Annotated in this window: 117 protein-coding genes, 1 tRNA gene and 3 rRNA genes (2 of these 121 cut by a window edge); 90 read left to right on the forward strand and 31 right to left on the reverse strand. The window is 69.1% G+C overall.

Annotated elements, in window-relative coordinates; all coding sequences use genetic code 11:
• The 3 genes in view from DT073_RS07910 to DT073_RS07920 are tightly spaced (at most 1 nt apart) and all read left to right on the forward strand, a layout consistent with a single transcriptional unit that may run on beyond the window.
• Positions 1-896, forward strand: the 3' portion of a protein-coding gene (locus DT073_RS07910) for an LLM class flavin-dependent oxidoreductase (RefSeq protein ID WP_124294420.1). The gene continues 292 nt to the left of window position 1, outside the view; 896 of the gene's 1188 nt are visible here — the last part of the coding sequence; the start codon falls outside the window, past its left edge; its stop codon occupies positions 894-896.
• Position 897: 1 nt separating this feature from the next.
• Complete coding sequence (locus tag DT073_RS07915; RefSeq protein WP_124292892.1) at positions 898-1542, forward strand: FMN reductase; 645 nt, start codon at positions 898-900, stop codon at positions 1540-1542.
• A complete protein-coding gene (locus DT073_RS07920; RefSeq protein ID WP_240638412.1) occupies positions 1539-2315 on the forward strand; it encodes a fructosamine kinase family protein in 777 nt (258 codons plus the stop codon). The genes DT073_RS07915 and DT073_RS07920 overlap by 4 nt, the downstream gene beginning before the upstream one ends.
• A 10-nt stretch (positions 2316-2325) precedes the next feature.
• Here DT073_RS07920 and DT073_RS07925 read toward each other — a convergent pair whose 3' ends face one another.
• Positions 2326-2922, reverse strand: a complete 597-nt coding sequence (locus DT073_RS07925) for a DedA family protein (protein ID WP_124292893.1) — start codon at positions 2920-2922, stop codon at positions 2326-2328.
• Between the two features lie 141 nt (positions 2923-3063).
• Between DT073_RS07925 and DT073_RS07930 the strand changes: the two genes are divergently transcribed.
• Positions 3064-5061, forward strand: coding sequence for a glycosyltransferase (locus DT073_RS07930; RefSeq protein WP_124292894.1), 1998 nt, complete (start codon positions 3064-3066; stop codon positions 5059-5061).
• On the opposite strand, the gene DT073_RS07935 is transcribed toward DT073_RS07930, so the two are convergent.
• Positions 5062-5742, reverse strand: a complete 681-nt coding sequence (locus DT073_RS07935) for a response regulator (protein ID WP_124292895.1) — start codon at positions 5740-5742, stop codon at positions 5062-5064.
• On the reverse strand, positions 5739-6998 hold the full coding sequence (locus DT073_RS07940; RefSeq protein ID WP_124292896.1) for a sensor histidine kinase: 1260 nt from the start codon (positions 6996-6998) through the stop codon (positions 5739-5741). Before DT073_RS07940 ends, DT073_RS07935 begins: the two co-directional genes overlap by 4 nt.
• 177 nt (positions 6999-7175) lie before the next feature.
• Between DT073_RS07940 and DT073_RS07945 the strand changes: the two genes are divergently transcribed.
• A complete protein-coding gene (locus tag DT073_RS07945; protein ID WP_124292897.1) occupies positions 7176-8618 on the forward strand; it encodes a cation:dicarboxylate symporter family transporter in 1443 nt (480 codons plus the stop codon).
• 65 nt (positions 8619-8683) lie between these two features.
• Here the strand turns inward: DT073_RS07945 and DT073_RS07950 are convergent, their stop codons facing one another.
• A complete protein-coding gene (locus DT073_RS07950) occupies positions 8684-8878 on the reverse strand; it encodes a hypothetical protein (protein ID WP_124292898.1) in 195 nt (64 codons plus the stop codon).
• Positions 8879-9211: 333 nt separating this feature from the next.
• Between DT073_RS07950 and DT073_RS07955 the strand changes: the two genes are divergently transcribed.
• From DT073_RS07955 to DT073_RS07965, 3 genes are all read left to right on the forward strand, one after another.
• Entirely contained in the window at positions 9212-11470 is a 2259-nt protein-coding gene (locus DT073_RS07955; protein ID WP_124292899.1) for a polyribonucleotide nucleotidyltransferase, read from the forward strand.
• A gap of 198 nt (positions 11471-11668) precedes the next feature.
• Complete coding sequence (locus DT073_RS07960; RefSeq protein WP_124292900.1) at positions 11669-12706, forward strand: aldo/keto reductase; 1038 nt, start codon at positions 11669-11671, stop codon at positions 12704-12706.
• A 96-nt stretch (positions 12707-12802) separates the two neighbouring features.
• Positions 12803-13405 (forward strand): histidine phosphatase family protein, encoded by a 603-nt coding sequence (locus tag DT073_RS07965; protein ID WP_124292901.1) that lies wholly within the window; start codon positions 12803-12805, stop codon positions 13403-13405.
• A gap of 45 nt (positions 13406-13450) precedes the next feature.
• Here the strand turns inward: DT073_RS07965 and DT073_RS07970 are convergent, their stop codons facing one another.
• On the reverse strand, positions 13451-13921 hold the full coding sequence (locus DT073_RS07970) for a GNAT family N-acetyltransferase (RefSeq protein WP_124292902.1): 471 nt from the start codon (positions 13919-13921) through the stop codon (positions 13451-13453).
• A 37-nt stretch (positions 13922-13958) separates the two neighbouring features.
• Between DT073_RS07970 and dapB the strand changes: the two genes are divergently transcribed.
• Both dapB and DT073_RS07980 read left to right on the forward strand, forming a co-directional pair.
• Positions 13959-14771: a 4-hydroxy-tetrahydrodipicolinate reductase gene (gene dapB, locus DT073_RS07975; RefSeq protein WP_124292903.1), complete on the forward strand. Its 813-nt coding sequence runs from the start codon at positions 13959-13961 to the stop codon at positions 14769-14771.
• Entirely contained in the window at positions 14768-15220 is a 453-nt protein-coding gene (locus DT073_RS07980; protein WP_124292904.1) for a tetratricopeptide repeat protein, read from the forward strand. Before dapB ends, DT073_RS07980 begins: the two co-directional genes overlap by 4 nt.
• 36 nt (positions 15221-15256) lie before the next feature.
• Here DT073_RS07980 and DT073_RS07985 read toward each other — a convergent pair whose 3' ends face one another.
• The 4 genes from DT073_RS07985 to DT073_RS08000 all read right to left on the reverse strand — a co-directional run bounded on the left by DT073_RS07985 (position 15257) and on the right by DT073_RS08000 (position 17701).
• Entirely contained in the window at positions 15257-16207 is a 951-nt protein-coding gene (locus DT073_RS07985) for a TIGR01777 family oxidoreductase (RefSeq protein ID WP_124292905.1), read from the reverse strand.
• A complete protein-coding gene (locus tag DT073_RS07990; RefSeq protein WP_124292906.1) occupies positions 16200-16625 on the reverse strand; it encodes an OsmC family peroxiredoxin in 426 nt (141 codons plus the stop codon). Before DT073_RS07990 ends, DT073_RS07985 begins: the two co-directional genes overlap by 8 nt.
• A 124-nt stretch (positions 16626-16749) precedes the next feature.
• A complete protein-coding gene (locus DT073_RS07995; protein WP_124292907.1) occupies positions 16750-17244 on the reverse strand; it encodes a DUF4395 domain-containing protein in 495 nt (164 codons plus the stop codon).
• Entirely contained in the window at positions 17237-17701 is a 465-nt protein-coding gene (locus DT073_RS08000; RefSeq protein WP_124292908.1) for a TlpA family protein disulfide reductase, read from the reverse strand. The genes DT073_RS07995 and DT073_RS08000 overlap by 8 nt, the downstream gene beginning before the upstream one ends.
• 75 nt (positions 17702-17776) lie before the next feature.
• On the opposite strand from DT073_RS08000, the gene thyX reads away from it, so the two are divergent.
• From thyX to dapF, 16 genes are all read left to right on the forward strand, one after another.
• Positions 17777-18520: an FAD-dependent thymidylate synthase gene (gene thyX / locus DT073_RS08005; RefSeq protein ID WP_124292909.1), complete on the forward strand. Its 744-nt coding sequence runs from the start codon at positions 17777-17779 to the stop codon at positions 18518-18520.
• Between the two features lies 1 nt (position 18521).
• A complete protein-coding gene (locus DT073_RS08010) occupies positions 18522-19283 on the forward strand; it encodes an SDR family NAD(P)-dependent oxidoreductase (RefSeq protein ID WP_124292910.1) in 762 nt (253 codons plus the stop codon).
• Between the two features lie 198 nt (positions 19284-19481).
• Entirely contained in the window at positions 19482-20459 is a 978-nt protein-coding gene (gene dapA, locus DT073_RS08015) for a 4-hydroxy-tetrahydrodipicolinate synthase (RefSeq protein ID WP_124292911.1), read from the forward strand.
• A gap of 62 nt (positions 20460-20521) precedes the next feature.
• Positions 20522-22198: a ribonuclease J gene (locus tag DT073_RS08020; protein WP_124292912.1), complete on the forward strand. Its 1677-nt coding sequence runs from the start codon at positions 20522-20524 to the stop codon at positions 22196-22198.
• Positions 22199-22238: 40 nt separating this feature from the next.
• Positions 22239-22733 (forward strand): GNAT family N-acetyltransferase, encoded by a 495-nt coding sequence (locus tag DT073_RS08025; RefSeq protein ID WP_124292913.1) that lies wholly within the window; start codon positions 22239-22241, stop codon positions 22731-22733.
• Between the two features lie 78 nt (positions 22734-22811).
• Complete coding sequence (locus tag DT073_RS08030) at positions 22812-25463, forward strand: FtsK/SpoIIIE family DNA translocase (protein ID WP_124292914.1); 2652 nt, start codon at positions 22812-22814, stop codon at positions 25461-25463.
• On the forward strand, positions 25463-26035 hold the full coding sequence (gene pgsA, locus DT073_RS08035; RefSeq protein ID WP_124292915.1) for a CDP-diacylglycerol--glycerol-3-phosphate 3-phosphatidyltransferase: 573 nt from the start codon (positions 25463-25465) through the stop codon (positions 26033-26035). Before DT073_RS08030 ends, pgsA begins: the two co-directional genes overlap by 1 nt.
• Positions 26032-26544, forward strand: a complete 513-nt coding sequence (locus DT073_RS08040) for a CinA family protein (protein ID WP_124292916.1) — start codon at positions 26032-26034, stop codon at positions 26542-26544. The genes pgsA and DT073_RS08040 overlap by 4 nt, the downstream gene beginning before the upstream one ends.
• A 150-nt stretch (positions 26545-26694) precedes the next feature.
• A complete protein-coding gene (locus DT073_RS08045; protein ID WP_124292917.1) occupies positions 26695-27003 on the forward strand; it encodes a helix-turn-helix domain-containing protein in 309 nt (102 codons plus the stop codon).
• A 13-nt stretch (positions 27004-27016) separates the two neighbouring features.
• A complete protein-coding gene (locus DT073_RS08050; protein ID WP_124292918.1) occupies positions 27017-27241 on the forward strand; it encodes a DUF3046 domain-containing protein in 225 nt (74 codons plus the stop codon).
• 229 nt (positions 27242-27470) lie between these two features.
• On the forward strand, positions 27471-28517 hold the full coding sequence (gene recA, locus DT073_RS08055; protein WP_124292919.1) for a recombinase RecA: 1047 nt from the start codon (positions 27471-27473) through the stop codon (positions 28515-28517).
• Entirely contained in the window at positions 28517-29239 is a 723-nt protein-coding gene (locus tag DT073_RS08060) for a regulatory protein RecX (RefSeq protein WP_124292920.1), read from the forward strand. Before recA ends, DT073_RS08060 begins: the two co-directional genes overlap by 1 nt.
• A 72-nt stretch (positions 29240-29311) precedes the next feature.
• Entirely contained in the window at positions 29312-30862 is a 1551-nt protein-coding gene (miaB, locus tag DT073_RS08065; RefSeq protein ID WP_124292921.1) for a tRNA (N6-isopentenyl adenosine(37)-C2)-methylthiotransferase MiaB, read from the forward strand.
• Positions 30859-31818, forward strand: a complete 960-nt coding sequence (gene miaA, locus DT073_RS08070) for a tRNA (adenosine(37)-N6)-dimethylallyltransferase MiaA (protein ID WP_124292922.1) — start codon at positions 30859-30861, stop codon at positions 31816-31818. Before miaB ends, miaA begins: the two co-directional genes overlap by 4 nt.
• Positions 31815-32240, forward strand: a complete 426-nt coding sequence (locus DT073_RS08075) for a GNAT family acetyltransferase (RefSeq protein WP_124292923.1) — start codon at positions 31815-31817, stop codon at positions 32238-32240. The genes miaA and DT073_RS08075 overlap by 4 nt, the downstream gene beginning before the upstream one ends.
• Positions 32241-32282: 42 nt before the next feature.
• Positions 32283-33134, forward strand: a complete 852-nt coding sequence (gene dapF, locus DT073_RS08080) for a diaminopimelate epimerase (protein ID WP_124292924.1) — start codon at positions 32283-32285, stop codon at positions 33132-33134.
• A gap of 10 nt (positions 33135-33144) precedes the next feature.
• Here the strand turns inward: dapF and DT073_RS08085 are convergent, their stop codons facing one another.
• Positions 33145-33786: a class I SAM-dependent methyltransferase gene (locus DT073_RS08085; protein WP_124292925.1), complete on the reverse strand. Its 642-nt coding sequence runs from the start codon at positions 33784-33786 to the stop codon at positions 33145-33147.
• Positions 33787-33908: 122 nt separating this feature from the next.
• Between DT073_RS08085 and hflX the strand changes: the two genes are divergently transcribed.
• Positions 33909-35444: a GTPase HflX gene (hflX, locus tag DT073_RS08090; RefSeq protein WP_124292926.1), complete on the forward strand. Its 1536-nt coding sequence runs from the start codon at positions 33909-33911 to the stop codon at positions 35442-35444.
• A gap of 26 nt (positions 35445-35470) precedes the next feature.
• Here the strand turns inward: hflX and DT073_RS08095 are convergent, their stop codons facing one another.
• Together DT073_RS08095 and lexA are read right to left on the reverse strand one after the other, a co-directional pair.
• On the reverse strand, positions 35471-37450 hold the full coding sequence (locus DT073_RS08095) for a dipeptidyl-peptidase 5 (protein WP_124292927.1): 1980 nt from the start codon (positions 37448-37450) through the stop codon (positions 35471-35473).
• A gap of 79 nt (positions 37451-37529) precedes the next feature.
• Complete coding sequence (gene lexA / locus DT073_RS08100; RefSeq protein ID WP_124292928.1) at positions 37530-38204, reverse strand: transcriptional repressor LexA; 675 nt, start codon at positions 38202-38204, stop codon at positions 37530-37532.
• Positions 38205-38504: 300 nt separating this feature from the next.
• On the opposite strand from lexA, the gene DT073_RS08105 reads away from it, so the two are divergent.
• From DT073_RS08105 to DT073_RS08130, 6 genes are read left to right on the forward strand one after another with little or no spacing between them, the layout of a single operon-like run.
• Positions 38505-38870 carry a LysM peptidoglycan-binding domain-containing protein gene (locus DT073_RS08105; protein WP_124292929.1) on the forward strand — a complete coding sequence of 122 codons (366 nt, stop codon included), beginning with the start codon at positions 38505-38507 and terminating at the stop codon, positions 38868-38870.
• Positions 38871-38901: 31 nt separating this feature from the next.
• Entirely contained in the window at positions 38902-39996 is a 1095-nt protein-coding gene (locus tag DT073_RS08110; protein ID WP_205782909.1) for a histidinol-phosphate transaminase, read from the forward strand.
• The gene (gene hisB, locus DT073_RS08115; RefSeq protein WP_124292931.1) at positions 39993-40601 is read left to right on the forward strand and encodes an imidazoleglycerol-phosphate dehydratase HisB; all 609 of its coding nucleotides are present in this window, start codon (positions 39993-39995) and stop codon (positions 40599-40601) included. Before DT073_RS08110 ends, hisB begins: the two co-directional genes overlap by 4 nt.
• Positions 40598-41248, forward strand: coding sequence for an imidazole glycerol phosphate synthase subunit HisH (hisH, locus tag DT073_RS08120; protein ID WP_124292932.1), 651 nt, complete (start codon positions 40598-40600; stop codon positions 41246-41248). Before hisB ends, hisH begins: the two co-directional genes overlap by 4 nt.
• 52 nt (positions 41249-41300) lie before the next feature.
• On the forward strand, positions 41301-42047 hold the full coding sequence (gene priA / locus DT073_RS08125) for a bifunctional 1-(5-phosphoribosyl)-5-((5-phosphoribosylamino)methylideneamino)imidazole-4-carboxamide isomerase/phosphoribosylanthranilate isomerase PriA (RefSeq protein ID WP_124292933.1): 747 nt from the start codon (positions 41301-41303) through the stop codon (positions 42045-42047).
• Positions 42031-42819: an SseB family protein gene (locus DT073_RS08130; protein ID WP_124292934.1), complete on the forward strand. Its 789-nt coding sequence runs from the start codon at positions 42031-42033 to the stop codon at positions 42817-42819. The genes priA and DT073_RS08130 overlap by 17 nt, the downstream gene beginning before the upstream one ends.
• Positions 42820-42838: 19 nt before the next feature.
• Here the strand turns inward: DT073_RS08130 and DT073_RS08135 are convergent, their stop codons facing one another.
• Positions 42839-43234, reverse strand: a complete 396-nt coding sequence (locus tag DT073_RS08135) for a DUF1844 domain-containing protein (RefSeq protein ID WP_124292935.1) — start codon at positions 43232-43234, stop codon at positions 42839-42841.
• Between the two features lie 241 nt (positions 43235-43475).
• Here DT073_RS08135 and infC point away from each other — a divergent pair, with 241 nt between their 5' ends.
• From infC to DT073_RS08190, 11 genes are all read left to right on the forward strand, one after another.
• Complete coding sequence (gene infC, locus DT073_RS08140) at positions 43476-44108, forward strand: translation initiation factor IF-3 (protein WP_124292936.1); 633 nt, start codon at positions 43476-43478, stop codon at positions 44106-44108.
• Positions 44109-44196: 88 nt separating this feature from the next.
• Positions 44197-44391 carry a 50S ribosomal protein L35 gene (gene rpmI, locus DT073_RS08145; protein WP_124292937.1) on the forward strand — a complete coding sequence of 65 codons (195 nt, stop codon included), beginning with the start codon at positions 44197-44199 and terminating at the stop codon, positions 44389-44391.
• A gap of 33 nt (positions 44392-44424) precedes the next feature.
• Positions 44425-44808 (forward strand): 50S ribosomal protein L20, encoded by a 384-nt coding sequence (gene rplT / locus DT073_RS08150; RefSeq protein WP_124292938.1) that lies wholly within the window; start codon positions 44425-44427, stop codon positions 44806-44808.
• Positions 44809-44888: 80 nt separating this feature from the next.
• A complete protein-coding gene (locus DT073_RS08155) occupies positions 44889-45698 on the forward strand; it encodes a TrmH family RNA methyltransferase (protein ID WP_124292939.1) in 810 nt (269 codons plus the stop codon).
• A gap of 184 nt (positions 45699-45882) precedes the next feature.
• Complete coding sequence (locus tag DT073_RS08160; RefSeq protein WP_240638836.1) at positions 45883-46602, forward strand: amino acid ABC transporter ATP-binding protein; 720 nt, start codon at positions 45883-45885, stop codon at positions 46600-46602.
• A gap of 126 nt (positions 46603-46728) precedes the next feature.
• Complete coding sequence (locus DT073_RS08165; protein ID WP_124292941.1) at positions 46729-47634, forward strand: glutamate ABC transporter substrate-binding protein; 906 nt, start codon at positions 46729-46731, stop codon at positions 47632-47634.
• A 63-nt stretch (positions 47635-47697) separates the two neighbouring features.
• Positions 47698-48354, forward strand: a complete 657-nt coding sequence (locus DT073_RS08170; RefSeq protein ID WP_124292942.1) for an amino acid ABC transporter permease — start codon at positions 47698-47700, stop codon at positions 48352-48354.
• Positions 48351-49265, forward strand: a complete 915-nt coding sequence (locus DT073_RS08175; RefSeq protein ID WP_124292943.1) for an amino acid ABC transporter permease — start codon at positions 48351-48353, stop codon at positions 49263-49265. The genes DT073_RS08170 and DT073_RS08175 overlap by 4 nt, the downstream gene beginning before the upstream one ends.
• A gap of 42 nt (positions 49266-49307) precedes the next feature.
• Positions 49308-50357 (forward strand): phenylalanine--tRNA ligase subunit alpha, encoded by a 1050-nt coding sequence (gene pheS / locus DT073_RS08180; RefSeq protein ID WP_124292944.1) that lies wholly within the window; start codon positions 49308-49310, stop codon positions 50355-50357.
• Positions 50357-52888, forward strand: a complete 2532-nt coding sequence (pheT, locus tag DT073_RS08185; RefSeq protein ID WP_124292945.1) for a phenylalanine--tRNA ligase subunit beta — start codon at positions 50357-50359, stop codon at positions 52886-52888. Before pheS ends, pheT begins: the two co-directional genes overlap by 1 nt.
• Before the next feature lie 65 nt (positions 52889-52953).
• Positions 52954-53940 carry an NAD-dependent epimerase/dehydratase family protein gene (locus tag DT073_RS08190; protein WP_124292946.1) on the forward strand — a complete coding sequence of 329 codons (987 nt, stop codon included), beginning with the start codon at positions 52954-52956 and terminating at the stop codon, positions 53938-53940.
• 19 nt (positions 53941-53959) lie between these two features.
• Here DT073_RS08190 and DT073_RS08195 read toward each other — a convergent pair whose 3' ends face one another.
• The 4 genes from DT073_RS08195 to DT073_RS08210 are packed head-to-tail and all read right to left on the reverse strand — an operon-like array spanning position 53960 to position 56571.
• Positions 53960-54712 carry an ABC transporter permease gene (locus DT073_RS08195; RefSeq protein WP_124292947.1) on the reverse strand — a complete coding sequence of 251 codons (753 nt, stop codon included), beginning with the start codon at positions 54710-54712 and terminating at the stop codon, positions 53960-53962.
• A 13-nt stretch (positions 54713-54725) separates the two neighbouring features.
• Complete coding sequence (locus DT073_RS08200) at positions 54726-55631, reverse strand: ABC transporter ATP-binding protein (RefSeq protein WP_124292948.1); 906 nt, start codon at positions 55629-55631, stop codon at positions 54726-54728.
• Complete coding sequence (locus DT073_RS08205; protein ID WP_124292949.1) at positions 55628-55927, reverse strand: transcriptional regulator; 300 nt, start codon at positions 55925-55927, stop codon at positions 55628-55630. Before DT073_RS08205 ends, DT073_RS08200 begins: the two co-directional genes overlap by 4 nt.
• Entirely contained in the window at positions 55924-56571 is a 648-nt protein-coding gene (locus DT073_RS08210; RefSeq protein ID WP_124292950.1) for a hypothetical protein, read from the reverse strand. Before DT073_RS08210 ends, DT073_RS08205 begins: the two co-directional genes overlap by 4 nt.
• 257 nt (positions 56572-56828) lie before the next feature.
• Here DT073_RS08210 and argC point away from each other — a divergent pair, with 257 nt between their 5' ends.
• The 8 genes from argC to DT073_RS08250 all read left to right on the forward strand — a co-directional run bounded on the left by argC (position 56829) and on the right by DT073_RS08250 (position 65379).
• Positions 56829-57881: an N-acetyl-gamma-glutamyl-phosphate reductase gene (gene argC, locus DT073_RS08215; protein ID WP_124292951.1), complete on the forward strand. Its 1053-nt coding sequence runs from the start codon at positions 56829-56831 to the stop codon at positions 57879-57881.
• A complete protein-coding gene (argJ, locus tag DT073_RS08220; RefSeq protein ID WP_240638418.1) occupies positions 57878-59074 on the forward strand; it encodes a bifunctional glutamate N-acetyltransferase/amino-acid acetyltransferase ArgJ in 1197 nt (398 codons plus the stop codon). The genes argC and argJ overlap by 4 nt, the downstream gene beginning before the upstream one ends.
• The gene (argB, locus tag DT073_RS08225; protein ID WP_124292952.1) at positions 59071-59970 is read left to right on the forward strand and encodes an acetylglutamate kinase; all 900 of its coding nucleotides are present in this window, start codon (positions 59071-59073) and stop codon (positions 59968-59970) included. The genes argJ and argB overlap by 4 nt, the downstream gene beginning before the upstream one ends.
• The gene (locus DT073_RS08230; RefSeq protein WP_124292953.1) at positions 59967-61199 is read left to right on the forward strand and encodes an acetylornithine transaminase; all 1233 of its coding nucleotides are present in this window, start codon (positions 59967-59969) and stop codon (positions 61197-61199) included. Before argB ends, DT073_RS08230 begins: the two co-directional genes overlap by 4 nt.
• Positions 61196-62119 (forward strand): ornithine carbamoyltransferase, encoded by a 924-nt coding sequence (gene argF, locus DT073_RS08235; RefSeq protein ID WP_124292954.1) that lies wholly within the window; start codon positions 61196-61198, stop codon positions 62117-62119. Before DT073_RS08230 ends, argF begins: the two co-directional genes overlap by 4 nt.
• On the forward strand, positions 62098-63237 hold the full coding sequence (locus tag DT073_RS08240; RefSeq protein ID WP_124292955.1) for a heparan-alpha-glucosaminide N-acetyltransferase domain-containing protein: 1140 nt from the start codon (positions 62098-62100) through the stop codon (positions 63235-63237). Before argF ends, DT073_RS08240 begins: the two co-directional genes overlap by 22 nt.
• The gene (gene argH, locus DT073_RS08245; protein ID WP_124292956.1) at positions 63129-64664 is read left to right on the forward strand and encodes an argininosuccinate lyase; all 1536 of its coding nucleotides are present in this window, start codon (positions 63129-63131) and stop codon (positions 64662-64664) included. The genes DT073_RS08240 and argH overlap by 109 nt, the downstream gene beginning before the upstream one ends.
• 70 nt (positions 64665-64734) lie before the next feature.
• Complete coding sequence (locus tag DT073_RS08250) at positions 64735-65379, forward strand: SatD family protein (protein ID WP_124292957.1); 645 nt, start codon at positions 64735-64737, stop codon at positions 65377-65379.
• Between the two features lie 3 nt (positions 65380-65382).
• Here the strand turns inward: DT073_RS08250 and DT073_RS08255 are convergent, their stop codons facing one another.
• Positions 65383-65976, reverse strand: a complete 594-nt coding sequence (locus DT073_RS08255) for a hypothetical protein (RefSeq protein ID WP_124292958.1) — start codon at positions 65974-65976, stop codon at positions 65383-65385.
• Positions 65977-66087: 111 nt separating this feature from the next.
• On the opposite strand from DT073_RS08255, the gene tyrS reads away from it, so the two are divergent.
• The 6 genes from tyrS (at position 66088) to DT073_RS08285 (ending at position 75550) form a co-directional block, all read left to right on the forward strand.
• Positions 66088-67392, forward strand: coding sequence for a tyrosine--tRNA ligase (gene tyrS, locus DT073_RS08260; RefSeq protein WP_502697148.1), 1305 nt, complete (start codon positions 66088-66090; stop codon positions 67390-67392).
• A 697-nt stretch (positions 67393-68089) separates the two neighbouring features.
• A 16S ribosomal RNA gene (locus DT073_RS08265) occupies positions 68090-69611 on the forward strand.
• A gap of 385 nt (positions 69612-69996) precedes the next feature.
• Positions 69997-73103 (forward strand): 23S ribosomal RNA (locus DT073_RS08270).
• A 101-nt stretch (positions 73104-73204) separates the two neighbouring features.
• Positions 73205-73321 (forward strand): 5S ribosomal RNA (gene rrf, locus DT073_RS08275).
• Together the 16S, 23S and 5S rRNA genes form the textbook arrangement of a ribosomal RNA operon.
• Positions 73322-73838: 517 nt before the next feature.
• The gene (locus DT073_RS08280) at positions 73839-74513 is read left to right on the forward strand and encodes a tetratricopeptide repeat protein (protein WP_240638427.1); all 675 of its coding nucleotides are present in this window, start codon (positions 73839-73841) and stop codon (positions 74511-74513) included.
• Positions 74513-75550 carry an HAD-IIA family hydrolase gene (locus DT073_RS08285; RefSeq protein ID WP_124292959.1) on the forward strand — a complete coding sequence of 346 codons (1038 nt, stop codon included), beginning with the start codon at positions 74513-74515 and terminating at the stop codon, positions 75548-75550. Before DT073_RS08280 ends, DT073_RS08285 begins: the two co-directional genes overlap by 1 nt.
• Positions 75551-75590: 40 nt before the next feature.
• On the opposite strand, the gene DT073_RS08290 is transcribed toward DT073_RS08285, so the two are convergent.
• The 3 genes from DT073_RS08290 to DT073_RS08300 all read right to left on the reverse strand — a co-directional run bounded on the left by DT073_RS08290 (position 75591) and on the right by DT073_RS08300 (position 78606).
• Positions 75591-75770: a hypothetical protein gene (locus DT073_RS08290; RefSeq protein ID WP_124292960.1), complete on the reverse strand. Its 180-nt coding sequence runs from the start codon at positions 75768-75770 to the stop codon at positions 75591-75593.
• Between the two features lie 18 nt (positions 75771-75788).
• Entirely contained in the window at positions 75789-76832 is a 1044-nt protein-coding gene (locus DT073_RS08295) for a glycosyltransferase family 2 protein (RefSeq protein WP_124292961.1), read from the reverse strand.
• A 220-nt stretch (positions 76833-77052) separates the two neighbouring features.
• Positions 77053-78606 carry a helix-turn-helix transcriptional regulator gene (locus DT073_RS08300; RefSeq protein WP_124292962.1) on the reverse strand — a complete coding sequence of 518 codons (1554 nt, stop codon included), beginning with the start codon at positions 78604-78606 and terminating at the stop codon, positions 77053-77055.
• 148 nt (positions 78607-78754) lie between these two features.
• On the opposite strand from DT073_RS08300, the gene DT073_RS15840 reads away from it, so the two are divergent.
• The 15 genes from DT073_RS15840 (at position 78755) to DT073_RS08370 (ending at position 93136) form a co-directional block, all read left to right on the forward strand.
• A complete protein-coding gene (locus DT073_RS15840) occupies positions 78755-78931 on the forward strand; it encodes a hypothetical protein (protein WP_164478169.1) in 177 nt (58 codons plus the stop codon).
• Complete coding sequence (locus tag DT073_RS08305; protein WP_124292963.1) at positions 78928-79728, forward strand: TlyA family RNA methyltransferase; 801 nt, start codon at positions 78928-78930, stop codon at positions 79726-79728. The genes DT073_RS15840 and DT073_RS08305 overlap by 4 nt, the downstream gene beginning before the upstream one ends.
• The gene (locus tag DT073_RS08310; protein ID WP_124292964.1) at positions 79725-80693 is read left to right on the forward strand and encodes an NAD kinase; all 969 of its coding nucleotides are present in this window, start codon (positions 79725-79727) and stop codon (positions 80691-80693) included. The genes DT073_RS08305 and DT073_RS08310 overlap by 4 nt, the downstream gene beginning before the upstream one ends.
• Positions 80690-82429, forward strand: a complete 1740-nt coding sequence (recN, locus tag DT073_RS08315; protein WP_124292965.1) for a DNA repair protein RecN — start codon at positions 80690-80692, stop codon at positions 82427-82429. The genes DT073_RS08310 and recN overlap by 4 nt, the downstream gene beginning before the upstream one ends.
• Positions 82416-84104, forward strand: a complete 1689-nt coding sequence (gene pyrG / locus DT073_RS08320; RefSeq protein WP_124294424.1) for a CTP synthase — start codon at positions 82416-82418, stop codon at positions 84102-84104. The genes recN and pyrG overlap by 14 nt, the downstream gene beginning before the upstream one ends.
• Positions 84097-84693: an NUDIX domain-containing protein gene (locus DT073_RS08325; protein WP_124292966.1), complete on the forward strand. Its 597-nt coding sequence runs from the start codon at positions 84097-84099 to the stop codon at positions 84691-84693. The genes pyrG and DT073_RS08325 overlap by 8 nt, the downstream gene beginning before the upstream one ends.
• A gap of 34 nt (positions 84694-84727) precedes the next feature.
• A complete protein-coding gene (gene xerD, locus DT073_RS08330; RefSeq protein WP_124292967.1) occupies positions 84728-85651 on the forward strand; it encodes a site-specific tyrosine recombinase XerD in 924 nt (307 codons plus the stop codon).
• A 57-nt stretch (positions 85652-85708) separates the two neighbouring features.
• Positions 85709-86614 carry a ParA family protein gene (locus DT073_RS08335; RefSeq protein ID WP_124292968.1) on the forward strand — a complete coding sequence of 302 codons (906 nt, stop codon included), beginning with the start codon at positions 85709-85711 and terminating at the stop codon, positions 86612-86614.
• Positions 86598-87443 carry a segregation and condensation protein A gene (locus tag DT073_RS08340; RefSeq protein WP_124292969.1) on the forward strand — a complete coding sequence of 282 codons (846 nt, stop codon included), beginning with the start codon at positions 86598-86600 and terminating at the stop codon, positions 87441-87443. The genes DT073_RS08335 and DT073_RS08340 overlap by 17 nt, the downstream gene beginning before the upstream one ends.
• Positions 87433-88041 carry an SMC-Scp complex subunit ScpB gene (gene scpB, locus DT073_RS08345; protein WP_124292970.1) on the forward strand — a complete coding sequence of 203 codons (609 nt, stop codon included), beginning with the start codon at positions 87433-87435 and terminating at the stop codon, positions 88039-88041. Before DT073_RS08340 ends, scpB begins: the two co-directional genes overlap by 11 nt.
• Positions 88038-88802 (forward strand): pseudouridine synthase, encoded by a 765-nt coding sequence (locus DT073_RS08350; RefSeq protein WP_124292971.1) that lies wholly within the window; start codon positions 88038-88040, stop codon positions 88800-88802. The genes scpB and DT073_RS08350 overlap by 4 nt, the downstream gene beginning before the upstream one ends.
• Entirely contained in the window at positions 88799-89932 is a 1134-nt protein-coding gene (locus DT073_RS08355; protein ID WP_205782910.1) for a prephenate dehydrogenase, read from the forward strand. The genes DT073_RS08350 and DT073_RS08355 overlap by 4 nt, the downstream gene beginning before the upstream one ends.
• On the forward strand, positions 89925-90614 hold the full coding sequence (gene cmk, locus DT073_RS08360; protein ID WP_124292972.1) for a (d)CMP kinase: 690 nt from the start codon (positions 89925-89927) through the stop codon (positions 90612-90614). The genes DT073_RS08355 and cmk overlap by 8 nt, the downstream gene beginning before the upstream one ends.
• Positions 90604-92157, forward strand: coding sequence for a ribosome biogenesis GTPase Der (gene der, locus DT073_RS08365; RefSeq protein ID WP_124292973.1), 1554 nt, complete (start codon positions 90604-90606; stop codon positions 92155-92157). The genes cmk and der overlap by 11 nt, the downstream gene beginning before the upstream one ends.
• A 64-nt stretch (positions 92158-92221) precedes the next feature.
• Positions 92222-93136, forward strand: a complete 915-nt coding sequence (locus tag DT073_RS08370) for an NUDIX domain-containing protein (protein ID WP_124292974.1) — start codon at positions 92222-92224, stop codon at positions 93134-93136.
• Here the strand turns inward: DT073_RS08370 and DT073_RS08375 are convergent, their stop codons facing one another.
• The 3 genes from DT073_RS08375 to DT073_RS08385 are packed head-to-tail and all read right to left on the reverse strand — an operon-like array spanning position 93137 to position 94832.
• Entirely contained in the window at positions 93137-93724 is a 588-nt protein-coding gene (locus tag DT073_RS08375) for a GNAT family N-acetyltransferase (RefSeq protein WP_124292975.1), read from the reverse strand.
• A 41-nt stretch (positions 93725-93765) separates the two neighbouring features.
• Positions 93766-94134: an RNA-binding S4 domain-containing protein gene (locus DT073_RS08380; RefSeq protein ID WP_124292976.1), complete on the reverse strand. Its 369-nt coding sequence runs from the start codon at positions 94132-94134 to the stop codon at positions 93766-93768.
• A complete protein-coding gene (locus DT073_RS08385) occupies positions 94131-94832 on the reverse strand; it encodes a lysoplasmalogenase (RefSeq protein WP_124292977.1) in 702 nt (233 codons plus the stop codon). The genes DT073_RS08380 and DT073_RS08385 overlap by 4 nt, the downstream gene beginning before the upstream one ends.
• Before the next feature lie 97 nt (positions 94833-94929).
• On the opposite strand from DT073_RS08385, the gene DT073_RS08390 reads away from it, so the two are divergent.
• Positions 94930-95003, forward strand: a tRNA-Pro gene (locus DT073_RS08390).
• A 415-nt stretch (positions 95004-95418) separates the two neighbouring features.
• Here DT073_RS08390 and DT073_RS08395 read toward each other — a convergent pair.
• Positions 95419-96507, reverse strand: a complete 1089-nt coding sequence (locus DT073_RS08395; protein WP_124292978.1) for an alkene reductase — start codon at positions 96505-96507, stop codon at positions 95419-95421.
• 149 nt (positions 96508-96656) lie between these two features.
• Between DT073_RS08395 and DT073_RS08400 the strand changes: the two genes are divergently transcribed.
• The gene (locus tag DT073_RS08400; protein ID WP_124292979.1) at positions 96657-96869 is read left to right on the forward strand and encodes a multidrug transporter; all 213 of its coding nucleotides are present in this window, start codon (positions 96657-96659) and stop codon (positions 96867-96869) included.
• Between the two features lie 13 nt (positions 96870-96882).
• Here the strand turns inward: DT073_RS08400 and DT073_RS08405 are convergent, their stop codons facing one another.
• Positions 96883-97737 carry a MerR family transcriptional regulator gene (locus DT073_RS08405; protein WP_240638429.1) on the reverse strand — a complete coding sequence of 285 codons (855 nt, stop codon included), beginning with the start codon at positions 97735-97737 and terminating at the stop codon, positions 96883-96885.
• Positions 97738-97804: 67 nt separating this feature from the next.
• Here DT073_RS08405 and DT073_RS08410 point away from each other — a divergent pair, with 67 nt between their 5' ends.
• The 9 genes from DT073_RS08410 (at position 97805) to DT073_RS08450 (ending at position 103938) form a co-directional block, all read left to right on the forward strand.
• Positions 97805-98071 carry an ArsR/SmtB family transcription factor gene (locus tag DT073_RS08410; RefSeq protein WP_124292980.1) on the forward strand — a complete coding sequence of 89 codons (267 nt, stop codon included), beginning with the start codon at positions 97805-97807 and terminating at the stop codon, positions 98069-98071.
• 12 nt (positions 98072-98083) lie between these two features.
• Complete coding sequence (locus DT073_RS08415; protein ID WP_124292981.1) at positions 98084-98479, forward strand: VOC family protein; 396 nt, start codon at positions 98084-98086, stop codon at positions 98477-98479.
• On the forward strand, positions 98476-98847 hold the full coding sequence (locus tag DT073_RS08420) for a YchJ family protein (RefSeq protein WP_240638430.1): 372 nt from the start codon (positions 98476-98478) through the stop codon (positions 98845-98847). The genes DT073_RS08415 and DT073_RS08420 overlap by 4 nt, the downstream gene beginning before the upstream one ends.
• Positions 98848-98886: 39 nt before the next feature.
• Positions 98887-99456: a mismatch-specific DNA-glycosylase gene (locus DT073_RS08425; protein WP_124292982.1), complete on the forward strand. Its 570-nt coding sequence runs from the start codon at positions 98887-98889 to the stop codon at positions 99454-99456.
• A gap of 41 nt (positions 99457-99497) precedes the next feature.
• Positions 99498-100421: a L,D-transpeptidase gene (locus tag DT073_RS08430; RefSeq protein WP_164478170.1), complete on the forward strand. Its 924-nt coding sequence runs from the start codon at positions 99498-99500 to the stop codon at positions 100419-100421.
• Positions 100422-100486: 65 nt separating this feature from the next.
• Positions 100487-101479: an aldo/keto reductase gene (locus tag DT073_RS08435; RefSeq protein WP_124292983.1), complete on the forward strand. Its 993-nt coding sequence runs from the start codon at positions 100487-100489 to the stop codon at positions 101477-101479.
• 84 nt (positions 101480-101563) lie between these two features.
• Positions 101564-102061, forward strand: a complete 498-nt coding sequence (locus DT073_RS08440; RefSeq protein WP_240638435.1) for a prepilin peptidase — start codon at positions 101564-101566, stop codon at positions 102059-102061.
• Between the two features lie 109 nt (positions 102062-102170).
• Positions 102171-103250, forward strand: a complete 1080-nt coding sequence (locus DT073_RS08445; protein WP_124292985.1) for a YihY/virulence factor BrkB family protein — start codon at positions 102171-102173, stop codon at positions 103248-103250.
• Positions 103237-103938 carry an NAD(P)H-hydrate epimerase gene (locus tag DT073_RS08450; RefSeq protein ID WP_240638442.1) on the forward strand — a complete coding sequence of 234 codons (702 nt, stop codon included), beginning with the start codon at positions 103237-103239 and terminating at the stop codon, positions 103936-103938. Before DT073_RS08445 ends, DT073_RS08450 begins: the two co-directional genes overlap by 14 nt.
• 10 nt (positions 103939-103948) lie before the next feature.
• On the opposite strand, the gene DT073_RS08455 is transcribed toward DT073_RS08450, so the two are convergent.
• A complete protein-coding gene (locus tag DT073_RS08455) occupies positions 103949-104689 on the reverse strand; it encodes a glutamine amidotransferase (protein ID WP_124292987.1) in 741 nt (246 codons plus the stop codon).
• The gene (gene glgP / locus DT073_RS08460; RefSeq protein ID WP_124292988.1) at positions 104686-107247 is read right to left on the reverse strand and encodes an alpha-glucan family phosphorylase; all 2562 of its coding nucleotides are present in this window, start codon (positions 107245-107247) and stop codon (positions 104686-104688) included. The genes DT073_RS08455 and glgP overlap by 4 nt, the downstream gene beginning before the upstream one ends.
• A 73-nt stretch (positions 107248-107320) precedes the next feature.
• Here glgP and DT073_RS08465 point away from each other — a divergent pair, with 73 nt between their 5' ends.
• Together DT073_RS08465 and DT073_RS08470 are read left to right on the forward strand one after the other, a co-directional pair.
• Positions 107321-107539, forward strand: a complete 219-nt coding sequence (locus DT073_RS08465; protein ID WP_124292989.1) for a response regulator — start codon at positions 107321-107323, stop codon at positions 107537-107539.
• Positions 107511-108149 (forward strand): CYTH domain-containing protein, encoded by a 639-nt coding sequence (locus DT073_RS08470; RefSeq protein WP_124292990.1) that lies wholly within the window; start codon positions 107511-107513, stop codon positions 108147-108149. The genes DT073_RS08465 and DT073_RS08470 overlap by 29 nt, the downstream gene beginning before the upstream one ends.
• A 5-nt stretch (positions 108150-108154) precedes the next feature.
• On the opposite strand, the gene lpdA is transcribed toward DT073_RS08470, so the two are convergent.
• On the reverse strand, positions 108155-109552 hold the full coding sequence (gene lpdA, locus DT073_RS08475) for a dihydrolipoyl dehydrogenase (RefSeq protein ID WP_124292991.1): 1398 nt from the start codon (positions 109550-109552) through the stop codon (positions 108155-108157).
• Between the two features lie 9 nt (positions 109553-109561).
• Positions 109562-110218 carry a copper resistance CopC family protein gene (locus DT073_RS08480; protein ID WP_164478171.1) on the reverse strand — a complete coding sequence of 219 codons (657 nt, stop codon included), beginning with the start codon at positions 110216-110218 and terminating at the stop codon, positions 109562-109564.
• A gap of 103 nt (positions 110219-110321) precedes the next feature.
• On the opposite strand from DT073_RS08480, the gene DT073_RS08485 reads away from it, so the two are divergent.
• Positions 110322-110720, forward strand: a complete 399-nt coding sequence (locus DT073_RS08485) for a four-helix bundle copper-binding protein (protein ID WP_124292993.1) — start codon at positions 110322-110324, stop codon at positions 110718-110720.
• Between the two features lie 19 nt (positions 110721-110739).
• Here the strand turns inward: DT073_RS08485 and DT073_RS08490 are convergent, their stop codons facing one another.
• Positions 110740-111078 (reverse strand): hypothetical protein, encoded by a 339-nt coding sequence (locus tag DT073_RS08490; protein WP_205782911.1) that lies wholly within the window; start codon positions 111076-111078, stop codon positions 110740-110742.
• Positions 111079-111258: 180 nt separating this feature from the next.
• On the opposite strand from DT073_RS08490, the gene DT073_RS08495 reads away from it, so the two are divergent.
• From DT073_RS08495 to DT073_RS08505, 3 genes are all read left to right on the forward strand, one after another.
• Positions 111259-111750: an FHA domain-containing protein gene (locus DT073_RS08495; protein ID WP_124292994.1), complete on the forward strand. Its 492-nt coding sequence runs from the start codon at positions 111259-111261 to the stop codon at positions 111748-111750.
• The gene (gene ftsR / locus DT073_RS08500) at positions 111750-112445 is read left to right on the forward strand and encodes a transcriptional regulator FtsR (RefSeq protein WP_124292995.1); all 696 of its coding nucleotides are present in this window, start codon (positions 111750-111752) and stop codon (positions 112443-112445) included. Before DT073_RS08495 ends, ftsR begins: the two co-directional genes overlap by 1 nt.
• A gap of 115 nt (positions 112446-112560) precedes the next feature.
• A protein-coding gene (locus DT073_RS08505) for a MerR family transcriptional regulator (protein ID WP_124292996.1) crosses the window boundary here: on the forward strand, positions 112561-112842 show its 5' portion. 264 nt of this gene lie beyond the right edge of the window; 282 of the gene's 546 nt are visible here — the first part of the coding sequence; its start codon is at positions 112561-112563; the stop codon falls past the right edge of the window.

Here is a 112842-nt window from a genome sequence, read left to right on the forward strand (position 1 = left end):
TGCAGCACCTGGCCCAGGGGCGGGTCGACCTGACCCTCGGCCGAGGGAACACGGGCCCGGTCTACCCGTGGTTCGGCAAGGACATCCGTCAGGGCCTGCCCCTGGCGATCGAGAACTACGCCCTCCTCCACAAGCTCTGGCGCGAGGACGTCGTGGACTGGGAGGGGCGGTTCCGGACTCCTCTGCAGGGCTTCACCTCGACCCCGCGGCCTCTCGACGGCGTGGCTCCGTTCGTCTGGCATGGTTCGATCCGCACCCCCGAGATCGCCGAGCAAGCCGCCTACTACGGTGACGGCTTCTTGGCCAACAACATCTTCTGGCCGAAGGAGCACTACCAGCGCCTCATCTCGCTGTACCGTCAGCGCTTCGCCCACTACGGCCACGGCGCCCCTGAGCAGGCGATCGTGGGTCTGGGCGGCCAGGTGTTCATGGCGAAGAACTCCCAGGATGCCGTGAAGGAGTTCCGCCCCTACTTCGACAACGCCCCGGTCTACGGTCACGGACCGAGCCTGGAGGACTTCAGCGAGATGACGCCGCTCACCGTCGGCTCACCGCAGCAGATCATCGACCGCTACGCGGGGATGCGCGAGCACTACGGCGATTACCAGCGTCAGCTCTTCCTCATCGACCACGCCGGGCTCCCGCTGAAGACGGTGCTCGAGCAGCTCGACATCCTCGGCGGCGAGGTGGTTCCGGCCCTCCGGCGGGAGCTCGCCGCCGGCCGCCCGGCGAACGTCCCCGACGCGCCCACCCATGCCGCACGCGTCGCCGCGGCCTACGCCGGGGCGCCGGCGCCGCAGGCGGTTCCCCACGCGAACCGCGGCGACAACCTCGCCGGCGGACCGAGCCCCTACCGCCGTCCCGCCGCAGCCGCCTCCTCCCGGACGGGGGAATGAGATGACCTCGCGCCGCATCGCCGTGATCTCCGCCGGCCTGTCCAGTCCCTCCTCTACACGCCTCCTGGCCGATCGCCTCGCCACGGCCGCGGTGCGCGAACTCGGCGGACGGGGCGACGAGGCGGTCACCGACGTCTTCGAACTCCGTGACCACGCCCACGCCATCACCGACAATCTCCTGACCGGCTTCGCGCCCCCGAATCTGGAGACGATGATCAACGCCGTCGCCTCGGCCGACGGACTGATCGCGGTGACGCCGATCTTCTCCACCAGCTACTCGGGTCTGTTCAAGTCGTTCATCGATGTCCTCGACCCCGACGCGCTGACCGGGATGCCGGTGCTCCTCGGAGCGAATGCCGGCACCGCGCGGCACTCGCTCGCGATCGACTACGCCATCCGGCCCCTGTTCACCTACCTCCACGCCGCACCCGTTCCCACCGGGGTCTTCGCCGCATCGAGCGACTGGGGCGGTGCCGGCGATCAGGTCTCGCCGCTCGGGGAGCGCATCGACCGCGCCGCGCGGGAGTTCGCCGCCGCGGTGGCCGGCCGCCCCGCGGCATCCGCTTCGGATCCCTTCGATCCCGCGAACTTCCTCGGGGAGGGGCGCTCCTTCGGGCACCTGCTCGGCGGGCTCGCGGGAGAGTGATCCCGCCGGACGGCCGGTCGATCTTCCGCAAGGACCGCCACGGTGCTCCGGACGGTTTCTTCGCCGCCGAGGCGGCGGGTCTGGCGTGGCTCGCCGAGGCGGGCGGCGTGCGCACCGCGCGGGTCGTGAAGGTGGAGGCGCAGGCCATCGAACTCGAACGTCTCGAGACCATGGCTCCCGATCGCGCCACGGCGAGAGCTTTCGGCGCGGCACTCGCGGTCACCCACGACGCCGGGGCGCCCGCCTTCGGGTCCCCACCCCCGGGGATCACCGCCCTCTTCATCGGCTCACGGCCGCAGCCCGCGGCCGCCGAGGAATCGTGGGGCGCCTTCTACGCGCGCGACCGCGTTCTCCCCTTCCTGCCGCCGGCGCTGACCGCGGGCTGGCTCACCGAGGACGAGGCCGACGTCGTCCGAGCGGCGTGCGCGGCGATCGCCGCGGGAACGTTCGACGACGACGACCCACCGGCGCGGCTGCACGGCGACCTGTGGCAGGGCAACGTGCTGTGGACTCCGGACGGTGTCGTCCTCATCGACCCGGCAGCCCACGGCGGACACCGTGAGACCGACCTGGCGATGCTCGATCTCTTCGGCTGCCCGTTCCTCGACGAGATCATCGCCGGCTACGAAGAGCGTCACCGCCTCGCCCCCGCGTGGCGCGACCGCCTCCCGCTCCACCAGCTCCATCCGCTGGCAGTGCATGCCGCGGGGCATGGTCGCCACTACGGCAGGGCGCTGGCGGATGCCGCGCGGCAGACGCTCGCGCTGGCGTGACGTCGCCGCTTCATCGATCTGTCGGCAGGGTCCGACGCGCGAAGAGCCGGTCGATGGCAAGGCCCAGAAGGAGCGCGACCACCACCGACACCACCACCGCCACCACCGGCCCGCCGGGGACGACCGCTGCCACGATGGCGCCGACGAGGGACTGGTAGACGGCCCAGCCGAGGGCGGCCAGGCCCGCCACCACGAGATACCGGGGCGCCGGCACACGGGAGGCTCCGGCGGTCAGATTCACCGCGAGGCGGGCGAACGGCACGAAGCGGGCGGTGAAGAGCACCACCGCCGTGCGTCGACGGAGGCGCTCGCCGACCGCATGCAGCGCCCCGCGGACGCGCCGACTGCGCATCCACCGCCATCGCTCGAGGCCGATCGTGCGCCCGAGGAGGTAGCAGAGGGCATCGCCGGCGAGCGCGGCGACCGCCGCCACCGCGATGACCGCGAGAAGCGGCGGATCGCCGTGGACCACCGCCAAGGCTCCGAGTGCGGTGACGGCGACCTCTCCGGGGATGACCACGAGGAAGGCGTCGCCGAGGACGAGCGCCGCCATCGCCACGAGCGACCACGGGTTCTCCGAGATGCCGGCCAGCAGATCGTCGATCACATCTTCGTGGGTACCAGCGCGCGGTGAACGGCGACCGAACGGAGGACGACCGGTGACGCACTGCCGTGCGGACGGTGAATTCTCGACGACAGGGTGCGGCGCGGCATCCCTTCGGACTCCGGTCCACGCGATGGTGGAGGCGTGAGAGTCGCGGTCATCGCCGAGTCCTTCCTTCCCCACATGAACGGGGTCACGGGTTCCGTCCTGCAGATCCTCCGCCACCTGTCGGGCGCAGGGCACGAGATCCTCGTCATCGCCCCGCGGGCCGCAGGCTCGCCCGATGACGGGGTGGTCGCGGGTCTGCAGGGGGCCGACGCACGGCTGCTGCGCTCGGTGCCGCTGCCGTCCTACCCCGAGGTGCGGGTCGTCTTCGCGCGAGCCGCCCGCCTCGCCGGCATCCTTCGGGCGTTCCGCCCCGATGTGGTGCACCTCGCCTCGCCTTTCGTGCTCGGGTGGCAGGGTGTGGTCGCCGCCGACGCCCTGCGGGTTCCGACCGTGGCGGTCTATCAGACCGATGTGGTCGCCTACGCCGAGAAGTACGGGATGCCGCGGGCCACGGCCCTGGTGCGTTCGCACGTCGCCCGGCTGCACCGTCGCGCGACGTTGACCCTCGCACCCTCGACGGCGTCGATGGCCCAGCTCGGCGACCTCGGGGTGGATCGCGTGCGTCGGTGGGGGAGGGGCGTCGACACCGATCTGTTCCACCCGGCGCAGCGGAACGACCACTGGCGTGCCCAGACCGCGCCGGGTCGACGCATCGTCGGCTACGTCGGCCGGCTCGCGCCCGAGAAGCAGGTGGTCGATCTCCGCGCACTTCGCGACCTGCCGGACACCACCCTCGTGATCGTCGGCGACGGTCCCTCTCGGCCCGCGCTGGAGGGGATGCTGCCCGACGCCGTCTTCACGGGGCACCTCCGGGGCGCCGCCCTTGCCAGGGCGCTGGCGAGTTTCGACGTGTTCGTCCATCCCGGCGAGAGCGAGACCTTCGGCCAGACGATCCAGGAGGCCCTCGCCAGCGGCGTGCCCGTCGTCGCCACCGGCACCGGGGGGCCGGTCGACCTCGTGCGCTCGAGCGTGGACGGCTGGCTGTACCGGCCTGGTGACCTCGACGACCTCCGCGCGCGTGTGGCCGACCTCCTCGGCGATAAGGCCAAGCGGTCGGCCTTCGCCGCAGCCGCGGCCGACGCGGTGCGCGCGCGCAGCTGGGCTGCCGTGTGCGACCTGCTTCTGGAGCACTACGAGGAGGCCCGCAGGCTCCGCCCGATCGATGATGCGCAGTTCGTCCGGGGGTTCGGTCGTCTCGCCGCCGCTCCGGCGCCGGTGATCGCGGCGCCCCGCTGGTGTCGTTTCGTCGCCCTGGGAGATTCGTTGACCGAGGGTCTCTGCGACTCCTCGCGCATGCCCTCGGGAGAGTTCCGAGGATGGGCTGACCGCCTCGCCGAGCTTCTGGCCCGCTCCCGGGGAGCGGAGGAGTCCACGCCGCTGCAGTATGCCAACCTGGCCGTCCGCAGCCGCCGGGTCCGCGACGTCACCGCGGAGCAGGTGCCGCGCGCGCTGGCGATGAAGCCCGACCTGGTGTCGATCCTCATCGGCGCGAACGACCTGGTGGGCTCCCGCGCCGATCCGGCGGCTCTCGCCGAGGATGTCGCCGCTGCGGTGCGCCGCCTGCGTGAGGAGGGCATCGACGTCCTCCTGGTGACCCCCTTCCTCCCGCGGCGCCCGGGTGCGCGGTTGTTCTCCCGCCGTTTCGCCCGCTACGCCGACCAGCTGCGACGTGTGGCGTCGGAGACCGGGGCGATGCTCCTCGACCTCGACGCCTATCCCGCGATCGGCGACGTCGGTTTCTGGGCCGATGACAGGGTGCACCTGCGTTCCCGCGGACATCGCTTCCTCGCCTACCGGGCCGCCGAGGCGCTGGGGGTCCCGGACGCCGAGGCCCTGGGGCGGCTCGACGAGGCGTTCCACGCCGACGACGACCTGCCCGCCGTCGGCAGTTGGCTCCGCCGCGATGCGCTGCCGTGGATCTGGCGGAGACTGCGCGGGAAGACCGCCGGCGACGGACTCAGCGCCAAGCACACCGACTATGTGCAGGTGGGAGGTGGGGGGACCGCCGACGCGCGCCTGATCGGACGGTTGTGATCAGCTGCGCCAGCGGTACTCCGACTCGGGCCGCCCGCGCCCGTGATAGCGGGGGAGCCGCTCGACCCGTCCGACCTCCGCGAGGTGCTCCAGGTACCGACGAGCCGACACCCGCGACAAACCCGTCTGCTCCGCGGCTTCCACCGCCGAGAGCGGGCCGTCGTGGCGCACGGCCCGCGCGACCCGTTCGAGGCTCTCCGCCGACAGGCCCTTGGGCAGGGCTGTCATCGCCGGGGGGCGGAGGGCCCCCAGGAGCGCGTCGATCTCCTCCTGAGTGGCCGATCCCGCAGCATCCGATGCCCTCCGCCGGAAGTCGAGGTACTGCCGGAGGCGCTCGGAGAGCATGGCGAAGGTGAACGGCTTCACCAGGTACTGGGCCACCCCGAGAGCGACCATCTGCCGCACGATGTCGGCGTCGCGGACGCCGGTGACGGCGATCACATCGACCGCGACGCCGCGGGCGCGCACGTGCCGCAGCACGTCGACCCCCGTGCCGTCGGGCATCGTGACATCCAGGAGCACGAGGTCGATGACGCCGGGAGCCGCGTCGAGGATCGCGGACACCGCCGACCTCGCGTCATGGCACTCGCCGACGACCTCGAACCCGTCGATGCGCTCCAGGTGACGCCGATGCACGTCGATGGTCAGCGGGTCGTCGTCCACCAGCAGTACACCGATCATCGAGGCCTCGCCGGGAGGACGACGTCGAAAATCGTCGGGTCGTCGGTGATCCGGATGCTGCCGCCCGCGCCGTCCACGATGGCGCGCACCAGGGCGAGGCCCACGCCTCGGCCCTCGGCGCCGGCGGGTTTGGTGGAGAAGCCGTGAGCGAAGATGCGCTCGCGGTCGGCCGGATCGATGCCGGCACCGCTGTCGGCGACCCGGATGCGGAGCGACCCGCCTGGCGCGGGGTCGAACTCCACCCGCACCCAGCGGGGCGAGGGCCCGGTGGCGGCGGCGTCGACGGCGTTGTCGATGAGATTGCCGACCACCGACACCGCGTCGATCGGGGTCAGCGTGCTGCGCGGGGCGTCCGGCGCGATCCGGGCATCCCATGCGACGTTGCGCTCACGCGCCTGGGCAGCTTTGCCCAGCAGCAGCGCACCGACGGTGGGGTCGCCGTCGCGGCGCGCGGTGACCTGGTCGACGAGCGACTGGCTCTGCCGCGAGGTCTCGGTGAGGATCTCCACCGCCTCCTCGGTGCGGCCGAGCTCGAGCAGTGACACCGCGGTGTGCATGCGGTTGCCGTGCTCGTGCGTCTGGGCGCGCAGCGCCTCGCCGAGGGTGCGTACTGATTCGTACGACGCCACAGCGTCGCGGATCGTTCCCGCCGGAAGGTCGCCCGCGACCCGCCGCAGCTGACGGCGGGCGATGACAGCGCCGACGAGCCCGGCAGCCAGCAGCAGCAGGCCGATGCCGGCCACGAACGGCAGGCGGGAGAGGATCTCTGCGGAGATGCTCCCGAGGGTCAGGCCGACCGCGACCCAGCCCACCAGGCGTCCGTCGGAGAGGATCGGGGCGATCGTGCGCACCGACGGTCCGAGCGTGCCGACGAACTCCTCGGTCAGCGTCGCAGGCTCCGACGGGATGGTGCCGAGGTAGGCGCGGCCGATCTCGGCCGGATCGGGGTGGGTGACCCGAGTGCCGTCGGGCGTCATGATCACGACGAAGTCGAGACCGGACTCACGGGTGACCCGCTCGGCCACCGGTTGCAGGGCGGAGCTCGCAGCGGCGTCGCCGATGGCGGCCTCGACCTCGGGGAGCGCGGCGAGGGTTGCGGCCACCGTGCGGGTGACCTCCTCGGCCTCCGAGCGCTCCGATCCCTGCGCGTCCACGACCAGGACTCCGACGAGGATGAGCGCGATCGCCACGACCGATGCCGCGACCGCCGCGAACACGCGTGACGCCGCGCTCGCCGGGGCTGGCCGCCGTGCCATGGCACTCCTCATCGATCGCCGTGTAGGTCCATCCTGCCCGTGAATCCACCCCTGTCCGGTGCGCGCGCGGCGACCAATACGACCACAAATCGACCGTGCGACCCGACGGGGGGACGCTGACTCAGGACGCGGACGATCCGTGTCGATGTGGACAACGACCGTTCCCTGGAGGCGATGATGGCTCTCTCACCACGCACGACGACGTTCCTTCTCCCGCGGTTCTCCGCCCGACGCGGCAAGCAGGCCTGGGACAAGCACACGTGGCTCTACGTCTCCGTCATCGCCGCCGTCGTCCTCGGCGCGATCGTGGGGCTCGTCTGGCCCGAATTCGGCATGGCGCTCAAGCCCCTGGGTGCGGCGTTCGTGTCACTCATCAAGATGATGATCGCCCCGATCATCTTCTGCACGATCGTGGTCGGTGTTGGCTCGATCGCGAAGGCGGCGACGGTCGGCAAGATCGGCGGCCTGGCCCTGCTGTACTTCATGGTGATGTCGACCTTCGCTCTGGCGATCGGCCTCGTCGTCGGAAATCTCATCCACCCCGGGACGGGACTGGACATGGCCGGCGCCAGCTACGAGTCCACCGCCGAGGCCAAGACCACCGAGGAGTTCATCCTCGGCATCATCCCGACGACCTTCTTCTCCGCGTTCACCGGCGAGAACGTCCTCCAGGTGCTGTTCATCGCGCTCCTGGTCGGTTTCGCGCTCCAGCAGATGGGCGACAAGGCGGCGCCCATCATGAACGCGGTGAAGAATCTCCAGGCACTCGTCTTCCGCATCCTCGGCATGATCCTGTGGCTCGCCCCCCTCGGCGCCTTCGGCGCGATCGCGGCGGTCGTCGGAGCGACCGGCGTAGGCGCCATCATCGCGCTCGGCACGCTGATGATCGCCTTCTACATCACCTGCGCCATCTTCATCATCGTGATCCTCGGGACGCTGCTGTGGGCGGTGACGAGGGTGAACCTCTTCAGCCTGATGAAGTACCTCGGTCGGGAGTACCTGCTGATCGTCGGCACCTCGTCGTCGGAATCGGCGCTGCCACGTCTCATCGCCAAGATGGAGCACCTCGGCGTCTCCAAGCCCGTGGTCGGCATCACGGTCCCGACCGGCTACTCCTTCAACCTCGACGGCACCGCGATCTACCTCACGATGGCCTCGCTGTTCATCGCCACCGGCATGGGCGCCCCCATGTCGATCGCCGAGCAGATCGGCCTCCTGGTCTTCATGATCATCGCCTCCAAGGGCGCCGCCGGCGTGACCGGAGCGGGGCTCGCGACGCTCGCCGCCGGCCTCCAGGCGTACCGCCCCGACCTCGTCAACGGCGTCGGCGTCATCGTCGGCATCGACCGATTCATGTCGGAGGGTCGCGCGGTCACGAACTTCACCGGCAACGCCGTCGCCACGGTGCTGATCGGTGCGTGGACGAAGGAGTTCGACGCCTCCCGGGCCCGCCGCGTCCTCGCCGGCGAGGTGCCCTTCGACGAATCGACCCTCGCGGGTCACGACCACGACGGACTCTCCGACACCCCCGACTCCGCCGGAGTGGCAGAGCTGGAAGAGGCCGTGATCGATCAGGCCGCGGCCCGGGAGCAGGAGCGCCGGGCGCTGGTCGGTCGCTGAGCCCCCGCGAAACGCACGATGCCCCACCGGTCGCTCCGGTGGGGCATCGTGGCGTGGTCGCAGCGTCAGGGCTCCAGGTGACCGCTCTCGATCGCCGCCTCGCGCTCCTCGGCGATGAGGTCGTCGGTGTCGTCTTCGACCCGCTCGAGAGGATCGATCGTGGGCGGCGGAAGCTCGAGGTCGGCGTCGTCGTCGAGGGGGACGGGCCGCTCGTCGTCGGAGCGGGTCTCGCGGGGGTCGCCGATGCCGTGGGTCTCCATGCCGGCATCGTAGGCACGTCCGGTCGAGCCGCGCCAGGGGTGCTCGGCTCCCGACGCTGATAGGATCGGGAGGGTTGCCCCCGGGCATCCGCTCAATTCCATACGAGCACCGTGCTGCACAGCACACCGGAGCAGGCCGGCAGGAAGCTGGTCCCCTGAGGTGGAATCCCCGTCGTGGCGATGAAGATCATCCCGCCGGGTGCTCTTCTTCTGGTGACCAGCGCTGGCGAGAATCGCGGCCTCGCCGCGCGCTGAGATCTGCCTGTTCCTGCTCCTTCGCATGCACTCGTGCGCCGCTCGGCGCGCGAGCCTAAACAAAGAAGGAGAGACCTCTTGGAAGGTCCTGAAATCACCGCCGCTGAAGCCGTTCTCGACAACGGCCGCTTCGGCACCCGCACCGTCCGGTTCGAGACCGGTCGACTCGCGCAGCAGGCGCAGGGCGCCGTCGCCGCGTATCTCGACGAGGAGACGATGCTCCTCTCGGCCACCAGCGCCGGTAAGCACCCCCGGGAAGGGTTCGACTTCTTCCCCCTGACCGTCGACGTCGAGGAGCGCTCCTACGCCGCCGGCAAGATCCCCGGTTCGTTCTTCCGCCGCGAAGGTCGTCCCTCCACCGAGGCGATCCTCGTCTGCCGTCTGATCGACCGGCCCCTGCGTCCCTCGTTCGTCGAGGGTCTGCGCAACGAGGTCCAGATCGTGGTCACCGTGCTCTCCATCGCGCCCGGCGAGTTCTACGACGCCCTCGCCATCAACGCCGCGTCGGCGTCGACGCAGATCTCGGGTCTGCCCTTCTCGGGCCCCATCGCCGGTGTGCGCCTCGCGCTCGTCCCCGGCCAGGGCGAGCACCCCGACCAGTGGGTCGCATTCCCCAACACCAGCGTCCTCGAGCAGGCCGTCTTCGACCTCGTGGTCGCCGGGCGTGTGCTCGATGACGGCGACGTCGCCATCATGATGGTCGAGGCCGAGGCCACCGAGCACTCCTGGAACCTGATCCAGGGCGGCGCCACCAAGCCCAGCGAGGAGATCGTCGCGCAGGGTCTGGAAGCGGCGAAGCCCTTCATCAAGGAGCTCGTCGCCGCACAGACGGCGCTGGCCAGCACCGCCGCCAAAGAGATCCAGCCCTACCCGGTGTTCCTGCCCTACTCGCAGGAGACCTATGACTTCGTCGCCGCCCGTGCGTACGACGAGCTCAAGGGCATCTACCAGGTCGCCGACAAGCAGGAGCGCCAGAGCGCCGACGACGCGCTGAAGGAGCGGGTGCGCGGCGAGCTCATCGCCGCCGTCGAGGCGGGGGAGCTCCCGGCCGTTGCGACGATCGAGTTCTCCGCCGCCTACAAGTCGGTCACGAAGCTCATCGTCCGCAGCCGTATCCTCACCGACGGTGTCCGCATCGACGGGCGCGGCCTCGCCGACATCCGTCCCCTGGATGCCGAGGTGCAGGTCATCCCGCGCGTGCACGGCTCCGCGGTGTTCCAGCGCGGCGAGACCCAGATCCTGGGTGTCACGACGCTGAACATGCTGAAGATGGAGCAGCAGATCGACTCGCTGTCGCCCGTCACGCACAAGCGGTACATGCACCACTACAACTTCCCGCCCTACTCGACCGGTGAGACCGGTCGCGTCGGATCGCCCAAGCGTCGCGAGATCGGGCACGGCTTCCTCGCCGAGCGCGCGCTCGTGCCGGTGCTGCCGGCCCGCGAGGAGTTCCCCTACGCCATCCGCCAGGTCTCCGAGGCGCTGAGCTCCAACGGATCGACCTCGATGGGCTCGGTCTGCGCATCGACCCTGTCGCTGCTGAACGCCGGTGTGCCGCTGCGCGCACCGGTCGCGGGCATCGCGATGGGCCTCGTTTCGGACGTGGTCGACGGCCAGACCCGCTACGCCGCGCTCACCGACATCCTCGGCGCCGAAGACGCCCTCGGCGACATGGACTTCAAGGTCGCCGGCACCCGCGAGTTCGTCACCGCGATCCAGCTCGACACCAAGCTCGACGGCATCCCGTCGTCGGTGCTGTCGGCTGCGCTGCAGCAGGCGCGCGACGCGCGTCTGACGATCCTCGACGTGCTGAATCAGGCGATCGACGCGCCCGACGAGATGGCGCCCACCGCGCCCCGCGTCATCAGCGTGCAGATCCCCGTCGACAAGATCGGCGAGCTGATCGGCCCCAAGGGCAAGACGATCAACGCCATCCAGGACGAGACCGGCGCCGACATCTCCATCGAGGAGGACGGCACCGTCTACATCGGCGCCGTCGACGGGCCGTCCGCCGAGGCCGCCCGCGCGCAGGTCAATGCGATCGCGAACCCGACCAACCCCGAGATCGGTGACCAGTTCCTGGGCACCGTGGTGAAGATCGCGACCTTCGGCGCGTTCATCTCGCTGCTCCCTGGCAAGGATGGTCTGCTGCACGTCAGCGAGGTCCGCAAGCTCGCCGGTGGCAAGCGCGTCGAGAACGTCGAAGACGTGCTCGGTGTCGGTCAGAAGCTCCTGGTGCGCATCACCAAGGTCGATGACCGCGGGAAGCTCTCGCTCGAGCCGGTGCTCGAGGAGACCGAGGCGGCCGAGGCCGCACCGGTCACCGCCGACGCCTGAGCGACACACCCCTGACGGATGCCCGTCCCTCGTCATGAGGGGCGGGCATTCGCGTCATCCGGATCTTTCGTGATGAAACCGTTATGCGAAGTTCACCGACAGGGCACCGCAATGGCGGGCGGGGTCGGAGGCACCCCCTACCCTCGAAGTACGCGTCGGGGGGCGCGTCACGCGACAGGACGTCGTGAGGGGGTGCGTATGTCGAACCGGGGCACCGAGCTTGTCTCGTCGCGACGACAGCGCCGGAGAGAGCTGCCGGCGTCCGCGCTGCACCCGTCCGCACCGATCCCCGTCCAGGGCCCGGGTGTGGGCGCCGGTGTTCGCGTTCCGCTCGGCGACGCCGGCGCGCAGATCTTCCCCCTCATCCTCGGGGCTGCCGAATTCGGCTGGAACGTCGATCTCGAATCCAGTCACGCCATCCTCGACACCTACGCCGAGCTCGGCGGGAACGCCGTCCACACCGCCGACACCTACTCCAGCGGTCGCAGCGAGCACATCGTCGGCCAGTGGGTGCATTCCCGTGGTCTGCGCGACGAGGTCGTGCTCATGGTGCGGGTCGGGGGACACCCCGACAATCCCGGTCTCGGACCGGTCGATCTCGTCCGCAGCGTCGAGGCCTCGCTCAGTCGGCTGCGCACCGATCGGATCGATGTGCTCACGCTCGACGCGGCGGCCGACAGTGTGACAGCTCTGGAAGACACGCTGGCCACGGCGGAGTGGCTCGCCGAGGCCGGCAAGATCCGAGCTCTCGGCGGTGTGGGCTACACGGCGGCGCAACTGGTCGAGGCCCGCATCCTCTCCTCCGCGGGCTACCCGCGCATCACGGTGCTCGATGTCCCCTTCAACATCCTGAGACGGCACGAGTTCGACGCCGATCTCCGCCTGGTCGCCAGCGCACAGGGGATGTCGGTGACCGCGTCCCACGCGCTGGAGCACGGCTTCCTCGCCGGTCGGTACCGCAGCCGCTCCCGCGGCGGGCTCTCGGCCCGGGGCGCACAGCTCGCGGCGAGCCTGAATCGGCGCGGCACGCGGGTCCTCCGAGCGCTCGACGAGGTGGGAGCAGACCTCGGTCTTCCCGATGCTGCGGTCGCGGTGGCGTGGCTGCTGGCGCAGCGGCTGGTGACAGCGCCCGTCGTCAACGCCTACGCGCCCGAGCACGTCGAGGAGCTCGTGCAGGGCGTCGGCGTCCATCTCAGTCGCGCCCAACTGGCCGAGATCGCCCGCGCGGCGGAGTGATGCGGTGACGCGCGGCCACGATCGACCGCAACGGGATGCGCTGACGTAGGCTGGGAGAGCGCCGTCCGGCGCCCAGCCCCGACGAAGTGAGCGAGCGTGACGCACTACCTCTACCTCGTGCGCCACGGCGAACATCTGGATGCCGAGCACGGACTCGTCGACGGGCCGCTGTCGCCGCGCGGGCGCCGCCAGGCCGCTCTCCTGGCCGACCGACTCTCGGGTGTGCCCTTCGACGCGGTGTGGCACTCACCGCTCGAGCGCGCCGCGCAGACGGCACGTGCGGTGAAGGAGCGGATGCCGTCGCTGTCTCCCGAGCCTTCGGCGCTGCTGTTCGACTGCGTCCCCACGGGCCTGTGCGAGGACACTCCGGCGGTGTACGAGCCTTTCTTCGGAGGAGTGACCGAGGCGGAGGTCGAAGCGGGTCGCGCGCAGATGGCCGACGCCGTCAGCGAGTTCCTCGCCCGCAAGAGCGGCGAGGTGCATGAGCTCCTCATCACCCACAACGCCGTCATCGCCTGGTTCGTGCGCGAGGTGCTCCAAACCCCGGAGTGGCGATGGATGACGCTCAATCAGGCTCACTGCGGGCTGACGGTGCTGGCCCAGAAGCAGGGGAGGCCGTGGACGGTGCTGTCGCACAACGACATGGCGCACCTGCCCTTCGAACTGCGGACCGGCCTGCCCGAGGTGTATCCGGTCTGAGAGACAGGCACCCCCGGCACGGAGGGTGAGGGCGCAGCGCAATCCTCAGGCGAGCGGCTTTCCCAACCAGACCGTCGCGTTCGGATTGTCGTTGTAGGCCTCGATCGGGCTGTAGCCGGCGGCGGCGTACAGCCGCGCCGCCGGTTCGAGGGTGTGATGAGTGTCGAGAACGACCTCGGCCGCGCCTAAGGCGGCCGCACGGTGCTCGAGGTCGGCCAGCAGCATCCCTCCCCACCCCCGCCCGCGGGTCGCGGGCGCGAGGTACAGGTGCTTGACCTCGAAGCGCGCGCCGAGGGGCCCGGGGTCGATCGCTCGGACACCGCCGCAGCCGACGGCGGTGCCGGCGTCGTCCGTGACGACCACGAACACACCGCGCGGCGGCTCGAACACCTCCGGCGCCGGGAACACGGTGGTGTAGGTGTTGCCGGGGAACGTGTCGGCCCGCGTGCGGAAATAGTCGGTCAGGAGGGACCGGGCGACGGGGTCGTCGACGGACGTCGCGGTGAGATCGACCATCCTCCGAGCCTACGACCGGCGCACCTAGGCTTGAGTCATGACAACGCGCGTGGCCATCGTGGGGCACACCGGCAGACTCGGCTCCATCATCGAAGCGGTCGTCCAGGATGAACCTGACGTCGAGATCGTCGGCCGACTGACCTCACGCTCCGATCTCGCCGAGCTCGACGGCGCCGACCTGGTCGTCGACGCCTCGACGCCTGCCGTGTCGATCGACGTGGTGCGGGCCGCCGTCGAGCGCGGCATGAATGTGCTCGTCGGGACGTCGGGCTGGTCGGCGGAGCGCATCGCGCTCATCCGACCGCTGGTCGATCAGGCGGGCACCGGCGCGGTGTTCATCCCCAACTTCTCGCTCGGTTCGGTTCTGGGCTCAGCCCTCGCCGCCGCGGCGGCGCCCTTCTTCCCATCGATCGAGATCGTCGAATCCCACCGCGAGACGAAGGTGGACTCGCCCAGCGGCACAGCCGTCCGGACGGCAGAGCTCATCGCGGCGGCGCGCACCGAGGTGGGTCCCGTGGAATCCCCGCACGTCGACCAGCGCGCCCGCGGGCAGCAGGTTGCCAGTGTCCCCATCCACTCGCTGCGCCGCCCGGGTGTGATCGCACGGCAGGAGGTCATCCTCTCGGGCCCCGGCGAGTCGGTGACGGTCAGTCACGACACCGTCGACCCGGCTGCGGCCTACGCCCCCGGCATCCGCCTGGCTCTTCAGGCCGCACGCGACGCGCGCGGCGTTCTCGTCGGCCTGGACAGCTTCGTCGACATCGGCATCCGGGTGCCACGGCCGCACGCCGCGCACGACGTGGAGGAGCGCGGCGTGCCCGGTCAGGTCGCGCGCGTCACCGGCGCATGACGACGCGGATCGGCGTCGCCGTCATGGCGGTGCTCCTGGCGCTCTACATCGCACTGGTCGCCCAGCGCGCCTGGCTCCTGCTGACGAGCGGGGATCCCGCCGGTATCGCGCTCGGGGTGGCACTCCTCCTGCTGCCGGTGATCGCCGCATGGGCGCTGTGGCGAGAGCTCGCCTTCGGCATCGGTGCCGAGAGGTTGGGCCGGCGCCTCGAGGCCGAGGGGGGGCTTCCGGTCGAGTCCGTGACGGTCAGACCCAGCGGGCGACCGATCCGTGAGGACGGGGAGGCGGTCTTCCCGACTTACCGGGACGCCGTGGAGCAGAACCCGTCGGACTGGCAGGCGTGGTACAGGCTCGGGCTGGCGTACGACGCGGCCGGGGACCGGCGCCGCGCACGGCAGGCCGTCCGTGAGGCGATCCGCCGCGAGCGTCAGGGTCGCACGGGGGGCTGACTGGCCCATCCTGCCGTCGCCGTCATCGCCGACGGGTCATGGCGCGGTGGAGACGGCGGCGTCGATCGCCTGCTCGACGGTGGGATGACGGAAGACGTAGCCCGCCCGCTGAAGGACCTCGGGGACGATGTGCTGGTCGTTGGTGAGGAGCGCCTCGGTGGCGTCCTTGCCCAGGAGAAGCTTCAGACCCCATTCGGGCGCGCGCAGGACGAAGGGACGGTGAAGGCGCCGAGCGAGGGCGAATCCGATGTCGTTGGCCGTGGCACGTGAGGGCCCGGCGAGGTTCACGGGGCCGTCGACGTCGGCGGTGAGGAGGAAGCGGATCGCCTCGATCTCGTCCTCCAGCGAGATCCAGGGCCACACCTGGGTGCCTCGTCCGATCGGACCGCTCAGGCCGAGCTTGGTCAGGGGAATGAGCGGCTTCAGGAACGCCCGGCGATCGACGATCGCGGTGGTGCGCAGCAGCACCAGCCGGGTGTGCTCCCCGGCCGAGCGGGCCGCCCCCTCCCATTCGCCGCAGATGTCGGCCAGGAAGCTCTCGCCGCGGCCGGTGGCCTCGGTGATGCGCTCGCCGGGACGGCTTCCGTAATAGCCCGACGCCGACGCGGAGAGGAAGGCCGGGGCGCCGTCGCCGAGCTCGCGCAGAGCGCGCGCGAGGGCGCGAGTGGGCGTGACCCGTGACCACAGCAGGGTGCTCCGGTACGACGAGGTCCACGGAAAGCGGGCGATGCTCGCTCCATTCAGACCCACCACCGCGTCGGCCCCCTCGAGCACGCCCGGATCGAGGGCAGCGGGAGAGGTGAGCCACTCCACCTCGTCGGGACCCGTCGGGGTGCGCCGGACGAGATGGGTCACCCGAACCCCCTCGGCGCGCAGGCGCTCGGTGAGCGCGCGTCCGATGAGGCCGGATGCGCCGGAGATGACGACGTGGCGCGGGGCGGCGGCGTGCGCACCGCCGCCCGCGCCGGCGTCACCGGTCTCAGGCAAGCGTGGCCTCGAGGGTGATCTCGATGCCGGCGAGCGCCTGCGAGACCGGGCAGCCGACCTTGGCCTCCTGGGCGATGCGCTCGAAGTCCTCGGCCGAGAGGCCCGGCACCACCGCGTTGACGTTGAGGTGGCTGCCGGTGATGCCCGTGCCGGGCTTGAAGGTCACCGATGCGGTCGTGTCGATCGACTCCGGCGGGGTGCCGTTCTCGCCCAGGGCGTGCGAGAGCGCCATGCTGAAACACGACGAGTGCGCGGCGGCGATGAGCTCCTCGGGCGTCGTGGTCGACGTCGAGCCCTCGCTGCGGGCGCGCCAGTTGACGTCGAACGTGCCGGTGTTCGATGACACGAGGGTCACCGCCCCCGATCCGTCGGCGAGTCCGCCCTTCCAGGCGGTGCTGGCTTCGCTCGTGATGGTCATGGGAACCTCCTCGGTCGACGATCGGGACCCCTGGTCCCGCGGTCAGCCTAACGGCGGGCCGCGGGGTGGGCGACCGGTTGCGCGCGGTTTCTTACGTGTGCGAGCGGCTCGCGCGGGCCGCCGCTCAGGCGGTGCGTCGGCGCCCGATCAGGCCGCCGCGCTGGAGCAGCAGATACAGCTGGCAGCCCAGGCACAGCCCGAACACGGCGTTGAGGAACGCGGCAACGAATGCCATGGCCACGGCGACCGGGAGGGCCCACGGCACTCCGGCCAGGTGCAGGAGAATGCCGACGCCTGTGACGAGAAGGCCGACACCCTGCGCGAACCGAGGCGGACGCGGATCCTCACGCTCCCGTACCGGAGACAGGCGCGGTGCGACCAGTCGGCGGAACAGGACGCCCCACGGTGCGGTCGCGGGGGAGAGGACCCCCCACAGGAAGAGCAGCGCGATGACCGTGGTGAGGAGGAAGCCCGGGTCGACGAACCGTGCGGGGGAGCCCACCGCGTCGACGTTCAGGAGGGTCAGGAGGAAGGCGACAGCCAGCAGCCCGGCGGTGATGCCTGCGGCGAACCGCGGAGCGCGGACGTCGATGCCCCCGGGGGCGGAGGTCTCAGACATCGGCGGTCTCCTCCGTGCGAGACCGGCCACCGGCACCCTCGGCCAAACGGGCCAGCTCGAGGTCGAGCACGTCTCGGCTCGGGACTCCGCCGATGCGGGACTGGATCGCGCCGTTCCGATCGAGGATCAGGGTGGTCGGGGTCTGCAGCACGTGGAAGTGCTGCGCGATGTCGGGACGGTGGGTCAGGTCCACGTCCAGGTGCCGGACGCCGTCGTGGCGATCGGCGACCTCGGCCAGCATCCGGTGCACATTCGGGCACCGCGCGCACATCTCGGTGCTGAACTGCAGCAGTGTCGCCTGCTCGCCCAGGCCGTCCGCGCCCAGGCGCAGCGGGTCGATGATCTCGTGTGCGACGTGGTGCCGAGGACGACCCTCTCGCCAGCGCACGAGGAGGCCGACGCCGATGGTCAGGGCGAGGAGCGCCGTGAGGGTGAGCACCGCGGGAAGAAGATCCACAGCAGTCCAGGCTAATCGACCTGTGGTCGGCCGGGGTTCGAGTGCCGACATATGACGCGGCGATAGGGTTTCCCCGTGACCGATGCCGAAGCCAGCCCCGAGATCGCGTTCCGCAGCGATGTGACCGTCGAGCTCGTCCGATCCAGCGCCTCCGACGCCGATGTGCTCTTCGCCGCGCGCGTGTCGACGCAGGGCGAGCAGACCCTCGACGCCGCCGCGGCCGGAACCGAGGCCACGGCGAGAGACAAGGGCCTCATCAACTACCTCATGCGCGATCGACACGGGTCGCCCTTCGAGCACAACTCGATGACGTTCTACGTTCAGGCGCCGATCTTCGTCTTCCGCGAATTCATGCGGCACCGCATCGCCTCGTACAACGAGGAGTCCGGCAGGTACCGGGAGCTGCGGCCGGTCTTCTACGTCCCGGCGGCGGACCGCAACCTGGTGCAGGTCGGAAAGCCCGGAGCCTACGAGTTCCTCCCCGGCACGCCCGAGCAGCACGCGGTCGTCGACGAGGGGGTGCGACGCGTCGCCACCGACGCATTCGAGACCTACCAGCGGATGCTGGCGGCGGGCGTCGCGCGAGAGGTGGCCCGTATCGTGCTGCCGCTGAACATCTACTCTTCGATGTACGTCACCATGAATGCGCGGTCGCTGATGAACTTCCTGTCTCTGCGCACCAAGGCCGAGGGGAGCCACTTCCCCTCCTTCCCGCAGCGCGAGATCGAGATGTGCGCCGAGAAGATGGAGGCCTTCTGGGCCGAGCTCATGCCCCTCACCCACGCGGCCTTCACCGCGGGTGGTCGGGTGGCCCCCTGAGATGGCGCGGACCGCTCTGATCACGGGCGCGAGCTCCGGGCTCGGCGCCGAGTACGCCCGGCAGCTCGCCTCCCGCGGGATGGACCTCGTGCTGGTCGCCCGCGATGCAGCCGCGTTGGAGCGGATCGCGGTCGAGGCGCGCTCCTCGGGCGTGCACGTGGAGGTGGTCGCTGCAGACCTCCTCGACGCCGACGATCGGAAACGCGTCGAGGTGCGGGCGGCCGATCCGCGGCATCCGATCGACCTCCTCGTCAACAACGCCGGGTTCGGTCTGCCGCTCGCCTTCGAGCGGAACGACCCCGACGATGAGGCTCGCCATCTGACCCTCCACGTCGAGGTGGCGATGCGACTGATGCGCGCGGTGCTCCCCGGCATGCTGGAGCGGGGAAGCGGGCGCATCGTGAACATCGCCTCGGTGGCGGGCTTCGTGCCGCGCGGCACCTACGGCGCGGCGAAGGGGTGGCTGATCAGCTTCAGCCGCTGGGCGAACGTGGCCTACCGCGACCGCGGCGTCACCGTCACGGCGGTGTGCCCGGGCTTCGTCCACACCAACTTCCACGAGCGGATGGGCCTGCCGCCGGGCGAGGAGGGCGTACCCGGCGTGCTGTGGCTGCACGCGCCCGCCGTCGTCAGGGAATCGCTGCGCGACGTCGCCCGAGGGCGGGCGGTCTCGGTCCCGTCGCTGCGGTACAAAGCGCTCGTCGCGCTGTCGCGGGTGGTCCCCGACGGACTGGTCGCTGCGGCGGCGGCCCGCGGCCGCTGACCTCGCCGCTTCGCGCTCCCGCCCTCCGCCTGTCACATCTCGCCCAGGCCGCCCCCCCGATCGCGACGGGCGAACACACCGGCATCCGGTTCGGCTGACCTGATGTGCGGGTCGCCGCCGCGCATCGCGACGGGCGAAGCGCAGCTCCCGCGCCCGCGGCCGCTGATTCCGCGCACCCGCGGACGATAGCCTGGAGACATGACGCACACGGGCAACCCCTTCGGACAGGTGCTCGTCGCGCTGGTCACTCCGATGACCGCCGACGGCGAGGTCGACTGGCCCGCCGTGGAGAAGCACATCGACTCGTGCATCGCCGCCGGGGCCGACGGCATCGTCGTCACCGGAACGACGGGCGAGACCAGCACCCTCACCGATGCCGAGAAGATCCGGCTCGTCGAAGTGGGGAAGGATGTCGCGGCGGGCCGCGCCCGCATCATCACCGGCGGCGGCTCCAACGAGACGGCGCACGCGATCGAGCTGTACAAGGCCAGCGAGCGCGCCGGCGCCGACGGGATCATGATCGTCACGCCGTACTACAACAAGCCCACCCAGGCGGGGATCCTGACGCACTTCCGGCTCGTCGCCGATGCCACCGACCTCCCGGTCATCCTCTACGACATCCCGGGTCGCACCGGGGTGCCGATCCGCTACGAGACCATTCTGCGTCTGGCGAAGCACCCGAACATCCTCGCGATCAAGGATGCGAAGGGGGACTTCAGCGAGGTCAGCCGCGTGCTGAACCAGACCGACCTGATGTACTTCTCCGGCGACGACGCGAATGTGCTGCCGCACCTGTCGATCGGCGCCACGGGGCTCATCGGGGTCACCGCCAACATCGCCGCTCAGCCGTACCGGGTGATCGTCGACGCGGTCAACAGCGGTGACCTGGGCGCGGCGACGGCGGCGCACAAGAAGCTCGAGCCCCTCGTTCGCGCCGTGATGACGCACGTGCCGGGCACGGTCGCGGCGAAGTACATCCTCCATGGGCTGGGACGCATCTCCAGCCCCCGTGTCCGCCTGCCGCTCGTCGGCCCCGAAGAGTGGGAGGCCGCGCGCATCGAGGACGAGCTGGCTCTGGTCTCCGAGGTGCCCGGCGCCGACTTCTCCAACTTCCGACCCGACCGCAACGCCGCCGCCGGCGGCGCGCTGCCCAAGGTGTCGGGTACCACGCGATAACCCCCCCCGCGGCTCTCGACGAGCCCGCGACCGCCGCGCACCGCGCGGCAGGAAGGCGAGAGATGCCCACCACCCCCTTCGATCCCCCCGCCCTGTCCGCAGGCACCCTCCGCGTCACGCCTCTGGGCGGTCTCGGTGAGGTCGGCAGGAACATGACCGTCTTCGAATTCGACGGCAAGCTCCTCGTCGTGGACTGCGGCGTGCTCTTCCCCGAGGAGCACCAGCCGGGAGTCGACCTGATCCTTCCCGACTTCGAGCCGATCCGGCACCGCCTCGACGACATCGTCGGCGTCGTCCTCACCCACGGGCACGAGGACCACATCGGCGCCGTGCCCTACCTGCTGCGGCTGAAGAGCGACATCCCCCTGATCGGGTCGTCGCTGACTCTCGCGCTCGTCGAGGCGAAGCTCAAGGAACACCGCATCAAGCCCTACAGCCTGACGGTGGCCGAGGGACGTGAAGAGAAGGTGGGCCCCTTCGATCTGGAGTTCGTCGCGGTCAACCACTCGATCCCCGATGCGCTCGCCGTGGCCATCCGCACTCCCGCCGGAACGGTCCTGGCCACCGGCGACTTCAAGATGGACCAGCTGCCTCTCGACGGTCGCCTCACCGACCTCCGCGCCTTCGCGCGACTGGGGGAGGAGGGCGTGGACCTGTTCCTGGTCGACTCCACCAATGCGGATGTCCCGGGCTTCACGCCACTGGAGCGCTCGATCGGTCCCGTGCTCGACCAGGTCATCGCCCGGGCTCCTCGGCGGGTGATCGTGGCGAGCTTCTCCAGCCACGTCCACCGCGTTCAGCAGGTGCTCGATGCCGCGGCGGCGCACGGCCGACGGGTGGCCCTCCTCGGGCGCAGCATGCTGCGCAACATGACGATCGCGTCTGACCTCGGCTATCTGCACGTGCCGGAGGGTGTGCTGATCGACTACAAGAAGGCCCGCGATCTCCCCGACGACAAGATCGTCTACATGTCGACCGGGTCGCAGGGCGAGCCCATGGCGGTCCTCAGCCGAATGGCGAACCTCGACCACGAGATCGAGCCCGGGGAGGGCGACACCGTGATCCTCGCCTCGAGCCTCATCCCCGGCAACGAGAACGCCGTCTACCGCGTGATCGACGGGCTCACCAAGCTCGGTGCGAACGTGGTGCACAAGGGCAACGCCCAGGTGCACGTGTCGGGTCACGCCGCCGCCGGGGAACTGCTGTACTGCTACAACATCCTCAAGCCGCGCAATGTGCTGCCCGTGCACGGCGAATACCGCCACCTGATGGCCAACGCCCGGCTCGCCCAAGACACCGGCATCGCGCCGGAGCGGACGATCATCGGTGAGAACGGCACCGTCGTCGACCTCCGCGACGGCGTCGCCGACGTCGTCGGGCAGCTGGATCTCGGCTTCGTCTACGTGGACGGTTCGACCGTCGGAGAGATCACCGAGGCCGACCTCAAGGATCGTCGGATCCTCGGTGAAGAGGGGTTCATCTCGGTCATCATCGTCGTCGACGCCGCGACCGGGAAGATCATCAGCGGGCCCGAGATCCACGCGCGCGGATTCGCCGAGGACGACAAGGTCTTCGAAGGGGTCAAGCCGAAGATCGCCGCAGCCCTGACCGAGGCGGCGCAGTCGGGCGTGCGCGACAGCCACGCGCTCTCCCAGGTCGTGCGCCGGACCATCGGACGGTGGGTGAACCAGTCGCTGCGTCGGCGGCCGATGATCGTGCCGCTGGTCATCGAGGCCTGACCGCGAGCGCGTCCTCCCACCCGCGTCCTACAATCGCCGCATGCCCGCCGCCTCCCGCCTTCGTCCGGCCGTGCAGGCCGACGGCGGGTTCCTGGCCGACATGGTCGTTGAGGCGGCGAACTGGCGTCAGGGAGGAACCCGGCCCCGGCACCAGATCCTGGCCAGTGACGAGTACAGCAGGTATGTGGCCGGATGGATGCGACCGGGTGACGAGGGTTTCGTCGCGCTCACCGAGCACGACGAAGCCATCGGTGCCGCCTGGTACCGGGTGTTCCCGCGCAGCGATCCGGGTTTCGGCTACGTGGGAACCGGTGTCCCCGAATTGATCATCGGCGTGAAGCCGATGTGGCGGGCGCGCGGTGTCGGGCGGGAGCTGCTTCGTCAGCTGGCCGACCAGGCTCGCAGCAGAGGCCTGTCGAGACTCAGTCTGAGCGTCGAACGCGGCAACTACGCCACGACGCTGTACCGATCCGAGGGATTCGCCGTGACCCAGTCGGGGATGGGGCGCGACACGATGGTCAAGCGCCTGCGCTGAGCTGCGGCCCGCTGCCGAACGTCCCCCTTCGGGGGGTCGCTCCGGGCGAAGGCGGGTTCCGGCGCCTACGCTCGAACCATGGCCAGGAGTACCAGCCCGACCAAGAGCGGTCGAGCGCCCGCGAAGGGCGCCCCGACGCGCGCTCGCAAAGCCGCGCCCGCTCCGAAGGCCTACGTCGACGACGCCGAACGTCCCCCCGTGGTCGTGCGTGCGTGGCTCGGTCTCGCCCATGGGGTGGGTGGCCTCTTCCGCGCCTTCGGACTTGAATCGCTCGAGAAGGATCAGCGGCGCGACGGCTTCCCGTTCCTGCTGGTGCTGCTGGCGGTCGCCGGCGCGGTGGTGGAGTGGTTCTTCATCGGGTCCGAGGTCGCCCGCACGATCAGCGCCTACACCGCCGGCGGGCTGATCGGCCGCGAGGCGTTCCTCCTGCCGGTCTTCCTGATCCTGCTGGCCGGATGGCTGTTCCGCCATCCTCCGTCCGTGCATGACAACGGGCGCATCGGTATCGGCTTCGCCCTGTTCGTTCTGACCGTCGCGGGGTTCTGTCACGTGCTGGGCGGCCGCCCCGAACCGCGGCAGGGGCTTCCGGCCCTCAGCGAGGCCGGTGGCGTGCTCGGCTGGATGGTGGGCGAGCCTCTTGCGCTGCTGCTGACGGACGTCGGCGGATGCATCGCGCTCGGCCTGCTCGCGATCCTCAGCATCCTCATCCTCACCAAGACTCCGCCGAACCGGATCGGCCGCCGGCTGGGAGAGCTCTATGCCTGGATGTTCGGTGCCGAACCTGCGCCGGAGCGCGCGTCAGGGGCATCGGCGGCCGACGGTGACGGTGACGGTGACGGCGACGAGCGCACCGATTCGCTGCCGTGGTGGCGTCGCAATCGCACCGGCCGAGAGAAGGACGTCGAGAGCGACCTGTCCTCGGACGACCTGACCGCCCTCCTGACCCCGGGTGCCGCCGAAGGCGGGTTCGAGCAGGCGATCACGCCCGTCGCGCCCGCAACCGATGCCGTCACCGAGATCATCCCCGCCCGTCCGCCTCTTCCGGCCGCGCCCCGTGGTGGTGAGCCCACAGCCCTGCGCGACGACACCGCTCCGGACGATCCCGGCGACGATCTTCCCGGGCTCTCAGGCCTCGGGACGGAGGGTGGGCTCACCTCGTCCGATGCCCCCTACCGGCTCCCGTCCGTCGCCGCGCTCGCTGCCGGCACACCGCACCGCGAACGCTCCGCCGCGAACGACGCCGTCGTCGCCGCGATCACCGGCGTCCTCGATCAGTTCCAGGTCGACGCGCGCGTCACCGGCTTCTCGCGTGGCCCGACGGTCACCCAGTACGAGATCGCGCTGGGCCCGGGGGTCAAGGTCGAGCGCATCACCGCCCTCACGAACAACATCGCCTACGCCGTGGCCTCGAACGAGGTGCGCATCCTCGCGCCGATCCCCGGCAAGAGCGCGATCGGCGTGGAGATCCCCAACACCGACCGGGAGATCGTCACCCTCGGCGACGTCCTCCGATCGGGCGCGGCCACCCAGTCGACCCACCCCATGACCATCGGTGTCGGCAAGGATGTCGGTGGCGGCTACGTCGTGGCGAACCTCGCGAAGATGCCCCACCTGCTGGTGGCCGGTTCCACCGGGTCGGGCAAGTCGAGCTTCGTCAACTCGATGATCACGAGCCTGCTCATGCGCGCCAAACCGGCCGATGTCCGCATGGTCCTGATCGATCCGAAGCGCGTCGAGCTGACCTCCTATGCAGGCGTCCCGCACCTGATCACGCCCATCATCACCAGCCCCAAGAAGGCCGCCGAGGCGCTGCAGTGGGTGGTGAAGGAGATGGACATGCGGTACGACGACCTCGCGTCGTTCGGGTTCCGCCACATCGACGACTTCAACCGTGCCGTCCGAGCCGGGGAGGTGCAGCTGCCGGCCGGCAGCGAGCGCGTCCTCAAGCCCTACCCCTACCTGCTCGTCGTCGTCGATGAGCTCGCAGATCTCATGATGGTCGCGCCCCGCGACGTCGAGGATTCGATCGTGCGCATCACCCAGCTGGCGCGTGCCAGCGGCATCCACCTGGTGCTGGCGACCCAGCGCCCCTCGGTGGATGTCGTGACGGGTCTGATCAAGGCCAATGTGCCCTCACGGCTCGCGTTCGCCGTCACGAGCGTCACCGATTCCCGCGTCATCCTCGACCAGCCCGGTGCCGACCGGCTCATCGGGCAGGGAGACGGACTGTTCCTGCCGATGGGCACTTCGAAGGCCATCCGCGTGCAGGGCGCGTGGGTCAGCGAGGCCGAGATCGAGAAGGTCGTCAAGCACGTCACCCAGCAGGCGCGTCCGGAGTATCGACCGGATGTCGCCGCGGCGGCGGAGAAGAAGGAGATCGACGCCGACATCGGCGATGACCTCGAGCTCCTGCTGGCCGCTGCGGAGCTCGTGGTCTCGACGCAGTTCGGCTCGACCTCGATGCTGCAGCGGAAGCTCCGCGTCGGTTTCGCCAAGGCGGGGCGGTTGATGGACCTGCTCGAGTCGCGTGAGATCGTCGGTCCGTCCGAGGGGTCGAAGGCCCGCGACGTCCTCGTCACCGCCGAACAGCTGCCCGGGGTCCTCGCGAGGCTGCGCGGGGAGGACGTGCCCGACGATGACGTCGATCCCGTCGACGCCCAGTTCGAAGGTCTTCCCGTGGTCGACGCCGACGCCGGTGAAGATGCGTGGGATCTGACGGGGCGCGACTGATGGCCGTGCCGAGGCAGCTGCCGAACATCATCACCGTCGTGCGGATCCTCGTCGCACCCGTCTTCCTCGCGATGCTTCTCATCGACGACGGTGCAGACGGGGCGCTGCGGTGGTGGGCGGCGGCGCTGTTCATCGTCGCGATCGCCACCGACGGCGTCGACGGGTGGATCGCGCGGCGCCACGACATCGTCACCGACCTCGGCAAGCTCCTCGATCCCATCGCGGACAAGGTGCTCACCGGGTTCGCCTTCATCGGCCTGTCGATCCTCGGCGAGCTGCCGTGGTGGATCACCATCGTCGTGCTGATCCGCGAGATCGGCATCACGGTGTACCGGTTCATGGTCGTCAGCGACCACGTTCTCGCCGCAGCATGGATGGGCAAGCTCAAGACCGTCGCGCAGTCGGTGGCATTGTCGCTGGCCCTGCTGCCCCTCGCGCCGCTCGTCGGTGAGTGGATCTGGTGGGCGAACGGCGTGACGATGACGGTCGCCGTCATCCTCACCATCGCCAGCGGCATCGACTACGTCATCAGCGAGGTGCGCGGCGCGCGCCGCGCCCGGGGGGGCTCATGACAGGCCGGGACGTCGACCTCCCCGACGGTCGCGACGGAGGGGAGGGGGATGCGGCGGCATCCGCTCTCTTGCACGCACTCGCGCGCCGCGGGTGGACCATCGCCGTCGCCGAGTCCCTGACCGGGGGACTGCTCGTCGCCGCGCTGGTCTCGGTACCGGGGGCGTCCTCGCTCGTGCGCGGGGGAGTGACCGCGTACGCCACGGATCTGAAGCATCATCTGCTCGGCGTCGACGACTCCCTCCTCGACGCCCGGGGGGCGGTGGATCCCGAAGTCGCGCTGCAGATGGCCGGCGGGGTGCGAGACCGGCTGGGGGCGGATGTCGGAGTCTCGACGACCGGCGTCGCCGGGCCCGACCCGCAGGACGGCCAGCCGGTGGGTACCGTCTTCGTCGGCATCCGCACCCCGGAAACATCGGTGGTGGTGCCTCTCGAACTGCAGGGGACACGGGCCGAGATCCGCGCGGAGACGGTTCGCCGGGCACTGGACGAGGTGCGGGCACGGACGTGATCGACGGATCGGGAACATGTCGTGTTTCCGCTCGGTTACATTCGGTGATTCCCACCCATCACCCAGCGCACGGGATTAGTGTGACTGCATCGGTGTTGTACCGTTGTCCACCCGGACAGCGGCGGAATCAACGGTAAGGAGGGGACCCACATGATCCTGGTACGTCACGAGATCGGCGAAGTCCTGCGTGACCTCCGCCAGCAGAAGGGCCGCACCCTCCGCCAGGTCGCCAGTCGTGCAAGCGTCGCCCTCGGATATCTCAGCGAGGTCGAGCGCGGCCAGAAGGAGGCCTCGAGCGAGATCCTCGCGTCGGTCGCCGAAGCGCTGGACGTCCCGATCTCCACGATCATGCGCGAAGTAGGCGATCGCATCGCCGTCCTCGAGGGCCTGCAGACCTTCCCCGACGTCGTGCCCGACGACCTGGTCGCGTCCGTGGACGCCGAGCTTTCGCTGCGCTGACGCGCGATCATCCATGCGCCGCAGCGAGTTCCAGCGCGCCGTCGAAGCAGAGTTCGGACCTCGAGGCCCTTCGCTGACAGCCGACCTCGTGCTGTCCGATCTCGGCGACCGCACCGCCGCCGAGGCTCTCGAAGCCGGGACGGCGCCCCGCGACGTGTGGCGCGCCCTCTGCGCAGCGGCCGACGTGCCTCCCGAGCGCTGGTACGGCGTGGGACGGCTGGAGCCGCGGCGCGGCTGAGTCCCGCGGCGTGTCGTCGAAGATGCGTTCGAGATCGCCGTAGGCTCCTGCACAGCAGGTGTCGCACGGTGGTTATCCACGGAATGGTCCGGGTCGACGGTCGATGTCGGAGGCCCCTCGTACCGTGAATCGCGTCGAACGACACCTCCGCCTTGCCGCAGCGTCCGCATCATCCGGTGCAGAGCGCGGCAGCCTACAGGCGACGGAACGCGAGCAGAAGGAGCACGCCATGCCATCACCCGCCGACCGCGAGAAAGCCCTCGAAACGGCTCTCGCTCAGATCGACCGGCAGTTCGGAAAGGGCTCGGTGATGCGCCTCGGCGGTGACGAGCGCGCTCCCGTCGAGGTCATCTCCACCGGCTCCATCGCGTTGGACGTCGCCCTCGGCGTCGGCGGGCTTCCCCGCGGCCGGATCATCGAGATCTACGGTCCGGAATCCTCCGGTAAGACCACGCTCACTCTGCATGCGATCGCGAACGTGCAGCGCTCCGGCGGCATCGCCGCGTTCATCGACGCCGAGCACGCGCTCGACCCCGATTACGCCAAGAAGCTCGGAGTCGACATCGACTCGCTGCTGGTGTCGCAGCCCGACACGGGTGAGCAGGCGCTCGAGATCGCCGACATGCTCGTCCGCTCGGGAGCGATCGACCTCGTGGTCATCGACTCCGTCGCGGCGCTCGTGCCGAAGGCCGAGATCGAGGGTGAGATGGGCGATTCCCACGTCGGTCTCCAAGCACGGCTCATGTCGCAGGCGCTTCGCAAGCTGACCGGTGGGCTCAATCAGACGAACACCACGATGATCTTCATCAATCAGCTGCGCGAGAAGATCGGCGTGTTCTTCGGGTCTCCCGAGACCACCGCCGGTGGAAAGGCGCTGAAGTTCTACGCGTCGGTGCGCCTGGACATCCGTCGTATCGAGACGCTCAAGGACGGTACCGAGGCTGTCGGCAACCGCACGCGCGTCAAGGTGGTCAAGAACAAGATGGCGCCGCCGTTCAAGCAGGCCGAGTTCGACATCCTCTACGGCGTCGGTATCTCGCGAGAGGGAAGCCTCATCGATTTCGGCGTCGAGCACGGGATCGTGAAGAAGTCGGGCGCCTGGTACACGTACGACGGGGAGCAGCTCGGCCAGGGCAAGGAGAACGCCCGGAACTTCCTGCTCAAGAACGACGACATCGCCGCCGACATCGAGACGAAGATCAAGGACAAGCTCGGCATCGGCCAGCCCCGCGGGGGCGCGGTCGCCGACGAGCTCGCGGCGCGTCGCCCGGCCTGATGGTCCGCTTCGTCGAGAGCGGGGGCGAGGGAGGCCTCGCCCCCGTCATCCCGCTCTTCACCGGCTCGACGCCCGACGCGCCCCCCGCTCACCCGTCGGCTGGGCGGGCAGCGCGCGGTCCGTCGGCCGGCACGACGATGACGTCCGGTCGCGTGGAGCGCCCCTCCTCGAGGCGACGTGGCGGGAGCAGTGCGGCGAACGTCGAGAACGGTGCCGACATCGACACCGACACTGAGACCGCCACCCACCCCGTCGACGCGGCGGGGGTGGAAAGGGCGTTGCTGCGGCGGCTCGGCGCCCGGGGCCTTTCCGTCCGTGAGGCGGAAGCCTTCGTCGTCTCACGCGGGCTGAGTCGCGAGGCGGCGGCCGAGCTCGTCGCGGTCTTCTGCGAGCGCGGCTACCTCGACGATGGCCGCCTCGCCGAACAGGTCGTGTGGAGCGGCGTGGCCCGCAAGAGCGAAGGTCGCCGGGCCATCGCCCGCCGTCTGGCGCAGCGAGGGGTGGAGCGCGATGTCGCCGATGCGGCGCTGGCGGAGATGCCCGATGACGACGACGAACGGGCACTGGAGTTCGCCCGGGGCAAGGCTCGGAGTCTGGCCAGGCTCGATCACGACGTGGCTCTGCGACGCCTTGCCGGCCAGCTCGCCCGCCGCGGATTCGGGGGTTCCTCGGCTCTCACCGCGGCGCGTACGGCCCTCCAGGAGGCGCGCGAGCTCGGGTGAGCGTCGGCGCGGAAGATGGCAGCCCAGCAGATTCCGGCTGGGAGAATCCGGGCTCTTAGAATTGCAGGCACCATGTCTACTCCCTCCGCCGCGCCCACCCTGGTCGCCCCTTCGCCCGCCGCCGTGACTCGAGACGGCAGCGCCCGCACCTACGAGGTGCGCACCTTCGGCTGCCAGATGAACGTGCATGACTCGGAGCGCCTCTCGGGCTCGCTCGAGAGCGCGGGATATCTGCCCGCGCGGCCCGGCGAGGAAGCCGACGTGGTGGTGATCAACACGTGTGCCGTGCGCGACAACGCCGCAGGGAAGCTGTACGGCACGCTCGGGCATCTGAAGTCGCGCAAAGACGCGCGCGAGGGGATGCAGATCGCGGTCGGCGGGTGCCTGGCTCAGATGGACAAGCAGACCGTGCTCGACAAGGCGCCCTGGGTGGACGTCGTCTTCGGCACCCACAACATGGGCTCGCTCCCGCGTCTTCTCGAGCGTGCGCGCCACAACGACGAGGCGGAGCTCGAGATCCTCGAGGCGCTCGACGTGTTCCCGTCGACGCTTCCCACGAAGCGCGACCACATCCACAGCGGCTGGGTCTCGATCTCCGTCGGGTGCAACAACACGTGCACGTTCTGCATCGTCCCCCACCTCCGCGGCAAGGAGAAGGATCGGCGTCCCGGCGACATCCTCAGTGAGATCCGGATGCTGGTCGACGACGGCGCGATCGAGGTCACCCTCCTCGGGCAGAACGTCAACAGCTATGGCGTCGAATTCGGTGACCGGCAGGCCTTCGGCAAACTCCTCCGGGCCGCCGGCGCGATCGACGGCCTCGAGCGCATCCGCTTCACCAGCCCGCATCCCGCAGCCTTCACCGACGATGTCATCGACGCGATGGCCGAGACCCCCGCAGTCATGCCGCAGCTGCACATGCCGTTGCAGTCGGGCAGCGACCGGATCCTCAAGGCGATGCGACGGTCCTACCGCAGCGAGCGGTTCCTCGACATCCTGGATCGGGTGCGCGCCCGCATCCCGCACGCGGCCATCAGCACCGACATCATCGTCGGCTTCCCCGGCGAAACCGACGAGGATTTCGAAGACACCCTCCGCGTCGTCGAGCAGTCGCGCTTCGCCAGCGCCTTCACCTTCCAGTACTCCATCCGCGAGGGCACCCCGGCCGCGACGATGCCGGATCAGGTTCCCAAGTCGGTCGTCCAGGAGCGTTACGAGCGCCTCGTCGCCCTTCAGGAGCGGATCAGTCTGGAGGAGAACCGAGGGCAGCTCGGTCGCGAGGTCGAGGTTCTGGTCTCCAGCGGCGAGGGCAAGAAGGATGCGGCCACCCACCGGCTGACCGGACGCGCCGAGGACAACCGACTCGTCCACTTCGAGGTTCCGGCCGATTCTCCGCTCCCACGTCCCGGCGATGTGGTGACGGCGATCATCACCCATGCCGCCCCCTTCCACCTCCTCGCCGACGCGCCCGCGGGCGATCGGCTCCGCATCCGGCGCACGCGCGCGGGCGACGCGTGGGACAGGGCTCAGGCCCAATCGTGCGCTGTGCCGACACCGGGTGCCGAAGCAGGAGCACCTCGAGCGGTGTCCCTGGGCCTTCCCACGCTGCGCATCGGCGAGTGAAGACCGCGCCCGACGCCTCCCCGTCAGACCGTGAGGCCGCCGACGGCCCTCGGCTCTGGAGTGTCATCGGTGCGACGGGCACCGGGAAATCGGCGTTCGCGCTCGACCTCGTCGAGGCGCTGCGCGCCGCCGGTCGTGACGCGGAGATCGTCGGAGCGGACGCGATGCAGCTGTACCGGGGGATGGACATCGGAACCGCCAAGATCCCCGAGGGCGAGCGCCGCGGCATCCCCCATCACCTCCTCGATGTGCTCGATGTCACCGACGACGCGGCCGTGGCGTGGTACCAGTCCGCCGCACGCGGCGTCATCGATTCCCTACACGCGCGGGGCGCGGACGCGGTCCTCGTCGGCGGATCGGGTCTGTACGTCTCGGCGGTCGTGTTCGACTTCCGGTTCCCGCCGCGCGACGAGGCGCTGAGAGACGCCCTCGAGGCCGAGCTCGACCGGGTCGGACCCGCCGCGCTGTACGAGCGACTGCGGCGCGCGGACCCGGCAGCCGCCGCCCGGATAGACCCCCGCAACACGCGTCGGATCATCCGGGCCCTCGAGGTGATCGCCCAGGGCGACAGCACGCACGGCGGCGCCCTTCCCGAGACGCAGACCCTGTGGTACCCGCGCACCAGGCTCCTCGGTCTCGAGCGCGACCGTCGTGAACTCGTCGAAACCCTCGATCGCCGGGTCGAGCGGATGTGGGATGAGGGGCTGCTCGACGAGGTGAGGGATCTTCGCCGCGTCGGTCTCGAGCAGGGCACCACCGCGCCGCGGGCCATCGGCTACGCACAGGCTCTGGCCCAGGTGCGGGGCGAGATCGACCGTGGTGAGGCGATCACGCAGACGCAGGCGCTCACGCGCCGCTACGCCCGGCGGCAGGTGTCGTGGTTCCGACGATACGACGGCGTCACGTGGATGGACGGCGCGACGGCGGCGGAGAGTCTGGCAGGCTCGATGGCATGAGCCTGCAGATCCGGTCCTTCGCTCCCGGCGACACCGACGCGGTCGTCCTCCTCTGGCAGACCACCGGTCTCACACGGCCCTGGAACAACCCGTACCAGGACATCGCCCGCAAGCTCCGGGTCCAGCCCGAGCTCTTCCTCGTCGCCGTGGGTGAGGACGGTCACATCGTCGGAACGGTCATGGCCGGCTACGACGGTCATCGCGGCTGGCTGTACTACCTGGCGAGCGACCCGCACCACCGCGGTCAGGGCATCGCCCGGAGCCTGGTCGAGCGTGCCGAGGAGCTTCTCCTCGAGATGGGGTGCCCGAAGGTGCAGTTGATGGTGAGGCCCGAGAACGGCGTTGCACAGGGCTTCTACGAGGCCCTCGGCTTCGAGCACTTCGACACCTGGGCGACGGGCAAGCGCCTCATCGAAGACTGACCCCGCGCGGACGACCACAGGGCGGACGCCTAGGCTGGGTTCATGCCTCACGCGGTGTCGTTCACGAAGGGCCACGGCACGGGAAACGACTTCGTCATCGTCGAAGATCCCGACGGCCGGCTCGAGCTCTCAGATGACCAGGTCGCCGTGCTGTGCGACCGCCGTTTCGGCATCGGGGCTGACGGCATCCTGCGCGTCGTCCGCAGCACATCCCTCCCCGAGGGTGCAGCGACCGTCGATGCGGAATGGTTCATGGACTACCGCAACGCCGACGGCTCGGCGGCGGAGATGTGCGGAAACGGCATCCGCGTGTTCGCCCGCTACCTCGAAGACGCCGGGCTGGCGCGCTTCGACGGCTCCGTCCTCATCGGCACGCGAGCGGGAGTGAAGACGCTCACCCGCAGCGAACTCGGCTACGAGGTCGACCTCGGCGCATGGTCGGTGGAGCCCGAGGAGACCCTTGTTCGCGCGCGCGGACTGGACATCCCGCGGCCGGGGCTCGGCATCGACGTCGGCAATCCGCACGTCGTGGTGGCGCTGCAGTCCGAGAGTGAGCTCGAGCGACTGGATCTCGCCGTTCGCCCGATGCTCCACCCCGACCCGCCGGCCGGCGCGAACATCGAGTTCGTCGTCCCCGCCGACCCGCTCGTGCGCGATGGGGTGGGGGTCATCCGGATGCGGGTGTTCGAACGAGGAGTGGGCGAGACCCTCAGCTGCGGCACGGGGGTCGCCGCGGCGGCGCTCGCGGTCCGGCACTGGGCGGGCCGAGGTGCACCCGATCGCTGGAGCGTGCAGGTGCCCGGCGGCACGCTCGCGGTGCGCGTCGTGGAGGAGCGGGTCCTGCTGTCGGGTCCGGCTGCGCTGGTCTTCACCGGCGAGATCACCCTCGCCTGATCGCGACGGGTCAGGGCAGCGCGATCGGCCCGGTCGGCGGCATGCCGTGGCGGCGTACCCGGATGACCCGGAATCCCCGCCCGGTGGCGGCGCGATGCACGGAGAACCCGGGCTCGAGCGTCGCTGCCAGCCATCGCTGCAGTGAATCCGAACCGAGGTTGCGCTGGACGACGAGCCAGGCGTCGGACCGCTCGTCCAGCCGAGGGATCCATCGCTCCAGCAGACCGTGGAGCTCGGATTTCCCGACGCGGATCGGGGGGTTCGATCGGATGGTGCGGAAACCGATGTCATCGGGAACATCGTCGGGCGTCGCGGCGTTGACGTTGTCGAGCCCCAGGGACTGGGCGTTGCGACGCACCAGATCCAGGGCCCGTTCGTTGACGTCGACCGCCCACACGGTGGCGTGCGGCGAGGTCATCGCGAGAGACAACGCGATCGGTCCCCACCCGCACCCGAGATCGAGCAGATTGCCGCCCGGCGGTGAGGGCGGCGTATTGGCGAGCAGGACCGCAGTCCCACCGTCCAACCGGTCGGGGCTGAACACCCCTCCCGCGGTGGTGACCTCCACCTCCCGGCCGGCGAGCAGCACCCGTATCCGACGCAGATTCTCGGGGCTGGCGGGCGACGCGCTGAAATAGTGGTCGCTCCCCATGGCTGTCGAGCGTAGCGGAGGTGGTCTCCGGCGCGGGAGGCTAGAGTCGACGAATCCCTTTCCGCAGACGGATGTCCCGCCCGACGCCTGCACCACATACGCGGATCATCCGGAAGGACCCCATGACAGAACAGATCCCCACCGACGACGCCGTCGACCCGGTCGACCGTGTGCTCGCTCGCGCGGAGACGCGCAGCGGCGCGCGGACCACGACCTTCACCGACGCCGGATCGCGCGCCCTCGCGCCCGCCCAGGCGCTCCAGGATGCCTCGACGGTCGTCTCCGACGATTCGGACGGAGACCAGTGGGATCGCGAGGAGCGCGCGGCGCTGCGCCGCGTACCCGGGCTCTCGACCGAGCTCGAAGACGTCACCGAGGTCGAGTACCGACAGCTGCGTCTGGAGAATGTCGTGCTGGTGGGCGTTCATCCCCAGGGTGAACAGGAGGAGGCGGAGAACTCGCTGCGCGAACTGGCCGCCCTCGCCGAGACGGCGGGCGCCGTCGTGCTCGACGGCGTGCTCCAGCGTCGCCCGAACCCCGACCCGGCGACCTACGTCGGACGCGGCAAGGCCGAAGAACTGCGCGACATCGTCGCCGCCGCCGGTGCTGACACCGTCGTGGCCGACGCCGAACTGGCCCCGAGCCAGCGGCGCGCACTCGAGGATGTCGTGAAGGTGAAGGTGATCGATCGGACCGCCGTCATCCTCGACATCTTCAGCCAGCACGCCAAGAGCCGCGAGGGCAAGGCCCAGGTCGAGCTCGCCCAGCTCGAGTACCTGCTCCCGCGACTGCGCGGGTGGGGTGAATCGATGAGCCGACAGGCCGGTGGCCAGGTCGGTGCCGCCGGAGCAGGAATGGGGTCACGCGGTCCTGGTGAGACCAAGATCGAACTCGACCGGCGCCGCATCCGCACGCGCATGGCGCACCTCCGGCGGCAGATCCGTCAGTTCGCCCCTGCGCGCGATGCCAAGCGGGCCGAACGCAAACGGAACACGATCCCGTCGGTGGCCATCGCGGGGTACACCAACGCCGGGAAGTCCAGCCTCCTGAACAGGCTGACGCGCGCGGGCGTGCTCGTCGAGAACGCGCTGTTCGCGACACTTGATGCCACCGTGCGCCGCTCGGAGACATCAGACGGCCGGGTCTACACGATCTCCGACACCGTCGGATTCGTTCGGAACCTCCCGCACCAGCTCGTCGAGGCGTTCCGCTCCACCCTGGAGGAGGTCGGCGGCGCCGATGTGATCGTGCACGTCGTCGACGGCGCCCACCCCGATCCGGGCGCACAGCTGCAGACGGTGCGAGACGTGATCGGCGATGTCGGTGCGCGCGACACCCGCGAGATCGTGGTGTTCAACAAGGCCGACCTCGTCGACGCCGACACCCGGCTGGTGCTGCGCGGCCTCGTGCCCGACGCGCACTTCGTGTCCTCGCGCACGGGCGAGGGAATCGAGGAGCTGCGCGCGGCCATCGAAGACGCCTTGCCGCTGCCTGCTGTCGAGGTGCAGGCTGTGGTCCCCTACGATCGCGGTGACTTGGTGTCGGCCGCGCACGATTCCGGTCTCATCCTCAGCGAGGAGCACAGGGCGGAGGGAACCTACCTCCACGTCCACGTCGGTGAGCGGCTCGCTGCCGAACTCGCACCGTTCCGAATCTGACGGCTCGCAGAACCCCTGCGACCAGTTCAGCTGGTCGGCTCGAGGTCGAGCGGCGAGACGTCCGCCGGGGTGAAACCGAAGGCGGCGCCCAAGAAGGCGAGCTCTGTGCGCACCATGTCGACGACGGTCTCGCTGCGGCGGAATCCGTGCCCTTCACCGGGGTAGAGGACGTAGGCGTGGGGCACGCCTCCGGCGCGCAGCGCATCGCGGATGGCTTCGGATTGCGAGGGCGGAACCACGGCGTCCTCCTCTCCCTGCAGCAGCAGCACAGGAGTCTGGATGCGGTGGGCGTGGGTCAGCGGTGAACGCTCCAGGTAGACCGCCTCGCTGGCGGGAAGCGGGCCGATGAGGCCATCGAGGTAGCGCGATTCGAAGTCGTGCGTCTCGGACGCGAGCAGGCGGGCATCGGCCACGCCGTACCGCGAGATGCCGGCGCCGAATGCATCGGAGGCGACCAGCGCCCCGAGCACCGTCCAGCCTCCTGCCGATCCGCCGGCGATCGCGATGCGGGCGGGGTCGGCGGTTCCGTCCGCAGCGAGGAAACGGGCGATGTCGACGACGTCGTCGACATCGACGACGCCCCAGCGGCCGCGCAGACGTTCGCGGTATTCGCGACCGAAACCGCTCGAGCCTCCGTAATTGACCTCGACCACGCCGATCCCACGCGAGGTCAGGAAGAGCGTCTTCGGGCTGACCACACCGGGGGCGTGAGCGGTCGGACCGCCGTGGACGAGCACGACGTACGGGGGAAGGGCGTCTTCGGGTCCCTTCACCTCCGGGTGGGTCGGGGGGAACTCGACCGCATGGACGACGCCATGGCGCCCGTCGACGGTGAATCGTCGGGGCCGGGGCACCCATGCGGACAAGCCGTCGTCTTGCCAGCGGCCGCCTGTCAGAAGGTGGACGCCCGGTCGCGACGGCTCGCGCAGATCGATGCGCCACAGCCCCGCGGGAGCGTCTTCCGGGCTCCCTGACACGAGGACGTCGGTGCCTTCTGCGTCCTCCACAAGGAGGTTGCCCACCGCCGGAACAGGGATGCCGGTGACCACGCCGCCTGACGAGATGTGGACGAGCTCGTCGCTGCCGCGCGTGCGCACGGCGGCGACACCGTCGGCGAGCGGCGCGAACCACCGTGATCCGAGCACCCACAGCGGACCTCCGGTGTCGCGTTCATCCGGGGCGATCATCTCCGGCCGGTCTTCCGCGGGACCGAGACGGTGAAGGTTCCAGAACCCGCTCGCGTCGTCGGCGTAGAGGAGGGCGCCGTCGGCCGTCCATTCGGGCTGGAGAGCGGCGGAGGTGCCTCCGGCGACGCGTCGCCCCGCAGGTTCTCCGTCGTCGAGTCGGCGTACTCGGACCTCGGCCCGGTCCCAGGGCATGTGGGGGTGATCCCACGCGAGCCACGCGAGAGCGGATCCGTCGGGGGAGAGCGCAGGCTGCGCGACGAAGTCGCTCCCCGCCGTCAACGAGATCACGCGGTCGATGTCGTCGGCGGCCGACCCGTCGAGAGGGATCTCGACGATGTCGTGGCTGACGGCCTCACCGACGACCTCTCGGACCGCGAGCAGCCGCCCCCGGGACACACGGAGACCCCCGAGCGCCTGCCCCGACACGGCGGGTGTGAGTGGTGTGGGAGCCGACCCCGGAGTGAGGAGCCACACCCGCTGATCCGACTTCTCCACGAAGACGAGCCCGCCATCGGCGGTGGCACTCCATGCGCCGCCGCCGTACTCATGGACACGCGAGCGGACATTCCAGGGAGCGGGAAGCAGCGTGTCGACCTGTGAGCCCGGGACGGGCGCCCGCGGTGCGCGTCGCACGGTCGTTCGCCCCTGCTCTTCGGGGACCGTCTCGGCCCACCAGATCTCCTCCCCGACGAATCGAGCGCCGTCCAGCCGCGGCGAGGCGGCAGCCACCGCGTCCGCCGTGACGCGTGAGGGCCAGGTGCCGAACGGGAGCGTGCGGACGGGGGCGGACGCGGAGTCGTGAGGAAGAGGCTCGACCATGCGTCCACGTTACGGGCCCCCACGTTGCGGCCCGCCGCATCGCTACGGGCCCCACGTCGTCGGGGGGCCCCGACGTCTGTCAGACCGCGCGAAGGATCGCGACGACCTTGCCCAGAATGATCGCCTCGTCGCCCAGGATGGGTTCGAACGCGGTGTTGCGGGGGAGCAGCCACGTGTGGCCGTCACGCTGACGGAACGTCTTGACGGTCGCCTCTCCGTCCAGCATGGCAGCCACGATCTCGCCGTTCTCGGCCGTCCCCTGCGCACGCACGACGACCCAGTCGCCGTCGCAGATGGCCGCGTCGATCATCGAATCGCCGGCGACCTTCAGCATGAACAGTTCGCCCTTGCCGACCAGCTGTCGGGGGAGGGGGAAGACTTCCTCGACCTGCTGATCCGCCGTGATCGGGACACCCGCGGCGATCCGTCCGACCAGCGGGACGAGCGCGGCGTCCCCCACGGCCGGGGTGCGGTCGGCGGGGTTCTCCGCGGCGGTGCCGGGGAGGTCGATGAGCACCTCCATGGCCCGGGTCTTGCCGGGGTCGCGCCGGAGGTATCCGCTTAACTCGAGCTGATTGAGCTGATGGGTGACGCTGGACAGCGACTTCAGGCCGACGGCGTCGCCGATCTCGCGCATGCTCGGCGGATAGCCGTGGCGGGCGATCGAGCGCTGGATCACCTCGAGGATGGCCATCTGCTTGTCGCTCAGGCTCTTGCGCCGCCGCGTCTGCGGCTTGGTGTTCGGCTCGCTCATGTCTGCTCCTGTCTCCCCGGAATCCCGCCCCGGTCCTCCGTGACGTGATCGTCGCGTCTTCGAATGTCGGAGGTCGGTGGTGAGGTGTCCTCGTCGAAACCGTATCCGGTTCCGATCGGCGTCCACCGGACCTCGCTCGCGTGTCGCGTTCGATCGTTCGACGGATTCCGACCCGCTTGACAGCATTTCACATCGAAGATAGCTTCGGAAGAGAGGTTCGCATCCACCCGTCCCGGCCGACGGGTGGATGCGAACCCAGACCCGAAACGACACCGGCTGAGCCGGGAACGGGAGCACATCATGAGCGCGATCACGATTTCGACGGGAACCATGACGGGTGCCGCCGCGGCGACCCGGCTGCGGCTGACCGCCCGCGGGCGCCGTGTCCTCGCGACACTCGCCGCGCTGCCCGCCGTCGTCGCGCTGAGCGCGGCGATGATCAGTGGCGGCTCAGCGCTCGCCACTCGCGCCGACGGTGCGCCGGCCGGGGCCTTCGACACCGTCACGGTGCAGGCGGGTGACTCTCTCTGGGCGATCGCCGAGCGCGTGGCCCCTGCCGCCGACCCTCGGGATGTGGTTGCGGCCTTCAGCCGTCTCAACGGCCTCGACGCGGGACTCGTGTCGGCCGGCCAGGAGCTGGCGATCCCCGCGGAGTACGCCGACTGACCCGCAGGCCCGACGGGCGAGGCGCCGTACGATGGGAAGGGTGAGTGCGACGCTCGATGACCTTCCCATCCGCGACGATCTGAGGGGACGGACCCCCTACGGCGCGCCGCAGGCTCAACTGCCCGTGGCGCTGAACGTCAACGAGAACACCCACCCGGTTCCGGCGGAGGTGGCCGACGACATCCTCGACGCTGTGGCGATCGCGCTCCGCGAGGTGAATCGCTACCCCGACCGCGAGTTCACCGGTCTGCGCGAGCACCTGGCCGACTACCTCGGTCACGGCCTGGTCCGGGAGCAGATCTGGGCGGCCAACGGATCGAACGAAGTCCTCCAGCATCTCCTGCAGGCGTTCGCCGGCCCAGGGCGGACCGCCTTCGGATTCGCCCCGACATATTCGATGTACCCCCTGTTGACCCGGGGAACCGGAGCGACCTGGCAGGCGGGCACCCGCGCGCACGATTTCACGGTCTCCGCCGAGTCCGCCGCCGCCCAGGTGGCCGCGGCCCAACCCGATGTGGTGTTCCTGTGCGCTCCGAACAACCCGACGGGTACACCGCTCCCGCTCGAGGTCATCGACGCCGTCTACGGTGCGACGCGCGGCATCGTCATCGTCGACGAGGCCTATGTCGAGTTCGCGCCCCACGACGCCCCGTCCGCCGTGACGCTCCTGCCCGACCGGCCGCGACTGGTGGTCTCGCGCACGATGAGCAAGGCCTTCGCCTTCGCCGGAGCGCGTGTGGGCTACCTCGCCGCGGATCCGGCCGTCATCGACGCGCTTCGCCTGGTGCGCTTGCCGTACCACCTGAGCGCTCTGACCCAGGCTGCCGCGACCGCCGCGCTCCAGCATGCGCCGACGATGCTGCGGATGGTGGATGAGATCGTCGCGCAGCGCGACCGGATCTCGGCGACGGTGTCGGCCCTCGGGTACGAACCGTACGAGTCATGGACGAACTTCGTGCTGTTCGGAGGCGTGTCAGACCCCGCGGCGACATGGCAGGCGCTCTATGACCGGGGCGTGCTGATCCGTGACGTCGGCATCCCGCACCACCTGCGGGTGACGGCCGGCACCGACAAAGAGACCACCGCCTTCTTGGACGCCCTGGCGTCGATAGACTCGGGCGCATGACCCGTCCTGCGCGTACCGCGTCGCTTCGCCGTGCGACCAGTGAGTCCACCGTCGAGCTCGAGCTCGATCTGGACGGGACCGGTCGAAGCAGCATCCAGACCACGGTTCCGTTCTTCGACCACATGCTCACGGCCTTCGCGAAGCACTCCCTGACCGACCTCACCGTCCGTGCCCACGGCGACACCGACATCGACGCTCACCACACGGTGGAGGACACCGCGATCGTCCTCGGCCAGGCCATCCGCCAGGCTCTCGGCGACAAGGCCGGAATCTCCCGCTACGGCGACGCCATGGTGCCACTGGATGAGGCGCTCGCCCGCGCGGTCGTCGACATCAGCGGGCGGCCCTACCTCGTGCACGGGGGCGAGCCGGCAGGATTCGAGTTCCACCTGATCGGCGGCCACTTCACCGGCTCGCTCGTCCGGCACACCTTCGAAGCCCTCGCCGTCCACGGCGGGCTCACCCTCCACGTCGAGGTGCTGAGCGGCCGTGATCCTCACCACATCGCCGAGGCGGAATACAAGGCGTTCGCCCGGGCGTTCCGGGCGGCCAAGGCGTGGGACGCCCTGGTCGACGGCGTTCCCAGCACCAAAGGGGCTCTGTGAGCGACCGTCCGCTCGTCGCCGTCCTCGACTACGGGTCGGGCAACGTCCACAGCGCCGTCAAGGCGCTCGTCGAAGCCGGTGCCGATGCCCGCCTGACCGCCGACCCGGGACTGGTGCGCGATGCCGACGGACTCGTGGTGCCGGGCGTCGGCGCGTACCGGGCGGTGATGGAGGCGCTCCGGGCCCGGCGCGGGGACGAGCTCATCGAACGTCGGCTCGCCGGCGGCCTTCCCGTCCTCGGCATCTGCGTGGGCATGCAGGTCCTCTTCGAGTGGGGACGCGAACGCGGCGTCGACACCGCGGGGCTCGGCGAGTGGCCGGGCGAGGTGACGCAGCTCGACGCGCCGGTTCTTCCCCACATCGGATGGAACACCGTCACCCCCGATCCGCAGAGCCGGTTGTTCGCCGGGCTCGCCGATGAGCGCTTCTACTTCGTGCATTCGTTCGCCGCGAGAACCTGGGAGCTCGAGGTCCATGACCCCTTCCCCCAGCCGGCGCTGACATGGACGACCTACGGCGAGCCGTTCCTGGCCGCCGTCGAGAACGGGCCGCTCTCGGCCACGCAGTTCCACCCCGAGAAGTCGGGGGCGGCCGGCATACGGTTGCTGGCCAATTGGATCACGGGCCTTCGCAGGGCTACCCTCTGAAACCGTGCCTTCGCGCGGCGATCCTCCGCGCCCCACGACCCCGCAGGGAGCCATGAACGATTTCGCGTCCACGCCCGCTTTGACCCTTCTCCCCGCCGTCGATGTGGCGGGCGGCAAAGCGGTGCGACTGACCCAGGGTGAAGCCGGCAGCGAAACCAACTACGGCGACCCCGTGGAGGCGGCGCTGGACTGGGCCCGCCAGGGGGCCCAGTGGATCCACCTCGTCGACCTCGACGCCGCCTTCGGGCGCGGCAGCAATGCCGCGGTGCTGCGGAAGGTCATCAAGCAGGTCCGTGGCGTGCAGGTCGAGGTCTCCGGCGGTATCCGCGACGACGCCTCGCTCGAGGCCGCGCTCGAATCCGGCGCCGCCCGGGTCAACCTCGGTACGGCAGCCCTGGAGAACCCCGAGTGGGCGGCCGACGTGATCGGGCGCTACGGCGACCTCGTCGCGGTCGGCCTCGACGTCCGCGGCACGACCCTCGCCGCGCGCGGATGGACGCGCGACGGCGGCGACCTGTGGACGGTGCTGACGCGCCTCGAGAGCGCGGGCTGCAGCCGCTACGTCGTCACCGACGTCACCAAGGACGGGACGCTTCGCGGTCCGAACCTCGAACTGCTGCGCGAGATGACGGCGCGCACCCCGAAGCCGGTCGTGGCGTCGGGAGGGGTCTCGAGCCTCGACGACATCGCCGCCCTCCGCGAGTTGGTGCCCCTCGGCGTCGAAGGTGCGATCGTCGGCAAGGCGCTGTACGCCGGGGCCTTCACCCTGGGTGAGGCTCTGGATGTCGCCGGACACTGACCCCTCGCACGATCACCCCGCCCACGCCGACTCGGCGGGGGTGCCCTGGGAGGGGCGCGCCTTCCAGCCCAACCCGCACGCCGGTGACGACGGCCGTGCCGACCCGCAGCTGCTGGCGGCCCTTGAGGCGTTCCGGCGCGGCGAGGGCGATGAGCGGGCGGTCGTCGACGCCTACCGGACGGCGCGGCTTCTGATTCCGCTCATCGCGGAGAAGGGCGACGAGGGGGTGGGTCCGCACGGTCTCGCCGTGGACAAGACCCAGGAGCTGTCGATCGTGTCGGTGGCCGCCCCTGACGGTCGCCGCGTCCTCCCCGTCTTCACCTCCGTCGAAACCATGACGCGATGGGATGCCGGCGCACGTCCGGTGCCGGCGGACGGGGTGCGCACCGCCCTCGCCGTGGCCGCTGAGGACACCGAGCTGATCGTGATCGACCCGGGGTCGCCGACGGAGTTCGTGCTGCGGAGGCCCGCCGTGTGGGCGATCGCGCAGGGTGAGGGCTGGGAGCCCAGCTTCACCTCACCGGAGGTCTACGCCGGTCTTCGCGAGAGCGTGGGAAGCGAGCTCGCCGTCATCGACTTCTCCCTCGCGCCGGGAGACCCCACGGCACGGTTGCGCGGCCCGGAGCTCGTCGTCGAGCTTCAGCTCGTCCAGGGTCTGGATCGCGGCGAGCTCGACGCCGTGCTGGCCCGCCTTGCCAAGCGCTGGGCAGCCGATGATCGCATCGCCGTGCTCGTCGACTCCCTGACGATCAAACTCCGTCGCGGCGCCTGATCCATCGACCGGACCCGGGTCAGGTCACCGGGCCCGTCCACTTCTCGCCAGGTCCTTTGCCGATGGGGTCGGGGATGACGGATGCCTCGCGGAAGGCCAGTTGCAGCGAGCGCAGGCCGTCGCGGAGCGACCGGGCGTGCATGTCGCTGATCTCGGGAGCTCCGGCGGTGATGAGTCCCGCCAGCGCGTTGATGAGCTTGCGGGCCTCGTCGAGGTCGAGCTGGGTCGCGGGGTCGTCGGCGAGCCCCACCTTCACCGCGGCCGCGCTCATCAGGTGCACCGCCGTGGTGGTGATGACCTCGACCGCCGGCACGTCGGCGATGTCTCGCGTGGCCGCCGACGCCGCGGCATCCTGCTCCTCCCACTGGGCGGGCCGGAAATCGCCCGCGGGCGCGGAATCGTCTCGGGTATCCATGTCGATGCTGGCCGCTCGCACTCTCTGGTAGACTTCAGCGGGCTCGGAGCAATCTGCTCCGGTTCGAAAGAGGATCACATCCCACCCGCGCTTGCCGCTCCAGGCTACCGGGTCAAGCACTCCGCCTCGGCCGCACTGCGCTCGGGGTAGCCGGAAACGGACCGGGTGCGGAAAGTCGGCGCTCTCGCGCCGTCGCTGGTGGGTGGTTCTTCGATCGCCCCGCGTCGCACCGCGTCGCGGGATGCCAACCGCCACCGAAGAGGAGTTCCGCATCAGCGATCCCCGCACCAATGAGCGCATCCGCGTTCCCGAGGTCCGACTCGTCGGCCCCAACGGCGAACAGGTCGGCGTCGTCCGCATCGAGGTTGCGCAGCGTCTGGCTCAGGAGGCCGATCTCGATCTGGTCGAGGTCGCCCCCAACTCCAAGCCCCCCGTGGTCAAGATCATGGACTACGGGAAGTTCAAGTACGAGAACGCGCAGAAGGCCAAGGAGGCCCGCCGCAATCAGGCCAACACCGTCCTCAAAGAGGTGCGGTTCCGCCTGAAGATCGAGGCTCACGACTACCAGACCAAGCTCAAGCGCGCCGAAGGCTTCCTGAAGGCCGGCGACAAGGTCAAGGCCATGATCCTGTTCCGCGGCCGGGAGCAGTCCCGCCCCGAGCAGGGCGTGCGTCTTCTGCGCAAGTTCGCCGAGGATGTCGCGGAGTTCGGGACTGTCGAGTCCAACCCCACGATCGACGGACGCAACATGACCATGGTGGTCGCACCGCACAAGAACAAGTCCGAGGCCAAGGCCGAGCAGAACGCGCAGCGCGCCGCCAACAAGGAAGCCGCCCGCGCGCCGCGCAGCGACGCCGAGGCGCCGGCCGAATAACCCGACTTCCCGCACGCCGTGCGGGATCAGACTCCCGCTCCGGCGGGATCCCACCCCGCCTCCGGGCGAGACCAGAAGGAACGAGAAGATGCCGAAGCAGAAGACCCATTCGGGTGCCAAGAAGCGCTTCAAGATCACCGGCACCGGCAAGCTCATGAAGCAGCAGGCGAACCTGCGCCACAACTTCGAGGGGAAGCCCACCAAGCGCACCCGTCGCCTCTCGCAGGACCAGGTCCTCGCCCCGGGCGACGCCAAGGTCGCCAAGAAGCTGCTCGGTCGCTGAGCACCCGGACTCGAAGGTTAGGAACGAAACGAAATGGCCAGAGTAAAGCGGGCTGTCAACGCCCAGAAGAAGCGTCGCGTCATCCTCGAGCGCGCGTCCGGTTACCGCGGACAGCGTTCGCGGCTGTACCGCAAGGCGAAGGAGCAGGTCACCCACTCGCTCGTCTACGCCTACCGCGACCGCCGTAAGCGCAAGGGCGACTTCCGCCGCCTGTGGATCCAGCGCATCAACGCCGCTGCCCGTCAGAACGGAATCACCTACAACCGGTTCATCCAGGGCCTGGGCCTTGCGGGCGTGCAGGTCGACCGCCGCATGCTCGCCGAGCTGGCGGTCAACGAGCCGGCCGTCTTCGCCTCGCTCGTCGCGACGGCCAAGCAGGCACTGCCCGAGAACGTCAACGCTCCCAAGAGCGCCTGACTCCCGGCATCCTCGACAGGGCACCTCTCCGGACGGAGGGGTGCCCTGTCGCTTGCCCTTCGCGCCCGTATGCTGGGGCTGTGCTGGAGAATCCGCGGTCGCCGCGCGTGCGCGCCGTGGCGAAGCTCACCAAGCGCAGCGCCCGTCAGGAGACGGGGCTCTTCCTGCTCGAGGGGCCGCAGGCCGCCCGGGAGGTGCTGGCGTATCGGCCGGACACGGTCGTCGATCTCTACGCGACGCCGACCGCGCTGGAAAAGCACGCCGACATCCGGGATGCCGCGCGTGACGCCGGCATCGAGGTGTCTTTCGCCAGCAACGCCGTCCTCGACGCGATGGCCGACACGGTCACCCCGCAGGGGATCGTCGCCGTCGCCCGGCAGACCCCCACCGCGGTGCGCGACGTGTTCGCCGCCGAACCCCGACTGCTCGCCATCTGCGAGGAGGTGCGCGATCCGGGCAACCTCGGCACGATCATCCGCGCCGCCGACGCGGTCGGCGCCGACGCGGTCATCCTGACCGGTCGCACCGTCGACCCCTACAACCCGAAGGTGGTCCGGGCGAGCACCGGTTCGCTCTTCCACCTCCCCGTGGCCGTGGGCGTCGATCTCGTCTCCACCGTCGAGCGCGCGCGTGCGGCGGGCGTTCGCGTGGTCGCGGCGGATGTCGGGGGAGAGGATTTTCTCGCCCATCGCCCGTCGCTGGCGGAGCCTACGGCGTGGCTGTTCGGCAATGAGGCGAGGGGGCTCGAACCCGAAGCCCTCGCCCTCGCAGACGTGTCGCTGCGTCTGCCGATCTATGGCGCTGCGGAGTCGCTGAACCTCGCCACAGCCGCGAGCGTGTGCCTTTACGAGACCGCGTTCGCGCAGCGCGCGGTGCTCGCGCAGGGCTGAGATCTCCCACGCGCAGCGTCAGCCGGTGTGAAACAGCTGCTGTTACAACTCGGTTAAGGTCTGCTCACTTGACCGGTGTCGACGGGGCCGTCGGCCTAGGGTGGCAGGCATGGCATCTGATGCACCAACGGCGGCGCCGCGGACGTCCAACATCGCGGTTCGTCGCGGCGAGCCCCTTGTGGTGATGTCCGACGTTCAGAAGCACTACGGTGACTTCCAGGCGCTCCGAGATATCGATCTGTCGGTGAATCGCGGCGAAGTGGTCGTTGTCATCGGCCCCTCGGGGTCGGGCAAATCCACACTCTGCCGCACGATCAATCGACTCGAGACGATCACGAGCGGGTCCATCACCATCGACGGTGACGAGCTTCCCAAAGAAGGCAAGGCCCTGGCTGCGCTCCGAGCGGACGTCGGCATGGTCTTCCAGTCCTTCAATCTCTTCGCCCACCTGTCGATCCTCGACAATGTCACGCTCGGCCCGATCAAGGTCAAAGGCGTCAAGAAGGCCCAAGCGGAGAAGCAGGCGCGGGAGCTCCTGGAGAGGGTGGGGGTCTCACAGCAGGTCGACAAGCTTCCCGCTCAGCTCTCCGGTGGGCAGCAACAGCGGGTGGCCATCGCCCGCGCCCTCGCGATGCAGCCGAAGCTGATGCTGTTCGATGAACCGACCAGCGCACTGGACCCCGAGATGATCAACGAGGTCCTCGACGTGATGGTCGGCCTCGCCGAGAGCGGCATGACGATGATCGTCGTCACCCATGAAATGGGCTTCGCTCGGAAGGCAGCCGACCGGGTGGTGTTCATGTCGGACGGGATGATCGTCGAAGAAGCCCCGCCCGAGCAGTTCTTCACTGCGCCGCGCAGCGATCGCGCGAAAGACTTCCTCTCCAAGCTCATCACGCACTGACCCCTCCAGAAAGGATCGGCGAACCGTCACGAGATCGCTGCCCGCACGCGCCCGACGTCGGACATATGCACACACGGAACCCTCGCAGAACACCAGCAAAGCCGCACGAAACCAAGGAGTACTCACATGCGTACGTCACGTCTGATCGCAGGTATCGGCCTCGCCGCCGTCGCCGCCCTCACCCTCACCGCCTGCAACAGCGGATCGCCCACCGGGACCTCGGGTGGCGGAGAGTCCGGGGGTGAGGACACCGGCGCTCTCTGGGAGGTCGCCACCGAGGTCGATCTCGCCGACAGCCCCACGTATGAGCGGATGGTGGAACGCGACGGCGTCGTCATCGGCGTCAAGAACGACCAGCCCGGCCTCGGCTTCGAAGACGTCACGACGGGCGAGCGGACCGGGTTCGACGTCGACATCGCCCGTTGGATCGCCGCTTCGCTCGGCTTCGATGAGGACCAGATCACCTACGAAACCATCCCCTCCGCCAACCGCGAGCAGGCCATCGTCAACGGCGACATCGACTACTACGTCGGGACCTACTCGATCACCGACTCCCGCAAGGAGCAGATCGACTTCGCCGGACCGTACTTCATCACCGGTCAGGGACTCCTCGTCGCGGCCGACAATGAAGACATCACCGGTCCGGACGACCTCGCCGGCAAGATCGTCTGCTCCGTCACGGGTTCGACGCCCCTCCAGAGGATCCGCGACGAGTACAGCCCCGGTGACACCGTCGAGTACGACACCTACTCACAGTGCGTGGAGCAGCTGAAGGCCGGCTCGGTCGACGCCATCACGACGGACGAGGCCATCCTCGCCGGCTACGTCGCGCTCGAGCCCGACGAGCTCAAGATCGCCGGCGAGCCGTTCAGTGAGGAGCGCTACGGCGTCGGCCTGGAGAAGGGCGACACGGCACTGAAGGACCACATCAACGCGCTCTTCAATGACGGCGGCGACGTGTGGACCGCCCTGTTCGAGGAGCACCTCGCTCCCGCCGGTATCGAGGGCGAGCAGCCGACCGCCGACGAGTGATTCCACCCCCGGGGGCGGTCGACTGCCGCCCCCGGGGCCACACGTGCGACCGCAAGGGGAGACATGGGAGTCGTCACCGACAATCTCGACCTGTGGGGGGAGACCCTCCTGGGCACCCTCATCCTGTTCTTCGGCGGCGGTCTCGTCGCACTGATCCTGGGCACGATCGTCGCGGCGATGAGGGTGTCACCGATACCGATCGCGCGCGGTGTCGGCACCCTGTACGTCAACACCATCCGCAACACCCCCCTCACCCTCGTCTTCTTCGCGTTCGCTTTCGCGCTGCCCCCGCTTCTGGGGCTCCGGCTGACGGCTCAGGTGTCACTGACTCTGGCCATCTGCGCTCTCGGGATCTATACCGCGACGTACGTCGCGGAAACCATCCGCTCGGGCATCAACACCGTTCCTGTCGGCCAGGCCGAGGCTGCGCGCGCCCTCGGGCTGACCTTCGGTCAGGTGATGTCGCTGGTCGTCCTTCCGCAGGCTTTCCGCTCGGTGATCCCCCCGATGATGAGCGTCTTCATCGCCCTGCTGAAGAACACCACCGTCGCGGCAGGGTTCTCCGTCGTCAACCTGGGATCGATACGCAGCTACCTCAGTGAGCGCGGCGAGAACCAATTCCTCGTGATCCTGTGGGTGATGGTGATCTTCGTCGCTCTCGTCCTCCTGTTGTCATGGGGTCAGCGAACGCTGGAGAACCGCTGGAAGGTGGCACGATGAGCTCCGTCCTCTACGACGTCCCCGGTCCCCGCGCGATCGCGCGCAACCGGGTCCTCGGCGTCCTCACGATCATCGTCGTCGCGGCCATCACCGGCTTCTTCATCTGGCGGCTGGCCGTCACAGGCCAGTTCACCGCCGAGAAATGGTCCGCCTTCACGTACACCAACGTATGGATACAGATCGCGGAGGCGACGGGTCGAACCCTCGCAGCGTTCGCTGTGGCCGGTCTCGGGGCGCTCGTCCTCGGTTTCGTCCTCGCGATAGGACGGATGTCGGACCACGCGTGGCTGCGGATCCCGGTCGGCGCCGTCGTCGAAGTTCTGCGCGCCATCCCCGTCCTGGTGTTCATGTTCCTGCTGTACTACGGGCTGCCCGTCGTCGGCATCCGCATGGAGCCGTATTGGGCTGTCGTCATCGCGCTGATCGCCTACAACGGCTCCGTTCTGGCCGAAGTGATCCGCGCGGGGGTGGAGTCGCTTCCGCGTGGTCAGCGCGAGGCAGGGTACGCGATCGGCCTCCGCAAGGCCGGCGTCATGCGCCTTGTCCTTCTCCCGCAGGCGATCCGAGCGATGATGCCGGTGATCATCGCACAGCTTGTCGTCACTCTGAAGGACACCGCCCTGGGCTTCATCATCACCTACCCGGAGCTGCTCTTCTTCGCTCGCACGATCGGCTCTCAAGCCACGCTCGACTCGCCCATCGTGCCCGCCACGATCATCGTCGCCGCCATCTACATCGGACTGTGCCTCTTGCTGTCACTCATCGCGAACACCGTCGAGAAACGACTGCGGCGATCGGCGAAGACGGGACGTGTCGCCGGGGCGGATCAGCCGACGCAGGAGGTCACGGACACAGAGCTCATCGTCGCTCAGAGGGGGGCAGGAAATGCGGCCGATCGGGCCACGCCCTGACGCGTCGGGGCCCCGCCCGCCGCGTCGGTAGACTCGGTCTTCGTGTCCGACGCCCCCGAAAAGCCCGAGATCACCCCTGAGGCGGTTGCTGCTGCCGTGGACGCAGCCCTGCTCGCCGTCGGCGCCGCGGCCGACACCGCCTCGCTCAGAGCGGCTCGCGCCGCACACGCCGGCGAGGGGTCTGCGCTGTCACGCCTGAACGCGCGCCTTCGCGACGTGGCGCCCGAGCGCAAGGCCGAATTCGGCAAGCTCATCGGGCAGGCACGCGGCCGGGTCGCCCAGGCTCTCGCCGCCCGCGAGACAGAGGTGGCGGCAGCCGAGACCGCCGCGCGCCTCGAGGCCGAGCGGATCGATGTGACGGCGCTCCCGGCCCGCGCCCGGGTCGGCGCGCGGCATCCGATCTCCCTCCTCCAGGAGCAGGTCGCCGACATCTTCGTCGGCATGGGGTGGGAGATCGCCGAAGGTCCCGAGCTCGAGCACGAGTGGTTCAACTTCGACGCTCTGAACTTCGACGCCGACCACCCGGCGCGCCAGATGCAGGACACCTTCTTCGTCGACCCGGTCGATCGACACCTCGTCATGCGCACGCACACCAGCCCCGTGCAGGTGCGCTCGATGCTCGAGCGCGACCTGCCGATCTACGTTCTGTGCCCCGGCCGGGTGTACCGCACCGATGAATTCGACGCCACCCATCTGCCGGTCTTCACCCAGTTCGAGGGACTCGTGATCGACAGGGGCATCACGATGGCGCACCTCAAGGGCACGCTCGACCACGCGGCACGCGTGCTGTTCGGGCCCGAAGCAAAGACGCGCTTCCGCGCCAACTACTTCCCGTTCACCGAGCCGTCGGCCGAGCTCGACCTCTGGCACCCGACCTTCAAAGGCGGGGCGCGCTGGATCGAGTGGGGCGGATGCGGCATGGTCAACCCCAACGTGCTGCGCGCGGCAGGGATCGACCCCGAGGAGTACTCGGGCTTCGCGTTCGGAATGGGGATCGAGCGGACACTGATGTTCCGCAGTGACGTGCAGGACATGCGCGACATGGCCGAGGGCGATGTGCGCTTCAGCGAGCAGTTCGGGATGGTGGTCTGATGCGCGTCCCGCTTTCGTGGCTGCGTGAGTATGTCGATGTGCCGGCGGACGCCGCCCCCGAGGACGTGCTCGCCGCGCTCGTGCGCGTCGGGTTCGAAGAGGAGGACGTGCACCGCTTCGACCTGCAGGGCCCGATCGTCGTCGGCGAAGTGCTCGAGTTCGTCGAGGAGCCCCAGTCCAACGGCAAGACCATTCGCTGGTGCCAGGTGCAGGTCGCACCTGACGGAGAGCCGGCCGCCGACGGCGGACCCGCCGTGCACGGCATCGTGTGCGGTGCGCGCAACTTCTTCGTCGGCGACAAGGTGCCGGTCACCCTTCCCGGCGCCGTCCTGCCCGGCCCCTTCCCGATCGCGGCGCGCAAGACATACGGTCATGTCTCCGACGGCATGATCGCCTCGGCGAAGGAGCTCGGCCTGGGAGATGAGCACGACGGCATCCTGCGCCTGGTGGAGCTCGGCATCGATGCTCCCGTCGGCTCGGACGCGATCACGCTGCTCGGTCTGGACGACGTCGCCGTCGACATCAACGTCACGCCCGACCGCGGGTATGCGCTGTCGGTGCGCGGCGTCGCACGCGAGTACTCCCACGCGACCGGTGCGGCCTTCCGCGACCCGGGATCGCGCGAATGGGGGGAGGTCAACCTCCACGACGACACGGCCTTCGCCGTTGCCGTCGACGATCGGGCCCCCATCCGCGGCCGGGTCGGGGCATCGGAGTTCGTCGCACGCATCGTTCGTGACGTGGATCCGACCAAGCCCACGCCGGCGTGGATGATCGCGCGGCTTTCGCTCGCCGGCATCCGCTCGCTCGGCATCCTCATCGACATCACCAACTACGTCATGGTGGAGCTCGGACAGCCGATCCACGGCTACGACCTCGACACACTGCGCGGGGGCATCACCGTTCGTCGCGCGGTCGCGGGCGAGAAGCTCGAGACCCTCGACGGCAAGGTGAGGGAGCTCAGCCCTGAGGATCTGCTCATCACCGACGAGTCGGGACCGATCGGCCTCGCCGGCGTCATGGGCGGCGGCACGACCGAGATGACCTCGTCGACGCGCAACGTGCTCATCGAGGCCGCGACCTTCGACCCCGTCTCGATCGCCCGCACAGCCCGCCGTCACAAGCTGCCCTCCGAGGCGTCACGCCGCTTCGAGCGCGGCGTCGACCCGGCGATCGCCTTCGTCGCCGCAGCGCGCGTCGCCGAGCTGATGGTGCAGTACGCCGGCGGCACCGACACCCGCGCCGGCGGCGCGCTTCACGCGACGATCGAAACGCCGGGCGTCGAGCTCCCGCGCCCGTTCGTGCCCGCGCTGATCGGCGTCGACTACACCGAAGCCGAGATCGTCCGCGCCCTGGAGCTCATCGGGTGCGACGTGCGCGAGAACGACCGCAACTGGGTCGTGTTCCCGCCGTCATGGCGCCCCGACCTCACGGACAAGTGGACCCTGGCGGAGGAGGTCGCCCGCATCGAGGGCTACGACCGCATCCCCTCTGTGCTGCCGACCCCGCCGTCCGGCCGCGGTCTGACATCGGCGCAGCAGGGGCGACGTCGCGTGGCGAACGCGCTCGCCGCCGCCGGCTACGTGGAGACACCGTCCTTCCCCTTCACGACCGAAGAGCAGAACGATCTGCACGGATCGGCGTCGGGGGCGCACCTGCCGAGTGTCAAGCTCGCCAATCCCCTCGACGGGCAGGCGCCGTTCCTCCGCCGCAGCCTCGTGCCGGGGCTGCTGCGTGTGGCGCACCGGAACGTCGCGCGAGGTCTCACCGATCTGGCGCTGTTCGAGACCGGCGTCGTGTTCCTTCCGAAGCCGGGAATCGCCTACGGCACCGAGGTCGTTCCGCCCCTGGCGATCCGGCCGGACGCTGCGACGCTGACGGCCCTCGACGCGTCGATCCCCCCGCAGCACCGCCATGTCGCGGTGCTTCTCACCGGGTCGATCACGTCGAAGCAGCCCGGCCTCGCCGCGGAACACGCCGGTGTCGCAGACGCGCTCGACGCCGTTCGTACGATCGCTGCGGCGGCGGGCGTGACGATCGAGGTCGCGCAGGGCGAGCGCGCGGCGCTGCACCCCGGACGCACCGGAGTCCTCTCCGTCGGCGCGACCGCCGTCGGCTACGTCGGGGAGCTCCTCCCGTCCGTCGCGGAGGATGCCGACCTCCCCGGCCGGGTCATCGTCGCCGAACTCGATCTCGACCTCGTGCTCTCCCTCGCGGGCGAGAAGGTCGTTGCTGCGTCGCTGTCGGGTTACCCGGCGGCCACGCAGGACGTGTCGCTCGTGGTGGACGCCGCCGTACCGGCATCCGATGTCCGCACCGCGCTCGTCGACGGCGCGGGCGACCTGCTGGAGTCGCTGCGACTCGTCGACGACTACCGGGGGGCTGGGGTTGCGGAGGGCTCGAAGAGTCTGACGTTCGCCCTCCGCTTCCGTGCGCCCGACCGCACGCTCACCGCTGCCGAGGCGACGGAGGCGAAGCTCGCCGGCGTCGCCGTCGCCGCGGAGCGCTTCGGGGCGAGCCTGCGCGAGTAGCCGCTGCGCTCTGCCCGGAGCGGAACGCGGTGTCGTCCCGCCCGATGCTCTGATGGGATGTCGGCATGACGAATGTGCTGATCCTGGGCGGGACCGGTTGGCTGAGCGGTCGGGTCGCCCGCGCCTGGGCGGACGCAGGTGCCCGCGTCACCTGTCTTGCGCGCGGCGGGCGACCTGCACCGGACGGAACGGAGCTCATCGCCGCCGACCGGGCGGCGCCGGGAGCGTACGACGCCGTGGCCGAGCGCGAGTGGGACGCGGTGGTCGAGATCTCCTCGACGCCAGAGCACGTCGCAGCGGCGGTCGCCGCGCTCGCGCCGGTCGCCCGTCATCTGACGTACGTGTCGTCGCTGTCGGTGTACGCGGCGAACGACGTCGTCGGCGCCGACGAGGGCGCCGAGGTCAGTGCGCCGCTTCGGCCGGGGGAGGAGTACGACTACTCGCGTGCGAAGGCCGCCGCTGAGGCATCCGTCCGCGACGCTTTCGGTGATCGGGCCGCGATCGTGCGCCCGGGCCTCATCGTCGGCCCGGGCGACCCCACCGATCGGTTCGGCTATTGGGTCGCGCGCTTCGCGCTCGCCGGGGAGGAGCCCGTCCTCACGCCGACGTTCGAGGGCCGTATGGCGCAGGTGATCGACGTCGACGACCTCGCCGCCTTCCTCGTCGGGTGCGGGGCGGAGAAGCGCGCGATCGTGTCCAACGCCGTCGGTGACCCGATGCCGCTCCGCGCGCTCATCGACGCCGCCCGAGAGGTGGCGGGTCACGGCGGTGATGTCGTCGAGGCGGACGACGAGTGGCTGGTCGCACACGACGTGCAGTACTGGATGGGGCCGCGGTCACTCCCGCTGTGGTTGCCGAGCGACATGCCGGGGTTCGCGACGCGTTCGCATGCCGCGTACAGCGCCGCCGGTGGCTCGCTCCGCGACGTCCGCGACACCCTCCGGCGCACCCTCGCCGACGAACGCGCGCGGGGGCTCGCCCGCGAGCGCAGCAGCGGGCTGAGGCGCGCGGAGGAGGAGGAGCTCATCGCGGTGCGGCGGGGCAGGGATTGAGCCGGCGTGGCGTATCCCGTCAACGGTATCGGCGACCCTCGTCGCGCCGATAGGCGATGACGGCGACGAGGGAGAGCACCAGCGTCCAGGCCACGATGCCGATGACCGCCCAGAGGGGAACCGCGGTGCCCAGCGCGACGTTCACCACGATCTCGCGCGCCTGACGGACGGGGAGGAAAGCCGAGGCGACGTCGAGCCACCGCGGGAACAGTTGCGGGGGGAGGAACAGTCCGCCGCCGAAGGCGAGGAGGAACATCGCCACCTGCGTCACCGCGATCGCGGCCTTCGGGCCGGTCAGGGTGCCGATGAGGATGCCGATGAGCCCGGACGGGGCCGCGGTCACGACCGCCAGGGCTATCGCTCCGAGAGCATCGAGGGGTTCGGGGCGAGCCTGGGTGAAGAGGCCGCCGATCACGAGAAGCGGCACCATCGCCGTCACGGAGATCACCAGGGTCGCCGACAGCAGACCCAGGATGCGGGCGCTCGCCGCTCCGGGAAGGGTTCGCAGGTAGGGGGTCCAGGGTTTCGCCCGCTGCTCGGCCAGCTCGATGCCGAGGGAGAACAGGCCCGCCGACATGAAGGCGAACACCACCATCGAGCACAGCGCGGCGGTGGCGAACTCCGCTGACCCCCGCACCGCGGGCTGCGGAAGCACGAACAGGCAGAAGGCGAGACTCGGGAAGACCAGCGACCCGAGCACGGCGATGGGCACGCGGGAGGTCTCCACCAGGTTGTAGCGGGCGTGGGTCGCGGCCAGGGCGAGCGTGGACATGGGTCTCCGATCGTCAGCGGGAGGAGGGTGAGGTGAGCGAGAGGAAGGCTTCTTCGAGCGTGGCGCCGCGCACCTGCAGGTCGGAGGAGGGGAGCTCGTGTGCGACGAGCTTTCGCACGAAGGCGTCGGCGTCGGAGACGACCGCGCTGACCAGGGCGGAAGGGCCGAGGGATGCGCCGTCGACGACGGTGATGGCGGCGTCGGGCTCGAGGGCGCGAAGGTGCGCCGGCTCGACGCCGCGCAGCGTGACCCGACGGCGGCCGACACCGGCCATGATCGATGACAGCGTGTCATCGGCTCGGATGCGCCCGTCGTCGATGACGACCACGCGCTCGGCGAGCTGCTCGATCTCCTCCAGATGGTGGCTGGTGACGATGACCGTGCAGCCCGCCGCGTGTCGGGCGCGCACGGCCTGCCACAGCGCACGCCGCCCCTCGACGTCGAGCCCGGTGGTCGGTTCGTCCAGGAGGACGAGGCGGGGGTCTCCGACGAACGCCATCGCCACGGCGACGCGGCGCTGCTGGCCGCCCGACAGCCCGCCGCACAGGGCGTCGACGAGGTCGTCGAGACCGAACTCCGACACGATCCGGTCTCGGGGCGCCGGGGCCGGATAGTGCGCCGCGACGAGCTCGAGCACTTCCTTGACCCGCAGAGAGTCGGGGAGCGCCGTCGCCTGGGGCGTGCTCCCCAGGGACCGTCGGGCTGCGGGGTCGCGAGGGTCGGCGCCGAAGAGGCGAACGGTTCCCGATGTCGGCTGTCGGACGCCCGTGAGGAGGGAGAGTGCCGTGGTCTTGCCGGCGCCGTTCGGCCCGAGAAGACCCACGCACTGCCCGGCATCGACCTCGAGCGAGACGTCGTCGAGTGCGGTCACGTCGCCGAAGCGCTTGGTGACGCCGAGAAGCTGGACGGGGCGGGTCATGAGGATCCTCCGAGAAGGTCGAGCAGGTGAGCGCGGTAGGTGCGGAATGCGGTGCGCCCGGTGGGGGTGAGCGTGATGAAGGTGGTGGGCTTGCGGCCGGAGAAGGCCTTGGCGATGCCGACGTAACCGGCGGCCTCGAGTTTTGCCAGGTGGGTGGTGAGGTTCCCCGCGGTCATGTCGAGGAGCTTCTGGAGGGCGGGGAAGGTGATGTCATCGCCGTCGGCGAGCGCCTCGGTGAGTGCCGTCATGATGCGGAGCCGCGCCGGAGCGTGGATGACCGGATCGAGATCGTTCACGCGGTGTCCCGTCGCGGCTCGAGCGGCAGGACACCGCGGCCGAGGAGCACCGCGACCACGAGCATCGCGATCGGACCCACGACCGCGTAGACGAGGTAGTGCACGGGTGTGCCGAGGAACGTCGCGATCCCGGCGACGGCGATGAAGACGACCCCGAGCGCATACTGCGGAAGGGAACGCCAGAGTGCGCCGCCGAGGTAGAGGATCCCGACGACGAGGGCGAACACTCCGGGGTAGAGCACGGCGGCGGTGTCGGGCGGGAGGCCGACGCGCTGGGCGCCAGCGAGAAGGATGGATGCACCGACCATCGCCATCGTCCACGACCAGCCGTACAGCATCCCCTGGACGCGGGAAGCGCCGCGGATCCCGGATGAGGCGCTTCTCACTCCGGTGGCGATCGACCAGACGATGGCGACCACGATGCAGGCGGCGAAGACCGGCCACGCGGCGGCTGCGGGAACGAGGGGGTCGGGTGTCGCGGAGAGATACAGCACGCCGAAACCGATCGCCCAGGCCGCAGCCCACACCGCCAGCAGCACGACGTAGCTGCGCACCAGGCGGCTCTGGGTCATCCGTTGCTGAGACTGCATGACCCGCAGCATCCGCTCCGCCTGATCTCTGCCGGGATTCGTTTGATCACTCACGCAAACCAGTTTGCATCGCAAACTGAAACTGTCAAGTGCCGGCGCATCTGCCGGTTTGCATGGTGCGGGCGAGCGCCGCTATGGTCGGCGCATGCCTTCGGCCGCGCTCGACTCCGCCACGCTCGCTCCGAGCGTCGCTCCCGCGCGCCGACGTCTGGACGGACGCCGACTCTAGGCGACCCCGCGCACATCCCCTGGAGGGGAGTCACGGGCGTCGCCGTCGGCAGCCCACGACCCCAGACTCTAAGGTGGAATCCATGACATATTCGGTCGCCGTCTCCGGCGCATCCGGCTATGCGGGCGGCGAGATCCTCCGGATCCTCGCCGCACATCCCGACGTCGAGATCCGCACGGTCACCGCGCACTCCAACGCCGGACAGAAGCTCATCGAGCACCAGCCCCATCTGCGCTCGCTGGCGCACCTGACGCTGCAGGAGACCACCCCTGAGGTGCTCTCCGGTCACGACATCGTCTTCCTCGCCCTCCCGCATGGTCAGTCGGGGCAGTACACCGAGGCGCTGGGCGACACGCCGCTCGTCATCGACGCCGGCGCGGACCACCGGCTGGAGTCGGTGGGGGAGTGGGATCGCTTCTACGGCGGCGTGTTCCACGAGCCGTGGACCTACGGGGTGCCGGAGCTCCTCGTCGGTGCGGGCAAGCAGCGGGACCGGCTGCGCGGGGCGACGCGCATCGCGGCGCCCGGGTGCAACGCCTCCACCGTGAGCCTCAGCCTCGCGCCGGGCGTCGCGGCGGGCGTCATCGACCCGGGCGACATCGTCACCGTGCTCGCGGTCGGGCCCTCGGGCGCCGGCAAGAGCCTGAAGCCGCACCTCCTGGGCAGCGAGATCCTGGGCACCGCCAACCCCTATGCGGTCGGCGGCAGTCACCGCCACATCCCCGAGATCAGGCAGGCGCTCGCCGCCGCAGCTCCCGGCGTCGAAGCCGCCATCCGGATCTCCTTCACCCCCGTCATCGTGCCGATGGCGCGCGGCATCCTCGCCACCTCGACCGCTCCCATCGCCCCCGGTGCCACCGACGACGACATCCGGGCGGCGTGGGAGCGGGCGTACGGCGACGAGACCTTCGTGCAGCTCCTTCCCTCGGGGCACTTCCCCCGCACCGCCGACGTGCTCGGAGCCAACACGGCGCTGATGGGGCTCGCGATCGACCGCGATGCGAACCGGGTGGTCGTCGTGACCGCGGTCGACAACCTCGTCAAGGGCACCGCGGGCGCTGCGGTGCAGTCCATGAACATCGCGCTCGGCCTTCCCGAGGGCCGGGCCCTCACCGCGAACGGAGTCGCCCCGTGAACATCGACGACGACAGGCCGCACGGATTCGCCTCCCGCGGTGTCACCGCGCCCCAGGGCTTCGAGGCGGCCGGGGTCGCCGCGGGTCTGAAGTCCACCGGCAAGCCCGATGTCGCCGTCGTCGTCAACCGCGGTCCGCTGAAGGTCGGCGCCGCGGTCTTCACGAGCAACCGGGCCAAGGCCAACCCCATCCTGTGGTCGGAGCAGGTGATCCGGGACGGCGTGGTCGAGGCGATCGTGCTCAACTCCGGCGGGGCCAACTGCTTCACCGGGTCGTTCGGCTTCCAGACCACGCACCAGACCGCCGAGAGGGCTGGCGAGCTCCTCGGCGTCGGCGCCGGCGACATCCTCGTCTGCTCCACGGGCATCATCGGCGTGGGCGACGAGGTGTTCCGGCAGAAGGTGCTCGACGGGACCGAACGGGCGGTCGCCTCGCTCGACTCCGACGGCGGCGATGCCGCATCCGAAGCGATCATGACGACAGACTCGCGGCCGAAGCGAGCCGTCGCGGCCGGCCGCGGATGGACGATCGGCGGTATGGCCAAGGGCGCGGGGATGCTGGCGCCCGGCCTTGCCACGATGCTCGTCGTCCTCACGACCGACGCCGTCCTGACCGCGGAGGAGGCCGATGCTCACCTGCGCGCGGCGACCCGCGTCACCTTCGACCGCCTCGACTCGGACGGGTGCATGTCGACGAACGACCAGGTGACCCTCATGGTCAGCGGCGCGTCGAACGTGACGCCCGATCCGGAGGAGTTCCGGCAGCGGTTGACCGCCGTGTGCGATGACCTCGCCCGCCAGCTCCAGGCCGACGCCGAGGGCGCGAGCCACGACATCAGCATCCAGGTCGAGAACGCGGCATCCGAAGACGACGCGGTCGTCGTCGGGCGCTCGGTCGCCCGCAACAACCTCTTCAAGGCCGCGATCTTCGGCAACGACCCCAACTGGGGACGCGTGCTCGCAGCGATCGGAACCACCGATGCCGAGTTCGACCCCTATGACGTCGACGTGTGGATGAACGGCGTGCGGGTGTGCACCCAGGGCGGCCCCGACCGCCCGCGCGAGGACGTCGACCTGACGCCGCGCGCCACGGTGGTCCGCATCGACCTGAAGGCGGGCGACGCTCATGCGCTCATCCGCACCAACGACCTCACCCACGACTACGTCCACGAGAACAGCGCGTACTCCTCATGACCGACATCCAGACCACCGATCCCGGTGAGGCGAGCGCGAGAGCCGCGGTCCTCATCGACTCGCTTCCGTGGCTCCGGCGCTTTCGCGACCAGGTCATCGTGATCAAATACGGCGGCAACGCCATGGTCAGCGAAGAGCTGCAGGATGCCTTCGCCGCCGACATGGCCTACCTCCGCTACGCGGGCGTGAAGCCGGTCGTCGTGCACGGGGGCGGCCCTCAGATCTCCTCCATGCTCGACCGGCTCGAGATCCCCAGCGAGTTCAAGGGCGGCTACCGGGTCACCAGCACCGAGGCGATCTCGGTGGTGCGGATGGTGCTCACCGGTCAGATCAACCCGCAGCTGGTGGGGAAGATCAACGCCCACGGTCCGCTCGCGACGGGCCTGAGCGGAGAGGACGCCGGGCTCTTCGGCGGCCGCCGACGGGGGGTCACCATCGACGGCATCGAGCACGACCTGGGGCGGGTGGGCGATGTGGTCGAGGTCGACCCGCAGCCGGTCCTCGACCATCTCGCCGCCGGGCGCATCCCGGTGGTCTCCAGCATCGCGCCCGACCTCGATCGGCCCGGCGCGTCACTGAACGTCAACGCCGACGCGGCGGCGTCGGCGCTCGCGGTCGCTCTGAAGGCGGTGAAGCTCGTGGTCCTCACCGACGTGCCGGGCCTGTATGCCGATTGGCCGAACCGTGACTCCCTCGTCTCGCACGTGACCTCATCGGCCCTGCGGGAGATCCTCCCCACGCTGGAGTCGGGCATGATCCCCAAGATGCAGGCGTGCCTCGAGGCGGTCGAGGGAGGCGTTGAGACGGCGGCGATCATCGACGGTCGGGTACCGCACTCGGTGCTCGTGGAGATCTTCACCAGCAACGGAATCGGAACAGAGGTGGTGCGAGGATGACCTGGCAGGATGACGCGGGGCGCGACCTCGTTCGCAGCTTCGGCGACCGGATGGCGATGTTCGTCCGAGGTGAGGGTGCGTATCTCTGGGATGACGCGGGGACCCGGTATCTCGACTTCCTCGGCGGCATCGCGGTGAACTCCCTCGGGCACGCCCACCCCGTGTTCGTCGATGCGGTGGCGCGACAGGCCGCGACCCTGGCGCACGTGTCGAACTACTTCGCCACGCCGCCGCAGCTGGAGCTCGCGGCGCGGCTGAAGCGACTGGCCGGCACCGGCGAGCGCGGACGGGTGTATTTCGGCAACTCCGGCGCCGAGGCCAACGAGGCCGCCTTCAAGCTGGCGAGGCTCCATGGCGGCGCCGATCGTCCCCGCATCCTCGCCCTGCGCGACGCCTTCCACGGACGCACGATGGGAACGCTGGCCCTGACCGGGAAGTCCTGGATGCAGGAACCCTTCCTGCCGATGGTTCCCGGAGTGGAGTTCATCGATTCGACGGTCGAGGCGCTCGAGGCCGCCATCAGCGAAGACGTGGCAGCGCTCTTCGTCGAGCCGATCAAGGGCGAAGCAGGCGTGGTGGAACTGCCCGCCGGATACCTGGCGGCAGCGCGTGAGCTCACCGAGCGCCACGGCGCCCTGCTCATCGTCGACGAGATCCAGACCGGGGCCGGCCGGACGGGGGAGTGGTTCGCCTTCCAACACGCAGGCATCACCCCCGACGCCATCACGGTGGCCAAGGGCATCGGCGGCGGGTTCCCGATCGGTGCGCTCATCACCTTCGGTGCGGCCAGTGAGCTCTTCTACCCCGGCACGCACGGTTCCACCTTCGGCGGCAACGCCCTCGGCACCGCCGTCGCCGCCGCGGTCCTTGCGGAGATCGAGCGGGCAGACCTCCTTGCCAACGCTCGGGACCGGGGTCGGCAGCTGCGCGACGCGATCACCGCGATCGACTCGGACCTGATCGAAGGATGCCGCGGGCAGGGTCTGCTGATCGGTGTCGCGTTGCGTCATCCGCTCGCCAAAGCCCTCGTCGCGGCGGCTCAGCAGCACGGTCTGATCATCAATGCTCCCAACGACGCCACCATTCGGCTCGCGCCGGCGCTGACGATCGGCGACGTCGAGGTCGACGACTTCCTCGAGCTCTTCACCGCCGCGATCCGTTCGGTGGAGGACGCGCTCGTTCTCGACGGTGCGGAAGCGGCCGCCGGCGAGGGGAAAGGATCGAGATGACGCGTCATCTTCTTCGCGACGACGACCTCACCGCCGCCGAACAGCGGGAGATCCTCGACCTCGCGGTCGAGCTCAAGAGCGACCGATGGAGGCTGCGACCCCTCGAAGGCCCGCAGACGGTCGCGGTGATCTTCGACAAGTCCTCCACCCGCACTCGGGTGTCGTTCGCTGTGGGCATCGCCGATCTCGGCGGCTCGCCGCTCATCATCTCCACCGCCAACAGTCAGTTGGGCGGCAAGGAGACGCCGTCGGACACCGCGAGGGTCCTCGAGCGTCAGGTCGCCGCGATCGTCTGGCGCACCTATGCGCAGGCGGGTCTGGAGGAGATGGCCGAGGGAACCCGGGTTCCCGTCGTCAACGCCCTCTCCGACGACTTCCACCCGTGTCAGCTGTTGGCCGACCTGCTCACCATCCGCGAGCACAAGGGGGAACTGGCAGGACTCACGCTCTCGTTCTTCGGTGACGGGCGCTCGAACATGGCGCACTCCTACCTCCTCGCGGGCGTCACGGCGGGCATGCACGTGCGCGTCGCCTCACCCGAGGACTACGCACCGCGGGATGACGTCGTCGCGGCGGCGGACCGTCGAGCCGCGGAGACCGGTGGCAACGTGGTCCTCTACACCGATCCGAACGAGGCAGCGGCCGGCGCCGACGTCATCGTGACCGACACCTGGGTGTCGATGGGCAAAGAGGAGGAGAAGCTCGCGCGGCTCCGCGACCTCGGGTCGTACAAGGTCACCACCGAGCTCATGTCGCTGGCCGCCGACGACGCCATCTTCATCCACTGCCTCCCCGCCGATCGCGGGTACGAAGTGGACGCGGAGGTCATCGACGGCCCGCAGAGCGTCGTGTGGGACGAGGCGGAGAACCGCCTCCACGCACAGAAGGCGCTGTTGGTGTGGCTGCTCCGTCAGCAGTGACCGACCGCCGCACCGGTTCGCTGGCCCGCAATTGGGATCGGCTGAACGGGAAGGGACGGCTCGCCGGGATCGATCTGGCTCGGGGGCTGGCCGTGCTGGGGATGTTCGCCGCACACCTGCTGGTGACCCCCGAGCTGCTGTGGACGGCCCCCGCGACGTGGCTGGGAATCGTCGACGGTCGATCCTCCATCCTGTTCGCAACCCTCGCCGGAGTCTCGATCGGCCTGGTGACCGGCGGCCCTCGCCCGCTCGGGCGCGAGGCGATGGCGGTGGCGAGAATGCGCCTCGGCGTCCGCGCGGGCCTCCTGTGGGGACTCGGCGTGCTGCTCATCGCCACCGGGGTGCCGGTCTACGTCATCCTCCCCGCCTACGCGATCATGTTCGTCCTCGCCCTGCCCTTCACACGGCTCGCGGCGTCTCCCCTCCTCACCATCGCGGCGGGCCTGGCGGTGGTGATGCCGTGGATCCAGGTGCTCCTCGATGAGGCGCCGCTGTGGTCGACCCCGCTCGGCGATGAACTGTCGGCCGCCGTCGGCTGGCACTACCCGTTCCCCGTGTGGATGGCCTTCGTCCTCGCGGGCCTCGGGCTCGCGCGCGCGGACCTCACCCGGCTGCGAGTGCAGCTGATCGCGCTCTCGGCCGGCGTCGTCCTGGCTGCCGTCGCGTACGGACTCGACGCGGCTGCGCGCGGTGGTGGCGATCCGGTGACGCCCACGCTGTGGAGCGAGGTCTGGACGGCCGAACCCCACTCGAGCGGACTCCTCGAAGTCGTCGGATCCGGCGGTTTCGCGATCGCCGCCATCGCCGCCTCGCTCCTGCTGTGCCGCACGGCCGTCATCTGGCTCGTTCTCCCGCTGCGTGCCGTCGGTGCCATGCCGCTCACTGCCTACAGCGCGCAGATCATCGTCTGGGCGGTCATCGCCCTGGCGGTGTTCGGCAACACGAGTCTTCTCACACCGTTCCGCGAACTCGAACCCTTCTGGCCCCTGACGCTCGGCATCGTCGCGGGATGCACGGCCTGGGCGCTGCTGGTCGGACGAGGTCCGTTCGAGTGGACATTCGACCGGGTGTCGAAGCTGATCGTGCCGAGCTCGTTGACGAAGAGGAGCAATCCGTGACCAAGGACGAACAGACCAACGAGGGCGCTCTCTGGGGCGCGCGTTTCGCCTCCGGCCCATCGCCTGAGCTCGCGGCGCTGAGCGTATCGACGCATTTCGACTGGGCGTTGGCGCCCTATGACATCGCCGGTTCGCACGCTCACGCGAAAGCCTTGGCGGCGGCGGGCTACCTCACCGCGGACGAGGAACAGCGGATGCATGACGGTCTGGACCGCCTCCTGGACGCCGTGCGCGAGGGCACCCTTCGTCCCCGGCCGTCGGACGAGGACGTGCACGGCGCGTTGGAGGCGGCGCTTATCGCCGCGGTCGGACCGGAGCTCGGCGGCAAGCTGCGGGCCGGTCGAAGCCGGAACGATCAGATCGCGACGCTCGTGCGGATGTACCTGGTCGACCACGCCGCGGTGGTCGCTCGCGATGTGCTGCGTCTCATCGACGCGATCGTCGCGCAGGCCGAGGCGCACGCCGACGCGATCATGCCGGGACGCACGCATCTTCAGCATGCGCAGCCCGTGCTTCTCGCCCATCACCTCCAGGCGCACGCCTGGCCGCTCGTGCGCGATCTCGAGCGGTTGCGAGACTGGCGTGCTCGAGCCGACGCGTCACCGTATGGAGCCGGCGCGCTCGCCGGATCGACGCTGGGACTGGATCCGGCGCTGGTCGCCCGCGAGGTCGGCCTCGGGCGGCCGACCGAGAATTCGATGGACGGCACCGCCGCCCGCGATGTCGTGGCGGAGTTCGCCTATGTCGCGGCGCAGATCGGTGTCGACCTCAGCCGTTTCGCCGAGGACATCATCCTGTGGAACACGCGCGAATTCTCCTTCGTGATCCTCGACGACGGTTTCTCCACGGGCTCGAGCATCATGCCGCAGAAGAAGAACCCCGACATCGCGGAGCTGGCTCGTGGGAAGACGGGCAGGCTCATCGGCAATCTGACCGGACTGCTGACGATGCTCAAGGGCCTCCCGCTGGCCTACAACCGTGACCTGCAGGAAGACAAGGAGCCGGTCTTCGACAGTGTGCGGACGCTGGAGGTCGTCCTTCCCGCCTTCGCGGGTATGGTCGCCACTCTCCGGTTCGACGTCGATCGCATGCGTGAGCTCGCCCCCGCGGGATTCTCCCTGGCAACAGATGTCGCCGAGTGGCTGGTCACGCGCGGCGTGCCGTTCCGAGATGCGCATGAGATCTCCGGTGCGCTGGTCCGGGCTTGCGAGGATCGGGGGATCGGTCTGGAAGACGTCGACGACGAGCTGCTCGCCGCGGTCTCGCCTCACCTCGCGCCCGAGGTACGGGCGGTACTGACGGTCGAGGGTTCGGTGGCCAGTCGCTCCGGTGCCGGCGGGACCGCACCGCACCGCGTCGCCGAGCAGCGTGCCGAGCTCATCGCCCGGGCGCAGGCGGCAGCGGCGTTGTTCCTTCGCTATCAGTGATTGAGTGATAATGAGAGGAATATCATACGTTCGTTGATATTCCCCCCTTTATCAGCCGTATGCTGATGTCATGCCCACCGTGGTGATTGCCGACATCGTCTCGTCTCGCGAGCTCGTGAACAGGAGAGCGGCGCAACACGACCTGGAGACCGCGCTCGCCCGGGTCGCCGCCGACGGCCCGCTCTCCGAACGAGCCCTCCTCCCCGTCGTCGGTGACGAGATGCAGGGGGTGTACCCGCATCTCTCATCGGCATTGGCAGCGACGATGCTGCTTCAGCTCGCCCTCCCCGAAGGCGTCGAGCTTCGATTCGGGATCGGCCTCGGCGAGATCGAGGAGATCCCGTCTGTCGGCGGCGCGTTGTCGGAGGGAGAAGCATGGTGGGCGGCGCGGGCTGCGATCGAGGAAGTCGAGCACCTCGCGCGCCGGGTCGCGCCGTCGGCGCGTACCTGGGTGGCGGCGACGGGAGCGGCGTCCGCGGAGATCAGTGAGATGGTCCGCGTGGCCAACAGCGGACTGCTCTCGCGCGATCGCGCGATCTCCCAGCTGAGCCCACGCACCCGGCGCCTCGTCTACGGGCGATGGCTGGGCCGCACTCAGAGCGATCTCGCAGCGACGGAGGGGGTCGGCCAGTCCGCGGTGTCGCAGGCCCTCGCGTCCGCCGAAGCCGGGGCACTCGTCGAGGGGCTCCGGGCGCTCATCGACGACCGAGGGTGAGCTTCACCAGATCGCCAGCCACACGGCTGCTGCCACGGCGGAGGCCCAGAGCAGACTGGCCAGGGTGCCGACGATGAATCGCTCGCGGGCGGCGGGTGTCGCCAGCTCCGAGAAGCGGCCGACGCCCTTCAGCGCGACGACCACGGCGATGACGGCCGGGAAACCGGCGAGGATCCCCAGGGCGATCGACGCCCGCTCGAGAAAACCGATCGTGGTCCCGCCTCGCAGGATCTCCTCCTGCCGGGACTCGGAGTGCTCGGCGGCGAGTTCGACGAGGATCCCTCCGCGCGGCCCCTCGGTGGTGCGACCGTCCGCGGCGACGAGGACCCAACGGGTGAACGGGTTGCCGCCGAGCACGGCCAAGGCCACCCCCAGGAACGCAAGGATCGCGCCGAGGAGCACCGGAACGTTGTAGGGGAGCACCGCGACGACGACGAGGGCGAGCAGGACGAGTCCGGCAGCGACGGACAACAGGGATGCATGGGGGCGGCGTTGAGCGACGGTGACCAGGACGAGCGCGGCGCACAGGCAGAGGAACAGGAAGATCACGACGATCGCGACCGCCAGGGGGTCGGTGGCGTCGAGGGCATCCGTCATGCCGCAAGTGTGCCACGCAGCTCGGACAGGCCTGCGAAGGCGGATCCGGCCGGGTTCGGCGGAGCCGCGGCACGCACGGAGAGCGCAGAGCGCGCTGATAACCTGGCAGGCGTGTCATCCGCCGTCGTCGTGAACGCGACCGCCCCCGCGAACGATCCGTCCTTCGACAACGTCTGGGACGAACTGGTGTGGCGCGGACTGATCCACGTCTCCACCGATGCCGAGAAGCTTCGCTCGCTCCTCGGCGGTGAGCCGATCACTTTCTACTGCGGGTTCGACCCGACGGCGCCGAGCCTTCACCTGGGCAACCTGGTGCAGCTGCTGACCATGCGCCGTCTCCAGCTCGCCGGACATCGCCCGCTCGGCCTGGTGGGGGGATCCACCGGACTCATCGGCGATCCCCGCCCTTCGAGCGAGCGGACCTTGAACACCAAGGAGACCGTGGCGGAGTGGGTCGGGTACCTCCGTGCTCAGGTGGAGCGCTTCCTGAGTTTCGACGGTGACAACGCTGCTCGCATCGTGAACAACCTCGACTGGACGGCGCCGCTGTCAGCGATCGATTTCCTTCGCGAGATCGGCAAGCACTACCGCGTCGGCAAGATGCTGAGCAAGGACGCCGTCAGCGCGCGCCTGAATTCTGAAGCCGGCATCAGCTACACCGAGTTCAGCTACCAGATCCTGCAGGGGCTGGACTACCTCGAGCTCTTCCGCACGTACGGTTGCGTCCTGCAGACCGGCGGATCCGATCAATGGGGCAATCTCACCAGCGGTGTCGACCTGATCCACTACGTCGAGCACACGTCGGTGCACGCGATCGGCACGCCGCTGATCACCAACAGCGACGGAACGAAGTTCGGCAAGAGCGAGGGCAACGCCGTCTGGCTCGACCCCGCGATGTGCAGCCCGTACCGGATGTACCAGTTCTGGCTCAACACCGACGACGACGACGTCATCGCGCGTCTGAAGATCTTCACCTTCCTCTCGCGTGAGGAGATCGAGCACCTCGAACGGCTCGTGGACGCGGAGCCATTCCGTCGAGCCGCGCAGAAGCGCCTGGCCGCCGAAGTGACCTCGCTCGTGCACGGGGAGGCGGCCACGGCCTCGGTCATCGCCGCCTCCGACGCCCTGTTCGGGCAGGGCGACCTTCGCACGCTGGATGCCGACACGCTGGCACAGGCACTGCGCGAGCTGCCCCACGCCGAGATGGATCGCGGTGCATCCGTGGTGCAGGCGCTCGTTCAGACCGGACTGGTCGCGAGCCTCTCTGAGGCAAGGCGTGCCATCGCGCAGGGCGGGGTCGCCATCGACGGCCTCCGCGTCAGCGACGACACGGCCACTGTCGACGGATCCCTGCCGGGCGGAGTCTCGGTGCTCCGTCGCGGCAAGAAGACGCTCGCGGGCGTCTTCGTCCGCTGACCTCCGTCCGTTCACCGCGCCTTCCCGAAGGCTCCCGGTGTCGACGCCCACGCAGGACCGATGAGCTCACCGTCGAAGGACGAGCCGGGTTGCGCTCCGCCATCATCGATCCCGCGTACGCACGCGCCGACGCGACGGCACCGGGTTCACCCGCGGATTTCCGCGGATCGCAGCCGCGACACGCCCGGGATGCGAGCACGATTTGCCAGTCCTGCAGGGCGCACGTAAATTATTACTTGTTCGCCCCAAAGGGAAGCGAGAGAGGCCGAGAGCCTCACCCCCCTCAAGCGGAGAACATCCCCCCTCAAGAAAGAGCTGAAGCTCGGACTTGAGACTCGTCGGCCGGAAGGTCTACGATGGGGAGCCCCCCGACGATCGAGCCGATCGACCGTCATCCGAAACCTTCTCGGTTCCGAATGACACGATTTGACGGAGTCGAACACGGGGGCTAAGCTAGAGAAGTTGCCCTGCGGAGATGGTCGAGAGGCCAGAAAGCAGGAGCATCCGATCCTTGAGAACTCAACAGCGTGCACTTGTCAAATGCCAAATAACCTCGTTCCGGCGTAAGCCGGATAGAGATTCCTTTGGATCAAAGACCGACCTTCGGGTCGGCAACGGATAGTCAGCAATGACATCCCTTTGGTCAGATCAAACTCGCTGCTGTCGGTCTATTCCGACCGGCTCGCAGCAACATTTCTTTACGGAGAGTTTGATCCTGGCTCAGGATGAACGCTGGCGGCGTGCTTAACACATGCAAGTCGAACGGTGAAAGAGAGCTTGCTCTCTGGATCAGTGGCGAACGGGTGAGTAACACGTGAGCAACCTGCCCCGGACTCTGGGATAACAGCTGGAAACAGCTGCTAATACCGGATACGAGCTGCGAAGGCATCTTCAGCAGCTGGAAAGAATTTCGGTCCGGGATGGGCTCGCGGCCTATCAGCTAGTTGGTGAGGTAATGGCTCACCAAGGCGTCGACGGGTAGCCGGCCTGAGAGGGTGACCGGCCACACTGGGACTGAGACACGGCCCAGACTCCTACGGGAGGCAGCAGTGGGGAATATTGCACAATGGGCGAAAGCCTGATGCAGCAACGCCGCGTGAGGGATGACGGCCTTCGGGTTGTAAACCTCTTTTAGCAGGGAAGAAGCGAAAGTGACGGTACCTGCAGAAAAAGCGCCGGCTAACTACGTGCCAGCAGCCGCGGTAATACGTAGGGCGCAAGCGTTATCCGGAATTATTGGGCGTAAAGAGCTCGTAGGCGGTTTGTCGCGTCTGCTGTGAAAACCCGAGGCTCAACCTCGGGCCTGCAGTGGGTACGGGCAGACTAGAGTGCGGTAGGGGAGATTGGAATTCCTGGTGTAGCGGTGGAATGCGCAGATATCAGGAGGAACACCGATGGCGAAGGCAGATCTCTGGGCCGTAACTGACGCTGAGGAGCGAAAGGGTGGGGAGCAAACAGGCTTAGATACCCTGGTAGTCCACCCCGTAAACGTTGGGAACTAGTTGTGGGGTCCATTCCACGGATTCCGTGACGCAGCTAACGCATTAAGTTCCCCGCCTGGGGAGTACGGCCGCAAGGCTAAAACTCAAAGGAATTGACGGGGACCCGCACAAGCGGCGGAGCATGCGGATTAATTCGATGCAACGCGAAGAACCTTACCAAGGCTTGACATATACGAGAACGGGCCAGAAATGGTCAACTCTTTGGACACTCGTAAACAGGTGGTGCATGGTTGTCGTCAGCTCGTGTCGTGAGATGTTGGGTTAAGTCCCGCAACGAGCGCAACCCTCGTTCTATGTTGCCAGCACGTAATGGTGGGAACTCATGGGATACTGCCGGGGTCAACTCGGAGGAAGGTGGGGATGACGTCAAATCATCATGCCCCTTATGTCTTGGGCTTCACGCATGCTACAATGGCCGGTACAAAGGGCTGCAATACCGCAAGGTGGAGCGAATCCCAAAAAGCCGGTCCCAGTTCGGATTGAGGTCTGCAACTCGACCTCATGAAGTCGGAGTCGCTAGTAATCGCAGATCAGCAACGCTGCGGTGAATACGTTCCCGGGTCTTGTACACACCGCCCGTCAAGTCATGAAAGTCGGTAACACCTGAAGCCGGTGGCCCAACCCTTGTGGAGGGAGCCGTCGAAGGTGGGATCGGTAATTAGGACTAAGTCGTAACAAGGTAGCCGTACCGGAAGGTGCGGCTGGATCACCTCCTTTCTAAGGAGCATCTGGATGCCTCGGCATCCCAGAGCCCGCTTCGAGCGAATGTCTCGGAGGGGTCAGCTCATGGGTGGAACATTTGACGAGGTGCCTCACGGATCGTGCCGATCCCAGTACGCTGCTTGCAGCTGGAACGGAATGGTGCGGCTTCGAGAGGCACATGCACGCTGTTGGGTCCTGAGGGACCGGATGCGGGCCGCGCGGCGCTGATGCGCTTCGAGGCTCACTCTGAACCTCAGGACCCTTCTTCGATGCCGCAACGCGGCATGCGGGAAGGGTACCGCCCGTACTTTGAGAACTACACAGTGGACGCGAGCATCTTAGAGACGCGTCGTTTACGACGCGCCTCACAAACGAATGATCGATAGATCAGCTCATGTGATTTCAAGTCTTTAAGAGCAAACGGTGGATGCCTTGGCATCTGGAGCCGAAGAAGGACGTAGCAATCTGCGATAAGCCTCGGGGAGTGGATAAGCACACTTTGATCCGAGGATCTCCGAATGGGGAAACCCCGCTGGGCGGCGTGCCGACCCAGTGACTCCCGCCTGAATATATAGGGCGGGTAGAGGGAACGTGGGGAAGTGAAACATCTCAGTACCCACAGGAAGAGAAAGCAACCGCGATTCCGTTAGTAGTGGCGAGCGAAACCGGAACAGGCTAAACCGAGTACGTGTGATATCCGGCAGGAGTTGCGTATTCGGGGTTGTGGGACTTTTCAGATTGTTCTGCCGAGCAGTCAGCGTTACAAGAAGGTATAGACGAACGGCATTGAAAGGCCGGTCATAGAGGGTGCCAACCCCGTAGTCGAAATGCCTCCCTTGGCGCGAGAAGTATCCCAAGTAGCACGGGGCCCGAGAAATCCCGTGTGAATCTGTCAGGACCACCTGATAAGCCTAAATACTCCCAGATGACCGATAGCGGACAAGTACCGTGAGGGAAAGGTGAAAAGTACCCCGGGAGGGGAGTGAAATAGTACCTGAAACCGTTTGCTTACAAACCGTTGGAGCAGCCATAGCAGCTGTGACAGCGTGCCTTTTGAAGAATGAGCCTGCGAGTTAGCGATACGTGGCGAGGTTAACCCGAGTGGGGTAGCCGTAGCGAAAGCGAGTCTGAATAGGGCGATTCAGTCGCGTGTCCTAGACCCGAAGCGAAGTGATCTATCCATGGCCAGGCTGAAGCGACGGTAAGACGTCGTGGAGGGCCGAACCCACTTAGGTTGAAAACTGAGGGGATGAGCTGTGGATAGGGGTGAAAGGCCAATCAAACTTCGTGATAGCTGGTTCTCTCCGAAATGCATTTAGGTGCAGCGTTGCGTGTTTCTTGCCGGAGGTAGAGCTACTGGATGGCCGATGGGCCCTACAAGGTTACTGACGTCAGCCAAACTCCGAATGCCGGTAAGTGAGAGCGCAGCAGTGAGACTGTGGGGGATAAGCTTCATAGTCGAGAGGGAAACAACCCAGACCACCAACTAAGGTCCCTAAGCGCGTGCTAAGTGGGAAAGGATGTGGAGTTGCTCAGACAACCAGGAGGTTGGCTTAGAAGCAGCCACCCTTGAAAGAGTGCGTAATAGCTCACTGGTCAAGTGATTCCGCGCCGACAATGTAACGGGGCTCAAGCACGCCACCGAAGTTGTGGCATTGACATTATTGGTAGGCCTTCGTGGTCCAGCCGTGTTGATGGGTAGGAGAGCGTCGTGTGGCCAGCGAAGCGGCGGTGTGAACCAGCCGTGGAGGCTACACGAGTGAGAATGCAGGCATGAGTAGCGAAAGACGTGTGAGAAACACGTCCCCCGAATGACCAAGGGTTCCAGGGTCAAGCTAATCTTCCCTGGGTAAGTCGGGACCTAAGGCGAGGCCGACAGGCGTAGTCGATGGACAACGGGTTGATATTCCCGTACCGGCGAAGAACCGCCCCAGTCAATCCAGTGGTGCTAAGAGTCCTAGCCAGGAATGTACGGATCCCTTCGGGGTGAAGACGTCTTGGTGAACGCTCGACCCCATGCTGGTGCGGCTAGCGTATTAACAGGTGTGACGCAGGAAGGTAGCCCAAGCCAGGCGATGGTTGTCCTGGTGCAAGTGCGTAGGCCGAGTGATAGGCAAATCCGTCACTCATACAGGCTGAGACACGATGCGGATAAAAAGTGGGTGATCCTATGCTGCCAAGAAAAGCATCGACGCGAGGTTCAAGCCGCCCGTACCCCAAACCGACTCAGGTGGTCAGGTAGAGAATACCAAGGGGATCGAGAGAATCGTGGTTAAGGAACTCGGCAAAATACCCCCGTAACTTCGGGAGAAGGGGGGCCTTCGACGTACTAGGACTTGCTCCGAAAGCGTTTGGGGGCCGCAGAGACTAGTGGGTAGCGACTGTTTACTAAAAACACAGGTCCGTGCCAAGTCGCAAGACGATGTATACGGACTGACGCCTGCCCGGTGCTGGAAGGTTAAGAGGACGGGTTAGCCGCAAGGCGAAGCTCAGAATTTAAGCCCCAGTAAACGGCGGTGGTAACTATAACCATCCTAAGGTAGCGAAATTCCTTGTCGGGTAAGTTCCGACCTGCACGAATGGCGTAACGACTTCCCAACTGTCTCAACCACGAACTCGGCGAAATTGCATTACGAGTAAAGATGCTCGTTACGCGCAGCAGGACGGAAAGACCCCGTGACCTTTACTACAGCTTGGTATTGGTGTTCGGTGTGGCTTGTGTAGGATAGGTGGGAGACTTTGAAGCATGGACGCCAGTTCATGTGGAGTCGTTGTTGAAATACCACTCTGGTCACTCTGGATATCTAACTTCGAACCGTAATCCGGTTCAGGGACAGTGCCTGGTGGGTAGTTTAACTGGGGCGGTTGCCTCCCAAAAAGTAACGGAGGCGCCCAAAGGTTCCCTCAACCTGGTTGGCAATCAGGTGGCGAGTGTAAGTGCACAAGGGAGCTTGACTGTGAGACTGACAGGTCGAGCAGGGACGAAAGTCGGGACTAGTGATCCGGCAGTGGCTTGTGGAAGCGCTGTCGCTCAACGGATAAAAGGTACCTCGGGGATAACAGGCTGATCTTGCCCAAGAGTCCATATCGACGGCATGGTTTGGCACCTCGATGTCGGCTCGTCGCATCCTGGGGCTGGAGTAGGTCCCAAGGGTTGGGCTGTTCGCCCATTAAAGCGGTACGCGAGCTGGGTTTAGAACGTCGTGAGACAGTTCGGTCCCTATCCGCTGCGCGCGTAGGAAGTTTGAGAGGATCTGACCCTAGTACGAGAGGACCGGGTTGGACGAACCTCTGGTGTGTCAGTTGTTCCGCCAGGAGCACCGCTGATTAGCTACGTTCGGGATGGATAACCGCTGAAAGCATCTAAGCGGGAAGCCGGCCTCAAGATGAGACTTCCATGCCTTCGGGCGAGAGGCTCCCAGCCAGACTACTGGGTTGATAGGCCAGATGTGGAAGTGCAGTAATGCATGCAGCTGACTGGTACTAATAAGCCGATGACTTGATAACACTTCGTTTGTGTTGCCCGCGTCCACTGAGTGGTTCTCGATGTACGGTCGAGAACCGCATGACAATGACTTTTGTTGTGCAGACTGAAACATCAATAGTGTTTCGGCGGCCATAGCGAGAGGGAAACGCCCGGTCCCATTCCGAACCCGGAAGCTAAGCCTCTCAGCGCCGATGGTACTGCAGGGGGGACCCTGTGGGAGAGTAGGACACCGCCGGACTTCTTTCGAGAAATGGCCACCCAATGTTGGGTGGCCATTTCGCGTTAACGGCCCAAGCAGGGTCGGAGGGGAGTGCGTCATGACCGAGGATCGACGCGGAAGATCGGATGATCGGAGGGATCGTCCGTCCCGCGACAGTCGGGGAAAGGACGCTGCGGGCCGGGAGAGCCGTCCCGACCGACCTCGGCGGTCCTCCACGGACCGAACGCCGTCGTCCGATCGCGGCAAGCCTGCGCGAAGCGGCGCTGACCGCCGGGACCGCGACACCGGACGCGACGGCGATCGTCGGAGCGCGCCTCGTCGTGAGGGCGAGCGCAGCGGTGGACCTCGACGTGACGGAGATCGAGGCGCCAGACCTCGCCGAGACGAGCACCCCCGTCACGAGGAACGTCGTTCCCGCCCGCCGCAGTCCGAGCGGATTGCCGAGCCGGAGCTTCCCGAGGAAATCACGCCCCGGTCGCTCGACGCCGCCGCGCGCAATCAGCTGAAGACCCTGAGCAAAGAGAATGCCGAGGCGGTGGCGCGGCACCTCGCCATGGCTGCTCTGCTCATCGACGAGGATCCGACGCGAGCGCACGAACATGCTCTCGCCGCCACGCGTCGTGCCGGTCGTGTCGCCGTGGTGCGCGAGACCGCGGCGATCACCGCATACGCCGTCGGGGATTTCGCTCTGGCGCTGCGGGAGTTGCGCACTTATCGACGAATCTCCGGGCGTGACGATCAGATCGCCCTCATGGTGGACAGCGAGCGGGGGGTCGGTCGCCCGGACCGCGCTCTGGAGGTCGGCAGGGCGGTCGACCGCACGGTCCTTCCGACGGATGTGCGAGTGCACCTGGCGATCGCGATGTCTGGTGCACGGCTGGATCTCGGCGAAACCGAGCGGGCGCTACAGGAGTTGGACATTCCCGAACTCGACCCGGATCGCGCGTTCCCTTGGAGCCCCGACCTCTTCGCCGCGCGAGCGACCGTGCTCGAAGAGCTCGGCCGTCACGAGGAGGCGGCGTCGTGGCGTGCGCGCGCCGACGTGGCCGCCGATGTCATCGCCGGCGCGAACGGTGACGACCAGTGGGAGACCGTCGAGATCGCCGAGGTGATCGAGGAGATGGTCGATGTCGACCCCGTTTCGCCGTCTGCCGTCGCCGACCTCGAGGTCGATGTCACCGCCGGCGACGATGCAGGCGAGCGCGGCTGATGGCACTGTTCGGGAGACGGGGCGCGGGGCCCACGCCGCTCGACGGCGTGGACGTGCTCCTCGCGGATCTCGACGGTGTCGTCTACGCGGGTGCCGGAGCCTTGCCGTATGCAGTGACCTCGCTCACGCGGGCCCGTGACGGTCGGCGCCTCGCCTACATCACGAACAACGCCTCGCGCCCGGACACCGCGGTCGCGGAGCACCTCACGTCACTCGGGCTCCCCACTGCGGCGGAGGAAGTGGTGACGAGCCCGCAGGCAGCCATGCGGCTTCTTACGGCACGCGTCGAAGCCGGTTCGAGGATTCTCGTTGTGGGCGGCGAGGGATTGACACGGGAGGTCGAGAAGGCCGGCTTCGTTGTGACCCGCAGCGCGGCCGATGAACCTGCGGCAGTCGTGCAGGGTTTCGCGCCGGAGGTCGGGTGGCTGCAGCTGGCCGAAGCGGCGTACGCCCTGAAGGTTCCCGAGGAGGACGGCGGGATCCCGTGGATCGCCACGAACACCGACTGGACGATTCCGCAGGCGCGCGGTGTCGCGCCCGGCAACGGCACGCTCGTATCCGCTGTGCACACGGCGGTCGGCCGACTGGCGACGGTCGCCGGGAAGCCGGAGACGCCGATCTTCGAGGAGGCGGTGTCGCGGTTCGGTGCGCACCATCCTCTGTTCATCGGTGACCGGCTCGACACCGATATTCTCGGTGCTGGGCGGGCCGGCATCGATTCTGCTCTCGTCTTGACCGGCATAGACCGACCCAAGCAGGTGCTCGCCGCACCGCCCGGATCGCGGCCCACGTATCTTCTCGGCGATCTGCGGGAGCTGCACGAGCCTTACCCTGCCGTCCGCGTGTCGGGCGACACCGTCACGGTGGGTCGGGCGCGTGTGCGGATCGACGGCGGCGACGTGCTCATCGACAGCGACGGCGACCGGCCGATCGACCTGCTTCGTGCCGGCGCGACGGCGATCTGGAACACGGGGCGCGCGATCTTCGGATTCCGTGTGCCCGAGCGGCTCTACGCCGACCCGTTTCACCGGCCGTGAGGGTCGAGAGGGGGCGGATCTGCCATCCGCCCCCTCTCACTCATTCCGGCGGCGTGTGCGCCAGGGCACGACGACGACGCGGGACGATCCGCATCACCGCCATACCGGCCGCGATCAAAGCGAAAGCGGCGAGGCCGAGCCACAGCGAATCGAATCCGGTGGCAGCGAGCGCTCCCGCTCCCGCGCCGGCTCCCATCGACGAAACGGCGTCGTTGTACATGGACGTCTCCTTTCCCTCTCACCACGCGCGTTGACGTCGGGTCAACGCGTCGAAGTAGGCCTTGGTGTGAACAAGCTGCAGGAACACATCCAGCAGCAGTTCGTACATGAGTGCCGCAGGCAGCATGTAGCGCCAGCCGCGGTCGCGCAGCGTGACGATGCGTTCGACCACGAAGATCGCGGTGACGCACAGCCAGAAAGGCTGCAGGCCCCACTGGCCCGTGACCACGGCGACCACGATGGTCGCGAGATACAGGTACGTCACCACGCAGCCGACCATCGTCAGGAGCTGCCGTCCCCAATAGGGCCACGTCACCCGCGTCAGCCCGTACTGCACGCAGTTCTCCACCGCCCCGCGCTTCCATCGCAAACGCTGACGCCAGAGCTCCGTCCAACTGGGCATCACCTCCGTCACGAGCGTGCAGCCGGCGGGACTGAGCACCTCGTAGCCGAGATGCTTGATGGCGAAGGTCAGTTCGTTGTCCTCGGTGAGGACGGTCGTGTCGTACACGCCGCCGTGGCCATCTCCGGAAGGAAGAGCGCCCCTCTCGCGGGCGCGGCTGATCTCGCGGAGGACGGCGGCTCGCATCACCGCTGCGGTTCCCGTGACGACGAGACATCTGCCATCCAGGCGCCGCACATCGCGCCCGTAACGGGCGTATTCGTTGCGTTGCAGGTGACCGACGAACCCGCCTCCCCCCGATCCGCGGAAGACGCCCCCGACGGCGCCGATCCGGGGGGAGGCGAGTGCGCGCAGCGCCGTGGTGATGAACGCTGCGTCCAGGGCGGAGTCGGCGTCTTGAACCAGGACGAGGTCGTCATCGTCCAACTCGTTCAGCATCACGGCGAGCACCTGGTTGAGGGCGCCCGCCTTCTTCGCGGTGTTGCCCGTCGTCGGCCATACGTCGACACCGAGGTCCGCCGCAACGGCAGCGGTGTCGTCGGTGCAGTTGTCGGGGACCACCACGATGTGATCGGGGGGCGTGCTCTGCTGTCGCAGCCCCTGGATGGCAGCGCCGATCCCCGCCGCCTCGTTGTGGGCCGGGATGACCGCAACAAGCATGACCACTCCTCTCGTCCGTCACAGTGGAACGCGAACGATGGAGTGAGAATGAGGCGGAAAAGGCCTGATTCGAGGTTGTTTTCGGGTCAAACGGGTGACAACGACGTGTGCTCGAGGGGTGAATCGAGGGTGAACCCGACGGCCCTCCGTCGCGAGCGGACACACGACGAGGACCGACGGGATGAGCCCCGTCGGTCCTCGTCGTTTCTGTCGGTGCGCGTCAGGTGGTCAGGACACCGAGACTCCGCGCGCGTTCGAGCGCGCCGTCACGCGTGGAGGCTCCCAGCTTTCGATACACGCTTCGCAGCTGCGTCTTGACGGTGTTGAGGGAGACGTGAAGCGACTGTGCGATCGTGCGCGGGGATTCTCCGGCAGCGAGCCGCGCGAGGACCATCCGTTCTCGGGGGCTGAGCGCGATGGCTTCATCGGCGATGTCGCCCGCAGCATCGACGGTCGACGCCAAGAGCTCGAGCAGTGCTCGCTCCGCCGTGTCGAGATCGTCGCGCGTCGCTCGTTCGATGAGAAGGGAGAGAACCCTGCCGGGCACCTTCCGGAAGGCGCGGAGGGCTCCGCTCCTGGCGCACTCGCGAAGGAGGAATCGGAAGGCGGCGTCCGCGGAGCGGAGATCGCCGAGAAGCACGCGCGCCTGCGCATCGATCGCCGCGGCGTAGGTCAGGGACCGGATCGGGTGATCCTCGTCGAGGAAGCAGTTCCGGATCTCGTCCACCGCCCTGTGCGGTTCGCCGATCGCGAGCGCTGCGCGAGCCCGCAGGGCTGCGCCGCACACCAGGTGTGCGGGATCGGATTCGTCACGCAGCACGACGGCAGCCCGCGCGAGGTCGCCGGCGCGCATGAGCGCCTGCGCGCGATCTCCCATGCGGATGACGCCGAGGAGGGCCGCCCCGGTGCTCTCGCGTTCGATCACTCGCATCCGGCGGATCGCCTCGAAACGGCCCTCGAGGTCATCGCACTCCTCCGCCAGGAGTACCTGCAGGTGCCGCGCCAGGAACTCGAATTCCGATCCGTCGACTTCGCTCATCAGACGACGGAGCGCAGGCGCGTGGTGTCTGAGCTCGTCGCGCTCGGCGGCGATGAGCATCTCGGCGATCTCCAGCGGCGCTGTCCACAGCCCGCCGGGCATACGGTCGGCGAGGGGTCGCGCTGTGCGCATGACCCTGTGCGCCTCGGTGACGCTTCCCGTGAAGACCTCGACGATCGCGAGGAAGCCGAGAGCTTCGATGCGCTTGTGCGGAGTCAGGGTGGCGTCCGCGTCCCGCAGACCGCGCTCGAGGTCGCCGCGCGCGCGGAACAGATCTCCCGTCAGGACGCGGATCGTGCCCCGTTTGAGCAGGGCGGCCGACCGCAGGTCGAGCCGATCGCGAATATCGCTGTGCGACGAGGAGAGGATCTCGAGGGCGGCGTCGGCGGAGTGGAGAGCCGCGAACAGGTCGCCGTGGGAGCGCTGCACGAGGCAGCGCAGAATCGCAGCTGACGCGCGCAGCCGGCCGCTCGTCTCAGGCCTGGCCTCGATCAGGATCTCGGCTTTCTCGAGGTAGGGCAACGCCCGCCACGCGCCGGCGGCTCCTTCCCATCGATAGGTCGCGGCCATGGCAAGCAGCAGACCTATGTCCTCGGACCAGAGATCCGTGGGATGGGACAGCACCCACGCGCGCAGCGCGGCGTCCCCCCTGCTCAGGGCCAGATTCCAGCCCTCGTCTGCCTCGGTGGAATTCATCGCCCCGGGCATGGGCGATGACGGATCGTAGACCGTCAAGGTTCGGGTTCCTTCCAGTCATCCACTGCCGACATCGCCGACACGGGTGCCCACTCCCGCTGTTCGGATCGACGCCATCGGCCGTAGAGTCCTCTGACTTTAATTGTTCGGAGCGGGTGCGGGATCGGATTCGAAGTATTCTTTGAGAATGACAGGCGGCTCCCAGGAAGCCGACGGCCCGGCACCGTCGGAGTTGCTGTCGGCGCTGGAGATCATCGAATCGCAGCCGTTGGCCGAGCGTGCCGACGCCTTCACCGCGATCCACGATGATCTCGCCCGGCGCCTGGACCAGACCCTCGGCGCCGGCGACCCGGCGCACCGATGACCGATCGTCTCGACGCGGCCCTGGCTGCCCGGGGTCTGGCGCGTTCTCGCACGCATGCCGCCTCGCTGATCTCCGCCGGAGCGGTGCGGGTCGGCGGCATCGAGATCCGGAAGGCTTCCCACCGCGTCGCCGACGACGCGGTCATCGACGTCGCCGCGACCGATCACTACGTCAGCCGCGGTGCGGTCAAGCTCGTCGCGGCCCTCGATGCCTTCGACGTCGATCCCCGGGGACGCGTCGCGCTCGATCTCGGAGCATCCACGGGCGGCTTCACGCAGGTGCTTCGCGAGCAAGGCGCCCGTACGGTGGTCGCCGTCGACGTGGGTCACGGTCAGCTCGATGGGCGCATCCGTGCCGACGCCGCAGTCGTCGTCGTGGAGGGCTTCAATGCGCGCGAGATGACTCCTGAGGACTGGCGGTCGTGGTCGGCGGACACGACCGGCCCGGCGATCGTCGTCGGGGACCTCTCCTTCATCTCGCTGCGCCATATCCTCCCGGCCATCGCCCGTGTCGCGGCGGCATCGGCCGATGTCGTGCTGCTGGTGAAGCCGCAGTTCGAGGTCGGCAGGACCGGGGTGAGGGAGGGGCTGGTGACAGACCCCTCCGCGCGTGCCGACGCGGTCGCCGGTGTGCTGTGGAGCGCGTGGGACAGCGGCTTCGGGACGGAGGGCGTCATCGCCTCGCCCCTCCTCGGTGCGCGTGGCAACAGGGAGTTCCTCATCCACCTCCGACCGGGGGCGGGGCAAAACCCGACAGAATGGCTCAAGACCGTGAACGACGTGGCAGGGGAGCGATGACCGAGCCGGAGCGCAACATCCTCGTCGTCGCGCACGCGCATCGGCCTGCGACGATCGACGCGGCGACCCGTGTGATCACGGCGCTGAACGCCGCCGGAGCCCGTCCCGTCCTTCCCGCCGACGACACGGCCGAGATGCGCCTGCTGACCGAGCGCCTGTTCCGCGCCGAGGAACCGGAGGCATCGCGCGCCCGCATCGGCCGGCTCGGCGACGACGTCGCGATCGACGACATCGAGCTGGCGATCGTCCTCGGCGGCGACGGCACGATCCTCCGCGCGGCCGAACTCGTCCGCGAAGGCCGCGCACCTGTCCTCGGGATCAACATGGGCCACGTCGGCTTCCTCGCTGAGATCGAGCCGGATGACATGGACGACGCCGTGCGCATGGTCATCGCGCGCGACTACGAGGTCGAGGAGCGCTTGACCCTGTCGGTTCGGGTGAAGGATGCCTCGGGTGCCGTGGTGTACGACACATGGGCGTTGAACGAGGCGACCGTGGAAAAGGCGAGCCGCCAGCGGATGCTCGAGGTCGTGATCGAAGTCGACGGGCGACCGCTGTCGAGTTTCGGATGCGACGGGGTCGTCGTGTCGACTCCGACCGGGTCGACGGCGTACAACTTCTCCGCCGGCGGCCCGATCATCTGGCCGACCGTGCAGGCCATCTCGGTGGTGCCGCTCTCGGCGCACGCTCTGTTCGCGCGACCTCTTGTGGTCGGACCCGAGCACGCCGTGGCGATCGAGGTGCTCGATCGCACCGACGACACCGGCATTCTGTGGTGCGACGGACGCCGCTCCCACGACCTGCCCCCGGGTGCCCGTGTCGTGGTGCGTCGCGCCACGCATCCGGTCCGGCTGGCTCGCCTGCATCCAGCGGCCTTCACCGACCGGCTGGTGCGCAAATTCCGTCTGCCGGTCGAGGGTTGGCGGGGCCCGAGCACCGCGTCGGGCCGCGAGCGACCGTCATGATCGAGGAGATGCGTCTGCGCGGTCTCGGCGTCATCGCTGAGGCCACCCTGCCTCTGGGTCCCGGATTCACGGCGATCACCGGTGAGACGGGAGCCGGGAAGACGATGGTGGTGACCGGGCTCGGTCTGCTGCTCGGTCAGCGCGCCGATTCGTCGGTGGTTCGCGCGGGAAGCGGTCAGGCCGCGGTCGACGGGGTCTGGACGGTACCCGCGCGCGGCCCGGTCGCCGCCCGCGTCGAGGAGGCCGGGGGAGAGGTCGAACCTCTGGACGACGATCGGGCCGAGCTCTTCCTCGGCCGGACCGTCACCAGCGAGGGCCGAAGCCGCGCGAGTGTCGGCGGTCGGTCGGCCCCCGCCGGGGTGCTCGCCGACGTCGCCGACCATCTCGTCGTCGTGCACGGTCAGTCCGACCAGCTGCGCCTCCGCTCGACCGCGGCCCAGCGGGATGCCCTCGACCGCTTCGGCGGGGAGCCGGTGCGCTCCGCCCTCGCGGTCTACCGGGAGGTCTTCCACCGACACCGCCAGCTCGATGACGAGCTCCGTGTCCTCCTCGAGGCGCGCGAGACCCGCGCCAGGGAAGCCGACGACCTGAGGGCTGCCGTCGCCGAGATCGAGCAGGCCGATCCGCAGCAGGGGGAGGACGTCGAACTCGCGGTGCGTGCGGAGCGCCTGGCCAACGCCGAGGAGCTGCGGCTGGCTGCCGCCGCCGCCCATGACGCCCTCTCGAGCGATCTCGACGTGCCCGATGCGGCGACGCTGGTCGCCGAGGCCCGGCAGGCGCTGGAGCGGGTGGATGATCCGGCGCTGCGCGCCCACGCCGATGAGCTGGCCGACATCGGGTACCGCATCGTCGATGCCGCCACGGCCCTCTCGGCCTATCTCGCCGATCTCGACGAGTCCGGGCCGCGTGAGCTCGAGCAGGTGGAGGAGCGCCGCGCGGTCCTCGGAGCGCTGGCGCGTCGACACGGCACCCTCGACGCGGCGATCGCGTTCCTCGCGTCGGGATCCGCGCGGCTCATGGAGCTCGACGACGACGGCGACCGGGTCGCGCGCCTGTCTGCGGACCGCGATGAGGCGGCTGCTGAGCTCGACGCCGCAGCCGCGGCGCTGTCGGCCGCCCGGAGGGATGCCGCAGAGCGGCTGGGGCAGGCGGTGACGGCAGAGGTCCGCGCCCTGGCGATGCCCGACGCGCTCGTGCGGGTCGACGTCGCCGAGACCTCGGGGAGCGCGTCCGGCCGAGACGAGGTGACCTTCCTCCTGGCCGCCCACCCCGGGGCGGAGCCCCGGCCGGTGGCGCGCGGCGCCTCGGGTGGCGAGCTCAGCCGGGTGATGCTCGCGATCGAAGTGGTCATCGCAGGAACGGATCCCGTGCCCACCTTCGTCTTCGACGAGGTCGACGCGGGCATCGGCGGCGCCGCCGCCATCGAAGTCGGCCGTCGCCTTGCGGTGCTCGCCCGATCGGCGCAGGTGATCGCGGTCACCCATCTCGCCCAGGTGGCGGCTTTCGCGGGCAACCATCTGACGGTGGAGAAGGCCAGCGACGGTTCGGTCACCGCCTCGAGCGTGAGGCGGCTGTCGGGTACAGACCGGGAAGCCGAGATGGCGCGCCTGCTCTCGGGCATGCCCGACTCCGATGCGGCGCTGACCCACGCCAGAGAACTCCTCGAACTCGGCGCTGCGACCGCAGCGTCACCACAACCGGCTGATAGGATCGAAGCCCGTGATGCAGACTCCTGAGGCGGGACCGAACGACGACACCACCAGACACATTTTCGTGACGGGCGGTGTCGTCTCTTCATTGGGCAAGGGGCTGACCGCCGCCAGTCTGGGAAATCTCCTCACCGCCCGAGGTCTGCGTGTGGTGATGCAGAAGCTCGACCCGTATCTGAACGTCGACCCGGGCACGATGAACCCCTTCCAGCACGGCGAGGTGTTCGTGACCGATGACGGTGCCGAGACCGATCTGGATATCGGGCACTACGAGCGTTTCCTCGACATCGATCTCAGCCAGGCGGCCAACGTCACGACCGGGCAGATCTACTCCCAGGTCATCGCTCGTGAGCGCCGGGGGGAGTACCTCGGCGACACCGTGCAGGTGATCCCGCACATCACCGACGAGATCAAGCGCCGGATGCGCCTGCAGGCAAGCGAAGAGCCCCGGCCCGACGTCATCATCACCGAGATCGGCGGAACCGTCGGCGACATCGAGTCGCAGCCGTTCATCGAATCCGCTCGGCAGATCCGACACGAGCTGGGGCGAGGCAACGTCTTCTTCGTGCACGTGTCGCTGGTGCCCTTCATGGGCGCCTCGGGCGAGCAGAAGACCAAACCCACGCAGCACTCGGTCGCCGCACTCCGCTCCATCGGCATCCAGCCCGACGCGCTCGTCCTTCGAAGCGACCGCCCCGTCACCGAGGGCAACAAGCGCAAGATCGCTCTGATGTGCGACGTCGACGAGGACGCGGTCGTCAACGCCGTCGATGTGCCGAGCATCTACGACATCCCCACCATGCTGCACGAGCAGGGGCTGGACGCCTACATCGTCCGAGCCCTGGGCCTGGAGACCGCAGCCGACGTGGACTGGTCCCGGTGGGACAAGGTGCTGCAGGCGGTGCACAACCCCAAGCACGAGGTGACGATCGGCCTGGTCGGAAAGTACATCGACCTTCCCGACGCCTACCTCAGCGTCACCGAGGCGCTGAAGGCCGGCGGCTTCGCGCACGAGACGCATGTGACCATCCGATGGATCCCCTCCGACGACTGCCAGACGCCCGAGGGCGCGGCCAGAGCGCTCGGCGATCTCGACGGGATCATCGTTCCCGGCGGATTCGGCATCCGGGGGATCGAGGGAAAGCTCGGCGCGCTGCGGTTCGCCCGCGAACAGGGCATCCCGACGCTCGGACTCTGCCTCGGTCTGCAGTGCATGGTGATCGAGTACGCGCGCAACATCGCCGGTCTCGATGATGCCTCCTCGAGCGAGTTCGACCCCGAGACGCCCTACCCGGTGATCGCGACGATGGCCGAGCAGGTCGACATCCTCGATCGCGGCGATCTCGGCGGAACCATGCGCCTGGGGCTCTATCCCGCGCAGCTGGCCGAGGGCTCCGTGGCCGCCGAGGTCTACCAGTCCGACCGCGTGCTCGAGCGGCACCGTCATCGCTACGAGGTCAACAACGCCTACCGCGCGCAGCTCGCCGAGGCGGGTCTGGTGTTCTCGGGGCTCTCACCCGACCGCAACCTCGTCGAATACGTCGAGCTGCCTCGCGAGGTCCACCCGTACTACATCGCCACGCAGGCCCATCCCGAGCTGCGCTCCCGGCCCACAGAGCCGCATCCGCTCTTCCGGGGTCTCATCGGCGCCGCCCTCGACCGTCACCGCGCCAGCGAACTGTTCGACGTCGACAATGGCTGAGCCCGCGACCTCGGAGCGCCTCGGCGACGAACCCGTCACGCCCCAGGTCGCCTCCGCAGAGCGCGTCTACACCGGCCGGGTGTGGAACGTCCAGCGCGACGTCGTCCGCTACGCAGGCGACGAGCTCGTCCGCGAGTACGTCGCGCACCCGGGCGCGGCCGCCGTGGTCGCTCTCGACGTCGAGGACCGCATCATCGTCATCCAGCAGTACCGCCATCCCATCCGTCATCGCGACTGGGAGATTCCGGCGGGACTCCTCGACGTCGAGGGAGAGCCGCCGCTGGAGACCGCGAAGCGGGAGCTCGCCGAGGAGGTCGACCTCGTCGCCGAGCGGTGGGATCCGCTGGTGAGCATCTTCACCACCCCCGGCGGGAACGACGAGGTCGTGCACCTCTTCCTCGCCCGCGGTCTCTCCGCTGCCGCTGAGGTGCACGCCCGTGGTGAGGAGGAGGCCGACATCCGCGTGGAGTGGATCGCGCTCGCCGACGTCGTCGACGCCGTCATCGCCGGGAGGTTCCGCAACGGCATCCTCGCGACCGGCGCGCTCGCCGCCGCGGAGGTCCTCCGGCGCGAGCGCGCGGCAGGCTGAACGGCACCATGAGCCCCGCCGGCTGGCCGATCCGATGACGCCGGAACGGGCGGTGAACGCCTACCTTCGCCATATCACCGTCGAGCGGGGGCTTTCCGACCACACCGTTTCGGCGTACCGCCGCGATCTCGGCGTCTACCGGGAGTGGCTCGGACGGCGTGGCATCCCTGATCTCAGCGAGGTCACTCCCCAGCTGCTCGAGGAGTTCGTGGCCGAGCGCGCACGCGAAGTCCCACCGCCGGCGGCATCCAGTCTCGCGCGTCTGCAGTCCTCGGTACGGGGTCTGCACCGCTTCCTCGTGCAGGAGGGAGTCCAGGACGCCGACCCCGCCGGCACGCTTCGCCCCCCGAAAGCTCCGCAGCGGTTGCCCAAGGCACTCACCGTCGCGCAGGTGGAGCAGCTGCTGGATGCCGCGGGGCCGGCGCCCGGCGCCGCGCAGCCGGGTGATGAGGTGGGCCTCAGAGACCGCGCGCTGCTCGAACTGCTCTACGCCACCGGAGCGCGGGTCTCGGAGGCCGTCCAGCTCGATCTCGACGACGTGGCACACCCCGCGGTGCTCCGCCTACGAGGCAAGGGCGCCAAGGAGCGGATCGTGCCGGTGGGATCGTACGCTCAGGCGGCGCTCGGTGCGTACCTCACCCGTGCCCGCCCCGAGCTCTCGCGACGCGGTCGGGCGACTCCACGGCTCTTCCTCGGCGCGCGCGGCGCGCCGCTGTCGCGTCAGAGCGCGTGGCTGGTGATCCAACAGGCGGCGGAGCGGGCGAAGCTCACCGCTCACGTCTCGCCCCACACTCTCCGGCATTCCTTCGCCACGCACCTGCTGCAGGGGGGCGCCGATGTGCGTGTGGTGCAGGAGCTCCTGGGACACGCGTCGGTCACGACGACGCAGATCTACACCCACGTGAGCGTCGACGCCCTGCGCGACGTTTACGCGACCAGTCATCCGCGCGCCCGGTGAGCCGTGATGGGTGAGCCTCCCGGGCCTGGGGGCGCGCGTCGTTAGAATCGATCAGACATGTCGGAAGTCAGGAGAGTCGTGGCCGGTAGCACGCGGAGCGCGAAGAAGGCCGCTGTCAGCGACGTCCCGATCGGTCCCACCGGTCGGCCCTATCGCGGATTCCCGACCCCTCCCAAGCTCGACGGCCACGGGCCGGCGCGCATCATCTCGCTGTGCAACCAGAAGGGCGGGGTGGGGAAGACCACCACGACCATCAACCTCGCCGCGGCGCTGGCCGGGTACGGTCGTCGCGTCCTGGCTGTGGACTTCGACCCCCAGGGTGCGCTGTCGGCCGGTCTCGGCATCCAGACCCACGAGATCCCGACGATCTACGACCTGCTCCTGGACACCAAGCGCGATCCCGCCGAGGTCATCGTGACCACCCGGGTCGAGAACCTCGATGTCCTCCCGGCCAACATCGACCTCTCGGCCGCCGAGGTCCACCTCGTCAACGAGGTCGCGCGCGAGACGACGCTGGCCCGCGTGCTGCGCAAGGTGTCGGCCGATTACGACGTCATCCTCGTGGACTGCCAGCCGTCCCTCGGACTTTTGACGGTCAATGCGCTCACCGCGAGCCACGGCGTGCTCATCCCTCTCGAGTGCGAGTTCTTCGCCCTTCGCGGTGTCGCCCTCCTCATCGAAACCATCGACAAGGTGCGTGATCGGCTGAACCCGACGATCACGCTCGACGGTGTGCTCGCCACGATGTACGACTCCCGCACCCTCCACTCCCGCGAGGTGCTCGAGCGCGTCGTCGATGCATTCGGCGACGAGGTGCTGGAGACGGTCATCGGACGCACCGTGAAGTTCCCGGACGCCTCCGTCTCGGGAATGCCCATCACCGAGTTCGCGCCCGAGCACGCCGCGGCGCAGGCCTACCTGCGGCTCGCGCGGGAGCTGGTCGCGCGTGGCGCCGTCGCCTGACACCCCCGACGGGCTGCCGGCGGCGTCAGACGCGCCCGACGGACACGGGGACGGGTTCCGCGTCTCGCTCAGCGTCTTCGACGGCCCCTTCGATCTCCTGCTGACCCTCATCTCCCAGCGCGAGCTCGACATCACCGAGGTCTCGCTCAGCGCGGTCACCGATGAATTCATCGCCTACCTGCGGCGGCTGGACCCCGATGAAGAACTCGAGGAGGCCTCGGAGTTCCTCGTCGTCGCCGCGACCCTCCTGGACATGAAGGTCGCGGGACTTCTCCCGCAGGGGGAGCTCGTCGACGCCGAGTCGGTGGCGCTGCTGGAGGCCCGTGACCTCCTGTTCGCCCGACTGCTGCAGTACCGCGCGTTCAAACAGGTGTCGAGCTGGTTCGCCGAGCGCCTGCACGCCGAGGATCACCGTCACGCCCGGGCCGTGCGACTGGACGAACGCCACCGCGCCTCGACCCCCGAACTCGTCTGGACTCTCAGCGCCGCCGACTTCGCCGCGCTCGCCCTCCTCGCGCTGACTCCGAGGGAGATCCCCCACGTGCGCCTGGATCATCTGCACGCGCCACTGGTCAGCATCCGCGAGCAGGCTGCCGTCGTGGTGGCGGCCCTTCGCGGAGCAGGATCGCTGTCGTTCCGCGAGCTGATCGCGGGCGTCGATCAGCCCGGCGTGGTCGTCGCGCGGTTCCTCTCCGTCCTCGAGCTGTTCCGCCACGCCGCCCTGTCGTTCGAGCAGCTCGAGCCGCTCGGCGAATTGACCCTGCGCTGGACCGCTGATCGCTGGAGCGACGAGAGTCTCGCCAGCTTGGGAGCCGACTATGACCGATGAGCAGACCCTGACCGATCCACTCCCGCCGGCTGAGACGACGCCGACGCCGGCGTCCGTGGCACGGCGATTGGAGGCCATCCTGCTGGTGGTGGAGGAGCCGCAGAGCCTGGTGAGCCTCGCGACGGCGGTCGGTGCACCTGTCGCCGCCGTCCGCCAGGCCATCGAGGCGCTCGTCGCCGACTACGACGGCGAGACAGGCGGTCCCCGCCGCGGCTTCGAGCTCCGCGAGGTCGGCGGCGGGTGGCGCCTGTACGTCCGTGCCGAGCACGATGACCTGGTGAGCGAATTCGTCGGCGGCCAGGCGCCGGCACGACTGTCGCAGGCGGCCCTCGAGACCCTGGCGGTCATCGCCTACAAGCAGCCCGTCACCCGGGGCCAGGTCGCGGCGATCCGTGCCGTCAACGTCGACTCGGTCGTCCGCACCCTTCTGGCCCGCGGCCTCATCACCGAGGCCTTCACCGACCCCGACACCGGGGCGATCCACTACGAGACGACCGACGCGCTGCTGGTGAACCTGGGCATCAACACCCTCGACGACCTGCCGCCGATCTCCCCGCTGCTCGATGACGGCGCGGACGGTTTCGAGGACATCCGATGAGCGAGACCACCGAACCGGGAACCGAGGGCGTGCGCCTGCAGAAGGCGCTGGCGAACGCCGGCGTCGCTTCGCGGCGGGTCGCCGAGCAGATGATCGTCGACGGGCGGGTGCGGGTCAATGGGCAGGCGGTGACCGAACTCGGCTCGCGCGTCGACCCCGACACCGATCTCATCGACGTCGACGGTGTCGCGGTGCAGCTGGATCAGTCGAAGCGATATGTGATGCTCAACAAGCCGCGCGGGGTGGTGAGCTCTCTGAAGGACGACCGGGGGAGGCCCGACCTGCGGACCTTCACCGCGGCATGGCCGGAGCGGTTGTACAACGTCGGCCGACTCGACGCCGACACCAGCGGACTGCTCGTGCTGACGAACGACGGCGCGCTCGCCCACGTTCTGGCGCATCCGTCGTTCGGAGTGACGAAGGTCTACGTCGCCAAGGTCGAGGGGCGCGTCACCGCGCAGACGATCGCCCGACTGACCCGCCGCGTCGAGCTGGACGATGGCCCCATCGCCGCGGACAAGGCGCGCCTGCTGTCATCCTCTCCCTCAGAAGGCGAATCCCTCGTCGAGCTCACCCTGCACTCGGGGCGCAACCGCATCGTCCGGCGCATGATGGCCGAGGTGGGGCATCCGGTCGTCGAGCTGGTCCGGCGGCAGTTCGGGCCCCTGCACCTGGGAACCCTCGCCGTGGGACAGGCGCGGGAGTTGACTACAGTGGAACGCGGTGCGCTTCTGACCCTGTCGCGCCAGGAGAACCCGTGACCCTCGAGAACAGCTCTGCCGCGCGCCCGGCCCCGCCGCTCGCGCCGCGGGTGCAGGGGACCGTCCGCATCGTCGGTTCGGGCCTGCTGGGGGCGAGCATCGGGCATGCGCTGAGCGCGATCGGCGTCGACGTCGCCCTCGACGACACCTCACCCTCGCAGTTGCGTCTGGCGATCGACTACGGCGCGGGCCGTGCGGCCCGCGAGGATGACGATCCTGCGCTCATCGTCGTCGCCGTGCCCCCCGATGTCACGGCCGACGTCATCGAGCGGGAGCTGCGTCGCCACCCCCAGGCGGTCGTGACGGATGTCGCGAGCGTCAAGCTGCAACCTCTTCGCACCCTTCGAGAGCGCGGCGTGGATCTGACCCACTACATCGGGTCGCACCCGCTCGCCGGACGAGAACGCGGGGGCGCGATCGCCGCTCGCGCCGACATCTTCGTGGGGCGGCCCTGGGTGGTCTGTCGGGACGAAGAGACCCCCTCCCGCGACCTCGCCGTCGTCGAGGCCCTCGCGCTCGATCTGGGTGCCACACCGCTGGAGATGACGCCCGAGGAACACGACGCCGCCGTCGCGCTCATGTCGCACGTGCCGCAGCTGGTGGCGAGCCTCCTGGCCGCGCGCTTCGTCGACGCCCCCGACGGGTTCCTGCGCCTCGCCGGTCAGGGTGTTCGCGACACCACGCGCATCGCAGCCTCCGCCCCGGAGCTGTGGGTGCAGATCCTCGGCGCGAACGCCGCGCCCGTGGCATCCGTCCTCGACGCTGTCGCCGCCGACCTCGCCGACGTCGCCGGCGCCCTCCGCGCCCCCGAAGCGCCCGGCGCTCGCCGCTCGATCGCCGACACGATCCGTCGTGGCAACGAGGGAGTCGAGCGTCTGCCCGGCAAGCACGGCCAGAACCGCCGGTTCGAGACCGTCGTCGTCATGGTCGATGACCGACCGGGACAGCTCGGCCGACTTTTCGGCGACCTCGGGGAACTGCACGTGAACGTCGAAGACCTGCGGCTGGAGCATTCGCCGGGCGCGCTGTTCGGCCTCGCCGAGATCAGCGTCGTGCCCAGCTCCGTCCGCCCTGCGATCGCGGGGCTGGAGTCCCGCGGCTGGAAGATTGCGAGCACCACCCATGACTGATCCCCTCGTCGTCGCCATCGACGGCCCCGCGGGAAGCGGGAAATCCAGCGTGTCGAAGGAGGTGGCACGCCGCCTCGGCTTCGGCTACCTCGACACCGGCGCCGCCTATCGGGCGCTCGCCTGGCATGCGCTCGAGCATGGGGCCGACACGTCCGACGCCACCGCGGTGCTCGAGCTCGCCGGCGACTTCGACTACGACATCTCCCTCGACCCGGAGGACTACTGGGTCCGTGTCGGCGCGGTCGATGTCACCGCCGCCATCCGTGAGCAGCGCGTCACAGACGCCGTGAGTGGCGTCGCGCGGGTGGCACCGGTGCGACGGTCCGTCAATTCGCTCTTCCGCGCCCTCATCGCCGGGTCCGGCAGACCGGGGGTGGTCGTCGAAGGCCGCGACATCACCACGGTCGTCGCGCCTGACGCCCGGGTCCGCATCCTTCTCACCGCCGCGCCCGCGGTGCGCGCCGCACGCCGGTCAGCCGAGTTGCACACCGACGACACCGCGGCCGTCGCGGCGGCGCTGGAGCGGCGCGACACCTCCGACAGCGCGGTCGTCGACTTCCTCACCGCCGCCCCCGGGGTGACGGTGGTCGATTCGACCGACCTCGATTTCGCACAGACCGTCGACGCCGTCCTCGGCGTCGTGCACTCGCTCGTGGAGACGGGAGTTCCCGATGTCCGATGACCCGCGTCCCACCGACGCCCCTTCCGACGACGAGGAGTACGCCGGGGGTGAAGATCACCTCGCCGAGACCATCGCCGACCTCGACGACGACCTCGCCGAGCAGCGCGCAGCCACGCTCCGGGCGAGCCTGTCGGACTACGACCTCGAGGACGAGGATGCGGCGCTTCTGGCCGGTCTTCTCGACGAGGGCGATGGGGTGGAATACCTCCCGGCCCTGCCGGTCGTGGCCATCGTCGGGCGACCGAACGTCGGCAAGTCCGCGCTCGTGAACCGCATCCTCGGACGCCGCGAGGCCGTCGTCGAGGACACGCCGGGGGTGACCCGCGACCGGGTGACCTACAAGGCGGAATGGATGGACCGACGCTTCTCGATCGTCGACACCGGTGGATGGGAACCCGACGCCCGCGGCATCGATGCGTCCGTCGCCGCTCAGGCGGAGATCGCCATCGACCTCTGCGACGTCGTGATGTTCGTCGTCGACGCGATGGTGGGGGCGACCTCGACGGATGAGCACGTCGTGAAGCTGCTGCGCAAGAGCGGGAAGCCCGTCTTCCTCGTCGCCAACAAGATCGATGACGCCCGGCAGGAACCCGAGGCTGCGGCCCTGTGGAACCTCGGTCTGGGTGAGCCGCACCCCGTCTCGGCCATCCACGGCCGCGGCGTGGCGGATCTGCTCGACGAGATGATGAAGGTGCTGCCGGAGGTCTCGGCGGTCGCCAAGCAGGAGATCGGCGGCCCGCGTCGCGTGGCGATCCTCGGTCGACCGAACGTCGGCAAGTCGTCGCTGCTGAACAAGGCCGCCGGCGAGGAGCGTGTCGTCGTCAACGAACTCGCGGGCACCACCCGTGACCCCGTCGACGAGGTCGTCGAACTCGGCGGAAAGCTCTGGCGGTTCGTCGACACGGCCGGCATCCGCCGCCGCGTGCACCTTCAGCAGGGCGCAGACTTCTATGCGTCGCTGCGCACGTCGGCGGCGCTGGAGAAGGCCGAGGTCGCCGTCGTCGTGCTCGACGTCTCGGAGTCGCTCAGCGAGCAGGACGTCCGCATCATCGACCTCGTGCTCGAATCTGGACGGGCGCTCGTGCTCGCGTTCAACAAGTGGGATCGGCTGAACGATGCCGATCTCGAGAACGCCGATCGTCGCCGCTACCTCGAGCGCGAGATCGAGCAGGACCTCGCCCACGTCGCCTGGGCGCCGCGCGTGAACATCTCCGCGCGCACCGGGCGGCATCTGGACAAGCTCGTCCCGGCGCTGGAGACGGCGCTGGCGTCGTGGGACCAGCGCATCTCCACCGGAAAGTTCAACGCGTTCCTCTCCGAGCTCGTCGCCGAGCACCCGCATCCGCTTCGCGGGGGCAAGCAGCCTCGCATCCTGTTCGGCACGCAGGCGTCGACGCGTCCGCCGACCTTCGTCCTGTTCACCACCGGGTTCCTCGATCCCGGGTATCGCCGCTTCATCCAGCGCCGCCTCCGGGAGCTGTACGGCTTCGAGGGCACGCCGATCGTCCTCAACATGCGTGTGCGGGAGCGCCGCCAGCGCTGATGCGCCGTGACATCCGATGACGCGGCCGAGGCCCGGGGCTCCAGCGCTGTGACAGGCTGAATGCGTGACCATCGAACCCCCGGCCCCTGGTGAGCCGCGTCGCCCGAGCGGGCCGCGCGATCCGGGTGACGCGTGGGTCGTGGCGGAGTCCGGTGAGCGGTACTGGGGTCGTTTCGGCGCCGCCGGGCTGCTCGCCGTCGATCCGAAGCGTGGCGTGCTCCTGCAACATCGTGTCGGATGGAGTCATTTCGGCGGCACGTGGGGACTGCCCGGCGGAGCGAGGCACCAGGGGGAGGGAGCCACCGATGCTGCGCTGCGCGAAGCGCGAGAGGAAGCCGGTGTCCCTGCCGGGGCCGTCCGCCCCCGTTTCGTCAGCGTGCTCGACGTGGAGATCTGGACCTATACGACCGTCGTCGCCGAGGTGGTGGTGCCCTTCGAGCCCGTGATCGCCGATCCGGAGAGCCTGGAGCTCGGATGGGTCGGGGTGGATGAGGTCGAGGACTATCCGCTGCATCCCGGCTTCGGAGCGGCCTGGCCGTCGTTGCGGGAGAGCCTGCGGATACACCCCACCGTGATCGTCGATGTGGCCAACGTCGTGGGTGCGCTCGCCGACGGGTGGTGGCGCGATCGGGCGGGCGCGGCGGATCGGATGCTCCGCCGCCTGCGCGATCTCGCCGACACCGGCGTCGACGCGCAGGCCCTCGGGCTCCGGGGCGACCTGTGGTTCCCGCGCATCGTCGGCGTGGTGGAGGGCGAGGTGCGGCGCGCCGAGGTGCCGGAGGGTCTGGAGGTCGTCCTCGCTCCTGCGGCGGGGGACGACGAGATCGTCACGACGGCGGCGACGGCGGTGGCTCGAGGAGAAGCGGTGACGGTCATCACGAGTGATCGCCAGCTCGCTGCGCGCGTGGGTGCGCTCGGTGCGACGACCCACGGTGCACGATGGCTGCTCGACCGTCTGCCGGATGGCGTGGGCGCGTAGTCAGCCGGTCGTATCGCGAACGGTGAGCGCGACGATCGCCGCGTCGGGTCGGGGGCGGGCGATCACCTCGAACCCCGCACCCTCGAAGACCGAGACGGTGCCGTGATACAGATCGTTGGCGCCGCGCCTCTTCACCTTCGGATCGAGGGGATAGCCCTCGATCACCCGCGCGCCGTGTGCGCGCGCGTGGGCCACAGCGGCATCGAGGAGATCCCGCATGAGGCCCTCGCCGCGATGTTCGCGTCGGATCGCGAAGCAGGTGACCGCCCAGACGGAGGAGTCATCGAGGGGCTCGCGGGAATGGGCGACGATCGCCCGGGTGCGTGCGATGCGCGTCTGGGCGGGGCGAGGGCCGACTCTGACCCAGCCGGCCGCCTCGCCGTCGCGATAGGAGATGAGACCCGGCGCCACCGTGGCCGACAGGTCGGCGCGCAGCATCCGCTCTTTGTCCTGCTGGGTCAGCGCGGCGAAATCGGAGGGACGGACCATCCACCACTGACACTGGCAGCTCGGCCCATCGCCGTGCGCGATGGCGTGCACCGTATCGTCATGGCGGTCGGAGGTGGCGGGCAGGATCTCGACGCTCATGGGGCGACGGTAGCGGCAGCCGTGGACACCCGCATCAGTGGTCAGCGCCCGCGCAGCCGATCGAGGTCGCGTCGTTCGCGCTTGGTCGGCCGCCCGGCGCCACGGTCGCGCACGGGCACGGAGCCGGCGAGCTCCCGCGGCGGCGGAGGCGGTGTGCGATCTTCGAAGGCGGATGCGGCGACCGCGGCGCCGACGCGCTTGGAGATCGTCTGGCGCACCACGAGGATCCGATCGAACCCCTGGATGCGCACACGCAGCTCGTCGCCGGGTTTGACCTGCACCGCGGCCTTGGCCCGCTCCCCGTTGACGCGGACATGCCCCGCACGGCACGCCGTCGTCGCAGCGGAACGCGTCTTGTAGACGCGGATCGCCCACAGCCAGGCATCGACGCGCGTGGACCCCTCGGTCATCGTCGGCCTCCGCGGGCGCCGGAGGTGAGGGATCGCACCACGCCGAGCGCGATGAGACCCTGCCCGATCGTGTACGTGAGCATGACCAGCGGGCCGGTGACGGCCGTCGGCGCACCGGGCCAGAACAGGTCGAAGGCGAGAATCGAGTCGGACGCGAGGAAGAATGCCCCGCCCACGGCGATCATCGCCCCCGCGCGGGAGGCGGCGATTGCGGTGCCGCCGAGCACGAGACCGTAGACCGCCACCGGGAGCAGCAGCGCGCCGAGGTGCGGCCAGAGCGTCGCGAGGAGGACTCCCCACCAGAGGGCGTACACGACGGCCCACGGTGGCACCGGATTCCGCGAGAGAAGGCGCCAGAACAGCACGATGTAGGCCACGTGCGCCAGGCCGAAGCAGAGGAGCATCATCGGGACGGTCGGCGCGAACGGGAAGAACGTGCCCGCGCCGTCTCCGAGCCACGAGAGACCGAGCGCGGTGAGGAGCAGGATGACGGGGGTTCGGGCGAGCGCACCCCGGAGAGCCCAGGCGACGCCGACGGCCAGAAGGGGCATGAGGAGAAGCTTGGTCGGCGCGGCGACCGCCGACGCGCCGGCTGTCAAGGAGATGACGTGGACGGCCGCGACCAGCGCATACGGAGTGAACGGGACGAGGAGGTGGCCGAGGGTCGTCGGGGGCGGGGGAGTCCGCGTCGAGGCCATGGAGGGAGAGTACCGGCCGCACCGTGCTCACGCGCGTTCGCGAGCGCTCCGACGAGCCGGTAGGATGGGGGAGTTGTCCGCGTTTCGGCGGGGACATCGGGATGTGGCGCAGCTTGGTAGCGCACTTGACTGGGGGTCAAGGGGTCGCAGGTTCAAATCCTGTCATCCCGACCGGAATGCGAAAGGGTCGGCCGAATGGCCGGCCCTTTCGCATTCCTCGGCGTGGTGTCTGGCGGGGTCCTCGCCGCCGGAGGCTCCGACCGTCGCGAAGCGGCGGGTGGAGTGGGCGGTGGGGCGCATCCCGACCGGAATGCGAAAGGGTCGGCCGAATGGCCGGCCCTTTCGCATTCCTCGGCGTAGTGTCTGGCGGGGTCCTCGCCGCCGGAGGCTCCGACCGTCGCGAAGCGGCGGGTGGAGTGGGCGGTGGGGCGCATTCCTCGGCGTGGTGTCTGGCGGCACCCCACCACGGAGCGCGACCCGTCGATTTCTGCGGTCCGTTCGAGGAGGGAGCCGCACTTTCTGACGGGTCGGGGCGCGAGGGGGAGGCTCCCGCCCGTCCCGGGCGGCGCCGCTCCGTCGATGGCCGCTAGGCCGCGCGATCAGCCTTCAGCGTCGGATAGTCGGTGTAGCCGCGCTCGTCGGGGCCGTAGACGGTCGCCTGGTCCACGGGGTTCTCCTCGGCGCCCCGTTCCCACCGCTCTACGAGGTCGGGGTTTGCGATCGCCGGGCGACCGACGGCCACGAGGTCGGCGACGCCGTCCCCGACGGTGCGGATCGCCTCGTCGCGGGTCGTCACGCGACCGAAGCCGGTGTTGGCGATGAAGGTGCCGCCGAAAGCCCGTCGAAGCTCCTGCGGGAGATCATCGGCGGGGTTCTCGTGAAGGATGCTGAGGTACGCGAGGTCGAGAGGGGCAAGGCCCTCGACGAGCGCGAGATAGGTGGCCCGGGTCTCGTCGGCATCGTGCTCCCACACGTCCTGGATGTTGTGCGCGGGCGAGATGCGGATGCCGACGCGCTCGCCGCCGACCTCCGCCGCGACGGCCTGGGCGACCTCGATGACGAACCGCGCGCGTTCGGCCGGAGACCCGCCGTACCCGTCCTCACGCCGGTTGGACGCCGGCGAGAGGAACTCGTGGAGCAGGTACCCGTTGGCGGCGTGCAGTTCGACCCCGTCGATCCCGGCGTCGACGGCGCGGCGCGCGGCGGCGACGAACTCCTCCCGCACCGCCTCGAGCTCGGCGGTGTCGAGTGCGTGCGGCACCGGGAAGTCGACCTTCGATCCGTCGGCCAGCCGCGTCTGGCCCTCGATGGCGATCGCCGACGGCGCGACGATGCGCGGGGTTCCGGTGATTCCGGGGTGCGAGACCCGTCCACCGTGCATCAGCTGCATGAAGACGGTGCCCCCTGCCGCGTGCACGGCCGACGCGACGCGTGCCCATCCCTCGGCCTGCGTCGTGCCGGCGATGCCCGGCTGACCCGGGTAGGCCTTGGACTCCGCACTCGGGAACACCCCCTCGGTGACCAGCAGGCCGATGCCGGCACGCTGCGCGTAGTACTCGGCGACCAGGTCGCCGGGCACACCGTTCTCGTCGGCCCGCAGACGTGTCATCGGCGCCAGCGAGAGGCGGTTCTGCACCGTGAAGGATCCGACGGTGGTGGGGGAGAAGAGAGTCACGGGGGGATCGTCCTTTCGTCGACGGTGTTCCGGATGACACCGTTCCGGGCGACCCAACCCCGTCGGCCCGCTCGCTATTCCCGAATGTCGTCCGCTTGGCGGGATGTCAAGCCCGCGGCATCCGTCCTCCGGCCCTCTACGGTGGGGTCATGGTGACCCCGACCGAGGATGACGCGCAGCGCGCGAAAGACCGGCATGACCAGCTCACGCGAGCACCCGAGGCGACGGAGGCGGATGCCGCTCCTCGCATCCGTGTCAGCGACCACGACGGCGTCCGCCGCATCGACATCGACCCCGACGCCCCCGTGCGCCCGGGAATGGGACAGACCGGACTCGACGACGACGGGTCCGACGCGAACTGACCCCCCGGTGCGCTCAGCCGCCGGCTCGACGTCTGGCGACAGGCGCCTGCAGCTCGGTGACCCAATTCGGTCCTGGATCGTGGCCGTCGGCGACAAGGTAGACCTCTCGGGTGGGGCCGATGATGCGGTACCCATCGGCGACCACCTGTTCCATGAGCGTGGCCCAGCTCTCCCCGATCGCCTCCAGCTCACCGAGATGAATCATGGTCGCCGCCTCCGCGACCTCGGGGAGAGCAATGATGTCGTACCCCGCACCGGGTGTCGGATGGTCTTCGGCGATGTACGACACCGAGACCGTGAGGTGGTCATCGGCGGGTTCGTACCAGAAAATCCCTGGTTCGATCAGCGGGCGTCCCGCCGCGGTCAGAGCGTCGTCGAGCTGAGCGACGAGAGGGCCAACGACGGGGCCGACGTGTTCCGGCCCGCTGCCGGGGGCGACGGTGCGGGCCGCGTAGACGGTGACGGGCTCGACGCGCCGATAGGCGACTGAGGACATGGTCTCTCCGTTCAGGTGTCGGAGTCGCCGCTCGATCCGGTCGAGACGTGCGCGGTCGTCTGCTACGGATGCTTCGAGCTGCGCGCGACGCTCGACGAGCAGCGTTCGCAAGTCGGCATCCGGCTCGCTCGATCGGGCCAGGGTCGTGATGCGGTCCAGCCCGACACCGAGGTCTCGTAACTCGACAATCCGGATCAACAGCGGCAATTGCTCCGTCGCGTAACGCCGATAGCCGGTGTGCGCATCCACGCTCGCAGGCACGAGCAGACCGATGGCGTCGTAGTGGCGCAGCATCCGCACGCTCACCCGTCCCAGGGCGGCGAATTCTCCGATCGAGTAGTGCATGACGGAGTCCACACTCGACCATGACACAGTGTGAGGGTCAAACCGAGATCCCGAGATCTTGACAGGCAAGTGATCACTTGCCTATTGTGCCGGTGTGGCCGACGTGTACCGGGCGATCGCCGATCCGACCCGCCGTCAGATCCTCGACCTGCTCGCGGGAGGCGAGGAGATGACGCTCTTCGAGATCTGCACCCGGCTCGTCGCCGCGGGCACGACCTCGTCTCGGCAGGCCGTGTCGCAGCACCTGGCCGTTCTCGAAGAGTGCGACCTCGTGCACACGGCACGCGTCGGCCGCACGAAGATCCACCGGATGCACCGCGAGCCGCTGCGCGAGATCGCCGCGCGATGGCCTCTCGAATGACAGGAGACAGTGATGGTGAAGGCACGGCTGCATGTGATGAGTGTGTTCGTCGACGACCAGGAGAAGGCGCTGCGGTTCTACACCGACAGGCTCGGATTCGTCGTCAAGAACGACATCCCGCTCGGGGAGTACCGCTGGTTGACCGTCGTGGGCAGCGATGCACCCGACGGGGTCGAGCTGCTTCTGGAGCCCGACGAGAATCCTGCGGCGCAGGAGTACACGCGCGCGCTCGCCGAGCAGGGGATCCCCGCGGCGTCGTTCACCGTCGACGATGTCGATGTCGCTTACGACGAGCTCGTCGCCGCAGGGGTGACGTTCCTGCAGGCTCCGACGACCGGAGGGCCCGTGCGGACGGCGGTGCTGGATGACACCTGCGGAAACCTCGTGCAGTTGGTGAGCCCGGCGTGATCGGCGGAAAGGGCGACATCCCGCAGAACCCGAACACCCGTGGTTCGGTGCCGATCGAGCCGCAGACCGCCGAGGAGCTCATGCGATCGCGATTCCGGGCGTTCCGCGACGGCGACGCGACCTGGCTGCTGCGCACCTGGCATCCCTCGACGCGGCCCGAGACACTGGACCTCGATGACAACCCCCTCTGGCGGGGCCTGCAGATCGTCGACACCGTCGGGGGCGGCCTCGACGACGCCGAGGGCATCGTCGAATTCCGCGCCACGTACCGAACCGACGACGGCGTCGGCATCCTTCACGAGCGGTCGCGGTTCGTCCGCGAACGCGGCCGGTGGTTCTACGTCGACGGGGATGTCCGCGCCAGCTGATGCGGCCCGCGCACCGGCGGCAGCATCCACACTGGAGGCATGGGATTCCGCGCCGACGAACTCGAGCGATTCCGCGATGAGACGGTGCCCGACCTCCTTCCCGAACGGCTGCGGCTGCTGTTCGTCGGGATCAATCCGGGGTTGTGGACGGCTGCGACGGGAGCCCACTTCGCCCGCCCCGGCAACAGGTTCTACCCCGCGCTCGTCGCGGCGGGCATCCTGCCGCACCTCCCCAGCATCACCGACGACGGGATGGCGCGCGAGGACCGGGAGATGCTCGTGCGGCAGGGCATCGGCATCACGAACCTGGTGCGGCGCGCCACAGCCCGCGCTGACGAGCTTTCGCGTGAGGAGCTTCGCGCAGGCGCTCGCGCCCTGACGGCACTGGTCGCCGCGCGGCACCCCCCGGTCGTCGCCGTCGTCGGGCTCACCGCCTACCGTCAGGGCTTCGGCCGGCCCCGCGCCGTCAGCGGCGAGCAGCCCGAGCAGCTCGCGGGGGCCCGGCTGTGGGTGGTGCCCAACCCGAGCGGGCTCAACGCCCATGACACCGTCGATTCGCTCGCCCGCGCGTACGCCGAGCCGGCCCGTGCGGCGGGGGTGGTCGCGTGAACGCAGTTGCACCACCGCCCCCGCCGACAGAACATGGGGGAGTGAGCGCATCACCGGACACCGGCCCCCCATCGCCGCGCGCCTGGATCGCGGTGGCGATCGGTGTCGTCATCGTCGCGGCCGGATTCACCGGAGCATGGCTCTTGCGCCCCGAGGCCACGCCGGTCGCGGCTCCGGTCCCCACGCCGACGGTGGTCACACCATCGGCCACGCCGACTCCTGTGGCGACACCGACGCCTGCCCCGGTCGGATTCGCCGCGAACACCGCGTCGTACGACCTCGGCACCCTGCCGCAGGTGGATGTGTTCGCCGTCCTCCCGCAACTGCCCGTCGACGCCGATCCGGCGAGCGCCCCGACGGGGGAGGTCGTCACCGCCGCCGGTGCAGGGGCGCCCGTCTTCGCCGATCCCGCCGGCGATCCCGTCGCCGTCCTCCCGGCCGACTACGTCTACGGGGGTACCACCGTCCCCGTCATCGAGCGTCAGGAGCACTGGGTCCGGGTGCTTCTGACCGGACGTCAGGCGACGCCTTCGACGGGGAACCCGAGTCAGCTCACCGGGTGGCTGCGGGCGCAAGACGTCACCTTCGCCGCGGTGGACGCGAGGGTCGAGGTGTCGCTCTCGGCACGCACGATCGACATCGTGCGCCCCGGCGGCAGCGAACGCATCGCCACCGACTTCGGCTCGGGCGTGGAAGGGACCCCGACGCCGACCGGGCGCTCGTTCATCATGACCACCCGTGTCGAGCCTTCCTTCGGATACACCCGCGGCTACCCACTGGTGTACCTCTCGGTGCAGTCGCCGACCCTCGACGGATTCGGCGGAGCCGATGTCGCGATCACCGCCTTCCACTACCACGACGCGCGTTCGGGGGCCATCTCGAACGGGTGCATCCGGCTCGACCCCGCAGCCATCGAGAAGCTCGCCGAGCTGCCGATGGGAACGCCCGTCCTCATCCTCCCCTGACCCCGAATCCCGGGTGCCGGCCGCTACGCTGGCCACTGCTCCGCTCTCCCGAAAGGTCGTCTCCCATGCAGCACCGTCCCCTCGGCCGCACCGGCCGCGACGTCTCGGCCATCGGCCTCGGCACCTGGCAGCTCGGCGCCGACTGGGGCGATGTCTCCGAGGACGACGCGCTCGCCGTCCTGGAGGCGTCGGTCGACCGGGGTGTGACCCTCTTCGACACCGCAGACGTCTACGGCGACGGGCGGAGCGAATCGCTCATCGGACGATTCCTCGCCGCACGCCCCGGGCACGCGATCACCGTGGCGACGAAGATGGGGCGTCGCGTGGAGCAGAGGGCGGAGAACTACACGCCCGAGGCCTTCCGGGCCTGGAACGACCGTTCACGCGCCAATCTGGGCGTCGAGACCCTCGACCTCGTGCAGCTGCACTGCCCCCCGACCGAGGTAATCGAATCCGACGCGGTCTACGACGCCTTGGACGCGCTCGTCGCCGACGGCCGGATCGCCGCCTACGGGGTCTCCGTCGAGACCGTCGCGCAGGCGCTCGCCGCCATCGCACGACCGCACGTCACCAACATCCAGATCATCTTCAACCCGTTCCGTCTGAAGCCCCTCGACGAGGTGCTCCCTGCGGCGGCCGCTGCACAGGTGGCCGTCTTCGCGCGGGTGCCCCTGGCGTCGGGCCTGCTGTCGGGGAAGTACACCGCCGACACGACGTTCGCCGAGAACGACCATCGCAGCTACAACCGTCACGGTGAGGCGTTCGACCGCGGGGAGACCTTCTCGGGGGTCGACTACGAGATCGGTCTCGCCGCGGCATCCGAACTGGCGCGTGCCCTGCCTGAGGGAGTGAGCCTCCCGGCGGCGACCCTCGCCTGGATCGCCTCGCAGCCCGGTGTCACCACCGTCATCCCGGGTGCGCGCAATGTCGCGCAGGCGACGTCGAACGCCGCGGCCGGTGCGCTGCTCGACGGTGGCGCCGATCTCAGCGGCTTCGACGCCGCCGTGCACGAGGTCTACGACCGCCACCTGTGCGCAGCCATCCACCCGCTGTGGTGACCCGCGGCGCGCGATCCGGCGAGTTCTCCACAGCGACGGATGCTTCGCCGGGACGGCTTCCGCGGTTCTGTTAGCTTCGCTCGCGTGTCAACGGCTCTGGAGATCACGGCGTTCGCCTACCTCGGGGTGATCAGTGTCGTGCTCGCCGTCATCGATGTGCGCCACCATCGTCTGCCGAATCGGATCGTGCTGCCCAGCTACGGCGTCGGCGGAGCCCTTCTCCTGGGTGCGGTGCTCTTCGGAGCGCCGGCGCCCGCACTCGGGCGTGCCCTGGTCGGGATGATCGTCCTGTTCGGCTTCTACCTGCTGCTTCGCATCCTCTCCCGCCGGGGCCTCGGGGGTGGGGACGTCAAACTCGCCGGCGTCCTCGGGCTCTACCTCGGCTGGCTGGGGTGGGACGCCCTCGCGATCGGCGCTCTCGCCGGCTTCGTCGTCGGCGGCGCGACGGGCGTCCTCCTGATGCTCGCCCGACGCGCCGACCGCCGCACCCGCATCGCCTTCGGGCCCGCGATGCTCATCGGCGCATGGCTCGTGATCGGAGTGAGCGTCGCCGGCACCGTCGCCGGGCCCGTGGTCGCATAAGCCCCTACCCTGCGCCCGGTCATTTCTCAACGGCCCCGACGCGGGTGGCGTCACCCCATAGTTTGTGGGTGGGACATCAGTCATCGACCGTCGACGGGGGACTCCGCCCATGCCGAATCTGATCGAGCGGGTGATCGCACGCGCGCTCACGCTGAAGCCCGTGCGCGCCCTTCTGCTGTACACCGAACGACAGGGCCCGATGCTCGCCGACAGTGTGACGTACCGCACGTTGTTCAGCCTGTTCGCCGGGGTGCTGCTCGGCTTCTCCATCGCGTCGCTGTGGCTCGCCGGCAATCCTGTCGCCTGGCAGGCTCTGATCGACGCCGTCGATTCCGCGGTGCCCGGCCTCGTCGGCGAGGGCGGCCTGATCGACCTCGATGACATCCAGGCGCCCGCGGGTCTCACCGTGACGGGGGTGATCGCCTCGATCGCTCTCGTCGGCGCCGCCATCGGCGCGATCGGGTCGCTCCGCACGGCCATCCGGCGGCTCGCGAACGAACTGACCGACGACTCGTTCTGGCTGTGGGTGTTGCTGCGCAACCTGCTGCTCGCGATCGGCATCGGCGCGGCGCTGGCCGCATCGGCCGTGGCCACGGTCGTCGGCAGCGCGGGGATCTCCCTCTTCGGCGGGTGGCTCGGGCTCGCCGAGGACGACCTGCTGCTGCAGATCGCCACGCGGGCCACCACCATCGTCGTGGTCTTCCTCCTCGATGCCGCCGTCATCGCCGTGGCGTTCCGCTCGCTGTCGGGCACGAAGCCGTCGCGACGCTCGCTCCTCAGCGGCTCTCTCCTCGGCGCCGCGGGGCTCACCGTTCTGCAGCAGCTGTCGAGCCTCTTCATCGGCGGTGCGGGGTCGAACCCGCTGCTGGCGACCTTCGCTTCGCTCATCGCGTTGCTGCTGTGGCTGAACCTCTCGGCGCAGGTGATCCTCATCGCGTCGGCCTACATCGTCACCGGCATCGAGGAGGATGTCGACCGGGTGCGCGCCCGTTTCGGCGCGAGGACCTTCCTCCAGCGGCGCGTCAAGCGCGCCGAGCTGTCGGTGCAGGCCGCCGCTGATGAGCTGGACGCGGCCCGTGCCGCCGAGGCGGGGGAGCGGAGGATGAAGGCCGACGCCGCCGCGAAGGCCAACCGGAAGAAGGACGAAACGACGCCATCGGATGCCGGGGCGCGACGTGACGATCGCTGACACCCCTTCGGTGGCCCATCTGCGGGTTCCGACCTACCGGGCGGCCGACATCCGCGCCGCTGAGGCCCCGCTCCTCGCTGCCGGGGTGCCGCTCATGGCGCGCGCCGCGCACGCGCTGGCGGAGATCGCCGCGGCGCGGCTCGCTGTGGCATCCGTTCGCCGCGCACTCGTCCTCGCCGGCAGGGGCGACAACGGTGGGGACGCCCTGTTCGCCGGTGCCGAGCTTGCCGCGGCCGGGCTGGGTGTGGATGTCCTGCTCGTCGGTGATGACGCCCATGACGCCGGCCTCGCCGCCGCGGTCGCGGCGGGGGCCCACAGGGTCGACCTGAGCCGGCTCGACCTGCGTGAGTACGGGCTCATCCTCGACGGGATGATCGGGCTCGGCGGCCGTGGATCGCTGCGCGGCGGTGCACGCGAGGCGGCGATCGCCCTCGCCCCGGATGCTGCGGCGGGTCCGCGGATCCTCGCCGTCGACCTGCCGAGCGGTCTGGACCCGGACATCGGGGAGGGCGACGGACTCGTGCTGCCCGCCCACGAGACCATCACCTTAGGCGCCGCGAAGGCGGGTCTGGCCCGGGGGCGCGGCCCCGCGTTGGCGGGGCGCATCACCCTCGTCGACATCGGCCTGGCGCTCGCCGGCGCCGTACCGGTCGGCGAGATCGAGATCGCGGAGGTCGTCCGGGCCTGAGCCACCGGCTCTAACGGGCGTGATGCTCCACGAACGCCCGCAACAGACGCGGCGGGTGGGTCACCGGCGCCCGACGCACGGCAGCGAGCGTGAGCTCCAGCTCGTCGGCGGCGAAGTAGCCATAGCCGGCGTAGGCGTGCACCCGCGTCTGCATGCCGTCGAGGTCGAGTTCGGGGTGGAACTGCGTGGCGTAGACGTTGCGACCGACCCGGAACATCTGCACCGGACAGGTCGGTGACGACGCCAGCAGCACCGCCGAGTCGGGGAGGACCGACACCGCCTCCTTGTGGCCGACGTAGGCGTCGAAGGTGCGCGGGAATCCCGCGAGCAGCGGGTCGGCGGCGCCGGCGTCGGTGAGGCTCACGGGCACGACGCTGATCGGCTCGGAGTACGTGCGGTCGATGACGGCGCGCTGGTGGCTCCCGAGGGTTCCGATCCCGTAGCAGGCGCCCAGGAACGGGAAGTCGCGTGCGACCACCTCATCGAGCAGACGGGCGAACTCCGCCTCGACGCGCCGCTGCACCGGCGACTTCTTCTCCGGCGGATCGGAGGCGTTGAACGGACCACCGCCGACGAAGATCCCCGACAGCGCGTCGAGGTCCAGATCGGGGAGGGGACCCGCCTCCATGCGGACCCGGAGGAGGTCGCGCTCCTCGAGCCCGGTGAAGCGCAGGAAGAGGTCGTACTCCTCGTCGGCGGGAACGTCCTCCGCGCGGGTGGCGAGGAGGACGAAGGGTTTCGGCCCGGTCATCCCGCGTACGTCACAAGGCCCAGCTCCACCGGGGACACCAGGAACGGATGCCGCGGCACGACCCGCACCGTGTAGCCGAAGGTGCCGGTGAGCTGCAGCGGCAGAGAGCCGCGATAGGGGGTGATCCCGTCCACGGCCGTCCCTTGGGCCTCCAGCGGCACGGCGGTGCGGTCGGCGCCGATGACATCGTCCTCGTCGGTGCGTCCGTAGACCAGTTCCACCACGACATCGTCGGGGGAGAGGCTGTCCAAGCGCACGGATGCCTCGATCTCGAGGGTTTCGCCGGTCGACGCCCGGGAGGTGGCATCGGAACCCTCCACATGGGCGATCGCCACGGTGCCCCAGGCGCTGCGCACCCGGCTGACGAACGCGGCGAGCGAGCGGGCCTGGGCGAAGTCATCGGCACGAAGCGCGCGATCGTTCACCGCGGAGGGCACGTAGAGGCGCGTGACGTAGTCGCGCACCATCCGGTCACTGGTGACCTTCTTGCCGAGGTCGGTCATCGTGTGGCGCACCATGTCGAGCCACCCGGCCGGCACACCTCCCGTGCGCTCGTAGAAGCGCGGCACGAGCTGGTGCTCGATGAGGTCGTAGAGCGCGGCCGCCTCGGCATCGTCCCGCTCCTCGTCGGTCGCCGCCGTGTCGGCGGTCGGGATGGCCCAGCCGTTGCGGCCGTCGTACCACTCGTCCCACCAGCCGTCGAGGATCGACAGATTCAGCACCCCGTTCAAGGCGGCCTTCATGCCCGACGTGCCGCACGCCTCGAGGGGCCGCAGCGGATTGTTCAGCCACACGTCGCAGCCGGGGTACAGGGTCTTCGCCAGCGTGATGTCGTAGTCGGGGAGGAACACGATGCGGCCGCGCACCCGCGGATCGCGGCTGAACCGCACGAGCTGCTGGATCAGGATCTTGCCGGAATCGTCTGCCGGATGGGACTTGCCGCCGATGACCAGCTGAACCGGTCGCTCGGGATCGGTGAGGATGCGCGTGAGGCGCTCAGGGTCGCGGAGCATCAGCGTCAGACGCTTGTAGGTCGGTACGCGCCGGGCGAAGCCGATCGTCAGCACGCCCGGGTCGAGGATGTCGTCGATCCATGCGGGAACCGCAGCGTTGCCCGCCGAACGGGCGGCTGCGGTCAGACGCCGCCGGGCCTCGGCGACGAGCTCCTGCTTCATCTGGGTGCGCACCCCCCACAGCTCCTGGTCGCTGACGACCTCGCGCGAGCGCCAGTCGTGGCGATCGGTGTGCGCGTCGCCGAAGACGCGCTCGCTCAGGCCGGTGAGGGCGGGGTGCACCCAGGTCGGGGCGTGGACGCCGTTGGTGATCGAGGTGATCGGCACCTCGTCGGTGTCGACACCCGGCCAGAGGGCCCCGAACATCCGTCGGCTCACCGCGCCGTGGAGGAGCGACACCCCGTTGGCGTGCTGCCCGAGATGGAGTCCGAGAACGGCCATGTTGAACACGTGAGGGTCGCCGCCGGGGTAGGACTCCCGACCCAGGTCGAGGGCGGGATCGGCGGGGAGGGACGTGAACAGCGGGCTCTGCAGATACGTGGCGACCAGATCGCGGGGGAAGCGGTCGATACCGGCGGGAACCGGCGTGTGGGTGGTGAAGACGGTCGAGGCCCGCACCTGCGCGAGCGCCTGGTCGAAGCTCAAGCCCTCGTCGACGATGAGCTCCGACATCCGCTCCAGGCCCTGGAATCCCGCGTGGCCCTCATTGGTGTGGTACACCTCGGGGCGCGGCGTGTCGGTCTGGGCGCACCACGCCCGTACCGCTCGTACGCCGCCCACGCCGAGGAGAAGCTCCTGCAGGAGGCGGTGCTCGCCGCCCCCGCCGTAGAGGCGGTCGGTCACCTGGCGGAGGTCGTCGGGGTTGCTGGGGGTGTCGGCGTCGAGGAGCAGCAGGGGGACCCGACCGATCTGGGCAACCCAGATGCGGGCGGCCAGGTGCCGCCCGGCGGGGAGGTCGAGTCCGATCTCGACCGGGGCCCCGTCGCCATCGCGGAGCAGGGTCAGACCCAGACCGTAGGGGTCGAGCAGCGGATAGCTCTCCCGCTGCCAGCCGTCGTCGCCGATCGACTGACGGAAGTACCCCGCGCGGTAGAACAGCCCGACGCCGGTGAGGGGCACGCCGAGGTCGGACGCGCTCTTGAGATGGTCGCCGGCGAGGATGCCGAGGCCGCCCGAGTACTGCGGAAGCGTGCCGTCGACGCCGAATTCGGGGGAGAAGTAGGCGATGTGGACGGGCTTGTCGCCGTCGAGTCCCTGGTACCACCGGTCGTCGCGGAGGTAGGCGTCGAGGCGCTCCGCCTCGGCGTGGACGCGGGCGACGAAATCCGTGTCCTGCGACAGGGCATCGAGCCGTTCCTGCCCGAGCGCGCCGAGGAGCTGCTCGGGATTGCCGCCGACCTCCTCCCACCGCGCGGGATCCATCGAGGCGAACAGTGCCTTCGTCTCATCCGACCAGGCCCAGCGCCAGTTGGTGGCGAGGCGGTCGAGCGGGGCGAGCTGCTCGGAGAGAACGGGACGAACGGCGAACGTGCGGATGGCCTTCACGCTGTGAAGTGTAGGCGAGCGGGATGAAGCGCAACCCCGCGACCGAGCAGATCGCCGTCGATACACTCGGAGGATGGCTATTGCACGATTGCACGGTGGTCCGCTGGACGGGCAGGTCCTGCCCCTGGAAGCTCCCGACCTCGATTCGCTCATCGTCCCCTACGGCGAAGGGCAGGTCGTCTACCGCCGCAAGGGCGAGGCGCAGCACACCGGCGAGCACGACGGGCCGACCGAGGCGGAGTTCTGGTTCGTGGAGGCGACCGATGAGATCGGACCCTCGAACGACGACTGAGCCGGACGAGCCGACCCGTTCCCTGGAGATCGAGATCAAGCTCGACGTGGACGCGGATACGGCGGCTCCGGACTGGCGGGGCCTTCCGGAGGTGGCGGAGCTGACCGGACCCGAAGTCCGCGAACTCGACGCCCGGTATTTCGACACCACGGATTTCGCCCTTGCGCGTGCGGGGTATGCGCTGCGCCGGCGCACCGGCGGTCCCGATGCCGGGTGGCATCTGAAGGGACCGCGTCACGGTGCCGGCCGGGTGGAGCTCGGGTGGCCGCTCGAGGAGGGCGACGCTCTTCCCGCGGCGGTGCAGGCCGAGATCCGACGCCTCACAGCCGATCCGGTGCGCCCGATCGCCCGGGTGCGCAATCGCAGGCTGGCTGTGCAGATGAAGGATGCCGCGGGCGACGTCGTCGCGGAATTCCTCGACGACCACGTGCAGACCCGCGACGAGGCGACCGGGACGGAGCGCTCCTGGCGTGAGTGGGAGATCGAACTCGGGCCCGCGGCGCCCGATGACGCCGAGCGCTTCCTGAGCGAGATCGCCGACCTCGCCCGAAACGCCGGCGCCCGCCCTGCATCGTCGGAGTCGAAGATCGGGCGGGCGCTCGGGCGGTAGGTCGGCTACAGGTTGATCATGTGCCCCACGAGGCCGTGGAAGCCCTCCTGGAGAGCTTCCGACAGCGTCGGGTGCGTGTGCACGTTGCGCGCGGCCTCGAGCGCGGTGAGGTCCCACTTCTGGGCGAGGGTCAACTCGGGCAGGAGCTCTGAGACATCGGGGCCGATGAGGTGACCGCCGAGCAGTTCGAGGTGCTCGCCGTCGGCGATGAGCTTGACGAAACCGACCGGCTCGCCCAGGCCGTTCGCCTTGCCGTTGGCGCTGAAGGGGAACTTCGCCACCTTCACGTCGTAGCCGGCGTCGCGGGCCTGCTGCTCGGTCAGACCGAACGATGCGACCTGCGGGGTGCAGAACGTCGCGCGAGGCATCATCCGGTAGTCACCGAGCGGCATGGTCTCGGCCTTGCCGATCGTCTCGGCGGCCACCACGCCCTGCGCCTCGGCGACGTGCGCCAGCTGCAGCTTCGCGGTGACGTCACCGATGGCGTAGATGTGCGGCACGTTGGTGCGCATGTAGTCGTCGATGCCGATCGCACCGCGCTCGGTGAGCTCGACGCCGGTCTTGTCCAGCCCGTAGCCCTCGACGTTCGGAATCCAGCCGATCGAGACCATCACCTTGTCGGCGTCGATGGAGCCGCTGGTCCCGTCCTTGCCGGTGTAGGCGACGGTGACCTTGTCGCCGTGATCGGTGACGGTGTCGACCTTGGTGGAGGTGAGGATGTCGATGCCGTACTTCTTGTACTGGCGCGCGATCTCCTTCGAGACGTCGACGTCCTCGTTCGGCAGTGCACGATCGAGGAACTCCACGATGGTGACCTTCACGCCGTAGTTCGACATCACGAAGGCGAACTCCATGCCGATCGCGCCGGCGCCGACGATGACGATGGAGGAGGGGAGATCGCGGGAGAGGATCTGCTCCTCGTAGGTGACGATGTTCCCGCCGATGTCGACGCCGGGCAGCTGGCGGACCTTCGCGCCGGTCGCGATGATCGCGTTGTCGAACGTGACCGTCTCGGTCCCGCCGTCCGATTTCTGCACCTGGATGGTGTTCGCGTCGACGAAGGTTCCACGACCGTCGTACTCGGTGACCTTGTTCTTCTTCATCAGGAAGTGGATGCCCTTGACGTGGGTCTCGGCCACCTTCCGGCTGCGGTCCCATGCCACTCCGAAGTCGAAGTGCACGTCACCGGAGATTCCGAAGAGGTCGGCCTTGTGGAGCACCTGGTGCGCGAGGTCGGCGTTCTTGAGCAGAGCCTTCGAGGGGATGCACCCGACGTTCAGGCAGACGCCCCCCCAGTACTTCTCTTCGATGATGGCGACGGAAAGACCGAGCTGGGCGCTCCGGACGGCCGCGACGTACCCGCCGGGGCCGGCGCCGAGGATGACGACGTCGTAGTGAGGCATGCTTCCAGCCTATCGGTCGGCACCGCCGCCGGTGCCGCCGGTGCGGCCCCGCGCGCGGGCGAGCAGGAGGGCGACGATCGCCCCACCGGCGGCGGCCGCGACGACCCCGACGATGATCCACGGCACGATCGCAGCCGTCGACGACGCGGGTTCGCCTGCGTCGGTCGGCGACGGGGTGGCCGAGGGCGTCTCCGATGCCGAGGTGGACGGGGATGTGGACGCGTCGGGCGCCGTCGGAGCCGCCGTGGCGTCGGCGCTCGGCGATGGTGCGGCCCCTTCCGCGACGGTGAACGACAGCTCCCCGGAGATCGGGTGGCCGTCGCTGGAGACCACCTTCCAGAGCACCGTGACGGCACCGGGCTGGGCCGCGGTGAGCGGCTGCGACACGACGTTGTCGGTGATGGCGGGTGATCCGTCGACGAGCGCCGTGCCGGCGGCATCCGTCACTTCGATCACCGTGGCCCCGGGTTCCTGCGAGATGAGACCGCTGAAGGTGAGGGTGACCGCCGCGGGGGTCTGGTCGATCGTGCTGCCGGGCGCGGGGTCCGATGCGAGCAGCTCGTCGTGCGCGGATGCGGCGACAGGAAGGGCGAAGACCGCCGTCAGCGCCACGACGACGCCGAGGAACGCCCGAGCGGGGGAGAAGCGAAGACCGGAACGACTCACGATTCCCACGCTACGGGGGTCTTCATCAACGAAGCCTGGACGCCTAACCTGGGCTCAGGCGGGTGCACCTGCCCCGTCGCGCGAGACGAGAGCGAGGTACGGGATGGACCGCATGATGATGGATGCGATGGGCTCGACGTCGATGATGGGCGGCGACACCCGCATGGACATGGACCTGATGCAGGCGTGCATGGATGCCTGCGCCGCCTGCGAACAGGCCTGCACGGTCTGCGCCGCGCAGATGATGGACTGCGCGCCGGCATGCATGAACTGCGCCGACATGTGCAACACGATGCTGCGGGCGATGCTGCGGATGTCGGGCATGACACCTGCCGTGATGGTGTCGATGCTCGACGCGTGCATCGCGATGTGCCAGCTCTGCATGGACGAGTGCATGCGCCACGCCGACATGAGCGAGGTGTGCCGCATGTGCGCGCAGTCCTGTCAGGCCTGCATGGACGCGTGCATGGCGATGCGGGAGTCGGTGCTCGCGCAGGCCTGACCTCCCGGCGCCGGTCGGGTCAGAGGACGGCGATGTTGGCGCGGGTGCGCCCCACGGCCAGGGCGTGGTGACGCGCGTGCAGGGCGACGGGCGCGCCGGGTTCCAGGCCCTCGATCGGGGACGCCGACCACACGTCGATGCGCGTTCCGTCGAGGGTGTGGAGCACGATGACCTCGCCCGCGACCGACGTGACGATCGCGTCGCTCCATTCGAGCGGGGTGGCGGCGATCAAGCGCGCCTGGATGAGGTGCATCGCGTGACCGGGGGCGACCGAGGTGCAGGAACGTCCGAGCATGCACATGCAGGCTGCGCGACCCTTCACCTCGACGGGCGTGGGGAAGCGGTGCGGACTCGACACGTCAGACTCCTGTGGGTAGGTTCGGATGTCGGCCAGATTAGGTCGCGGCGACGCCGCGGTCATCCTCGCCGACACAGGCCGAAACAATCGCCCTGCGGCGTCGTCGTCGACAGGCGCGTCGAGCCGGTCGTCAGGGCGTGAACGCGTCGGATAGGCTGGCTCACCGAAGGAGGGCACGACGTGGACGACAATCGGCGACCAGATTCTGGTGACATCCGACGCCTGCCGGGCGATGACGGCGCCGATCGCGGTTCGGACACGACGCAGACGTTCGGCCACGACGCCGACCTGTCCTTCGTCCCCTTCGGCAGTGCTCTGAACACCGCGGAGCTCGAGTCGATCGACGCGCTGCCCTCAGGCGCAGCACTGCTGCTGGTGCGCTCGGGCCCCACAGCGGGTGCGCGCTACCTGCTCGACACCGACGTCACCACGGTCGGTCGTCACCCCGAAGCAGACATCTTCTTCGACGACGTCACCGTCTCGCGCCGGCACGCGGAGATCACCCGACAGGGAACGGCGTTCGAGCTGGTGGATCAGCGCTCGCTGAACGGCACCTACGTCAACGGCGAGCGGGTCGACCGCGCTGTGCTCACCAACGGCTCGGAGCTTCGCATCGGCAAGTTCCGCCTCAACTTCTTCGTCTCGCCCGCAGATCTGCCGCAGGCGGGCTGATGGCTCCGGCCTCCTCCGCCCGCCAGCGATCATCGTCAGCGGGCCTTCTCAGCATCGGTCAGGTGCTCGCGAGGCTGTCGCCGGAATTCCCGAGTCTGACCTCGAGCAAGCTGCGGTTCCTCGAGGTGCAGGGGATCGTGACCCCGGTTCGGACCGAGTCGGGGTACCGCAAGTTCTCGCCGGCCGACCTCGACCGCCTGCGATTGGCCCTGACGCTCCAGCGCGACCACTACCTGCCCCTCAGCGTCATCCGCGACTACCTCGCCGACGTCGACGCCGGGCGCGACCCCGCCCCGCCGACCTCCGCGCCGCCGCCATCGATCGTCCCGGCGCCGCGCCGGTACCGTCGGGATGAACTGCTGGCAGCCGCCGGCGCGGCGCCGCAGCTGCTCAACGACGCCATCAGCACCGGGATCATCACCGCCGCCGAGAGCTACACCGATCAGTCGGTCACGCTTCTGAGGGCCCTCGTCGCCCTGGATCGTCACGGCATCGAGCCGCGTCACGTCCGCAGTGTCAAGCAGAGTGCAGAGCGCGACGCCTCGCTCATCGAGTCGTCCCTCGCGCCGCTGCTGCGCCGGACGGACGCCGCTTCTCGGGGACGAGCGGGAGAGGCCGCGCCCGAACTCGCGCGCAGACTCGAAGAGGTGCGTGCGATCCTGTTGCGCTCCGCCCTCGATCGTCTTCTCGGATGAGGCGCCGCAGCCCCGATCGGCCGCGACACGCCGACGCGTTGACGCGGATGTCGTTGCCCGGGGGGCGGGGCTCATCTAGCGTGGAGTGCGCACCCCGTTCCGTGAGGAGGATCGCATGACCGCTCGTGAAGCGGCCGACGAAGCCGGCTTCGTCGCCGACCTCCTGTTCACCGACGGGCTCCCGCAGATGGACGATGAGGTGGGCTACCGCGGCGCGGTCGCCGCCCGCGCCGCCGGGATCACCTACCGGCAGCTGGATTACTGGGCCCGCACGCAACTGGTCGAGCCGACCGTGCGGGGAGCGAACGGCTCAGGATCGCAGCGGCTGTACGGCTTCCGCGACATCCTGGTCCTCAAGCTCGTCAAGCGGCTGCTCGACACCGGAATCTCGCTGCAG

The organism is Microbacterium sp. ABRD28, assembly GCF_003850245.1.
Lineage (GTDB): Bacteria > Actinomycetota > Actinomycetes > Actinomycetales > Microbacteriaceae > Microbacterium.

Coding starts and splice junctions, on each gene's coding strand:
- pyrG (WP_124294424.1), top strand. CDS start 82,416: ATGCAGACTCCTGAGGCGGGACCGAACGACGACACCACCAGACACATT.
- DT073_RS08110 (WP_205782909.1), top strand. CDS start 38,902: ATGGGAAGGGTGAGTGCGACGCTCGATGACCTTCCCATCCGCGACGAT.
- DT073_RS08190 (WP_124292946.1), top strand. CDS start 52,954: ATGACGAATGTGCTGATCCTGGGCGGGACCGGTTGGCTGAGCGGTCGG.
- DT073_RS07970 (WP_124292902.1), bottom strand. CDS start 13,921: ATGGTCGATCTCACCGCGACGTCCGTCGACGACCCCGTCGCCCGGTCC.
- DT073_RS08455 (WP_124292987.1), bottom strand. CDS start 104,689: ATGACCGGGCCGAAACCCTTCGTCCTCCTCGCCACCCGCGCGGAGGAC.
- DT073_RS08085 (WP_124292925.1), bottom strand. CDS start 33,786: ATGGGGAGCGACCACTATTTCAGCGCGTCGCCCGCCAGCCCCGAGAAT.
- pgsA (WP_124292915.1), top strand. CDS start 25,463: ATGGCCGTGCCGAGGCAGCTGCCGAACATCATCACCGTCGTGCGGATC.
- DT073_RS08200 (WP_124292948.1), bottom strand. CDS start 55,631: ATGACCCGCCCCGTCCAGCTTCTCGGCGTCACCAAGCGCTTCGGCGAC.
- DT073_RS07980 (WP_124292904.1), top strand. CDS start 14,768: ATGACGACGCGGATCGGCGTCGCCGTCATGGCGGTGCTCCTGGCGCTC.
- DT073_RS08255 (WP_124292958.1), bottom strand. CDS start 65,976: ATGACGGATGCCCTCGACGCCACCGACCCCCTGGCGGTCGCGATCGTC.
- DT073_RS08230 (WP_124292953.1), top strand. CDS start 59,967: ATGACCTGGCAGGATGACGCGGGGCGCGACCTCGTTCGCAGCTTCGGC.
- DT073_RS08295 (WP_124292961.1), bottom strand. CDS start 76,832: ATGCTTGTTGCGGTCATCCCGGCCCACAACGAGGCGGCGGGGATCGGC.
- DT073_RS08165 (WP_124292941.1), top strand. CDS start 46,729: ATGCGTACGTCACGTCTGATCGCAGGTATCGGCCTCGCCGCCGTCGCC.
- DT073_RS08020 (WP_124292912.1), top strand. CDS start 20,522: ATGCCCACCACCCCCTTCGATCCCCCCGCCCTGTCCGCAGGCACCCTC.
- recN (WP_124292965.1), top strand. CDS start 80,690: ATGATCGAGGAGATGCGTCTGCGCGGTCTCGGCGTCATCGCTGAGGCC.
- DT073_RS08105 (WP_124292929.1), top strand. CDS start 38,505: ATGAGCGCGATCACGATTTCGACGGGAACCATGACGGGTGCCGCCGCG.
- DT073_RS15840 (WP_164478169.1), top strand. CDS start 78,755: ATGACAGGCGGCTCCCAGGAAGCCGACGGCCCGGCACCGTCGGAGTTG.
- DT073_RS08075 (WP_124292923.1), top strand. CDS start 31,815: ATGAGCCTGCAGATCCGGTCCTTCGCTCCCGGCGACACCGACGCGGTC.
- DT073_RS08400 (WP_124292979.1), top strand. CDS start 96,657: ATGGTGACCCCGACCGAGGATGACGCGCAGCGCGCGAAAGACCGGCAT.
- DT073_RS08050 (WP_124292918.1), top strand. CDS start 27,017: ATGCGCCGCAGCGAGTTCCAGCGCGCCGTCGAAGCAGAGTTCGGACCT.
- der (WP_124292973.1), top strand. CDS start 90,604: ATGTCCGATGACCCGCGTCCCACCGACGCCCCTTCCGACGACGAGGAG.
- DT073_RS07990 (WP_124292906.1), bottom strand. CDS start 16,625: ATGACCATCACGAGCGAAGCCAGCACCGCCTGGAAGGGCGGACTCGCC.
- DT073_RS07915 (WP_124292892.1), top strand. CDS start 898: ATGACCTCGCGCCGCATCGCCGTGATCTCCGCCGGCCTGTCCAGTCCC.
- DT073_RS07960 (WP_124292900.1), top strand. CDS start 11,669: ATGTCGAACCGGGGCACCGAGCTTGTCTCGTCGCGACGACAGCGCCGG.
- DT073_RS08375 (WP_124292975.1), bottom strand. CDS start 93,724: ATGAGCGTCGAGATCCTGCCCGCCACCTCCGACCGCCATGACGATACG.
- rplT (WP_124292938.1), top strand. CDS start 44,425: ATGGCCAGAGTAAAGCGGGCTGTCAACGCCCAGAAGAAGCGTCGCGTC.
- priA (WP_124292933.1), top strand. CDS start 41,301: ATGAACGATTTCGCGTCCACGCCCGCTTTGACCCTTCTCCCCGCCGTC.
- DT073_RS08350 (WP_124292971.1), top strand. CDS start 88,038: ATGAGCGAGACCACCGAACCGGGAACCGAGGGCGTGCGCCTGCAGAAG.
- DT073_RS07945 (WP_124292897.1), top strand. CDS start 7,176: ATGGCTCTCTCACCACGCACGACGACGTTCCTTCTCCCGCGGTTCTCC.
- DT073_RS08040 (WP_124292916.1), top strand. CDS start 26,032: ATGACAGGCCGGGACGTCGACCTCCCCGACGGTCGCGACGGAGGGGAG.
- DT073_RS08045 (WP_124292917.1), top strand. CDS start 26,695: ATGATCCTGGTACGTCACGAGATCGGCGAAGTCCTGCGTGACCTCCGC.
- DT073_RS08435 (WP_124292983.1), top strand. CDS start 100,487: ATGCAGCACCGTCCCCTCGGCCGCACCGGCCGCGACGTCTCGGCCATC.
- DT073_RS08290 (WP_124292960.1), bottom strand. CDS start 75,770: ATGTACAACGACGCCGTTTCGTCGATGGGAGCCGGCGCGGGAGCGGGA.
- DT073_RS08010 (WP_124292910.1), top strand. CDS start 18,522: ATGGCGCGGACCGCTCTGATCACGGGCGCGAGCTCCGGGCTCGGCGCC.
- xerD (WP_124292967.1), top strand. CDS start 84,728: ATGACGCCGGAACGGGCGGTGAACGCCTACCTTCGCCATATCACCGTC.
- argC (WP_124292951.1), top strand. CDS start 56,829: ATGACATATTCGGTCGCCGTCTCCGGCGCATCCGGCTATGCGGGCGGC.
- DT073_RS08030 (WP_124292914.1), top strand. CDS start 22,812: ATGGCCAGGAGTACCAGCCCGACCAAGAGCGGTCGAGCGCCCGCGAAG.
- DT073_RS08130 (WP_124292934.1), top strand. CDS start 42,031: ATGTCGCCGGACACTGACCCCTCGCACGATCACCCCGCCCACGCCGAC.
- lexA (WP_124292928.1), bottom strand. CDS start 38,204: ATGAGCGAGCCGAACACCAAGCCGCAGACGCGGCGGCGCAAGAGCCTG.
- DT073_RS08095 (WP_124292927.1), bottom strand. CDS start 37,450: ATGGTCGAGCCTCTTCCTCACGACTCCGCGTCCGCCCCCGTCCGCACG.
- dapF (WP_124292924.1), top strand. CDS start 32,283: ATGCCTCACGCGGTGTCGTTCACGAAGGGCCACGGCACGGGAAACGAC.
- DT073_RS08385 (WP_124292977.1), bottom strand. CDS start 94,832: ATGGCCTCGACGCGGACTCCCCCGCCCCCGACGACCCTCGGCCACCTC.
- recA (WP_124292919.1), top strand. CDS start 27,471: ATGCCATCACCCGCCGACCGCGAGAAAGCCCTCGAAACGGCTCTCGCT.
- cmk (WP_124292972.1), top strand. CDS start 89,925: ATGACTGATCCCCTCGTCGTCGCCATCGACGGCCCCGCGGGAAGCGGG.
- DT073_RS08195 (WP_124292947.1), bottom strand. CDS start 54,712: ATGTCCACGCTCGCCCTGGCCGCGACCCACGCCCGCTACAACCTGGTG.
- DT073_RS08250 (WP_124292957.1), top strand. CDS start 64,735: ATGCCCACCGTGGTGATTGCCGACATCGTCTCGTCTCGCGAGCTCGTG.
- pheT (WP_124292945.1), top strand. CDS start 50,357: ATGCGCGTCCCGCTTTCGTGGCTGCGTGAGTATGTCGATGTGCCGGCG.
- DT073_RS08485 (WP_124292993.1), top strand. CDS start 110,322: ATGGACCGCATGATGATGGATGCGATGGGCTCGACGTCGATGATGGGC.
- argF (WP_124292954.1), top strand. CDS start 61,196: ATGACGCGTCATCTTCTTCGCGACGACGACCTCACCGCCGCCGAACAG.
- dapA (WP_124292911.1), top strand. CDS start 19,482: ATGACGCACACGGGCAACCCCTTCGGACAGGTGCTCGTCGCGCTGGTC.
- DT073_RS08380 (WP_124292976.1), bottom strand. CDS start 94,134: ATGACCGAGGGGTCCACGCGCGTCGATGCCTGGCTGTGGGCGATCCGC.
- DT073_RS08465 (WP_124292989.1), top strand. CDS start 107,321: ATGGCTATTGCACGATTGCACGGTGGTCCGCTGGACGGGCAGGTCCTG.
- DT073_RS07935 (WP_124292895.1), bottom strand. CDS start 5,742: ATGATCGGTGTACTGCTGGTGGACGACGACCCGCTGACCATCGACGTG.
- DT073_RS08335 (WP_124292968.1), top strand. CDS start 85,709: ATGTCGGAAGTCAGGAGAGTCGTGGCCGGTAGCACGCGGAGCGCGAAG.
- DT073_RS08310 (WP_124292964.1), top strand. CDS start 79,725: ATGACCGAGCCGGAGCGCAACATCCTCGTCGTCGCGCACGCGCATCGG.
- DT073_RS08325 (WP_124292966.1), top strand. CDS start 84,097: ATGGCTGAGCCCGCGACCTCGGAGCGCCTCGGCGACGAACCCGTCACG.
- DT073_RS08170 (WP_124292942.1), top strand. CDS start 47,698: ATGGGAGTCGTCACCGACAATCTCGACCTGTGGGGGGAGACCCTCCTG.
- scpB (WP_124292970.1), top strand. CDS start 87,433: ATGACCGATGAGCAGACCCTGACCGATCCACTCCCGCCGGCTGAGACG.
- DT073_RS07940 (WP_124292896.1), bottom strand. CDS start 6,998: ATGGCACGGCGGCCAGCCCCGGCGAGCGCGGCGTCACGCGTGTTCGCG.
- DT073_RS08175 (WP_124292943.1), top strand. CDS start 48,351: ATGAGCTCCGTCCTCTACGACGTCCCCGGTCCCCGCGCGATCGCGCGC.
- DT073_RS08160 (WP_240638836.1), top strand. CDS start 45,883: ATGTCCGACGTTCAGAAGCACTACGGTGACTTCCAGGCGCTCCGAGAT.
- DT073_RS08425 (WP_124292982.1), top strand. CDS start 98,887: ATGGGATTCCGCGCCGACGAACTCGAGCGATTCCGCGATGAGACGGTG.
- infC (WP_124292936.1), top strand. CDS start 43,476: ATGCCAACCGCCACCGAAGAGGAGTTCCGCATCAGCGATCCCCGCACC.
- ftsR (WP_124292995.1), top strand. CDS start 111,750: ATGGCTCCGGCCTCCTCCGCCCGCCAGCGATCATCGTCAGCGGGCCTT.
- lpdA (WP_124292991.1), bottom strand. CDS start 109,552: ATGCCTCACTACGACGTCGTCATCCTCGGCGCCGGCCCCGGCGGGTAC.
- argH (WP_124292956.1), top strand. CDS start 63,129: ATGCACGGCCTGGGCGCTGCTGGTCGGACGAGGTCCGTTCGAGTGGAC.
- dapB (WP_124292903.1), top strand. CDS start 13,959: ATGACAACGCGCGTGGCCATCGTGGGGCACACCGGCAGACTCGGCTCC.
- hisB (WP_124292931.1), top strand. CDS start 39,993: ATGACCCGTCCTGCGCGTACCGCGTCGCTTCGCCGTGCGACCAGTGAG.
- DT073_RS07995 (WP_124292907.1), bottom strand. CDS start 17,244: ATGTCTGAGACCTCCGCCCCCGGGGGCATCGACGTCCGCGCTCCGCGG.
- DT073_RS08135 (WP_124292935.1), bottom strand. CDS start 43,234: ATGGATACCCGAGACGATTCCGCGCCCGCGGGCGATTTCCGGCCCGCC.
- DT073_RS08025 (WP_124292913.1), top strand. CDS start 22,239: ATGCCCGCCGCCTCCCGCCTTCGTCCGGCCGTGCAGGCCGACGGCGGG.
- rpmI (WP_124292937.1), top strand. CDS start 44,197: ATGCCGAAGCAGAAGACCCATTCGGGTGCCAAGAAGCGCTTCAAGATC.
- DT073_RS08060 (WP_124292920.1), top strand. CDS start 28,517: ATGGTCCGCTTCGTCGAGAGCGGGGGCGAGGGAGGCCTCGCCCCCGTC.
- DT073_RS08305 (WP_124292963.1), top strand. CDS start 78,928: ATGACCGATCGTCTCGACGCGGCCCTGGCTGCCCGGGGTCTGGCGCGT.
- argB (WP_124292952.1), top strand. CDS start 59,071: ATGACCGACATCCAGACCACCGATCCCGGTGAGGCGAGCGCGAGAGCC.
- DT073_RS08445 (WP_124292985.1), top strand. CDS start 102,171: ATGCCGAATCTGATCGAGCGGGTGATCGCACGCGCGCTCACGCTGAAG.
- miaB (WP_124292921.1), top strand. CDS start 29,312: ATGTCTACTCCCTCCGCCGCGCCCACCCTGGTCGCCCCTTCGCCCGCC.
- DT073_RS08415 (WP_124292981.1), top strand. CDS start 98,084: ATGGTGAAGGCACGGCTGCATGTGATGAGTGTGTTCGTCGACGACCAG.
- DT073_RS08470 (WP_124292990.1), top strand. CDS start 107,511: ATGAGATCGGACCCTCGAACGACGACTGAGCCGGACGAGCCGACCCGT.
- DT073_RS08285 (WP_124292959.1), top strand. CDS start 74,513: ATGGCACTGTTCGGGAGACGGGGCGCGGGGCCCACGCCGCTCGACGGC.
- DT073_RS07950 (WP_124292898.1), bottom strand. CDS start 8,878: ATGGAGACCCACGGCATCGGCGACCCCCGCGAGACCCGCTCCGACGAC.
- hflX (WP_124292926.1), top strand. CDS start 33,909: ATGACAGAACAGATCCCCACCGACGACGCCGTCGACCCGGTCGACCGT.